At 67.2% G+C, this 115343-nt stretch carries 102 protein-coding genes (2 of these 102 cut by a window edge); 38 read left to right on the top strand and 64 right to left on the bottom strand.

Going from position 1 to position 115343, the window contains the following annotated elements:
• From IBX22_RS34340 to IBX22_RS34360, 5 genes are all read right to left on the bottom strand, one after another.
• Window positions 1-662, bottom strand: the 5' portion of a protein-coding gene (locus IBX22_RS34340) for a sigma-70 family RNA polymerase sigma factor (RefSeq protein ID WP_194819980.1). It extends 277 nt beyond the left edge of the window; 662 of the gene's 939 nt are visible here — the first part of the coding sequence; its start codon is at window positions 660-662; the stop codon falls past the left edge of the window.
• Window positions 663-673: 11 nt separating this feature from the next.
• Window positions 674-1864, bottom strand: coding sequence for an NAD(P)/FAD-dependent oxidoreductase (locus tag IBX22_RS34345; RefSeq protein ID WP_194819981.1), 1191 nt, complete (start codon window positions 1862-1864; stop codon window positions 674-676).
• A gap of 98 nt (window positions 1865-1962) precedes the next feature.
• Window positions 1963-3075: a serine hydrolase gene (locus tag IBX22_RS34350; protein ID WP_228540064.1), complete on the bottom strand. Its 1113-nt coding sequence runs from the start codon at window positions 3073-3075 to the stop codon at window positions 1963-1965.
• Window positions 3076-3172: 97 nt separating this feature from the next.
• Window positions 3173-4372 (bottom strand): lipid-transfer protein, encoded by a 1200-nt coding sequence (locus IBX22_RS34355; RefSeq protein WP_194819983.1) that lies wholly within the window; start codon window positions 4370-4372, stop codon window positions 3173-3175.
• Window positions 4365-4811 (bottom strand): Zn-ribbon domain-containing OB-fold protein, encoded by a 447-nt coding sequence (locus IBX22_RS34360; protein ID WP_375540309.1) that lies wholly within the window; start codon window positions 4809-4811, stop codon window positions 4365-4367. The genes IBX22_RS34355 and IBX22_RS34360 overlap by 8 nt, the downstream gene beginning before the upstream one ends.
• Before the next feature lie 82 nt (window positions 4812-4893).
• On the opposite strand from IBX22_RS34360, the gene IBX22_RS34365 reads away from it, so the two are divergent.
• Entirely contained in the window at window positions 4894-5625 is a 732-nt protein-coding gene (locus IBX22_RS34365) for a GTP-binding protein (protein WP_194819984.1), read from the top strand.
• Between the two features lie 17 nt (window positions 5626-5642).
• Here the strand turns inward: IBX22_RS34365 and IBX22_RS34370 are convergent, their stop codons facing one another.
• Window positions 5643-5864 carry a hypothetical protein gene (locus tag IBX22_RS34370; RefSeq protein WP_194819985.1) on the bottom strand — a complete coding sequence of 74 codons (222 nt, stop codon included), beginning with the start codon at window positions 5862-5864 and terminating at the stop codon, window positions 5643-5645.
• 214 nt (window positions 5865-6078) lie between these two features.
• Here IBX22_RS34370 and IBX22_RS34375 point away from each other — a divergent pair, with 214 nt between their 5' ends.
• Window positions 6079-7239 (top strand): hypothetical protein, encoded by a 1161-nt coding sequence (locus IBX22_RS34375; RefSeq protein ID WP_194819986.1) that lies wholly within the window; start codon window positions 6079-6081, stop codon window positions 7237-7239.
• Here IBX22_RS34375 and IBX22_RS34380 read toward each other — a convergent pair.
• The 3 genes from IBX22_RS34380 to IBX22_RS34390 all read right to left on the bottom strand — a co-directional run bounded on the left by IBX22_RS34380 (window position 7232) and on the right by IBX22_RS34390 (window position 10107).
• Window positions 7232-7552 carry a hypothetical protein gene (locus tag IBX22_RS34380; RefSeq protein ID WP_228540065.1) on the bottom strand — a complete coding sequence of 107 codons (321 nt, stop codon included), beginning with the start codon at window positions 7550-7552 and terminating at the stop codon, window positions 7232-7234. The two genes, IBX22_RS34375 and IBX22_RS34380, sit on opposite strands and share 8 nt — an antisense overlap.
• 67 nt (window positions 7553-7619) lie before the next feature.
• A complete protein-coding gene (locus tag IBX22_RS34385; protein ID WP_194819987.1) occupies window positions 7620-8837 on the bottom strand; it encodes a cytochrome P450 in 1218 nt (405 codons plus the stop codon).
• A 7-nt stretch (window positions 8838-8844) separates the two neighbouring features.
• Window positions 8845-10107, bottom strand: coding sequence for a cytochrome P450 (locus tag IBX22_RS34390; RefSeq protein WP_194819988.1), 1263 nt, complete (start codon window positions 10105-10107; stop codon window positions 8845-8847).
• A gap of 230 nt (window positions 10108-10337) precedes the next feature.
• Here IBX22_RS34390 and IBX22_RS34395 point away from each other — a divergent pair, with 230 nt between their 5' ends.
• Window positions 10338-11582 carry a KasA/KasB family beta-ketoacyl-ACP synthase gene (locus IBX22_RS34395; protein ID WP_194819989.1) on the top strand — a complete coding sequence of 415 codons (1245 nt, stop codon included), beginning with the start codon at window positions 10338-10340 and terminating at the stop codon, window positions 11580-11582.
• Window positions 11583-11588: 6 nt separating this feature from the next.
• Here IBX22_RS34395 and IBX22_RS34400 read toward each other — a convergent pair whose 3' ends face one another.
• Window positions 11589-12473 carry a class I SAM-dependent methyltransferase gene (locus IBX22_RS34400; protein WP_194819990.1) on the bottom strand — a complete coding sequence of 295 codons (885 nt, stop codon included), beginning with the start codon at window positions 12471-12473 and terminating at the stop codon, window positions 11589-11591.
• A gap of 183 nt (window positions 12474-12656) precedes the next feature.
• Here IBX22_RS34400 and IBX22_RS34405 point away from each other — a divergent pair, with 183 nt between their 5' ends.
• Window positions 12657-12893 (top strand): hypothetical protein, encoded by a 237-nt coding sequence (locus IBX22_RS34405; protein ID WP_194819991.1) that lies wholly within the window; start codon window positions 12657-12659, stop codon window positions 12891-12893.
• A 97-nt stretch (window positions 12894-12990) separates the two neighbouring features.
• Window positions 12991-13557, top strand: a complete 567-nt coding sequence (locus IBX22_RS34410; protein WP_194819992.1) for a putative immunity protein — start codon at window positions 12991-12993, stop codon at window positions 13555-13557.
• Window positions 13558-13939: 382 nt separating this feature from the next.
• Here IBX22_RS34410 and IBX22_RS34415 read toward each other — a convergent pair whose 3' ends face one another.
• The 4 genes from IBX22_RS34415 to IBX22_RS34430 are packed head-to-tail and all read right to left on the bottom strand — an operon-like array spanning window position 13940 to window position 17106.
• On the bottom strand, window positions 13940-14701 hold the full coding sequence (locus tag IBX22_RS34415; protein ID WP_194819993.1) for an ESX secretion-associated protein EspG: 762 nt from the start codon (window positions 14699-14701) through the stop codon (window positions 13940-13942).
• The gene (locus IBX22_RS34420) at window positions 14698-16023 is read right to left on the bottom strand and encodes a hypothetical protein (RefSeq protein WP_194819994.1); all 1326 of its coding nucleotides are present in this window, start codon (window positions 16021-16023) and stop codon (window positions 14698-14700) included. Before IBX22_RS34420 ends, IBX22_RS34415 begins: the two co-directional genes overlap by 4 nt.
• An 18-nt stretch (window positions 16024-16041) precedes the next feature.
• Window positions 16042-16437 (bottom strand): hypothetical protein, encoded by a 396-nt coding sequence (locus IBX22_RS34425; protein ID WP_194819995.1) that lies wholly within the window; start codon window positions 16435-16437, stop codon window positions 16042-16044.
• A gap of 36 nt (window positions 16438-16473) precedes the next feature.
• Window positions 16474-17106 carry a DUF3558 domain-containing protein gene (locus tag IBX22_RS34430; RefSeq protein ID WP_309234910.1) on the bottom strand — a complete coding sequence of 211 codons (633 nt, stop codon included), beginning with the start codon at window positions 17104-17106 and terminating at the stop codon, window positions 16474-16476.
• 17 nt (window positions 17107-17123) lie between these two features.
• Here IBX22_RS34430 and IBX22_RS34435 point away from each other — a divergent pair, with 17 nt between their 5' ends.
• The 4 genes from IBX22_RS34435 to IBX22_RS34450 all read left to right on the top strand — a co-directional run bounded on the left by IBX22_RS34435 (window position 17124) and on the right by IBX22_RS34450 (window position 22331).
• Window positions 17124-18599 (top strand): APC family permease, encoded by a 1476-nt coding sequence (locus IBX22_RS34435; protein ID WP_228540066.1) that lies wholly within the window; start codon window positions 17124-17126, stop codon window positions 18597-18599.
• 134 nt (window positions 18600-18733) lie between these two features.
• The gene (locus tag IBX22_RS34440; protein ID WP_194819997.1) at window positions 18734-20287 is read left to right on the top strand and encodes an acyl-CoA carboxylase subunit beta; all 1554 of its coding nucleotides are present in this window, start codon (window positions 18734-18736) and stop codon (window positions 20285-20287) included.
• 48 nt (window positions 20288-20335) lie between these two features.
• A complete protein-coding gene (locus IBX22_RS34445) occupies window positions 20336-21661 on the top strand; it encodes a deoxyribodipyrimidine photo-lyase (protein WP_194819998.1) in 1326 nt (441 codons plus the stop codon).
• A gap of 88 nt (window positions 21662-21749) precedes the next feature.
• Window positions 21750-22331 carry a lipocalin family protein gene (locus IBX22_RS34450; RefSeq protein ID WP_194819999.1) on the top strand — a complete coding sequence of 194 codons (582 nt, stop codon included), beginning with the start codon at window positions 21750-21752 and terminating at the stop codon, window positions 22329-22331.
• Between the two features lie 5 nt (window positions 22332-22336).
• Here the strand turns inward: IBX22_RS34450 and IBX22_RS34455 are convergent, their stop codons facing one another.
• Window positions 22337-23179, bottom strand: a complete 843-nt coding sequence (locus IBX22_RS34455; protein ID WP_194820000.1) for a MerR family transcriptional regulator — start codon at window positions 23177-23179, stop codon at window positions 22337-22339.
• A 110-nt stretch (window positions 23180-23289) separates the two neighbouring features.
• Between IBX22_RS34455 and IBX22_RS34460 the strand changes: the two genes are divergently transcribed.
• Window positions 23290-24759, top strand: a complete 1470-nt coding sequence (locus IBX22_RS34460) for an SDR family oxidoreductase (protein WP_309234911.1) — start codon at window positions 23290-23292, stop codon at window positions 24757-24759.
• 226 nt (window positions 24760-24985) lie between these two features.
• Here the strand turns inward: IBX22_RS34460 and IBX22_RS34465 are convergent, their stop codons facing one another.
• From IBX22_RS34465 to IBX22_RS34475, 3 genes are read right to left on the bottom strand one after another with little or no spacing between them, the layout of a single operon-like run.
• Complete coding sequence (locus IBX22_RS34465) at window positions 24986-26083, bottom strand: hypothetical protein (RefSeq protein WP_194820002.1); 1098 nt, start codon at window positions 26081-26083, stop codon at window positions 24986-24988.
• A 7-nt stretch (window positions 26084-26090) separates the two neighbouring features.
• Entirely contained in the window at window positions 26091-27245 is a 1155-nt protein-coding gene (locus IBX22_RS34470) for a DUF3824 domain-containing protein (RefSeq protein ID WP_194820003.1), read from the bottom strand.
• A 3-nt stretch (window positions 27246-27248) separates the two neighbouring features.
• Entirely contained in the window at window positions 27249-27566 is a 318-nt protein-coding gene (locus IBX22_RS34475) for a hypothetical protein (RefSeq protein ID WP_194820004.1), read from the bottom strand.
• A 1057-nt stretch (window positions 27567-28623) separates the two neighbouring features.
• Between IBX22_RS34475 and IBX22_RS34480 the strand changes: the two genes are divergently transcribed.
• Together IBX22_RS34480 and IBX22_RS34485 are read left to right on the top strand one after the other, a co-directional pair.
• Entirely contained in the window at window positions 28624-30114 is a 1491-nt protein-coding gene (locus IBX22_RS34480) for an HNH endonuclease signature motif containing protein (protein ID WP_194820005.1), read from the top strand.
• Between the two features lie 420 nt (window positions 30115-30534).
• On the top strand, window positions 30535-31560 hold the full coding sequence (locus IBX22_RS34485) for a methyltransferase (RefSeq protein ID WP_228540068.1): 1026 nt from the start codon (window positions 30535-30537) through the stop codon (window positions 31558-31560).
• Window positions 31561-31598: 38 nt separating this feature from the next.
• On the opposite strand, the gene IBX22_RS34490 is transcribed toward IBX22_RS34485, so the two are convergent.
• The 4 genes from IBX22_RS34490 to IBX22_RS34505 form a co-directional block, all read right to left on the bottom strand.
• Window positions 31599-31841 (bottom strand): hypothetical protein, encoded by a 243-nt coding sequence (locus IBX22_RS34490; RefSeq protein ID WP_194820007.1) that lies wholly within the window; start codon window positions 31839-31841, stop codon window positions 31599-31601.
• Window positions 31838-32344, bottom strand: a complete 507-nt coding sequence (locus IBX22_RS34495) for a GNAT family N-acetyltransferase (RefSeq protein ID WP_194820008.1) — start codon at window positions 32342-32344, stop codon at window positions 31838-31840. The genes IBX22_RS34490 and IBX22_RS34495 overlap by 4 nt, the downstream gene beginning before the upstream one ends.
• A gap of 291 nt (window positions 32345-32635) precedes the next feature.
• Window positions 32636-33286 (bottom strand): DJ-1/PfpI family protein, encoded by a 651-nt coding sequence (locus IBX22_RS34500; RefSeq protein ID WP_194820009.1) that lies wholly within the window; start codon window positions 33284-33286, stop codon window positions 32636-32638.
• 63 nt (window positions 33287-33349) lie between these two features.
• Window positions 33350-33850, bottom strand: coding sequence for a nucleoside deaminase (locus IBX22_RS34505; protein WP_309234912.1), 501 nt, complete (start codon window positions 33848-33850; stop codon window positions 33350-33352).
• A gap of 634 nt (window positions 33851-34484) precedes the next feature.
• On the opposite strand from IBX22_RS34505, the gene IBX22_RS34510 reads away from it, so the two are divergent.
• From IBX22_RS34510 to xdhC, 3 genes are read left to right on the top strand one after another with little or no spacing between them, the layout of a single operon-like run.
• Window positions 34485-35957 (top strand): xanthine dehydrogenase small subunit, encoded by a 1473-nt coding sequence (locus tag IBX22_RS34510; protein ID WP_194820010.1) that lies wholly within the window; start codon window positions 34485-34487, stop codon window positions 35955-35957.
• The gene (gene xdhB, locus IBX22_RS34515) at window positions 35954-38374 is read left to right on the top strand and encodes a xanthine dehydrogenase molybdopterin binding subunit (RefSeq protein WP_194820011.1); all 2421 of its coding nucleotides are present in this window, start codon (window positions 35954-35956) and stop codon (window positions 38372-38374) included. Before IBX22_RS34510 ends, xdhB begins: the two co-directional genes overlap by 4 nt.
• 1 nt (window position 38375) lies before the next feature.
• Window positions 38376-39185, top strand: coding sequence for a xanthine dehydrogenase accessory protein XdhC (gene xdhC / locus IBX22_RS34520; protein WP_228540069.1), 810 nt, complete (start codon window positions 38376-38378; stop codon window positions 39183-39185).
• A gap of 11 nt (window positions 39186-39196) precedes the next feature.
• Here xdhC and IBX22_RS34525 read toward each other — a convergent pair whose 3' ends face one another.
• Both IBX22_RS34525 and IBX22_RS38440 read right to left on the bottom strand, forming a co-directional pair.
• On the bottom strand, window positions 39197-39862 hold the full coding sequence (locus IBX22_RS34525; RefSeq protein ID WP_194820012.1) for a response regulator transcription factor: 666 nt from the start codon (window positions 39860-39862) through the stop codon (window positions 39197-39199).
• Entirely contained in the window at window positions 39853-41010 is a 1158-nt protein-coding gene (locus tag IBX22_RS38440) for a histidine kinase (protein WP_194820013.1), read from the bottom strand. Before IBX22_RS38440 ends, IBX22_RS34525 begins: the two co-directional genes overlap by 10 nt.
• A gap of 156 nt (window positions 41011-41166) precedes the next feature.
• Here IBX22_RS38440 and IBX22_RS34535 point away from each other — a divergent pair, with 156 nt between their 5' ends.
• Window positions 41167-42405, top strand: coding sequence for a serine hydrolase (locus IBX22_RS34535; protein ID WP_194820014.1), 1239 nt, complete (start codon window positions 41167-41169; stop codon window positions 42403-42405).
• Window positions 42406-42454: 49 nt separating this feature from the next.
• Window positions 42455-43318: a hypothetical protein gene (locus tag IBX22_RS34540; protein WP_194820015.1), complete on the top strand. Its 864-nt coding sequence runs from the start codon at window positions 42455-42457 to the stop codon at window positions 43316-43318.
• On the opposite strand, the gene IBX22_RS34545 is transcribed toward IBX22_RS34540, so the two are convergent.
• Complete coding sequence (locus tag IBX22_RS34545; RefSeq protein ID WP_375540310.1) at window positions 43278-45341, bottom strand: AMP-binding protein; 2064 nt, start codon at window positions 45339-45341, stop codon at window positions 43278-43280. The genes IBX22_RS34540 and IBX22_RS34545 overlap by 41 nt on opposite strands.
• Window positions 45342-45530: 189 nt before the next feature.
• On the opposite strand from IBX22_RS34545, the gene IBX22_RS34550 reads away from it, so the two are divergent.
• Window positions 45531-47288: an FAD-dependent oxidoreductase gene (locus IBX22_RS34550; RefSeq protein ID WP_194820016.1), complete on the top strand. Its 1758-nt coding sequence runs from the start codon at window positions 45531-45533 to the stop codon at window positions 47286-47288.
• 60 nt (window positions 47289-47348) lie between these two features.
• Here the strand turns inward: IBX22_RS34550 and IBX22_RS34555 are convergent, their stop codons facing one another.
• From IBX22_RS34555 to IBX22_RS34565, 3 genes are read right to left on the bottom strand one after another with little or no spacing between them, the layout of a single operon-like run.
• Window positions 47349-48986 carry a long-chain fatty acid--CoA ligase gene (locus tag IBX22_RS34555; protein ID WP_194820017.1) on the bottom strand — a complete coding sequence of 546 codons (1638 nt, stop codon included), beginning with the start codon at window positions 48984-48986 and terminating at the stop codon, window positions 47349-47351.
• A gap of 32 nt (window positions 48987-49018) precedes the next feature.
• On the bottom strand, window positions 49019-50524 hold the full coding sequence (locus tag IBX22_RS34560) for an aldehyde dehydrogenase family protein (protein WP_194820018.1): 1506 nt from the start codon (window positions 50522-50524) through the stop codon (window positions 49019-49021).
• Complete coding sequence (locus IBX22_RS34565) at window positions 50521-52113, bottom strand: GMC family oxidoreductase (protein WP_194820019.1); 1593 nt, start codon at window positions 52111-52113, stop codon at window positions 50521-50523. Before IBX22_RS34565 ends, IBX22_RS34560 begins: the two co-directional genes overlap by 4 nt.
• A 158-nt stretch (window positions 52114-52271) precedes the next feature.
• Between IBX22_RS34565 and IBX22_RS34570 the strand changes: the two genes are divergently transcribed.
• Window positions 52272-53315, top strand: a complete 1044-nt coding sequence (locus IBX22_RS34570) for an AraC family transcriptional regulator (protein ID WP_194820020.1) — start codon at window positions 52272-52274, stop codon at window positions 53313-53315.
• Between the two features lie 12 nt (window positions 53316-53327).
• Here the strand turns inward: IBX22_RS34570 and IBX22_RS34575 are convergent, their stop codons facing one another.
• On the bottom strand, window positions 53328-55358 hold the full coding sequence (locus tag IBX22_RS34575; RefSeq protein ID WP_194820021.1) for an alkyl/aryl-sulfatase: 2031 nt from the start codon (window positions 55356-55358) through the stop codon (window positions 53328-53330).
• Between the two features lie 192 nt (window positions 55359-55550).
• On the opposite strand from IBX22_RS34575, the gene IBX22_RS34580 reads away from it, so the two are divergent.
• The 4 genes from IBX22_RS34580 (at window position 55551) to IBX22_RS34595 (ending at window position 59863) form a co-directional block, all read left to right on the top strand.
• On the top strand, window positions 55551-56444 hold the full coding sequence (locus IBX22_RS34580; RefSeq protein ID WP_194820022.1) for a metal-dependent hydrolase: 894 nt from the start codon (window positions 55551-55553) through the stop codon (window positions 56442-56444).
• On the top strand, window positions 56444-57493 hold the full coding sequence (locus IBX22_RS34585) for a PDR/VanB family oxidoreductase (protein ID WP_194820023.1): 1050 nt from the start codon (window positions 56444-56446) through the stop codon (window positions 57491-57493). The genes IBX22_RS34580 and IBX22_RS34585 overlap by 1 nt, the downstream gene beginning before the upstream one ends.
• Window positions 57494-57563: 70 nt before the next feature.
• The gene (locus IBX22_RS34590; RefSeq protein WP_309234913.1) at window positions 57564-58997 is read left to right on the top strand and encodes an NAD(P)/FAD-dependent oxidoreductase; all 1434 of its coding nucleotides are present in this window, start codon (window positions 57564-57566) and stop codon (window positions 58995-58997) included.
• A complete protein-coding gene (locus tag IBX22_RS34595) occupies window positions 58994-59863 on the top strand; it encodes a short-chain dehydrogenase/reductase (RefSeq protein WP_194820025.1) in 870 nt (289 codons plus the stop codon). Before IBX22_RS34590 ends, IBX22_RS34595 begins: the two co-directional genes overlap by 4 nt.
• Window positions 59864-59867: 4 nt before the next feature.
• Here IBX22_RS34595 and IBX22_RS34600 read toward each other — a convergent pair whose 3' ends face one another.
• The 3 genes from IBX22_RS34600 to IBX22_RS34610 form a co-directional block, all read right to left on the bottom strand.
• A complete protein-coding gene (locus tag IBX22_RS34600; RefSeq protein ID WP_194820026.1) occupies window positions 59868-60458 on the bottom strand; it encodes a TetR/AcrR family transcriptional regulator in 591 nt (196 codons plus the stop codon).
• A gap of 137 nt (window positions 60459-60595) precedes the next feature.
• The gene (locus tag IBX22_RS34605; RefSeq protein ID WP_194820027.1) at window positions 60596-66058 is read right to left on the bottom strand and encodes a carboxyl transferase domain-containing protein; all 5463 of its coding nucleotides are present in this window, start codon (window positions 66056-66058) and stop codon (window positions 60596-60598) included.
• Window positions 66059-66127: 69 nt separating this feature from the next.
• Entirely contained in the window at window positions 66128-67255 is a 1128-nt protein-coding gene (locus IBX22_RS34610; RefSeq protein ID WP_309234914.1) for an acyl-CoA dehydrogenase family protein, read from the bottom strand.
• Window positions 67256-67414: 159 nt separating this feature from the next.
• Here IBX22_RS34610 and IBX22_RS34615 point away from each other — a divergent pair, with 159 nt between their 5' ends.
• On the top strand, window positions 67415-68560 hold the full coding sequence (locus IBX22_RS34615) for a serine hydrolase (RefSeq protein WP_194820029.1): 1146 nt from the start codon (window positions 67415-67417) through the stop codon (window positions 68558-68560).
• Window positions 68561-68564: 4 nt separating this feature from the next.
• On the opposite strand, the gene IBX22_RS34620 is transcribed toward IBX22_RS34615, so the two are convergent.
• The gene (locus IBX22_RS34620) at window positions 68565-69002 is read right to left on the bottom strand and encodes a GNAT family N-acetyltransferase (protein WP_194820030.1); all 438 of its coding nucleotides are present in this window, start codon (window positions 69000-69002) and stop codon (window positions 68565-68567) included.
• Between the two features lie 56 nt (window positions 69003-69058).
• Between IBX22_RS34620 and IBX22_RS34625 the strand changes: the two genes are divergently transcribed.
• Window positions 69059-69646 (top strand): TetR/AcrR family transcriptional regulator, encoded by a 588-nt coding sequence (locus IBX22_RS34625; protein WP_194820031.1) that lies wholly within the window; start codon window positions 69059-69061, stop codon window positions 69644-69646.
• A 118-nt stretch (window positions 69647-69764) separates the two neighbouring features.
• Here the strand turns inward: IBX22_RS34625 and IBX22_RS34630 are convergent, their stop codons facing one another.
• The gene (locus IBX22_RS34630; RefSeq protein WP_194820032.1) at window positions 69765-70109 is read right to left on the bottom strand and encodes a MerR family transcriptional regulator; all 345 of its coding nucleotides are present in this window, start codon (window positions 70107-70109) and stop codon (window positions 69765-69767) included.
• Between the two features lie 62 nt (window positions 70110-70171).
• Between IBX22_RS34630 and IBX22_RS34635 the strand changes: the two genes are divergently transcribed.
• Window positions 70172-70954: an alpha/beta fold hydrolase gene (locus tag IBX22_RS34635; protein ID WP_194820033.1), complete on the top strand. Its 783-nt coding sequence runs from the start codon at window positions 70172-70174 to the stop codon at window positions 70952-70954.
• 96 nt (window positions 70955-71050) lie between these two features.
• On the opposite strand, the gene IBX22_RS34640 is transcribed toward IBX22_RS34635, so the two are convergent.
• On the bottom strand, window positions 71051-71662 hold the full coding sequence (locus tag IBX22_RS34640) for a TetR/AcrR family transcriptional regulator (RefSeq protein WP_194820034.1): 612 nt from the start codon (window positions 71660-71662) through the stop codon (window positions 71051-71053).
• A 76-nt stretch (window positions 71663-71738) separates the two neighbouring features.
• Between IBX22_RS34640 and IBX22_RS34645 the strand changes: the two genes are divergently transcribed.
• The 3 genes from IBX22_RS34645 (at window position 71739) to IBX22_RS34655 (ending at window position 74539) form a co-directional block, all read left to right on the top strand.
• Complete coding sequence (locus IBX22_RS34645) at window positions 71739-72746, top strand: GlxA family transcriptional regulator (protein WP_194820035.1); 1008 nt, start codon at window positions 71739-71741, stop codon at window positions 72744-72746.
• Between the two features lie 92 nt (window positions 72747-72838).
• Window positions 72839-73801: an alpha/beta hydrolase gene (locus tag IBX22_RS34650; protein ID WP_194820036.1), complete on the top strand. Its 963-nt coding sequence runs from the start codon at window positions 72839-72841 to the stop codon at window positions 73799-73801.
• A gap of 27 nt (window positions 73802-73828) precedes the next feature.
• Window positions 73829-74539: an alpha/beta fold hydrolase gene (locus tag IBX22_RS34655; RefSeq protein ID WP_194820037.1), complete on the top strand. Its 711-nt coding sequence runs from the start codon at window positions 73829-73831 to the stop codon at window positions 74537-74539.
• Window positions 74540-74542: 3 nt separating this feature from the next.
• Here IBX22_RS34655 and IBX22_RS34660 read toward each other — a convergent pair whose 3' ends face one another.
• Window positions 74543-75199 (bottom strand): formylglycine-generating enzyme family protein, encoded by a 657-nt coding sequence (locus IBX22_RS34660; RefSeq protein WP_194820102.1) that lies wholly within the window; start codon window positions 75197-75199, stop codon window positions 74543-74545.
• 157 nt (window positions 75200-75356) lie between these two features.
• A complete protein-coding gene (locus IBX22_RS34665) occupies window positions 75357-76202 on the bottom strand; it encodes an MBL fold metallo-hydrolase (protein WP_194820038.1) in 846 nt (281 codons plus the stop codon).
• A gap of 127 nt (window positions 76203-76329) precedes the next feature.
• Between IBX22_RS34665 and IBX22_RS34670 the strand changes: the two genes are divergently transcribed.
• Complete coding sequence (locus tag IBX22_RS34670; RefSeq protein ID WP_194820039.1) at window positions 76330-76896, top strand: 3'-5' exonuclease; 567 nt, start codon at window positions 76330-76332, stop codon at window positions 76894-76896.
• A 143-nt stretch (window positions 76897-77039) separates the two neighbouring features.
• Here IBX22_RS34670 and IBX22_RS34675 read toward each other — a convergent pair whose 3' ends face one another.
• From IBX22_RS34675 to IBX22_RS34685, 3 genes are all read right to left on the bottom strand, one after another.
• Window positions 77040-78239 carry an MFS transporter gene (locus IBX22_RS34675; protein WP_194820040.1) on the bottom strand — a complete coding sequence of 400 codons (1200 nt, stop codon included), beginning with the start codon at window positions 78237-78239 and terminating at the stop codon, window positions 77040-77042.
• 69 nt (window positions 78240-78308) lie between these two features.
• Complete coding sequence (locus IBX22_RS34680; RefSeq protein WP_194820041.1) at window positions 78309-78902, bottom strand: TetR/AcrR family transcriptional regulator; 594 nt, start codon at window positions 78900-78902, stop codon at window positions 78309-78311.
• A gap of 31 nt (window positions 78903-78933) precedes the next feature.
• Window positions 78934-79707: a hypothetical protein gene (locus IBX22_RS34685; protein WP_194820042.1), complete on the bottom strand. Its 774-nt coding sequence runs from the start codon at window positions 79705-79707 to the stop codon at window positions 78934-78936.
• 222 nt (window positions 79708-79929) lie between these two features.
• Here IBX22_RS34685 and IBX22_RS34690 point away from each other — a divergent pair, with 222 nt between their 5' ends.
• A complete protein-coding gene (locus tag IBX22_RS34690; RefSeq protein WP_194820043.1) occupies window positions 79930-80388 on the top strand; it encodes a hypothetical protein in 459 nt (152 codons plus the stop codon).
• On the opposite strand, the gene IBX22_RS34695 is transcribed toward IBX22_RS34690, so the two are convergent.
• Window positions 80366-81037 carry an ATP-grasp domain-containing protein gene (locus IBX22_RS34695; RefSeq protein ID WP_194820044.1) on the bottom strand — a complete coding sequence of 224 codons (672 nt, stop codon included), beginning with the start codon at window positions 81035-81037 and terminating at the stop codon, window positions 80366-80368. The two genes, IBX22_RS34690 and IBX22_RS34695, sit on opposite strands and share 23 nt — an antisense overlap.
• A gap of 115 nt (window positions 81038-81152) precedes the next feature.
• The gene (locus tag IBX22_RS34700) at window positions 81153-81710 is read right to left on the bottom strand and encodes a nitroreductase family deazaflavin-dependent oxidoreductase (RefSeq protein WP_228540070.1); all 558 of its coding nucleotides are present in this window, start codon (window positions 81708-81710) and stop codon (window positions 81153-81155) included.
• A 110-nt stretch (window positions 81711-81820) separates the two neighbouring features.
• Between IBX22_RS34700 and IBX22_RS34705 the strand changes: the two genes are divergently transcribed.
• Complete coding sequence (locus tag IBX22_RS34705) at window positions 81821-82273, top strand: VOC family protein (protein ID WP_194820045.1); 453 nt, start codon at window positions 81821-81823, stop codon at window positions 82271-82273.
• 7 nt (window positions 82274-82280) lie between these two features.
• On the opposite strand, the gene IBX22_RS34710 is transcribed toward IBX22_RS34705, so the two are convergent.
• Window positions 82281-83465 carry a CdaR family transcriptional regulator gene (locus IBX22_RS34710; protein WP_194820046.1) on the bottom strand — a complete coding sequence of 395 codons (1185 nt, stop codon included), beginning with the start codon at window positions 83463-83465 and terminating at the stop codon, window positions 82281-82283.
• A gap of 106 nt (window positions 83466-83571) precedes the next feature.
• Between IBX22_RS34710 and IBX22_RS37770 the strand changes: the two genes are divergently transcribed.
• The 3 genes from IBX22_RS37770 to IBX22_RS34730 all read left to right on the top strand — a co-directional run bounded on the left by IBX22_RS37770 (window position 83572) and on the right by IBX22_RS34730 (window position 87182).
• Complete coding sequence (locus IBX22_RS37770) at window positions 83572-85713, top strand: alpha/beta fold hydrolase (RefSeq protein ID WP_309234915.1); 2142 nt, start codon at window positions 83572-83574, stop codon at window positions 85711-85713.
• A 146-nt stretch (window positions 85714-85859) separates the two neighbouring features.
• A complete protein-coding gene (locus tag IBX22_RS34725) occupies window positions 85860-86525 on the top strand; it encodes a peptidylprolyl isomerase (RefSeq protein WP_194820048.1) in 666 nt (221 codons plus the stop codon).
• Window positions 86526-86603: 78 nt separating this feature from the next.
• Window positions 86604-87182, top strand: coding sequence for a DUF4262 domain-containing protein (locus IBX22_RS34730; RefSeq protein WP_194820049.1), 579 nt, complete (start codon window positions 86604-86606; stop codon window positions 87180-87182).
• Here IBX22_RS34730 and IBX22_RS34735 read toward each other — a convergent pair.
• Complete coding sequence (locus IBX22_RS34735) at window positions 87176-87784, bottom strand: TetR/AcrR family transcriptional regulator (RefSeq protein ID WP_194820050.1); 609 nt, start codon at window positions 87782-87784, stop codon at window positions 87176-87178. The two genes, IBX22_RS34730 and IBX22_RS34735, sit on opposite strands and share 7 nt — an antisense overlap.
• Before the next feature lie 170 nt (window positions 87785-87954).
• On the opposite strand from IBX22_RS34735, the gene IBX22_RS34740 reads away from it, so the two are divergent.
• Together IBX22_RS34740 and IBX22_RS34745 are read left to right on the top strand one after the other, a co-directional pair.
• Window positions 87955-88806: an alpha/beta fold hydrolase gene (locus tag IBX22_RS34740; protein WP_194820051.1), complete on the top strand. Its 852-nt coding sequence runs from the start codon at window positions 87955-87957 to the stop codon at window positions 88804-88806.
• Window positions 88807-88839: 33 nt separating this feature from the next.
• The gene (locus tag IBX22_RS34745; RefSeq protein ID WP_194820052.1) at window positions 88840-91227 is read left to right on the top strand and encodes a glycoside hydrolase family 3 protein; all 2388 of its coding nucleotides are present in this window, start codon (window positions 88840-88842) and stop codon (window positions 91225-91227) included.
• 5 nt (window positions 91228-91232) lie between these two features.
• On the opposite strand, the gene IBX22_RS34750 is transcribed toward IBX22_RS34745, so the two are convergent.
• The 7 genes from IBX22_RS34750 to IBX22_RS34785 all read right to left on the bottom strand — a co-directional run bounded on the left by IBX22_RS34750 (window position 91233) and on the right by IBX22_RS34785 (window position 99847).
• Window positions 91233-93263, bottom strand: a complete 2031-nt coding sequence (locus IBX22_RS34750) for a M13 family metallopeptidase (RefSeq protein ID WP_194820053.1) — start codon at window positions 93261-93263, stop codon at window positions 91233-91235.
• Between the two features lie 106 nt (window positions 93264-93369).
• Complete coding sequence (locus IBX22_RS34755) at window positions 93370-93996, bottom strand: LysE family translocator (protein ID WP_309234919.1); 627 nt, start codon at window positions 93994-93996, stop codon at window positions 93370-93372.
• Between the two features lie 215 nt (window positions 93997-94211).
• Window positions 94212-94721, bottom strand: a complete 510-nt coding sequence (locus tag IBX22_RS34760) for a CinA family protein (RefSeq protein ID WP_194820054.1) — start codon at window positions 94719-94721, stop codon at window positions 94212-94214.
• A gap of 19 nt (window positions 94722-94740) precedes the next feature.
• The gene (locus IBX22_RS34765; protein ID WP_194820055.1) at window positions 94741-95067 is read right to left on the bottom strand and encodes a plasmid stabilization protein; all 327 of its coding nucleotides are present in this window, start codon (window positions 95065-95067) and stop codon (window positions 94741-94743) included.
• 54 nt (window positions 95068-95121) lie between these two features.
• Complete coding sequence (locus tag IBX22_RS37775) at window positions 95122-98943, bottom strand: thioester reductase domain-containing protein (RefSeq protein WP_228540072.1); 3822 nt, start codon at window positions 98941-98943, stop codon at window positions 95122-95124.
• 140 nt (window positions 98944-99083) lie between these two features.
• Window positions 99084-99443 carry a DUF3703 domain-containing protein gene (locus tag IBX22_RS34780; RefSeq protein WP_194820106.1) on the bottom strand — a complete coding sequence of 120 codons (360 nt, stop codon included), beginning with the start codon at window positions 99441-99443 and terminating at the stop codon, window positions 99084-99086.
• A gap of 98 nt (window positions 99444-99541) precedes the next feature.
• Entirely contained in the window at window positions 99542-99847 is a 306-nt protein-coding gene (locus IBX22_RS34785; protein WP_194820056.1) for a helix-turn-helix transcriptional regulator, read from the bottom strand.
• Window positions 99848-99883: 36 nt separating this feature from the next.
• On the opposite strand from IBX22_RS34785, the gene IBX22_RS34790 reads away from it, so the two are divergent.
• Window positions 99884-100747 carry a hypothetical protein gene (locus tag IBX22_RS34790; RefSeq protein ID WP_194820057.1) on the top strand — a complete coding sequence of 288 codons (864 nt, stop codon included), beginning with the start codon at window positions 99884-99886 and terminating at the stop codon, window positions 100745-100747.
• On the opposite strand, the gene der is transcribed toward IBX22_RS34790, so the two are convergent.
• From der to IBX22_RS34855, 13 genes are all read right to left on the bottom strand, one after another.
• A complete protein-coding gene (gene der, locus IBX22_RS34795; RefSeq protein ID WP_194820058.1) occupies window positions 100691-102109 on the bottom strand; it encodes a ribosome biogenesis GTPase Der in 1419 nt (472 codons plus the stop codon). The genes IBX22_RS34790 and der overlap by 57 nt on opposite strands.
• The gene (gene cmk / locus IBX22_RS34800) at window positions 102106-102777 is read right to left on the bottom strand and encodes a (d)CMP kinase (protein ID WP_194820107.1); all 672 of its coding nucleotides are present in this window, start codon (window positions 102775-102777) and stop codon (window positions 102106-102108) included. Before cmk ends, der begins: the two co-directional genes overlap by 4 nt.
• Window positions 102778-102842: 65 nt before the next feature.
• Complete coding sequence (locus IBX22_RS38630) at window positions 102843-104264, bottom strand: pseudouridine synthase (protein WP_228540073.1); 1422 nt, start codon at window positions 104262-104264, stop codon at window positions 102843-102845.
• 8 nt (window positions 104265-104272) lie between these two features.
• Window positions 104273-104980 carry an SMC-Scp complex subunit ScpB gene (gene scpB, locus IBX22_RS34810; protein ID WP_228540119.1) on the bottom strand — a complete coding sequence of 236 codons (708 nt, stop codon included), beginning with the start codon at window positions 104978-104980 and terminating at the stop codon, window positions 104273-104275.
• 416 nt (window positions 104981-105396) lie between these two features.
• Window positions 105397-106242, bottom strand: coding sequence for a segregation/condensation protein A (locus IBX22_RS34815; RefSeq protein ID WP_309234916.1), 846 nt, complete (start codon window positions 106240-106242; stop codon window positions 105397-105399).
• Between the two features lie 62 nt (window positions 106243-106304).
• Window positions 106305-107324 carry a ParA family protein gene (locus IBX22_RS34820; protein WP_375540311.1) on the bottom strand — a complete coding sequence of 340 codons (1020 nt, stop codon included), beginning with the start codon at window positions 107322-107324 and terminating at the stop codon, window positions 106305-106307.
• A 152-nt stretch (window positions 107325-107476) separates the two neighbouring features.
• On the bottom strand, window positions 107477-108406 hold the full coding sequence (xerD, locus tag IBX22_RS34825) for a site-specific tyrosine recombinase XerD (protein ID WP_194820059.1): 930 nt from the start codon (window positions 108404-108406) through the stop codon (window positions 107477-107479).
• 12 nt (window positions 108407-108418) lie between these two features.
• On the bottom strand, window positions 108419-109078 hold the full coding sequence (locus IBX22_RS34830) for an NUDIX domain-containing protein (protein ID WP_194820060.1): 660 nt from the start codon (window positions 109076-109078) through the stop codon (window positions 108419-108421).
• 3 nt (window positions 109079-109081) lie between these two features.
• Window positions 109082-110800, bottom strand: a complete 1719-nt coding sequence (locus IBX22_RS34835; protein WP_194820061.1) for a CTP synthase — start codon at window positions 110798-110800, stop codon at window positions 109082-109084.
• Between the two features lie 163 nt (window positions 110801-110963).
• A complete protein-coding gene (locus tag IBX22_RS34840) occupies window positions 110964-111908 on the bottom strand; it encodes a copper transporter (RefSeq protein WP_194820062.1) in 945 nt (314 codons plus the stop codon).
• A gap of 31 nt (window positions 111909-111939) precedes the next feature.
• Window positions 111940-113151 (bottom strand): putative cytokinetic ring protein SteA, encoded by a 1212-nt coding sequence (gene steA, locus IBX22_RS34845; protein WP_194820063.1) that lies wholly within the window; start codon window positions 113149-113151, stop codon window positions 111940-111942.
• Between the two features lie 68 nt (window positions 113152-113219).
• Entirely contained in the window at window positions 113220-114434 is a 1215-nt protein-coding gene (locus IBX22_RS34850) for a cytochrome P450 (RefSeq protein WP_228540074.1), read from the bottom strand.
• Window positions 114435-114451: 17 nt separating this feature from the next.
• Window positions 114452-115343, bottom strand: the 3' portion of a protein-coding gene (locus tag IBX22_RS34855; protein WP_228540075.1) for a cytochrome P450. 443 nt of this gene lie beyond the right edge of the window; 892 of the gene's 1335 nt are visible here — the last part of the coding sequence; the start codon falls outside the window, past its right edge; the stop codon is at window positions 114452-114454.

The following is a 115343-nucleotide window of genomic DNA, read 5'->3' on the forward strand; positions in this document are numbered from 1 at the left end:
GGGGTCGAGTGCACGATCAGCTTCCGCGCCAGGCCGCCGACGCCGTCGGAGGTGCCGGTCGCGTCGTCGGTCAGCAGCGCGATCAGCTGTTCGGTGCGGCCGGAGGAGGCGGCCTCGACGAAGGCTTGCACGATTCGACGGGCGGCGGCCTGGTCGATGTCCGTACTGGTGCCGGCGGCGGCGATTCGACGCCGGGCCCGGTGCAGGTGTTGCTGACTTCCGGATTCGGTGATGTCGAGGATCTCGGCGATCTCGGCGTGGCGGTAGGAGAACGCCTCGTTCAGCACGTACACGGCGCGTTCGATCGGCGAGAGGCGCTCCATCAGCATCAGCACCGCGAGGGTCACCGATTCGCGCTGCTCGACGGTGTCGGCCGGACCCAGCATCGGGTCGCTGTCGAGCAGGGGTTCGGGCATCCACGCGCCGACCGTGCGTTCGTGGCGCACCTTCGCCGAACGGAGCCGGTCGAGCGCCAGATTGGTGACGATCTTGGTCAGCCAGGCCTCGGGCACTTCCACGTACTCCCGGTCGGCGGCCTGCCATCGCAGGAACGCGTCCTGCACCGTGTCCTCGGCGTCGGCGGCCGAGCCGAGGAGACGGTAGGCGAGCGAGGCCAGCCGATTCCGGCTGGCCTCGAAACGCGTCACGGTGGCAGTGTCCATGAGGCGTGACTTTATGCGGTGACGACCTCGGGCGAATACCCGCTGGTAATGGCCAGGCGGTACTGGTGATTCGGCTTTCCGAAGGTCGGGCGGCTGATCGCCCAGCCGCTGACTGCCACGATCGCCGACTTGACTCCGGCCGCCGACCGGCCGCACAGCGCACCGGGCTTCGAGCGAGCGTCACCGTCGACCAGCTGGAAGATCGCGTCCTTGCGGCCGAGACTGATGTGGTTGCCGACATAGGACAGCCCGGCTGTCTTGATCTTGCGCCCGGTCCGGTCGCCGATGATCGCGGCCACCGCCTGCGTGCCGGTGAATCCCGCGGAAGCGCAGGACATCGGCAGCGGCCGGCCGTTGTCGCCGATGACGAAGGCGCTGTCACCGGCAACATAGACATCCGGGTGCGAGACCGACCGCATCTGACGGTCGACCCGGATCTGGCCGTTGGCTTCCACCGCGAGGCCGCTGGCGGCGGCGATCGGGTGCACGGCGAAGCCGGCGGTCCACACGGTCGCGTCGGCGGCGAACACGGTGCCGTCGGCGGCGATCGCCGCCGTTTCCTCGACGCGCTCGATACCGGTGTGCTCGTGGACGGTGATACCGAGCCGGTCGAAGGCGTTCAGCAGGTGACGGCGAGCCTTGGGGCCCAGCCAGCCGCCGAGTTCGCCTCTGGTGGCGAGGCTGACCTGAAGTCCTGGACGGGATTCGGCGATCTCGGTGGCGGCCTCGATCGCGGTCAGGTTGCCGCCGACGACCAGCACCTTCCCTTCCTCGCCCAGCTCATCCAGGCGTGCGCGCAGGCGCAGCGCCGCCGGTCGTGCGGCTACGTGGAAGGCGTGCTCGGCGACGCCCGCGACGCCGTGGTCGGCGGCGGTGCTGCCCAGCGCGTAGAGCAGGGTGTCGTAGCCGATCCGGCCAGCGCCCGCGCTGTCGGCGACTGTGACAGTCCGGTGCTCGACGTCGACGTCGGTGACCCGCGCGACCCGCAGCCGAATGTCGGTGCCCGCGAACACTTCCGCCAGCGGCCGGTGCCGGAGCTCGTGCCCGACGGCGAGTTGATGCAGGCGCAGCCGCTCGACGAAATCGGGTTCGGCGTTGACGACGGTGATCTCGAAGTCGTCGGAATGGAGTTGGCGAGCCAGGTATCCGGCGGAGAAGGCTCCGGCGTATCCGGCCCCGAGAACGACGATGCGGTGCTTCATGATGCGCTCCTGTCTGGTTCTTGTGCTCCCTGAACGAGACAGCCCCCGAGTTCCTGACAGGATCGATCAGTGACCTGCGTCACCCGCCGCCGCGAAGCTCATTCACACAATGCGTGGGTGAGGATCCCGCCGATGTCCACCGACGCGGGTTTGCCGGTGAAGGAGACGGTGACCGCGCGGCCCGCGGCGGTGGCCCCGGAGATGGCGGTGAAGCCGCGGACGCCGCCGATGTGGCCGACATATTGTGCGCCGCAAGGGAGTTGGGCGTAGCCGACGCCGAGCCCGTAGGACATGCCGTCACCGTTGCCCATATCGACCCCGTCGAGCATTTGCCGCAGCTGGGGTTGCGGGACCACCTGGCCGGACAGCAGTGCGGTGTAGAAGCGGTTCAGGTCGGCGCCGGTGCTGACCAGCGCGCCTGATGTCCAAGGAAGCGAGGGTTCCATCAGCGTGACGTCGGTGATGGTGCCGTCGACGGCGGTGTAGCCGGTGGGATGTGGGGCGCGCAGACCGGTTTCGGCGGTGGCCGGGAGGTAGGTGTCCGACAGGCCCAGTGGGGTGAGGATGCGATCGCGGAGCTCATCGGTGAAGCGGTGTCCGGTGACCGCCTCGATCAGCATGCCCGCGACGATGTAATTGGTGTTGGTGTACTGGAATCGGGCGCCTGGGGCGAATTGCGCGGGCAGCCGCAAGGCGATCTCGATCTCCTGCGCCGGAGTGTAGGTGTGGCCGTTGCGGGCCGCCGCGTGCTCGTTCAGTTCCGGGGTTTCCGCCGGCTCGGGCAGGCCGCTTCGATGGCCCAGGATTTGGCGGACGGTGATGGCGCGGCCGTCCACACCGTCGCCGGTGAGCAGGCCGGGCAGATAGGTGTCGATCGACATGTCGAGGTCGACGCGCTGTTCGGCGACCAGTTGCAGCACGATCGCGGCGGTGAAGCTCTTGGTGACGCTGCCGACCCGGACATACTGCGGACGATCGGCGGGAATCGTTGCGCCCGTAGCGATGTCGGCGCGGCCTGCGGTCGAAACGGTGGTGCCGCCGTTGTCGGTGAGCGTGGCGATTGCTCCGACGGCGCCCGCGCGGATCACCGCGTCGAGGTCGCCGCGCACCGCAGTCATGGGGGCGGCGGAGGGCTCGGCCGCGCTCGTCGCACAGGCGGACAGGAGCACCGCGGCAGTGCAGATCGGGAGGGTGAAGACTCGTAAACGCATGAGCCGACGGTAGGAATCGCAGGCCCGCGAACACATTGGACCGCAGTACTACAAGCACCCCGGACTGGAGTGCCAGGCGCGCCTGGCACTCCAGCTGTCAGCGGGTGGCGATGATCGCCGAACCGTGCCCGAAAAGCCCTTGGTTCACGGCGATTCCGGCACGCGCGTCCTCGACCTGACGGCCGTCGGCCTGCCCGCGCAACTGCCAGGTGAGCTCGCAGATCTGCGCGATCGCCTGCGCGGGGATCGCCTCGCCGAAACTGGCCAGCCCACCGCTCGGATTCACCGGGACGCGTCCACCCAATGTTGTTGCGCCACTGCGCAGTAGCGCCTCGGCGCCACCGGTTTCGCAGAGCCCGATGTCCTCGTACCAGTCCAGCTCCAGCGCCGTGGACAGGTCGTAGACTTCGGCGAAGGACAGGTCCGCGGGCCCGAGCCCGGCCTCTTCGTACGCGGCGTGCGCGATGGCCGAGCGGAACGCGCGCGGCGGCTCAGCGAAAGCCACCGCCGAGTCCGTCGCGAAATCCGGCAGATCGAGGACGGTTTTCGGGAACGTCGGGGTGACCGTCGACAGCGCCCGGATGCGGACCGGATCGGCGACACCGTGGCGGCGCGCGAACTCCATCGAGGTCAGCACCAGCGCGGCCCCGCCGTCGCTGGTGGCGCAGATGTCGAGCAGCCGCAACGGATCCGAGACGATCGCGGAGGCGGCCACCTCTTCTGCCGAAACTTCCTTGCGGTAGCGGGCATACGGGTTGTTCAGGCCGTGCTTGGCGTTCTTCACCTTGACCGCGGCGAAATCATCGAGCGTGGCGCCGTGCATCGCCATCCGGCGGCGGGCATAGAGCGCGAAATAGATGGGGTTGGTGGCGCCGAGCAGGTGGAAGCGCAACCAATCCGGATCGTCGCGCCGCTCACCGCCGACCGGCTGGAAGAAGCCCTTCGGGGCGGCGTCCGCGCCGATCACCAGCGCCACGTCGCACAATCCGGCCAGGATCTGGGCACGGGCGTTGGCGATAGCCTGCGCACCGGACGCGCAGGCGGCGTAACTGCTCGAGATCCGCGCGCCCGACCAGCCCAGCGCCTGGGCGAAGGTCGCGCCGGCGACGAAACCGGGGTATCCGTTGCGGATGGTGTCCGCGCCCGCGATGTAGCCGACGTCGCGATGGTCCACCCCGGCATCGGCCAAGGCCGCGCGGGCGGCGACCAGCCCGTATTCGACGAAGTTTCGCCCCCACTTGCCCCACTGGTGCATGCCCGCACCGAGGACGGCGATGTCGCGATTGGTGTCAGTCATTGACCGGCCTCCACATCCACACGGTGTGCTCCGCTTCCTCGTCGGCGTAGAGCGTGCCCAGGGCCAGCTCGACCGGCATGCCGACGGCCAGGTCGTCCACCGTGAATCCGGGCACGACCTGCCCGAGAATCACCATCTGCTCGACCTCGAGTTCCACTGCCGCAACGACATACGGCACGAACGGATCGGGCGAGATGTAGGGCGCGGGCGGTTTGTAGCGGGCGTCCGCGTACGACCAGATCCGGCCGCGCGTGGAAAACAGGTATTCGGCGAGCTCGGAGCCGTCCTTCGGCGCCGCGCAGTACGGGTTGCGACAGGCGAGGGTGTTCCGCGGGAAATACGGTGTGCCGCAGGTATTACAGCGACTTCCCTGAAGACGTATCGCGCCGTCTTCCGTGGTGAACCAGTCCGCCACGGCGGGGCGTTGTTCTTTCTGCACAGGGCCGACGGTATAGGAACACGTTCTACCTTGGGGGCGAAATCGGCTCCGGCGCCGCACGGGCGGCGGTACGGTGCTTGCGATGGGCACGAAAGCTGTTGAACCGCGGGCGATCCGTAACGTCGTTCTCTTCGGGGATCTCGACGGGACGACCGGCTTGGCTCAGCGGCTGGCTCGGCTGTCCGGAAACCGGCCCGCCCCGGCCGTGATCCATTGGGCGACAGATCAAGTCGAGCACACCATCCGGGTCGCCGACGTCTCGGACCACCCGCCGGAGCGGTCCATCCGGGTAGCCGATGGGGCGATCGCGGTCATCGATGCCGCCACGGGCAGCACCTCCCGGCTGGAGGCGATGTTGCGGGCCGCCGACGACTACCAGGTCGCCCGGCTGTGCCTGATCACCGGACTCGATCGGCCCGGCGCCGACTTCGACCGCTGCGTCCGCCGGATCACCGATATTCGCGGCGCGGTCCCGTTGCCGCTACAGATTCCGGTCGGCGCGGGCGTGGCGTTCGACGGTGTCATCGATCTGATTCGGATGCCCGCGTCCGCCGAAATTCCTGGGAGCAGTTGGCGAATCGCCGAGCCTTGGCATCGCGCGCTCATCGCGGCGGTGGGCGAGCAGGACACCGAGCTCACGCCCGAACGGCTGCACTACCGCATCCGCCGCCTCACCCGCCTCGGCGAGGTTGTGCCCGTCCTGTGCGGCGTATCGCCCGGCAGCGACGATCTCGCCTCGCTGCTGGACGCCGTCGTCCGATACCTGCCCTCCCCCATGGACGTCTGTCAACCCGAACACGCCCTCGACTATTGACCGCGGTGGCGTATCGGCTATTCGGCGAGCTGATCCGCCTTCGGCCGTCTCTCGACCTCGGTGGATCGTGCGGAAGCGATCGTCTGCTGTGCGCGCCGGCGAGGCTGGCATCGTTCCGAGCACGCGGTGTGGATTTCCGCGGCACGGATCGCATCGATGACGTCGAGTTCGCCCGGGTCGGAAAGGCAGTCGTAGAGGTTCTGGTAGAGCCGTAACGTAGGCGCGTACTGGAAGCTCATCGGCGTAACCCCTTCGATACTCGCAGCCTCGCGGCTTGTATCCGGAATTAGCGGGATAGTTACCGCCCGCTGTAACGCGACAGCCATGAAGGTTCTTTACCCAGATAATCAGCGTTGAACCCTCGTGATGCGGAGCTGTAGCCGAGGCGCCGAGTTGGACCGTTGAGCGGGACCGGCATCGCCGCGCGCGGTCCGGGCGAGGTAAGCCCGACGCATGAGTGAATCTATCGGCCCGCTGGTGCCCACCGACGAAGGTTTCCATCATCAGATCGTGGACACCTTCGCCACGGTGGCAAGCAGCGATCTGTCCTGGACCGAGAAGGTGTGCGCCATGGCGGCGGCTCGAGATGGCAGTCTGCAGTTGGGGTTCGGGCTCGGCAAATATGTGAACCGCAATGTCATGGATGGCTACGCGGGCATATCGCGCGGCGTCGAGCAGGTTACGGTGCGCGCCAATCGGGAGCTGCTGCCGGAGCCGGAGCGCACCGTGATCGGGCCGGTCCGCTACGAAGTGCTCGAACCGCTGAAGAAGATCCGGTTCGTGCTGGAGCCCAACGATATCCAGCCGATCGCCTTCGATTGGACCTTCACCGCGGAACTGCCCGCCCAGCTGGAGGACCGTACCCATATGCGCGCCGGCTATCGAGTCTCGGCGAATCTGGTGCGCTACCACCAGATCGGCGTCGCCTCCGGCTGGGTCGACATCGACGGCCGCCGTACCGAGATCACCCCGGAGGATTGGGTTTCCACCCGGGACCACTCCTGGGGCGTGCGCTACGACGTCGGCCGGCCCCGCCCCGACGTGCAGGCGATGGAGCTGCCGCCTGAGGTTTCCTTCCGGATGATCTGGTGTCCGGCGCTGCTCGAGCGCGCGGACGGCAGCCGCTACGGCATCCACCTGCACTATCAGATCATCGAGGCGACCGGGTTCTCGTCCAAGACCGTCATGGGCGGGCTGCAATATTCGGACGGACGAGTGCTGCGCTGGCGCGATCTGACTCCCGAGCTTCGATTCGATCCCGATAATCGGCGACTGCTGGGCGGCCGTATCCATGCCACCGACGTCGACGGCACCGCCCGCACCCTGGACATCGAGGTGGTCTCCGACACCGGATTCCACCTGGGCGCGGGTCTTTACCACGGTTACAAGGATCGCTTCCACGGCGAATGGCTCGGCCCCGGATCCCATCTCGACGGCGAGCGGATCGCCGACTGTTCCACCCCTGCCAACGCCCGCCAGTTGCACCAGATCCGCGATACCGTCGTGCGCATCACCGACCCGGTCGGCGGTGGTGTCGGCTACGGGAACTGCCAGCCGATCATCACCGGCGCCGACGCCGCGCTCGGGCTGAGCATGGACAGCAGCTTCATGTAGCGGGGCGCGACAGTGCGCGCGCCGGGCACCACTGCCGGGTTTCGACCCGCCCCTGACCGTTGCCGGTGGGGATCGCGAAACCCGCCAGCCCGAGCCAGGCTCCGTCGGTGCAGCGGGCCCAGGCGTAGAGCAGGCCCGGGACGGTCCCCGCGGCCAGGTGCAGGCCGCCTGCTTTGACGCGCAGCGACACCGCGTCGCGGCGGAAGGCTCCGGCGGCGGGAAGCGCGATCGTCAGGTCGACGAGCACCGGTTGCGGCGGATCGACCACCCGCCGCAATGGGCGGGTGAAGTCGTCACTCCAGTACTCGAACATGCGTTCGATGTTCTCATACCGTTCGGTCCGCTTGGCACCGGCAGCTCACCCTGTCCGGTGCAACCCGCTACGGGCCGACATGCACCGGGAGCTCCCGGTGCCCGTTGGAGATGAAGCCGATTACCGGCCGCAGCTCCGCCGGATCGACAGCGAAGCGGAGCGCGGGGAAGCGTTCGAACAGGGCCGGAAGGGCGATAGCGGCTTCGAGACGGGCCAGCGGGGCACCGATGCAGTGGTGAGCGCCGTGCCCGAAGGCCACGTGGTCCTTCTTGATTCGCGTGATATCGAAGGTGGATGCGGTGGGGCCGTGCAGCTCGGGGTCGCGGCCCGCGGCGGCGTAGGAGGCGAGAATGGCTTCGCCCTTGGCGATGCGGATGCCCTCGATCTCGATGTCCTCGACCGCGTAGCGCAGCGGCAGGTGAGCGACCGGCGATTCGTAGCGCAGCGTTTCCTCGATGACATCTTCCCAGGTGGCGCGGCCCTCGCGGACCGCGGCCAGCTGCTCGGGGTGGGTGAGCAGGTTGAAGATGGCCTGGTCGAGCAGGTTGACGGTGGTTTCGTGGCCGGCGTTGATGACCAGCATCAGGGTGTCGACCAGCTCCTTCTCGGTCAGCCGCTCGCCGTCCTCGGCGCGGGTGGAGATCAGCACGCTCGTGATGTCGTCGCCGGGGTTGTCGCGGCGCAGGGCGACGAGTTCGCCGATCAGGCCGAACATTTCGACGTAGTTGGCCTGTGCGGCTTCCGGGGTGATCTCGGTGTCGAAGAAGCGGGCGACGCAGGTGCGCAGTGCGGGCTCCATCTCATCGGGTACGCCCATCAGTTCGCAGATCACCTGGATCGGCACCGGGTAGGCGAAACCCTCACGCAGATCGACGCTTTCACCGTCCGGAGTCTTCGCGATCTCGTCGAGCAGCGTGGTCACCAGCTCTTCGATGCGCGGACGCAGCGCCGCGGTCCTGCGGTGCGTGAAAGCGGGCGAGACCAGCTTGCGCAGCCGCCGGTGATCGGCCCCGTAGGCGGTGAACATGTTGTCCACCGCGACCCAGGCGAAAAGCGGCCAGTCCGCGGTGATTTCGCCGTTGCTGAACGAACTCCAGTGCTGAGCCGCGTCTTTCGACACCCGCGGATCGGCCAGCAGCCGCTTGAGCAGGTCGGCATCGGTCACCGACCAGGCGGGCACACCCATCAACTCGACCAAGGCCACCGGTCCGCGCGCGCGGATGCGCTCGTTCTCGCCTTGAATGTCGATGCCGGTCAGATCCAGCGCAAGAGGTTGAAGGCTCACAGTTCTCCTACATCACATTCAATGGCGGGCTGGCCGGGAAGGCCACCGGCAGCGCCGCCAGCGCCCGATGGAAAGGCCCAGGGCGCCAAGACAGTTCATCTGCTCGAACAGCCAAACGCAACTCAGGGAGCGCATCGAGCAACTGATCGACAGCCTCCTGCGCGACCAGTGAGGCCACCGACTTGGCGGGGCAGGCGTGCGGTCCGATGCTCCACGCCAGATGCGAGCGGTTGCCGATGCGTTCGCCGCCGCTGATCGCGGGGTCGTTGTTGCACCCGGCGAAGCTGATCATGACCGGTTGATTCGCGGGCAGCCACACATCGCCGATCGGAATCGGCTGGCGCGGATAGGAGATGGCGAAGTTCGCCATCGGCGGGTCGTTGAACAGCACCTCGTCCAGAGCGTCCCGGGTGGACAGACTGCCACCGAGCACGTCGCCGGCGAACCGGTCGTCGGTGAGGATCAACCGGAGCGTGTTGATGATGAGGTTCTGCTGCGGTTCGATCCCCGCGCCGTAGATGCTGATGATGTTGTAGAGCATCTCGGTGTCGTCGAGCCCGGCGTTGTGCTGCAGCAGACGGGTCACCATGTCGTCGCCGGGTTCGCGGCGCTTCAGCGCGATCAAGTCCATCAGGGCGGCGCTGAGCATGGTCATGCCGTGGACGGCGTTGTCGTCGACCGAGTCGAACAGCATGGCCATGCCCGTGGCGACCCGCTGCCCGATATCCGCTGGGCAGCCCAGCATTTGGTTGAGTCCGGCGAAGACCAGCGGGAAGGCGTATTGGGTGACCAGGTCCGCCTCGCCGCTTTCGCAGAAGGTGTTGATCAGCGGGATGGCATCGCGTTCGACGATGGCGTGCAGACTGTGCAGGTCGACGCCCTCGATCGCGCTGACGTTGGCCTGCCGGTAGCGCAGGTGCGTGACACCGCTGTTGCGCAACACATTCGGGTACCACATCATCATCGGCTTCACCGGGCAGTCGTCGGGAATCGTGTCCTGCCAGGCCCGCGGATCGGCCGGGAAATGGTCCGGGTCGTTCAGGATCCGCACCGCCTCGTGATAGCCGATCACAAGGGTCGCCGGCACCCCTGGCGCCAGCTCCACCGGCGCCAAAGAGCCGTAGGTACGGCGCAATTCGCGGTAGCTACCGTGCGGATCGGCGGCGAACTCGTCGGAATACATCGGGAACCGCGGTCCCCGCACGGCGGTGGACGGACCGATCGCCCAAGGGGCGGCCTCCGGCGGGCTGGGTAGGCGCGAGCTGGCCAATGGGGTGACTCCTGACGCGAATGAAACACGAACTCGTGCCTGACACACTATGGCGAATCACCATGCGCTCGTCCACCAGGCGGGGCCGCTACCACCACGGCGCCGGTTCGGCCAGTCCCGAAAACCTTGGCCGAAGACTGTGAGTTGTCCGAATCTTCTACCAGCACAACGCTATTACGCTGGACAGTGGTCGTACGTCCATCCGATCCCCGACCGAGGAGTCCGGCACCGTGCCCCACCCGACGCCACCGCCTGCCCGCACTGTCGTCGTGACCGCGGTGGAGATCTCCACCTCGCTCGGCCCCGACACCGAAAGCACCTGGAATGCCCTGCTTTCCGGATCCAGCGGAATTCGGGCTTTGAACGACCCGAACCTGCTGCGCTACGAACTGCCGGTCACCATCGGCGGCAAGCTCGTCCACGATCCGACCGATGACGTGGACCGGATCAAGAAGCGCCGCATGTGTTACGTGCAGCAGATGTCCTATGCCATGGGAAAACGGCTGTGGGACAACGCGGGACGGCCCGAGGTCGACCCCGACCGGCTGGGCGTGTGCATCGGCACCGGCATCGGCGGCCCCGACGCCATCGTGGCCGCCAACGACGCCATGCGCGAGCACGGATATCGCAAGATGTCGCCGTTCGCGGTACCGATGAGCATGCCCAACGGGGTCTCGGTGGTAACCGCGCTCGAGATCGGCGCCCGGGCCTTCGCGGTCACACCGGTGTCCGCCTGTGCGTCGGGATGTGAAGCGCTGGTTCATGCCTGGCGTGCGATCACCCTGGGCGAGGCCGACATGGTGGTGGCCGGCGGCGTCGAGGGCTACATCCATCCCATGCCGCTGGCCGGATTCTCCATGGTCCGGGCGTCGAGCACGCGCACCGGCGAGCCCGAGCGCGCATCCCGGCCCTTCGAGCGGGACCGCGACGGCTTCGTCTTCGGGGAGGCCGCTGCGCTGCTGCTGCTCGAAACCGAGGAGCACGCTCGTGCCCGCGGGGCGAAACCCCTGGCGCGGCTGCTGGGCACGGGCCTCACCACCGACGGCTTCCATCTCGTCGCACCCGATCCCGAGGGCACCGGCAACGCCCGCGCCATGCGCCGCGCCATCGAAACCGCCGGTGTCACAAGGCAAGACGTCGACCACGTGAACGCGCACGCCACCGGGACGACCATCGGCGACTTGGCCGAGGCCAAAGGCATCGCCGCCGCGATCGGCACCCATCCCGCGGTGTACGCGCCGAAATCGGCCCTGGGGCATTCTGTCGGCGCGGTCGGCGCGCTGGAGGCGGTGCTGTCGGTGCTCACGCTGCGGGACCAGGTGATCCCGCCGACCCTGAACCTGGACAACCAAGATCCGGAGATCGACCTCGACATCGTGCACGACAAGCCGCGGCATACGAATATCGAGTTCGCGATGAACAATTCGTTCGGGTTCGGCGGGCACAATGCCGCGGTGCTGTTCGGCCGGTACTGACAGCCGCTAGCGGGCCTTGGTCGCGACCGCGATGATGTAGTCCGCCCAGGGGCCCCACAGGTTGACGCCGGTGCGGCTGAAGGCCAGGCGCAGTACCGGATTGACGCGCCGCATGTCCCGTTCCCGCAGGCGCACGCTCAGGTAGCGGGCCAGCGGGCGGTAGACGTGACGTCGGATGGAATAGACGTCGGCGGTGTCGAAACCAGCTTCCAGCAACGCCTTTCGGTAGCGCCGGGCATCGTAGGCGTCGCGTCCGGCCCAGGACAGCCGCGCGGTTCCCGGCAGCACCCGCGGCACGATGTCGGCGGTCACCAACCGGCCACCCGGCGCCAGCACGCGATGCGCCTCGCCGAAGAAGCGCGGGTAGGACGGGAAATGGAAGGCCGACTCGAGGGCCGTGACCTTGGTCGCCGAACCGCTGTCGATCGGCAACGCGTCGGCCGAGCCGTGGACGTACTCGATCACCTTGTCCAGACCCAGGCTGGCGGCCCGTTGGCGGGCGATATCGATCTGTTCCTCGGCTACGTTCACGCCGATGATCCGGCGCGGGCCGAATTCGCGCGCCCACAGGAAATCCTGGTCGCCGTATCCGAAGCCGACGTCGACCTGGACGTCATTCGCACCGAGCGCGGCTTCCCGTCCGACCAGCCGGGCCAGATCCGCGCTCGCCTCGTCCAAGGTGGCCGGATCATCGCGCCAGTAGCCGAGATTGATGAACAGCGACTCCTCGCCGAAGAGGTTCTGGGTCCCGACGATGTCGTAGAGCCGGCCCACCCGCTCCGGCGTCGACTTCGCCCATGGCAGCGCGGCCAGCTTGCCCCACTCCCCCGACCAGCGGCGCAGCCGGCGGCCGAATGCCTCCTCGGATAACGCTGACAAGGAGCTCACCATCGAAACCTCCTGCGCACGACCGACTCCGGCTGGAGAAGCTGCCCCCAGTCTCCGCCGTGGACGCCCGCCGGTCAACTGCTGTCCCAGACAATCGCTGCCGAGTCATGGCGCGGCCGACACTTGTATCGTCCACCCGCGCCGCGGCCGACACGGGCTTCGCCTCGGCCGGCCATGGTCACCGCCATGCGTGCGGCCGGACTGCCCGATCAACTGGTCGCGGACGCACCACTGATGCTGTTCGGCTTCCTCAAGGGGTACCTGCTCGCAGTGCTCAGCGCCGCACCCGGAAAGACCGGCGACACACCGGAGATCGATCCGACGCGCTACCCGACGATGGCCGGGCTCACTCAGCGGATGCTCGACGCTGTGCTCACCGGCATCCGGGGCCAGGCCGAGCAGGTCGGTACGGCTCGTGCCTGACTGCCTGTCCGTCGGTGAAGCTTTGAAGGTTTGTACTCCCGCATTGCATAAATCTTCGCGAAGTCTCAACCGAACCTTCAACGATAATGTTCAAGCCATGAACGCGGCTGACGAGAACCTGACGATCGAACTCAGCATGGCCGAATTGCGGGAGGTCACCCGCTATGCCGTGGCCTGCGCCGAGCCAGTTCTGGCAATTTTCGAACGGGACTGCCCCGAGGACACGCGTCCGCGGGCCGTACTCGACGAGGCGCGAAAGTTCGCCGCTGGAGGCAAGCGCACAAAGGCGCTCCGAGTGACCGCGTTCGATGCGCACCGGGCCGCGAAAGCAGCTGCGGAGACGGGACATTCAGCCGCAGCCGACGCAGCACGCGCCGCCGGCAATGCGGGAGCGGCCGCGTACCTGCACCCACTGGCGAAAGCGACCCAGGGCGGCCACATCCTCATGTCGGCTGCCCACGCCGCCCGCGCACTCGAACTCGATGCCGACAACGACCACGACATCGCCGCCGCCTACGTCGAGAAGGCAACAGGCCTGGCCACCCCCATCGTGGTCAGCGTCCTGACGCGTTACCCGAAGGCCCCTGACGGTAGCGGCCGCGTCGGAGAGCTCTGGCGGGAACTCGACGCCGCATTGCGACAGTCAGCGACCAGCGACCGATAGCCGCCCTGGTCGAGGTAGCGCGTTGCCGCCGACGCGGAACAGCCAAGTCCGCAGTCGCGGTATACGAGCACGCTTGACACGCCAGAAAATTCAAGTGCACGCTGGCAAACCAACAGCCCATGCCTGTGCGGCCCCGCCATCATCGGGACCGAACTCCACCGCCACATTCATCAATTCCTTGCAGCCCTGTGCGCCTCGGTCGCTGCCGACCAGCTAGAAGCATCCAACGGTGCCGCCGAAAATCCTTCTGCAACCCCCTCGCAGCCTCAGTCGCTGCCGGACTGGCCGAGATGCAGCCAACGGGGGCGTCCAAAATTCCCTTGCAGCCCTGGCGGCCTCGGTGGGTACCGACCGAGAAGCAACCAACGATGGCCGTGAATGTTCAGTGCTGCCAGGCGGTTTCGCGGGCGGTGGTGGATGCCTGGTCCATGAGGCGGGTGATTTCGGTGCGGAGGCGGTCGGCGGTGGCTGGGATTGCTTGGATGCGTTCGTCTTCCCGGATGAGGTAGCGGCCGTCGTCGCGGTAGTCGATCACGTAGATCTGGGTGCCGCCTTCCTCCCAGCCGTTGAGGGAGGGGCCGGTGGCCACGCGCAATTCGGCGTAGGTGCGGAAGGGGCGTTTGAGTTGGCGGACAGCCTGTTCCGAAGGGGAGAGACGGTAGGAGTTGATGCGTTTGGGGCGGTGCAGTTCGTCGCGGTGGATGTTGATGCTGGGGCCGGAACCCGGCGCCGTGTCGGGGAGGACGGTGAGCAGGCGCTGCACCACCGCTTGCGCGGGGCGCAGGTCGACGCGGATGTTGCCGCCGACACCGAAAGCCGCGCCCGGCTTCTGGGCGACGACCGCGCCGTTGCCGGATTCGATTGCGGCACAGGCGCGGACCATGCGGTCGCGGCCGTCGTGGCGGTAGCCGAACAGTTCGATCCGCACATCGGCGTGCGCCAACGCGTGCAGGGCGGTGTAGAGCGAATCGTCGTCACCCATGGTGCGCATCAGCGATTCTGCGGCCGCCTTGCGCTGGATGTCGAACTCGACCTGCGTTTCCACCTCCGCGGCGAAGGTGAGCGGGAAGGGCATGCGGTCGCGGCCGAGTGCCTCCCAGGCGACCCAGAATTCGATCGGGGTCAATTCCCAGGTTCCGGTCACGGCTCTCCACCGATCACCGGCGGGGTGGCTTTCCGGTCGGGGCCGAGGAGTTCCTCGTGCACGCCGTAGAGGTAGTCGGGCGCTTTGTGCTCGGACTCGTCGTCCTGACCGTTCTGACCGCCGCGGCCTGGCATACCCATGCCGGGCATGCCGGAGCGGGCCGCCGAATTCGCCTTGCCGGAGTTGGCTGCTGCTGCTGCCGCCGCCGGGTTGGCTCCCGTGCCGGGAACGCTGGTGCCTTTGCCGGGTGTGCCCGAAGACGGGGTGCCGGTTCCGGAACGCGGGGTGCCCGTGCCGAGTCGGCTCGGGTTGGTGCCGACGGGGTTGGTGCCGACCGGGTTCGTGCTCGCCGGGTTCGTGCTGGCGGGATTGGTACCGGCCGGGTTCGTGCTCGCCGGATTGGTACTGGCGGGGTTGGTGCTCGCCGGGTTCGTACTCGCCGGATCGGTGCTGGCGGGGTTGGTGGTCTCCGGGTTTTGGGTTCCGGGTTGGCTGGGGTTGCCGTTCCCATTTCCGTTCCCGTTGCCATTCCCGTTTCCGTCGCCGGTGTTGGGGATGTCGGTGCCCGGCTTTGCGGCGGGTGTGACCGGGGTCGGGACCTTCGGGACATTGGCGTCGGCCTGCTCCGCGACCTGCTTGTAGACGGTTCGCATCACCTCGTTGGCCAAATCCTCGGCGTTCTTTGCCCGCCCGGCATCGTTGCCGCTGATCAGGCCGGAGACTTTGCCGTCGCCCAGCAGCGTGTCGCCGACCGAGCCGACGATGCTGGCGACTGTGCCGCCCTCGTTAGCCTCGGACGGCTGCGGAACCTGAAACTTGACCTGGCTGAAACCGGTGGAGGCTTCCTGAATCTTGTTGGCGATCAGATTGGCCGCTTGCTCGACCTTGTCCACGTCGCCGAGGTAGGACTTGACGCTTGTCAAGGCGCTGGTGGCGGCCGAACCGGACCAGCCACTGTCCATTTTCAGCTTGGTGTCGTCATAGAACTTGTCGCCGTGCGTCTTGGTCGCTGTGGCGAGATCCTTCCAAGCCCCGACGCTATTCCAGATATCTTCCAAGCCAATGTTATCGATGAAATTCATGATGCGGGCATGAGGCATCCCGACGAAGACCTCCATCTTCGGCGGCACAACGGTTGGCGCGTATTCACCGTTGAATCCGTCAGCGAGAGCCTTGTTCTCAGCGTAGATGCGGTCGCGTTCGGCATTGCCGGCGGCCTGTGCGTCTTGTTCCGCCTTCACCGGCGAGATGCCGTCATTGAACAGACCGGCGACGGGGGTGGCCACAAGGGCCACGGTTTGCTTGAAAATTTCGAAAGTCATGCTCTTCCCCCCGGTGTACTACCAGTCGATCTTGTGGGTCTGCGCCTTGATCTTGGCTTGGGTCTCCGCATCTGCGGCTTCGTAGGCAGCGCCCGCCTTGACGTACATATCACGCAGGGCATCGAGAATCTTGATGTGCTCTTCAATCGAGGCCGTGTAGGAACCGCTGCCAGCGCCACCAACTGCAAGGTCATAGAACTTTTGACCTAGAGCTTTCGACGAATCAAGATTGCTGAACGAACCCACTCGGACGAGGCTGTTTGCGCTTGTGGCCAGCTCGCGCAACTGTCCCGCGTATGTCTCACACAGAGCTGCCAAATTTCGCGCGGTTTCTCCATCGATGGAAAGGTTACCGGCTTGCGCTTCTCCGGCCAGCCGTTGAAATTCCTTGACTTGCTCTGCGGGGGTTGCCATCCGCTTGCCTTCCGGTAGTTCTACGAGCCGCCGCCATCAACGCGGGAGAGAGTCCACGATCTTCTCCGCAGCCGGGACAGCCATCGCACACGGATCGGTCGCGGTCTCACTATCGATGAACTTGTCGATGTTGACAGAGATAACACCTTGACTGGTGTCGAATGCCAACTCGCACTGCTTGGACGGTTTAGCCGATCCTAGGTAGAACTGGAGCGCGTCCCTGCCCTTGACTTTGACATCTCGAAAGTCGTGGAAATAGGTGTTGCGACGAAAATCGTCCAAAGTATTGGTAGTCGACGACACCAACATGAAATGACCCGAAGGTCCGTCTGACCCCTTCGCGGTCCATCGACACAACTTCCAATCCGCCCGCTCGCGAAAAATTGGGTTGGTGTTCTTGGTGCCAGGGTCCGCACCCGTAGCCGCGATCACCGAGTCCGGAAGACTGCACGGATCCCACAGCTGATCCTTGGTCAACTTCGCACTACTAGGCGTCTGACTCGTCTCCGGTCCCCCCGAACCTCCGACGGTACTCGAGCACCCCGCAACCACAAGCACCGCGCACGCCCCCGCCACAGCCGCCATTACTCGCATGAAACCCCCGGCCCTCGATGGAATCTTCCCCGCGAGACTAGCAGGTAGCCATGGCCCTGCTTCGGGAGAGATCATCTGGGTATTGACCCCGCATGGCGGTCGTGTTGAAGCGTGCGGTGACCACCCCGCTGCTGTATTTCTTCATCCTCGGGGACATTCTGGGCGCGGGTGTGTACGTGCTGGTCGGGTCGGTTGCGGGTGAGTCGGGCGGTGCGGTCTGGCTGCCGCTGTTGATCGCGCTGGGGCTGGCCACGCTCACCGCCGGGTCGTATGCCGAGCTGGCCACCAAATATCCGCGCGCCGGCGGGTCCGCCCATTACGTCACGCAGGCGTTCGGTCCGGCGGCCGGTTCGTTCATCGGGTTCTGCATGCTCGCCGCGGGTGTCGTGTCGGTGGGCGCGCTGGCCAGGGGGTTTGCCGGGGACTATCTTCAGGCGCTGGTTTCGTTGCCGACCTTGATCGTCGTCGTGGTCTTCCTGGTGTTGCTCGCCGCGCTCAATATTCGTGGAATCAAGGAGTCGCTGGGCGCGAATGTGGCCGCCACGCTCGTCGAGCTCAGCGGTCTGCTGCTGATCATCGGCCTGGGCGCCTGGGTCATGTTGCGCGGTGACGCGAACCTGGACCGTCTCACCGAGGTGGGCACCGCGGAGCACGGCGCGGTCGGCGCGGTGCTGGCCGGCACGGTGCTGGCCTTCTACTCCTTCGTCGGGTTCGAGACCTCGGTGAATCTGGCCGAGGAGGTCAAGGATCCGCGGCGCTCGTATCCGACGGCATTGTTCGGGGCGCTGCTCACGGCCGGGGTGGTCTATGTGCTGATCGGTGTGGTCGCCAGCGCCTCCGTCCCCACTGACCAGTTGGCCGAATCCAGTGGCCCGTTGCTGGAGGTCGTGCGCGTTGCCGGTGGCATCCCCGACTGGCTGTTCAGCGTGATCGCCTTGGTCGCCGTGGCCAATGGTGCGCTGCTCACCGGGATCATGTCGTCGCGGCTGGCTTACGGGATGGCCAACGACGGACTGCTGCCCCCGGTGCTCGCGCGGATCCTGCCGAGCAGGCGCACGCCGTGGGTGGCGATTATCGCGACCTCGGCGCTATCCCTGATCTTGGCGCTGACCGGCGAAGTCGAGTCGCTGGCCGCCACTTTGGTGTTGTTGCTCTTGTTCGTCTTCACGAGCGTCAACGCGGCCGTGCTGGTGCTGCGCCGGGACGAGGGCAAGCCCGACCACTTCCGGATTCCGACCGTCATACCCTGGCTGGGCTTGGCGTCGTGCCTGTTCCTGTTCACCCGGATCGAAGGCGAGGTCTGGGTGCGCGGACTCATCCTGGTCGCGTTGGGCGCAGTGCTCGCGGTGGTGAACGCGGTCCGATCGAAACGATCCGAAACGGGTAAACCGAACCAACAGAGGAGGATTCCCATGGCAGACCCTGAAGAGACCAACGAAGAAGAAGCCAAAGAACCCAGGGGTGGCCGGCCAGGCCCCAGCGATCAGGGTGGCGAGGGCGGCATGGCCACGCGTGAGGTCGCCCCGGAACTCGCCGAAACCGAAGGCGCGCAAGAACCGCCCGACTGAGTGCGGAAGATGCCCTACGAACCGGGCCGCGGGATTGTGATCTGTCCCGCATCTGGGTCCTGATTACCCGTTGTTCGCCCGCACCCCTTAACGTCGCCAAGGCACGACTGTTGGCAGGGAAGGTGGCGGCGAAAGTGGTTGGGACCCAGGCGAAGCTGGACGAGCTGGAGAAGATCCTGGCGATCGCCGCGGAACCGGCAGGTGAGGCCGGTATCGCCAAGCGGGCGAAGAAGGGCATTCCGAGTGTTCGCGAGCGGGTGCACATGCTGCTCGATCGCGGGACGTTCATCGAAACCGGCGCGTTCGCGCGGCAGCCGGGGCAATCGGATGCGCTCTACGGTGACGGGCTGGTCACCGGGCGCGGGTCGATCGGTGGTCGTCCGGTGGTGGTGATCGCCCACGATCAGACCGTGTACGGCGGGTCGGTCGGCATCACCTCCGCGCGCAAGTTCATGCGGGCGTTGCAGCTCGCGTTCGACAACGCGTGCCCGGTGGTGACGATCAACGACTCCGGGGGTGCGCGGATCCAGGACGCGGTCGGCTCGATCGCGTCGTTCGGCGATATTTCCCGGGTGCTGGAGAAGCTGTCCGGGTATGTGCCGCAGGTGTCGATCATTCTCGGAAAGTGCGCGGCGGGTTCGGTGTACGGGCCGATCAACACCGACGTGCTCATCGGCACTCCGGATTCCTACATGTTCGTCACCGGGCCGGAGGTGATCAAAGCCGTCAACGGTGAGGACATCAGCGCCGAGGCGCTCGGTGGCGCCGAGGTGCAGGCCAAGCGCGGCACCCTGCATCACGTGGCCGAGTCCGAGCAGGCTGCCTACGACTGGGCGCGGCAGTATCTGAGCTACATGCCGACGAGTTGTCTCGAGCAGCCGCCGGTCGTCAATCCCGGCCTGGAGCCGGAGATCACGGCTTATGACCGCGAGCTCGAGAAGATCATCCCGGATTCCGATCGCACCGGGTACGACATGCACGAGATCCTGCTGCGGATCTTCGACGACGGTGAATTCCACGAGGTCCGTGCGGCTTTCGCGCCGAACCTGATCACCGGGTTCGCCCGGGTCGACGGCTGTCCGGTCGGGGTGATCGCCAATCAGCCGCTGGTGCTGGGTGGTTCGATCGATGCCGCCTGCTCGGACAAGTCGACCTACTTCATCCGGTTGTGCGACGCGTTCAATATTCCGCTGGTGTTCGTGGTCGACACCCCGGGCGTGCTGCCGGGTCTGGAGCAGGAAGCCAACGGTGTGATCATCCGCGGCGGCCGGGTGCCGCGCGCGATCATCGAGGCGACGGTGCCGATCATCAATCTCGTGGTGCGCAAGTCCTACGGTGGCGCCTACGGCATGATGGCGGCCCGGCAGGTCGGCGCCGATATCAGTTTCGCGTGGCCGACGGCCCGGATCGCGGTGATCGGCGCCGAGAGTGCGGTCGATCTGATCGGTAAGCGGCAACTGGCGGCGGTGCCGGAGGAGCAGCGGGCGGCGGCGCGCGAGTTCATGGTCAATCACTACAACGAGACGATCGCCACTCCGTGGATCGCGGCCGAGCGCGGGTACATCGACGCGGTCATCGAACCGGCGTCCACCCGGCTGGAGATCCGGCATGCGCTGCGGCTGTTGCGCGACAAGCAGCCGACCAAGCCGGAGTTCAATCCGCGCAAGCATTCGGTGTATCCGATGTAGACATGGTGGTGCATCGTTTATGCATCAATGCGCGAGTAGGCTGGAGGCATGACGGTCTCTATCGCGCTGTTCACCCGTGACTTGCGCCTGCGGGACAATCCCGTGCTCACCTCCGCCGCCCGCGAGGCGACGGAGGTGGTGCCGCTGTTCGTCCTCGACGAGGACATCGTGCGCCGGACCCGGCACGCGCCGAACCGGCTGCGGTTCCTGCTGGCGGCGCTGACCGAGCTCGACACCGAACTACGGGCCCGGGGCGGGCGGCTTGTGCTGCGGCGCGGGCGGACGGTCGACGTGGTCGAGCAGGTGGCGACCGAAGTCGGCGCGACCGCCGTGCACATCGCCGAGGATGTCAGCCGGTACAGCCAGAGCCGGGAAAACGCGCTGTGGGAACGGCTTTCGCAGGGCGGGTTCAAGGTGCGGACGCATGCGGCGTCGATCACCGCCGTCGATCCGGCCGACGTGAAGCCCGATACCGGCCGCGGGCACTACGCGGTGTTCACGCCGTACTTTCGGAAGTGGCTCGAGACGCCCATGCGGCGGCCGCTGCCGGCGCCCGACCGGCTCGTCGTGCCGGCGATCGCGAGCGATCCGATTCCCGACCCCGGGGACCTCTGCGAAGCGCCCGGGTCGCCCGGTCTACAGGTCGGCGGCGAGATCACCGGCCGGAAACTGCTGGCGCACTGGCTTTCCGGGCCGGTGCTCTACTACGCCGAGCGAAAGGATTCGCTGGCGATCACCGGCACCTCGGGACTGTCCCCCTACCTGCATTTCGGCTGCCTGTCAGCGGCCGAAGTGGTGTATCGCACCGATGCCGCGACCAGCGGCGGGCATGCCTTCGTCCGGCAGGTGGCCTGGCGGGACTTCCATCATCAGGTGCTGGGCGACCGGCCCGAGGTCGCGACGCACGATTACCGCTCCGAGAACAGGTCGTGGGTGCATGAGCCGGATGGTCTGGCGGCCTGGCAGGCGGGCCGCACCGGATATCCGGTGGTCGACGCGGCGATGCGACAACTGACCGAGGAAGGCTGGATGCCCGGCCGTGCACGCATGATCGCGGCCAGCTTCCTGAGCAAGACGCTGAAGGTGGATTGGCGGCTGGGCGCGGAGCACTTCGAACGCTGGCTGGTCGACGCCGATATCGCGAACAATCGCTTGAACTGGCAGTGGGTTGCCGGGACCGGCACCGATACTCGATCGAGCCGGGTATTGAATCCGCTGCGTCAGGCCGACCGGTATGACCCCGACGGGGTCTACGCGCGGCGCTGGCTGCCCGAACTCGCACACCTGCACGGTGGCGAGGTGCACCGCCCGTGGCGCGCCGACGTGCCGGGCTCGGTGTATCCCGCGCCGATCGTCGAATTCCGCGGCATGTAGCTCTGCATCAATTTTGCATCGTTTGTTCGGTACGGCGGCGGGTATGTCCTCCGTCGATCAGCTCACTGAATCTCAGTTGGAGGAACGAATGAACAGCAATCGCATTCAGCGGACGGCGGCCGTTCTGGCCGGAATGGCGATCGCGGTGGCGGCGGCCCCCGCGTTCGCCGCGGCGGAGCCGGTGACGCCGGTGCCGCGGTTGGACGTCGAGCGCTACCTGGGTACATGGCAGCAACTCGCCGCGATTCCACAGCCGTTCAATCTCGTCTGCGCGCGCGACACCCGCGCGAACTACAGCCTGAACGCCGGCGGTGACATCGCCGTCCGGAACTCGTGCACGACCTGGGTGGGTGGCGGGAACGAGATCGCCGGGGTGGCGAAGGTGACCGACCCGCAAACTCAGGCCCAGCTGGCGGTCAGTTTTCGCGGCGAGGCCAATCCGCGCACCAATTACGTTGTGACAGCGATTGATCCGGACTATTCCTGGGCGCTGGTGGTCAATCCGGAACGCACCGCCGGGTTCGTGCTGTCGCGCGCGGCTGCCCCGAGTACCGAGCAGTGGACCGAGATCCGGACCGCCATCGCGGCCGCGGGCGTGGACTCCTGCCTGTTCCTCACCTCGCCCACCACCGGTGGCGCCGAGGAGATCGTGCCCCTGTGCACCCGCTGACCGGCTCAGCCGAGCTGTTCGACAGCGGCACTGAGGCTGTCGATCCGGGTGACCTCACCCGGCAGGATCAGGGTGTCCCAGCCGGGGCCGCCGACATAGACCGTCGCGCCCGCGTCCGAGCACACCCGCAGGGCCGAGGTGAGCGCCGTGGCTTCCTGTTGCGACCACAGCAGGACCGTGGCCGGGGACGGAAGGCGGGCCAGGGTGTCGCGCAAAGCGGCGGTCGGCACGTCCGGGCCGAGCATGTGCGCGCCGACGCCGCGTTCGGCCAGCGCGGCGCGCAGGACTTCCACTGGCAGCGAATGTGTTTCGCCGCTGGTACAGGCGAGTACCAGGGGTCTGGGTGGGGTACCGGGCGGCGGCGCGGCGCGATGCAGGGTGGCGATGATGCACCACGACAGCAGGTGCTCCACATCGACGCAGCCTTCGCCGCCGAGCTGCCGGTCCACGATGTCGGCGAACGCGGGTCGGCACAGTCGATCCCAGGTATCGACCACACCGTAGTCGCGCAGATGTGCCTCCAGCAGCGCGCAGACCGACCAGCTCTCCAGGGCGAACGCCGCGGTCAGCAGCGCGGCCTTGTCGCCCAGCGGCAGCGCCGGACCGCGAGCGGTAGCCGCGGCGCCCGCGGCGGTCGCGCCGGCCTTGATCAGATCCACCATCCGGGTCAGCACGGCGATATCGGCCTCGGTGTAGAGGCGGTGCCGGCCGGGTCGCTCCTGCGGCGGGCCGATCCGGTAGCGCTGATTCCAGCTGCGCAGCGTGGCGGTCGGAATCCCGAGCCGTTCGGCCACCACGCGCACCGAGTAACCGGCGTGCTCGGAAGTGGGTTTCGGACCGTCTGGCATGTCCTGATTGTGCCTGCCGTAGGGCAACGGTCGCGCGCCTGGCTAAGGTCGAGTGGCGTGCTGCTCGACCAAGTCGACGGCAATCTGCCCGTCGGCACCGAACGGGAGAGGTGATCCGCGTGCGCTGTGTCGTGTTCGGGGCGACCGGATATATCGGCGGCCGTCTGGTTCCGGAATTGCTGAGCGCGGGGCATTCCGTGCGAGTTCTGGCTCGGGATCCGCGCAAGCTGCGGGAAGTCCCGTGGCGAGATCAGGTCGAGGTGGTGCGTGGTGATGTCACCAGCGAGGAGGACGTGCGGGCCGCCCTCGACGGTCAGGAAGTCCTGTACTACCTGGTGCATTCGCTGACCCGGGCCGATTTCGACAGTGTCGATCGGGAGGCGGCGCGGATCGTCGCCGCCGAAGCCGATCGGGCGGGGCTGTCCCGGCTGGTGTATCTGGGTGGGATCACGCCGGACGGTCAAGCGCTGTCGCGCCACCTCGCCTCCCGGGCCGAGGTCGGCGAGATCCTGCTCGGGGCGCGCACGCCCGCCGCGGTGTTGCGGGCGGCGGTGATCATCGGATCCGGATCGGCCAGTTTCGAGATGCTGCGCTATCTCACCGAGCGGCTGCCGGTCATGGTGACGCCGCGCTGGGTGCGCAACCGTATCCAGCCGATCGCGGTGCGGGACGTGCTGTACTACCTGGTTCGAGCGGCGGAACTGCCGCGCGACGTCGACGACGCCTTCGATATCGGCGGGCCCGATGTGCTGACCTACCTGCGCATGATGCGCGACTACGCGTCCGTCGCGGCACTACCGCAACGGGTGATCGTGCCTGTTCCGGTGCTGACCCCGTGGCTGTCGGCGCAGTGGGTGAACCTGGTGACGCCGGTGCCCCGGTCTATCGCCGTGCCGCTCATGGAATCGCTGGTCAACGACGTCGTCTGCGCGGACCATCGTATCGCCGAGCATATTCCGGACCCGCCTGACGGACTAACACCCTACCGCCGGGCAGTCGCGTTGGCGCTCAACAAGATTCGCGATCTGGATATCCCCACCCGATGGTCGGACGCCAATCTCGCGGGCGCACCATCGGATCCGCTGCCCACCGATCCGGACTGGTCCGGTGGCACGCTGTACTCCGATGTGCGCGAAGGCGAAACCAGCGCGGATCCGGCCACACTGTGGGCGGTGCTGGAGGCCATCGGCGGTGAAAACGGCTGGTACTCCTTCCCGTTGGCGTGGTCGCTACGCGGCTGGATCGACCGGCTGGCGGGCGGAGCCGGGCTGCGGCGCGGCCGGCGTGATCCGCATCGCCTGCGGGAAGGCGAGGCGCTCGACTGGTGGCGAGTGGAACATCTCGACCGCCCCAACCTGCTGCGGCTACGTGCCGAAATGAAAGTGCCTGGCCGAGCCTGGCTGGAGCTCTCCGTCGCCACCGGACCGGACGGGCGCACCCGGTATCACCAACGCGCGCTGTTCGAACCGCACGGACTCGCAGGGCATCTGTATTGGAAAGCGATTTCGCCGTTCCACGCCGTGATCTTCGGCGGCATGGTCCGGAATATCACCGGCGCTGCCGAGCGGGCAGTCAGTTAGGGCTGGACTTTCCGGAAAGCCATTCGCCGTTTCACACTGTGATCGTCGGCGGCACGGTCCCGAATATCACCGGCACTGCCGAGCGGGCGGTCAGTTACGGGCTCTATTTCGCGGTGAAGCGGTGATCAGGGTGCGGTCGCCGACGCGGGCGGTGAGTTACGGCTCTACATCGCGGCGGTGGCGGCGATCCAAGTGCATTCGCCGACGCGGGCAGTGAGTTACGGCTCTACTTCGCCGCGATGGCGGTGATCAGGGTGCGGTCGCCGACGCGGGCGGTGGTGATGGTCTGGGCGTATTTCTGCGGTTCCCGGTCGCCGGGCCATTTTTCGTGCAGCTCGACGTTCCAGACGTGGCCGTCCTTGTCGGCCTGGGTCAGGTACACGCAGTACTGGGTGCCGTTGGGTTGCTTGTCGATTCCCTTTTGGATCGTTTCGGCGGGCGGCAGTTTGGCTTCGGCGGTGGTGTAGGCGCGGGCTTTGGCGGCGCTGCGGTCGACGTAGTACGCCCATTCGAAGCCGAAGATCGCGTCGACCGGGGTTGCGGTGGAGCCGGGTTCGGCGCCGACTGCGGCGCCGGGGGTGCGGGTTTTGGTGCAGCCGGTGGTGGCGTGGCCCCAGGGTGAGGATGGAACGGAGGATGCCGCCGGTTGCGTCGCAGTCGAGCTGGGGCCGGTCGCGGTGGGCGGTTGCTCGGTGCGGGTGTTGGCCATGATGACCAGCACCACGACGCCGATCACCACCACCCACACCAGAATTCCGATCAGCACGCTGACGGCTTTCGAGGCTCCGCTGCGCGCGGACCATGCGCTGCGGTTGCGGTCGGCTGTCGCGCGGAGGATGCCGCGGCCGCCGGAGCGGTCTCGGAATGCGGCGCGGGCGGCGGTGCCGTTGTCGGCGTAGTCGATGGTGTCGTCGTAGTTGTCGGGGAGGTCCCAGTCGGGGGCTTCGCCGTCGAAATCGTCGTCGGGCAGGTCGGGATCGGCTTCGGCGGCTTCGGATTCCGGGGCCTTAAGGGCGGGATCGCTCATCCAGTCCTCCCATTCACCGGCCCAGCTGGCGGCGCCGTCTTCGGGCGGCAGGGGCGGCGGTGGGGTGGAGTGGTTCCATTGTTCGGCGAATTTGGCCGCGTCGAAGGGTTCCTCGTATTCGCGTTCCTGGCGACGCCGCCGTTTCGCGGCGCGCTTCAAAGTTCCGGAGCCAGGACGTTTCAGGCCCGGGAACGCGGGCAGGCCAGGCAGGACGAACGGGTTGTCCGACGCCGGTGGCGTGATCGCGGGTGGGGGTTGGCGGCGGTTCTTCCGGCGCCGGGAGGTTGGTCGGGCCATCCTCACCTCACGACGGTTGCGGTGTGACGCCGAGTTGGCCGGTGCGCGGCCTCGGGTGCTCCTGGTCCTGGCCTTGCGCGTTCGGCTTCGCGATGGGTGGCACCACGACCCCCGGACCCGGGTTGGTGTTCGGCGCTGGATTCGACGGAGCCGGTGTGTTGGGTTGATCCGGGGTGGTGGGCGTGACCGGAGCCTGCGTGGTGGGCTTCGGCTGGGTCGAAGGCGTTGTGTCGCTGGGTTTCTGGGAGCCGTTGGTGTTGGCCGCGAACGGGCCCTGGCCGCCGTTGACGCCCGGGTTGTTGCTGGACGGCGAGTTCGAAGTGGATGGGTTGGTGTTGTTCGTGGTGTTGGTGTCGGGACTGATCGCCTGCTGCGCGGTGGTGGCGGCCTGATCGATCACCTTCTCCCCCAGCCCCGCGGCCTTGTCGATGGCCTCGGTGCCCAGAGACACCAGCGCGTCGATGATCTCGGTGCCCAGGGTGACGCCGGCGCTGATCACCTCTTTGCCCAGCGTGACCCCGGCGCTGATCAGCGCCTTCTGCAGCGCGGTATGCGCGTCGGAGACGTCGTCGTCGTTCTCGCCGTCGTCGAAGTCGTCGCCGCCGATCCCGCTCTGCGACAGGTACTTCTGCAGCGTCGAGCTGTCCGCGGTGCTGTCGTTGGTCAGGGCGTTGGCCTGGCGCTGCAGGGTGGACATCTCGTCGCGGGCGGTGTCGACGACGGCGATACCGTCGGCGATATAGTCGCGGGCCAGCCTGATAATTTTGTCGACGTCGGCCTGCGACTGCGCGGATTTGGCCATCGGGTTGGCCTTGTCCCGGAACGCGGCGATCAGTGCGTCCAGTTTGCCGGCCGCCGTCGCGCGGGTGTTGTAGGCCTTGGTGAGCAACGTGCGGAGCTGGGTGGTGCTGGCGCCGAGGGTGGAGACCTGCGAGCCGGTCTTCTTCACCGTGGGCAGCACCACTTCGGCGCTGTCGGTTGACTCCAGCTGGTAAATGCCGGTGCGGACCGGAGATTCGGTGGACTCGGCCGCCGAGGCTGCGGCGACCAGGGCGGCGGTGGTTTCCGCGCTCGGCTCGGTACCCTCACCGACGGCGTCGCGCAGCTGTAGCAGCGGGGCGATCAAAGCCTGCACGGTGGCGTGGTCGTTGGTTTTGGCCATCGCTCAGCTCTCCTGGTCGGTGAGCCGGGCCATCGCCGCGGCCGTGGCGTCGTCGATGCCTTGCACGCGGTCGGCGAAGGCGCTGATGATGGTGGCGTGCGCGTCGATCAGCGCGGCGGCCGTGCGGACGGTGTCGGCGTGCGATTGCGCCGCACCCGTCCAGGCCTTCGCGAAATCAGCGCCGAGCAGGCCGAGGCCGGACAGATCCGCGCCGGCGGCGGTGTCGGTGTGGCTCGCAGTGGTGCCCAGCAGGCCCGAAACCTCAGCGGCCGCAGCGGCATAGGTGGCGACGGCCTCGGGGTCGACATTCAGCTCAGACATGAACCCCCCTTGAAAGCATGATCAATCAACAGGTCGTGAATTACCACCTTACTGCTCCCTTCGCCGGGCGGGAATCTCTGGAACTACCTGGCGAGTGAGATCCGGTGAGGCTCAGAATATCCTGCGACGCCGACAACCGAGCGGCGACTGCATCATGTTCTGGTTATTCGGGTTTCCCAGGCTGGCTGCCGCAGCGCATGGGCCGCCACGCGGACGAGGGGCTCGTTCATTGCGCCCTCGCGTTCGGGTCTCGACGCCGCCCTCTGATCCCCGGCTGACCAGCGCTCCACCCAAGACTTCACTGTCGAATCTTCTTCGGATCTCGAAACGCGCCCACAGTGGGGCACCTGCGACGACATCGAGCGTTCGAGCGGATTTTGCGGCAGGGAAGCCCGGTCGGGGCGCCCAACGTAACCAGCATCTTTGGGGTGGCGGTGCAGGAGGCACCGGAGGTCCGGTCCTCAAACGTCTACCGGGCAGCGACGGTTGGGCAACCGTCAGGTGGGCGCTCCAGCACGCCCCTGCGAGGTGGTGACTGTTCGGTGCCCGGCAGAGGGCTGGTTTCGGTGCGTCCGCGGGGTCGGCGGTTGGGGATCGAAAACCTTCCCGGACAGAGTGGTCTAACAGGGGCGCTGGTGACCGTTCGGTACCCGGCAGAGCGCTGGTTGCGGTGCGTCCGCAGGGTGGCGGCGGTCGAGGGATCGAACAACCCTCCCGGACAGGGTCGTCCAGGAGTGGTGCTGTGGTCCAGAGATCTAGCCCAATCATGCGGGGCGCGTTGACAGCCCTACCGGACTTACCACTCACCTTTAGTGCCGACGCTCGATTCGGTCCTCGGTCACCCGGCTGTGGTCCGGTCCAGAACATTCCAAAAAGACAGAAAAGAGAATCGGTGCGGATGAACAGCTTCAGAGGCACTGTGGAGACAAACCGAAACAGTCGCATCACGTAACACATTGTGCAGCAGTGACTTTCGATCGCGTGTCCAGTGTGAAGAGATCGAATTCAGACCCGATTATCGATAGCTATCGGCTTTGAACGGCGATAGAATTCACACATGCGTTCGACCAGCCCAGTGGTACCAGTACAGCGGGTCACCGACCCGCTACTGACCGCCGCCACCAACCTCGGCGACACCACGGTGACGCTGCTCTCGGATGAGGCTGTGCTCGAAGCGATACGCGAGCTCGAACGCGCCCGGCGGGTGCTGGATTCCTTCGCCCACAAACTGATCGTGCGCGCCACCGAAGGCGGACTCCCCGCCCGCACCGGTGCTGGCACCACGAAAAAACTGCTGATCCAAACCCTGCGGATCTCCCATGCCGACGCCGCCGCCCGCATCGCGGCCGCTGCGGCTTTGGGTGTGTGGCATGACATCCCGGGCGAGGATGTCGAGCCCCGCCACCCCGCGACCGCAGCCGCCCAAGCCGAAGGCGAGATCTCCACCGATCATGCACGTGAGATCGCGAAAGTGTTGAAGCGTGTCCCCGGCTCGATCACGAACACCGATTTCGAAGCCGCCGAACACATCCTGGCCACCGCCGCCCGCGCTGTCACGCCCGAAGACGTCACCAACATCGGCCGCGACATCCTGGCCCGCCTCGACCCTGACGGCAGCCTCACCGACGACACCGACCGCCAACGTCAACGCAGCCTGCGCATCGGTAAGCAACGCGCTGACGGGATGTCACCGATCAGCGGCGACATCACCCCCACCCTGCGCGCCCTGCTCGACCCTGTCCTCGCGAAACTGGGCCGCCCGGGCATGAACAATCCCGACGACCCCGACAGCCCTTCCGGCAATATCGAACACATCGACCGGGAAGTGTTAGACGCGGCCGCCAAACGTGACACTCGCAGCGCCGCGCAACGCACCCACGACGCGTTGGTCGCGCTGTTGTCGCCGGGCACCGACCCTGCCAACCTGGGAACCCATCGCGGACTGCCTGTCTCGACGATCCTGTCGATCAGCATCGAGGACATCGAAAATGCTGCCGGGGTCGCCACTACCGCTACCGGGGGCACGGTCCCGATCGGGGAGGCGTTGAGGCTGGCCGAACGGGCTCTGCCGTGGCTGATGGTTTTCGACCATGCCGGTGTGCCACTGCATTTGGGGCGTACCAAACGCCTCGCCTCGGCTGGTCAACGCCTTGCGTTGATCGCTGCCCTGCGGGGCTGCACCCGCCCCGGCTGCGACGCACCGGCAAGTCTTTGCGCGGTCCATCACGTCACCGACTGGAACAAAGACGGCAACACTGACATCGACAATGAAACCTTGGCCTGCGACCGCTGCCACGCCTTGGTCCATGACGGACCCGGCGGCTGGAAAACCGTTGTCCTCAGCAATGATTCGGATTATCCGGGTCGGACCGGGTGGATCGCACCATCCCACATCGACCCCACCCAAACACCACAGGTCAACCACCGCCACCATGCCAGCGAACTCCTCGCCGAAACCCTCGCGCGCATCCACGACCACCGCGAACGAGACCGTGAGCAACGCCGACGCTGGCTCGATGATCTAGCGCCAGACACACCTGCTGCCTGAACCCGTGGTGCCGCCGCCGTCGGGCACCACGGGAAACTTGCGCGCATCCACGACCACCGGGACCAAAGCCGTGAACAACGCCGGCGCTGGCTCCACGACCTAGGGCCAGACAAACCTGCCGCCTGGCCGCGGAACCGTCCCGTCCGTGCGGTGGATTCCCGCGCATCGATAGCAAGTCCACCAGCCGAATGATTTGGCGCCCCAACAGCATCCATCAGGTGGGGACCGTTGTATCCGAGTGGCATTCGTGGATCGCGGTCGAAAATGAGTGGATCGCTCCACCCACGTCCCAGACAGAACCGCCTACCCCTTCGGCGACCTGCTCGTCCCACTCGGAGAGCGCATGGGCGCTTCCTCTTGCGGGGCGGAATTCCGCACTCGGACAACCGTAGTGGCCGGGGCATGCCACCCTCGATCCTCATGAACGAGGACTATGTCGCTGACATCCGGAAGCTTGCCGGATTGGCCACGCCTATGGCTTTGCGGGTGGCGGTGACCCTCGGGCTGCCGGATCGGTTGCGTGGAGATGGTGTCGCCGTCGAGCGCGTCGCGACTGAGCTCGAGGTGTCAGTCGTGGGGCTCGAATTGCTTGTGGGCCATCTTGAAACACTCGGCATCGTGCGGTGTGTACCGGCCGGGTATGTGACCACCGGCCTCGGTGCGGCGCTGTGTAGTGACGCGGGCAACGGTCTGACCAACTTTCTGCATCTGGACATGGCCGGTGGTCGTGCCGAGTTGGCGTTCACTGAGCTCCTGCACAGCGTCACCACCGGTGCGGCGGGTTACGGGCGGCGCTATGGGCTGGATTTCTGGGCCGACCTCGCCCAGAACCCCGAGCTGCGTGCGTCTTTCGACCAGCAGATGACGGATCGATTCCGCGAGCAGGTCCCCCGGATCGTCGCGGGCTACGACTGGGGCCGCTTTCCCAGCATCGTCGACGTTGGCGGCGGTCACGGCACTCTGCTCGCCGCGGTCCTCGACCACTATCCCGGGATCTGTGGCCACCTGATTGATCTCGAAGCGACTGCGACCGAGGCCCGCCGCGTCTTCACCGAACGTCAGATCACAGACCGAGTCCACGTGACCGCCCAGAGTTTCTTCGACCCTCTCCCCCGAGGCGCACAAGCCTATTTGCTCTGCGACATCCTGCATGACTGGGACGACGAGCACGCGCACCGAATTCTCGCCCGCTGCGTCGAGGCCGCCGACCCCACCAGCCGCGTCCTCGTCATCGAACCCGTCGGCGGCCGCCATGCCAATACCGAATTCGATCTGGCCATGCTCGTCATCTTCGGCGGCCGTGAACGCCGAATCGACGAATTCCGCACTCTCGCTGCGCCGCACGGCTTAGTACTCGACACCGTGACCGACCTGACCGATCAACGCTGCCTGCTGGAATTCCGCCTCCGCGCCCTGCAACCTGGTGACGAGGTCACCCTGGAGTAGACACGCGGGCAGGAGCTGCGGCAGCAGGCGGTCGCGATTCACAATGTCCACTCATCACTGAAATCCGCGTGATCAGCCCACGTGTGCGCCAAGAACCTCAGCATCGAGTCGCCGAGCAAACCCCCGTGCCGCTGGGCAAACACCAGAATGTGCCGTTTGCCGACGATCTCGCGTAACTCCCGTGCCCGCTTGATCTCGCTCGCAATGCGCAGTGCGGCGAGTTCGTCCTCCGAGATCCGCTCCCGAATGAAGGCCTCGATTTCGAGATGCTGTGCTCTCACGAATCATTGGACGCAACCGCGGTCGACACGGTTCCATCGGTGCGAACCGCGTGTCCTTCAGGTTTCCAGAGGTAGCGAATATCCGGTTCCCGCTCCGCATTTCGCATGCCATCTGTCCGCTCCACCTCGACGAACCCATGCCGGACATAGAACCGCCGCGCCGCACCATTCACCTGAAATGTCCACAGCTCCAACCTCTCCGGCCGCCGCTGCTTGGCCAACTCCATGAAATGGTCGCCGAGTCCGCGCCCACGCCAGTCCGGCGCCAGATAGAGCTGCTCCAGCTCCACGTCCGCCAGGACCAGCATGCCGCGTACCACGCCGTCGGCAACCGCCACCCACGTCTCACGCTGCGGCACAACGACACTGGCGAACCATCGCCGAACGTCGTCGTCATCGTGGGCACGCCGCACCGTAGGCAACGCTGCGTCGAAGGACCGCAGCCATACCTCGGCTACCGCGGCAGCGTCCGAATCCTCCGCACGCCGCAAGAAAAGATCCACGGCCCCAACCTAAGTCACCGGCTCCGTACTCGAAACGATGTGCCCGCCGCAGCGGCTCGTACGCGAGCTCTGCCTTTCGATACCCGAAACGACGGCCCCGCAGCAGCTCATAAGCGAACTATGCCTTTTCGATACCCGAAACGATGTGCCCGCCGCAGCAAGTCATAAGCGAACTCCGCCTTTTCGATACTGCTCCGCCCGATGATCGAGCCGCATGACCGATGCTCACTGATGCGCAGCTGAACCGCAAGCAAGCCGGACCAGCAGCCGTTGCTGAGATCTAGGCGACCATCACTTGCGGGGATCTACCGAACCGAGTTCCCAGGTCTTGCCCGCCGGCCAGTCGGTGCCTGCCGGTGGCTCGGGGTCGTATTGGATGCCGCGGCGGACCCATTGGGCGCGTTCGTCACCGGCCAGCCGTTGCAGCAGGTGCAGGGCCATGTCGGTGCCGGCGGAAACGCCCGCGGAGGTGATGATGTCGCCTGCGTCGACGTAGCGAGCGTCGGGGCGCACTTCGATGGTGGGGTCGAGGTCGGCGAGGACGTCGAGGGACAGCCAGTGGGTGGTGGCCGGGCGGTCGGTGAGTAGGCCGGCGGCGGCCAGGACCAAAGCGCCGGTGCAGACGCTGGTGATCAAGGGAATTCGCGGGCGCTGGTCACGGAGCCAGGTCAGCATGGGCTCGTCGTGGATCAGGGGGCGCGTGCCCATTCCGCCGGGGAAAACTAACACGTCCAGGTCGGGCACGGTAGCGAAGGAATGGTCCGGGATGACCCGTAATCCCTTGGCGCACTGCACTTCTACGCCGTCGCGAGAAAATGTGAGCGCTTCCCAGCCGTCCTCCGGCGCTGTTCGCGTCCAGAAGGCGAGTACCTCCCAGGGCCCGGCGAAGTCGAGTTCCTCGACGCCGGGGAACAGCAGGATGCCGATCTTGCGTGTGGCCACATCCCGATCCTGCCACCGGAACGGTCGGCGACTCGCGAACCCGCGAGTCGCCGACGCGTTGGATCAGTAGTCGATGCGGTCGGTCTTGGCCAGCCACGCATCGAAGGGGGCGTTGCGGTTCGGCAGGTCCAGCTGCTCGACGCGGGTCGGCCAGTTCGACTTCGGCTTCAACTCGAACAGGTCGTAGAACTTGAGGTCGTCGAAGCCGGCGACGGCGGCGTCGTGCCGGTCGGCGGAGTAGACGATGCGGTCGACGCGCGCCCACAGGGCGGAGGACAGGCACATCGGGCACGGCTCGCACGAGGTGACCAGCACACAGCCCTCGAGGGAGAAGGTGTTCAGTTCCTTGCAGGCGGCGCGCATGGCGCTGACCTCGCCGTGCGCGGTCGGGTCCAGGGTCGAGGTGACCTGGTTGTGGCCGATCGCGACAATCTCGGTGCCCTTGGCGACCAATGCACCGAACGGACCGCCGCCGTTCGCCACGCTGGTGGTGGCCAACCTGATCGCCTCATCCATCCAGGCGCGTTCGAGCTCCTGAATGTTCACTTCTTGCGTCGCGGTCACGGTCACTCCATTCGGATCGGTGGGGCCGTCGCATCTTTGCGATTGGGCCCACATCCCTTGCTTGTGCAACTGGTGTGAAGGAGTACACAGCCAAGCAAGTGAAGTCAGCTAGGGGTGGAAGACATGAAGACCTCCACAGGCTGACACCGCCTTTTCGTAGTCTTTGACAAGAGCCTATCCGCGTATCCTCCGAGAAACGTTCCTGTCATATCCATTCGTAGGAAAAGCCTAGCCATTCGGAGACCAATGATCTCCCGGTCGGAGCTTCCTACAAACCTTCCGGGCCGACGCATGTCAGCTTGACCTATGGCCTACGTCACCCGTACTTTCGAGCTGACCGACTCGTGAGCTACCGAAGGGAGGCAAGTCGGATGTCCACTATCTCTGACCTGCGTCGCCTCGCTCACCGGACCGTTTGGGTCCCGGGTCGCGTAGCGCACGGCTGCTGAGCAGTCCCCCGCTGTCCGGCGGGCCCGTTCGCGCCCCCGGCACATTTCGATCTCTGTCACCGCCCCGCGGCACATCTTCGTGCCGATTCGCGCTCCGGATTCTCGGGTTGCGCCATCGAAACAGAAAGCTCTGAAATGGCGACTAGGATTATCGTATCGACCGCGTACCGAAATGAGGTTGTGCCATGGTAGCGGCGCGAATCACGGTCAATGGGAAGGCCGAGCCGATTTCTCCGGCGGCCCCCCACACAACGGTCTTGGATTTCCTGCGGGACCGCGGCTTCACCGGGAGCAAGGAAGGCTGCGCCGAGGGTGAATGCGGCGCCTGTTCGATCATGGTGGCCCGCCCGGGCGTCGACCAGCCCACCGACTGGGTAGCGGTCAACGCCTGCCTGGTCCCGGTCGCCGCCCTCGACGGCCAGGAGATCGTCACCGCCGAAGGTCTCGGCACCATGGACGCCAGCGGCACGCCCACCGAACTGCATCCGGTGCAGCAGGAGATGGCCGTGCGTGGCGGTTCCCAATGTGGTTACTGCACACCGGGATTCGTTTGCAGTATGGCTTCCGAGTACTACCGTCCCGGCCGCTGCCCGTCCAAGCAGGAACCCGCCGAGGCCGAAGCGCACGACCACGAGCACGGCCCCAACGGCTTCGATCTGCACTCGCTGAGCGGAAACCTTTGCCGCTGCACGGGTTACCGCCCGATTCGCGACGCCGCTTACGCCCTCGGTCAGCCGAGCACCGACGACCCGCTCGCCCAGCGCCGGGAGCAGCCCGCCCCCGCGCCGGTCGCCACCGAGTACACCCAGGACGACCGCACGTTCCGCCGCCCGGACACCCTGGCCGAAGCGGTGCAGCTGTTGCGTGAGCGCCCGGACGCGGTGCTCGTCGCCGGTTCGACCGACTGGGGTGTGGAAGTCAATATCCGCGCCCGGCGCGCGGATTACGTGATCGGCATCGACCGGCTCCCCGAATTGCGGGAGCTGAAAGTGGCATCCGATCACATCGAGATCGGCGCCGCGGTGCCGCTCACCGAGATCGAACGCCGTCTCGACGGCAGCGTGCCGCTGCTCGCGCAGCTGTTCCCGCAGTTCGCTTCCCGGCTGATCCGCAACAACGCCACCTTCGGCGGCAACCTGGGTACCGGTTCGCCGATCGGTGACAGCCCGCCGGCGCTGCTCGCGCTCGGTGCGTCGGTGGTGCTCTCCTCCGCCGACGGCGATCGGGAGATCGAACTGGCCGACTACTTCACCGGCTACCGGCAGAGCGTGCGCCGCCCGGACGAACTGATCCGCTCGGTGCGCATCCCGCTGCCGCTGGCGCCGGTGACGGCGTTCCACAAGATCGCCAAGCGCCGCTTCGACGACATCTCCAGCGTGGCAGTCGCTTTCGCGCTGGACATCGAGGACGGCATCGTGCGCTCGGCGCGCATCGGCCTGGGTGGCGTCGCCGCCACCCCGATCCGCGCCCGCGACACCGAGGCAGCCCTCGTCGGCAAGCCCTGGTCGGCGGAGATCGTCGAAGCCGCTGCCCTGGTGCTGAGCTCGGAGGGCACGCCGATGAGCGATCACCGCGCGAGTTCCGAATACCGCTCCGCGATGCTGGGCCGGAGTCTCGAGAAGCTGTACGCAGAAACCACCGAGGCGGTGCTGTCATGAGTCAACTGTCCGAGCGGCCGGAGCGCCCTGTAGTCGGCGTTCCGATGCCGCATGAGAGTGCGTCGCTGCACGTCACGGGTACCGCCCTCTACACCGACGACCTGGTGTACCGCACCAAGGACGTCCTGCACGCCTTCCCGGTTCAGGTCATGAAGGCCCACGGCCGGATCACCGCCCTGCGCACCGAGGCCGCGCTCGCCGTGCCCGGTGTGGTGCGTGTACTCACCATCGCCGACGTGCCCGGCGTCAACGACGCGGGCATGAAGCACGACGAGCCGCTGTTCCCGGAAGAGGTCATGTTCCATGGCCACGCGGTGGCCTGGGTGCTGGGCGAGACCTTGGAAGCGGCCCGCGAAGGCGCGGCGGCCGTCGAGGTGGACCTCGAAGAGCTGCCCTCCATCGTCTCGGTGCGGGAAGCGATCGAGAAGGAAAGCTTCCACGGCGCCCGGCCCACCATGATTCGCGGCGACGTCAACGAAGGCTTCGCCAACTCGGCGCACGTCTTCAGCGGCGAGTTCGAGTTCAAGGGCCAGGAGCACTTCTACCTGGAGACGCACTGCGCCCTGGCGCTGGTGGACGAGTCCGGGCAGCTGTTCATCCAGAGCAGCACCCAGCATCCGTCCGAGACCCAGGAAATCGTCGCGCACGTGCTCGGTCTGCACAGCCACGAGGTGACCGTGCAGTGCCTGCGCATGGGCGGCGGTTTCGGCGGCAAGGAAATGCAGCCGCACGGGTTCGCGGCCATCGCCGCGCTCGGCGCCAAGCTGACCGGTCGCCCGGTCCGGTTGCGGCTCAACCGGACTCAGGATCTGACCATGTCCGGCAAGCGGCACGGCTTCCACGCCGAGTGGAAGATCGGCTTCGACGCCGAGGGCCGCATCCAGGCTCTCGACGCCACGCTGACCGCCGATGGCGGCTGGAGCCTGGACCTTTCGGAGCCGGTGCTGGCCCGCGCGCTGTGCCACATCGACAACACGTACTGGATTCCCAACGCGCACGTCGCCGGTCGCATCGCACAGTCGAACACGGTCTCCAACACCGCGTTCCGTGGTTTCGGCGGCCCGCAGGGCATGCTCGTCATCGAGGACATCCTGGGCCGCTGCGCGCCGCTGCTGAACCTGGATCCGGCGGAGTTGCGTGAGCGCAACTTCTACAGCCCGGGCCAGACCACGCCGTACGGGCAGCCCGTCGGCCAGACCGACCGCATCGGCCGGATCTGGCACGAGGTGCAGAACGGCGCCGACTGGGCGGAGCGGCAGCGCGAGATCGCGGCCTTCAACGCCGCGCACCCGAACACCAAGCGCGCCTTGGCGATCACCGGCATCAAGTTCGGTATCTCGTTCAACCTCACCGCCTTCAACCAGGGCGGCTCGCTGGTGCTGATCTACAAGGACGGCTCGGTCCTGATCAACCACGGCGGCACCGAGATGGGCCAGGGCCTGCACACCAAGATGATGCAGGTCGCCGCGACCACGCTCGGTATCCCGCTGCACAAGGTGCGCCTGGCGCCGACGCGAACCGACAAGGTGCCCAACACCTCCGCCACCGCGGCCAGTGCCGGCGCGGACCTCAACGGCGGCGCGATCAAGAACGCCTGTGAGCAGTTGCGCTCGCGGCTGCTCGAGGTCGCCGGGTCGCAGCTGGGCGTGAACGCCTCGGATGTCCGCATCGTCGAGGGTGTGGCCCGGGCGCTGGGCAGCGACAAGGAGCTGGACTGGGACACCCTGGTGCGCACCGCTTACATGCAGCGGGTTCAGCTTTCGGCCTCCGGTTTCTACCGGACCGAGGGCCTGCACTGGGACGCGAAGATCTTCAAGGGCTCGCCGTTCAAGTACTTCGCCTACGGCGCCGCGGCGACCGAGGTCGAGGTCGACGGCTTCACCGGCGCGTACCGGATCCGGCGCGTGGACATCGTGCACGATGTCGGCGACAGCCTCTCGCCGCTGATCGACATCGGTCAGGTCGAGGGCGGATTCGTGCAGGGCGCGGGCTGGCTGACGCTGGAAGACCTGCGCTGGGACACCAGCGACGGACCCAACCGTGGCCGGTTCCTCACCCAGGCCGCCAGCACCTACAAGCTGCCGAGCTTCTCGGAAATGCCCGAGGAATTCAATGTCACGCTGCTGCAGGACGCCACCGAAGAGGGCGCGGTGTACGGGTCCAAGGCGGTCGGCGAACCGCCGCTGATGCTGGCGTTCTCGGTGCGCGAGGCGTTGCGGCAGGCCGCCGCGGCCTTCGGTCCCGTGGGCACCAGCGTGGATCTCGGCTCCCCCGCGACCCCGGAAGCGGTGTACTGGGCGGTCGAAGCGGCTCGCCGCAGCGATGCGCACAGCCTCGCGGCGACCAACGGTCACGCCGCGGGCAATGGTCATCGCAAGAGCGCCGCCATCCCGGCCGACGCATTGAGCAGTGCCTGACATGATGAGCTGGGTCGCCGCGGTCGCGCGGTTACGAGCTCGCCGGGAACCCGGCGTACTGGTGACCGTCGCGACCGTGCGCGGCCACGCACCCCGCAAGCCCGGAGCGAAACTCGTTGTGGGACAAACAGAAGCGTGGGGTTCGGTCGGCGGCGGCAACATCGAGGCCGTCGCGATCGACCGGGCCCGCGAGCTGATCAGCACCCCCGGTGCGGAGCCGGAACTGATGGAGTTCGCGCTCAACGACAAGGTCACCAACCGGCACGGCGTGCAGTGCTGCGGCGGCGTGGTCACCGTGCTGCTGGAACCGCTGCCGGTGTTTCCGGCGGTAGCGCTCTTCGGCGTCGGCCACGTCGGCCTGGAGCTGGCCCGAATCCTGGCCCGCCACAACCTCGATCTACATCTGATCGACACCCGTCCCGAGCAACTCACCGACGAACGCCTCGCCGTCCTCGCCGACGCGGAAGCGCAGATCACCGTGCACCGCACCCTGCTGCTCCCGGAAGAGGTACTCGCGGAACTACCGCCCGGCACCCACGTCCTGATCATGACCCACGACCACGCCGAGGACGCCGCCCTGTGCGATACCGCCTTGCGCACAGCGGATCTCGGCTCGATCGGCCTGATCGGCTCCTCCGCCAAGTGGGCGCGGTTCAAACAGCGCCTGGCGACCGAGGGCGGCCACGACGAAGCGGCCATCAACCGGATCAAAACCCCGATCGGCCTGCCCGACATCACCGGCAAGGAGCCCGCCACGATCGCGGTGAGCGTCGCCGCCGACCTACTGCTGGCCTTCCAGAAAGACCTCTGAGAACCGGTACATCACGCGCCAGGGCCTGGGTCCCCGCCGTGGCGGCGGAGGTAAGCCAAGACGGCGCGGACCCGGCGGTGGCCGCTGTCGCCGACCGACAGGCCAAATTTGAGGAAGACGTTGCCGATGTGTTTGTGGACAGCGTTTTCGGTGATGAAAAGCCGCTGAGCGATAGCGGCGTTGTCGTGCCCTTCGGCCATCAAAGCCAGCACCTCGCGTTCGCGGGGAGTGAGGCCGTCGACTGGATCGTTGCGAACGGCGAGCAGCTGTGCGATGACCTCGGGGTCCATGGCGGTGCCGCCTGCAGCCACGCGGCGCAATGCGTCGGTGAACTCCGCGATACGGCTGACCCGGTCCTTGAGTAGATATCCGATGCCGCCGCGAGTATCAGCGAGAAGACGGCCCGCGTATTCCGGCTCGACGTACTGGGACAGCACCAGGACGGGTAGTCCGGGATGGTCCCGGCGGGCCTGGATGGCAGCGCGAATGCCCTCGTCGCGAAAGTCCGGAGGCAGCCGCACGTCGACGATGGTGACATCCGGGCGGTGCGTCTCGACGGCGGCGAGGAAGCCGGGGGCGTCCGCCGCGATCGCGGCAACCTCGAAACCCTGGGAGTTCAGCAGAAGTTCGAGTCCGGCGGACAACAGCACGTTGTCCTCGGCGATGACTACACGCACGGCAGCTCCACGGTGATGGTGGTGGGCCCGCCCGGCGGGCTGCTGATCTGCATGGTGCCGTCCAAGGCGGCAGCGCGGCGGCGAATTCCGTCCAGGCCGCTGCCTCGAGACGCGTCCGCCCCACCGGACCCGTCGTCGGTGATCTGCGCGGACAGCAGCGCACCGTCGCGGGTCACGCGGACGGCGGCCGTGGTGGCTCGGCTGTGCCGGGCGATGTTCGCCAGCGCCTCGGTCACGGCGAAGTAGGCGATCACTTCGACCGCGGCCGGGACCTCACCGAGCTCGCCGATGTCGATGCGGGTCGGCACGCCGGCCCTGGTAGCCAGGGCGCCGAGCGCACCGGCGAGACCCTGGTCGGCCAGCACCGGCGGGTAGATGGTGCGGATAACGGAGCGCAGCTCGGTCATGGCTTCCTCGGTCTCGGCCTGGGCTTGCCGGACGAGCACGGCGGCCGCGTCGGGATCCTTGGAAAAGGTCTCCCCGGCCACGGCAAGCCGCATGGCGATGGCCACCAGCCGGGCCTGGGTACCGTCGTGCAGGTCGCGTTCGATCCGGCGGAGTTCCGCGCCGTGCGCCTGTAGGACGCCCGTGCGGGTCTGGGTGAGTTCGGTGACGCGCGCGGCCAATTGGTCCGCGGGCGACAATGCCAGAACTGCCTGGCAACAACGCGCGTGCAATCGGGCGAGCGGCGGCAGGGCCATGACCACTAGCGCCGCAAGGAGCAAGAACTGCACCAGACCGATCGTCAACGCGGCCGCCCAGTCGTCGATATGAACACCGAGCAGCGGCAACCGTGGCGGCTCCGACGCGGGAAAAGCCCACCACCCCACCGTGATCGCAAAGGTGTGGAGCACGTCGGCCAACAGCACCAAGGCGAGTAGGCCCGCGGGCAGGCCGGTGGCCACCTGAGTTGCCAGCCACGCGAGGTCGCGGCGTAGGGCACGCGGACGCGGCTGCACCGGCCGGCCCAGCAAGACCCCGGCCCGACGGCGATGACTATCCGCCCAGGCAGCCGCCAGCGACGGCACGCACAGCAGCGGGGCCGCCACAAGCGTCACCACCGCTGTCACCAGGGTGCCGAGCAGATAGCGTGCACTGCGCCCGGCCCGGATCAACCGGACGCGAGCCGCGCCGATCACACTGTGCACACTGGTCGCCTCCGTCTGCCGTCCGGGCTCGTCAGCGGCCCTCAGACGCCCTACGGTACGTGCCGGAAAACCTTGCGGCGCTACAGCCAGCTGTAGGTTTCGACCGGCAGCCCGCGGTAGCGACTTGCCACCAAACGCTTACCTAGCTTGAGATCCATGAGATCCACAACCCCGGCCGCCGCGCCGCAGCACCGGCCGTCCCCGCAGCGTCGCCGCCGGATCGGCCGAGGATGGCTGACTGTCGCGGCGGCCGCACTCGCCGCCGCGGGTGTTGCCGCAGCGGTCCAAACCCCGGACGACGAGGCCGCGCCGCCAGCGCCCGGCTACCAGGAGGTCGACCTGCTCCAGGACACCGATGCCCTTGCGGCGCTGGGCATCACCGGTGTCCAAGCGCGGGTGACCACCGCCTCCGGCCACGATCTGGTCGCCACCTCCGGCGTCGCGATAGCGGGCACGAACCACCCGGTGCCCCGCGACGGCTACTTCCGGATAGCCAGCACCGGCAAGGCGCTCATGGCCACGGCGATCCTGCAATTGGCCGACCAGAACAAGCTGTCCCTCGACGACTCGGTGGACCGCTGGCTGCCCGGAGTCATCGACGGCAACGGCAACGACGGACGTAAGATCACCGTGCGCCAACTCCTGCAGAACACCAGCGGCCTGCACGACGACCTCCCCGGCTTCGACACCCCGCAGGAGTATTACCAGCACCGCTACAACACCTACACCCCCGAACAGATCGTCGCCCGATCGATGAAGCACCACCCGGACTTCCAGCCCAGCACCGGCTGGAGCTACTCCAACACCGGCTACGTCGTCGCGGGCATGATCGTCGAAAAGGCCGCCGGCCGTCCGTGGCAGGAGCAGATCGAAAGCCGAATCCTGCAGCCGCTCGGCATGAACCACACCTACCTTTCGGGCACCACGTCCACTCTTCGGCACCCGCACGCGAACGGCGACCAGGTCTTCGCCTCTGGCGAACGGATCGACGTCACCGAACAGATCGTCCCCGACCTCGGCGGCTATATCTCCACCACAGCGGACGTCAACCGCTTCTTTCAGGGACTGCTGCGCGGCGAGCTGCTGTCCGAAGCGCACATGACCGAGATGCGCGACACCATCCCGGTCGACAAACAACTCGAGGCGATCTGGCCCGGTGGACGCTACGGCCTCGGCCTGGTCAACCGCCCGCTGACCTGCGGCGGCAGCTACTGGAGCCACCAGGGAGGCGAAGCCGGCTACATCACGCTGAACGGCGCCACCGGCGACGGCAGCCGCACCGTCACCGTCTCGATGACCACCAGCTTCAACGACCCAGAGAAAACGCTCAGCCAACAGCAGGCCGCCAGCGACCTCGTCGACCGCGCGCTGTGCGATACCTCCAGCAACAGATAGGGAAGGGACGCTGCCAGCGGAGTCGGCACCTCGCTTACAGTGGGCGGCGATGCACCAGGACCATGCCGCCGCGCAGGCGGCAGCTCAGATCGCCGCTGTACAGGATGAGCCGCACCGCAGGCTGGCAGTGGCCGCGGATTTCTATCCGGCCCATGTGCGGGACTACCAGCGGGCCGAACTGTATTTCCTGCGTTGGGAATTGGCGCGCGGGGTCCTGCATCCGAAGACGGGCAGCGGGTGGTGGCGCGCGATCAACGACCGGCTGCTGCACGACAAGCTGGCCGCGCGCCTGCTGTGGGATGCCGGGGCCAGGAGCGCGGTGCCGACTGGTGTGCGGCACTGGCTCGAATTTCTCGACCGGCCCTCCCCCGCCGCCTGGTATCGGGCACACAATCGGAGCGTCGTCACCGGCTATCTGGACAGCGCGCCGCTGGCCGAATCCGAACTGCTGCCAGAGCGATTCATGATGAACGTGACTTTGTCGCGAGCGCTGTTCACCCAGGCGCTCATCGAACAGCCCGCGCTGGCGCTGGGCCGGTTCGGACGGCTCGGTCGCCGCATCGGAGATCCGCGCGGCCATGCCGTGCGGGTCTTCTTGGACATGCGCAACGTCTTTCCGGAGCTCTATCCGATGCACGGCCTGACCATTGCGCAGATCCTCGCCGAGGAGGGCCGCGCCGCCCGGGTCATCGACTACGGCCTGATCCTGCCCAGGCTTTCGGAGCTCTACGCCTTCGCAGCCACGAGTCTCGGCGAGCCGCGGCTGACCACCCTGATCGACAACGGCATGTTCAGCTACGGCGACCACAGCGTCGGCCGCGCCGAGTTGCGGCCGGACGCGCTGAGCCGAATCATGACCGCTGCCACCGGATTCAGCCGTGGGCGCCGTCGAAACCCACCAGGAATCGTTTGAGCACCTTCCCGGTTTCGCCGCGCGGCAGCTGACTGAGGAACGCCACGTCGCGCGGCACCGAAACGCGCCCGAGCCGGTTGCGGATGTAGTTGCGGACCATCTCCGGATCCAGGCCCACCCCTTCGCGTTTCACCACGAACGCGGCGAGCCGCTGCCCGAAGTCGCGGTCCGGAACACCCACCACCGCGACCTCGCTGACCTGCGGTAGCAGCGCGAGCGCTTCCTCCACCGGGCGCGGGAAGACGTTCTCGCCGCCGGAGATGATCATTTCGTCGTCCCGGCCCGCGATGTAGAGCCGCCCGGCAGCGTCCAGATATCCGACGTCGCCGGTATCGAGCAAGCCCTCGACCTCCTCCGGCGGCGCGGCGCTGACGTAGCCGTCGAACAGCATGTGGTTGCCCACGAAGATGCGGCCCACCACACCGATCGGAACCGGTCGCCGATCCTCGCCCAGCACAGCCACTTTCGTGCCCAGCGGCGGGCGGCCCGCCGTCATCGGCGACAGGCGCAGGTCCTCCGGGGTGGCGATGGTCGCCCAGGACACCTCGGTGGAGCCGTACACGTTGTAGAGCAGGTCGCCGAAGCTGTCGAAGAACCGCAGCACCGTCGCGGCCGCCAGCGGCGCACCACAACTCGCCACCACGCGCAGGCTGGACACGTCGTAGCGGGCGCGCACCGCGAACGGCAGGTCGAGGATGCGTTCCACCATGGTCGGCACCACCAGCAGGCTGGTGACCTGATGCTCGGCGATCAGGCGCAGCGTGTCCTCGGCATCGAACTGTTCCGGCAGCACCGTGGTCGCCCGCAACGCCGTGCTGATCTGCAGCCCGGCCAGGCCCCAGGTATGGAACAGCGGCGCCGGGATCAGCATGGTTTCGTGCATGCGCAACGGGATTCGCGACAGCAGCGCGGCGATGGTGCCGAATCCGCGCGGGTGCGGCCGGCGCGCACCCTTCGGGGTGCCGGAGGTTCCGGAGGTCAGCACGACCAGCCGGCCCGGCTGGGACGGCATCCGAAACTTGCGCGCCCCCTCGGCGATCAGGTCGTCCACCGTGGTGCGGTCGGCTCCCAGCGGAGACTCGTCGGTATTGATCCGGGGAATCTCCACGCGCAGATATTTGACGAGGTCCTCGAGCTCGCTGTCGACGAACAGCGCCATCAACCGGTCGCGCTGCACGATCTCCTCGAGCGTCCGACCGGACAGTCCCGCGTTCATCAGCACCACATCGACGCCGAGTTTGCCTGCGGCGACCATGGTTTCGACCATCCCGCGATGATTGCGCGCCAGCAGGCCGATCGCGTCACCGGTACCGAGCCCGAGCGCGGCCATGGCGCCCGCCAGTGCGGTGGTGCGCTCGTCGATCTCGGCGAAGGTCCGGCTCCCCTGCTCATCGATGACAGCGAGGCGTTCGGGTGAATGCGCCGCTCCGGCCGCGTAACCGCCCGCGAGGTTGAATCCCCAGCGCGCCAACCCCCGCATCTGTTTGATGCCCAGATCGGGTCGGCTGGTCACGACGCCGCTGGTCACCATCTGCCGCGCCACGCCCGCCCGCCGCCGCACCGGGGAGTCCTCCCCGTTGACCACAACCGAGGTCGGCTTACCCCGCACGATGTCCACAGCCCGGCGGAGCCCGTCCTGAACCCACTGTGCCAGTACCGCTTTCGTGACCTCGGCGAGGGCCGGATGCACGCGGCCCACGGCGAAGAAGGTGATGATCACCCGGGTCTGTTCGCCCTCGCCGCGCAGTCGTATCGAGGCAAAGCTCCCCTCGGCCGCACAGTGCAGCTCCAGCCGCTCGTACCAGCGCACCACGCTCGGCCGCACATCGATGGTCCGGATCCCGGCCTGGATCGACCCGATCCGGAACCGCACCATCGGCTTACCGTCTACCGGCTCCAGCGGTTCACAGGCACCTACCCCCAACAGCATCCGCGGGTAGTTCTGCGGATCTACCAACAACTCATAGAGCGCGCGGCGGGAGATCGGGACCTCCGCGACCACTTCGACAACATCGGTAATCAAGCTTCGTTCATCTTCTCTGACGACCGGCGCCCACAGCGGACCCGACTGTCAGGATAACCCTCAGCAAACCTGGGACCGGGCGCATTTCACCGACTACAGGACAGTTCACAATGGCCTCGAAGGCAGCATGTGAGGAGACGCAAAATCCGCTGGGCGGCCCCGGCCCGCTGTTAGCGTCTGGAGGTGGCCATGTCCGAGGAGTTCGATTTCGATGTCATCGTCGTGGGGTCCGGGTTCGGGGGTAGCGTAACGGCCCTGCGGCTCACCGAAAAGGGGTATCGGGTCGGCGTTTTCGAGGCCGGCCGGCATTTCGCCGACGCCGATTTCGCGAAGACCAACTGGGATCTGCGCCGCTACCTGTGGGCGCCGCGGCTGGGCTGCTATGGGATACAACGGATTCACCGGCTGCGCGACTGTTTCATCCTGGCGGGCGCCGGCGTCGGCGGCGGTTCACTGAATTACGCGAACACGCTGTACAAGCCGGGCCCCGCGTTCTTCGGCGACCCCCAGTGGGCGGATATCGCCGACTGGGATGCCGAGCTCAGCCCGTTTTACGAACAGGCGCGAAAGATGCTGGGCGTGGTCCAGAATCCGCACCTGACCCCCGCCGACGCGGTCATCGCCTCGGTCGCCGAGGACATGGGCGTCGGCGACACCTTCGTGCGAACCCCGGTCGGGGTGTATTTCGGTGAACCCGGAAAGACCGTGGCAGACCCGTATTTCGGTGGCGCCGGACCGGCTCGGACCGGCTGTATCGAGTGCGGCGAGTGCATGACCGGCTGCCGCCACGGCGCCAAGAACACCCTGGTGAAGAACTACCTCGGGCTGGCGCAGGCCGGTGGCGCGCAGGTGCGGGCGATGACCACGGTGACCGCGATCCGGCCACACTCCGATGGCAGCTGGGAGGTCGAGACCCGGCGCACCGACGGCCGAATCCGGCGTCGCCGCACCACCTTCCGAGCCAGCCAGGTGGTGCTGGCGGCTGGCGCCTGGGGCACCCAGCACCTGCTGTTCGACATGCGCGACCGGGGCATCCTGCCCGCCCTCTCCCCCCGGCTCGGCGTCCTGACCCGCACCAACTCCGAAGCCATCCTCGGCGTCGGCCGCACCACCATCGATCCAGCACTGGACATCACCAAGGGCGTCGCCATCACCTCGTCGTTCCATCCCGCGCCGGACACCCACGTCGAGCCGGTCCGCTACGGCAAAGGCTCCAACGCCATGGGCCTGCTGCAGACCTACCTGATCGACGGCGGCCATCGAATCCCGCAGTGGCTCCGCGTCTTTCCGCTGGCGCTGGCGCATCCGATCCGCACCGTCCGGTTGCTGCGCACCAAACAGTGGAGTGAACGCACGCTGATCCTGCTGGTCATGCAGAGCCTGGACAACTCGATCACCACCTACACCCGGCGCGGACTGTTCGGGCGGCGCTTCACCAGCAAACAGGGCTACGGCCAACCGAATCCGACCTGGATCCCCACCGGCCACGAGGCCACCCGCCGGGTCGCCGACAAGATCGGCGCGACCCCGGGCAGTACCTGGCCCGACTTGTTCAATGTCCCAATGACCGCGCATTTCATCGGCGGATGTGTTATCGCCGAGGATCCGGCGCAGGGCGTCATCGATCCGTACCACCGGGTGCACGGCTATCCGTCGTTGAGTGTCGTTGACGGCTCGGCGATTTCGGCCAACCTCGGGGTGAACCCGTCGTTGACCATCACCGCGCAAGCCGAACGGGCGGCGGCGCTGTGGCCGAACAAGGGCAGCGCTGATTTACGGCCGGAGATGGGCAGCGCTTATCAACCGGTTGTGCCGAGCCCAGCGGAGAATCCAGTGGTCCCGGCACATGCCCCGGTCGTGCTCGGACTGCCAGTCGTCGTGGGCGACAAAGCCACAGCCGTCTTGGGCGACAATGGCAAACCCACCGCAGGTGTGCAGGCTGTGTAGCCGCGGCCAAATCCAGTGGGTGCGCGGTTGATTCAGTGGTCGCACACCCACCGCGCAGGGTCAAGACAGCGTTGTGACAGCCAGCTCACCGTCGGCGTGCTGCGCGCGCAGCCGCTTCTTGTCGTACTTGCCGACACTGGTCTTGGGCACCTCGGTGACGAAGCTCCAATATTCCGGCAGCTGCCATTTCGCGAACTTGTCCGCCAGGAAGTCACGCAGTTCCTCCGGCTCGGCCTTCTGGCCCTCGGCGAGCACGACAGCCACCAGGGGCCGCTCGGCCCACTTCGGGTCGGGGATGCCGATGACGGCGGCTTCGGCGACCGCCGGGTGGCCGATCACCGCGTTCTCCAGGTCGACCGAGGAGATCCATTCGCCACCGGACTTGATGACGTCCTTGGAGCGGTCGACCAGGGTCAGGAAGCCGTTGGGGCTGATCTTGCCGACGTCGCCGGTGCGCAGCCAGCCGTCGTCGAACTTGTCCGGCTCGATCTCGGCGCCGTCCGGCGAGTAGTAGGCCCCGGTGATCCAGGCACCGCGAACCTGCAACTCACCCAGCGACTTTCCGTCGTTCGCGACGACATTGCCCGCGTCGTCGACCAGCCGCGCCCGCACCCCGGCCGGGAAACGACCCTGGGTGTAGCGGTACGCCCACTGCTCGTCGCCCTCGACTCCGATCGGCGCGTGCGCCACCGAGCCGAGCGGGGAGGTTTCGGTCATACCCCAGGCATGGAGCAGCTTGACGCCGAACTTCTCCTCGAACGTGTGCATCATCGCGGGCGGCAGCGCGGAGCCGCCCACCAAACAGGTGCGCAGGTGCGAGATGTCCTGCGGCGCGGCCTGCAGTCCGGCCAGCACCCCGCCCCAGATGGTCGGGACCGCGGCGGCGAAGGTGGGCTTGACCACGGCCATCATCTCCAGCAGCGGCTGCGGCTGCAGGAAACGGTCCGGCATCAGGATATTCGCGCCCGACATCAGTGCCGCGTACGGCAGGCCCCACGCGTTGGCGTGGAACAGCGGCACGATGGCGAGCACGGTGTCCGCGGCGGAGAAGCCCATACCGTTGGGCGCGCACACTTGGCTGGCGTGCAGCCAGTTGGATCGGTGCGAGTACACGACACCTTTAGGATCACCGGTGGTACCGGAGGTGTAGCACATACCGGCCGCCGAGCGTTCGTCGATGACCGGGAACTCGAAGCTATCAGGCTGCGCGCCAAGCAGTTCGGTGTAGGAATGCACCTGCACACCGTCGGGGGCCTGCAACGCAGCAGCATCGCCGTTGGCGACGATGACATGTCGCACGGTCCGCAGGCTCGGCAGATACTGCGCGAACATCGGCAGCAGCGTGCCGTCGACGATCACCACCTGATCCTCGGCGTGGTTCGCCACGTAGACCAGCTGCTCCGGGAACAGCCGGATGTTGAGCGCATGCAGCACCGCGCCCATCGCCGGCACCGCGACGTAAGCCACCATGTGCTCGTTGTTGTTCCACATGAAGGTGCCGACCCGGTCGCCGACACCGATCCCGAGCTCACGCAGAGCGTTCGCCAATCGCGCTGCCTCCGCGCCCAATTCGCGGTAGGTCATGGTGCGCAGACCATCACCGGTCCAGGTGGATACCGTGCTGTCGCCCTGGAAGGTGGACGCGTAGTTCAACAGTGTCGCCAGCGACAGCTGCTCGTCCTGCATGGTGCTCAACATCGGGAATGTTTCCTCTCAGAACTTGCGATACATCAGCCGTGCCGGAGCACGGTCAGGGTGGCGAGCAGCTTGTCGACCTTGGCGGTACGAGCGAAGGTGGTCAAAGCCATCAGCGCCGGAAGCCGGCGGCGGGCAACGGATTTCGCGTAGGTGAATTCCTTGAGGCCGTCCGGGCCGTGGATCCGGCCGAAACCGGAATCGCCGACGCCGCCGAACGGCAGCTCCGGCAGGGCCGCGAACAGATAGACCAGATTGACGCCGGTCATGCCGGAGCGGATCCGGCGCGCCAGCTCCTCCCCGCGCTGCTTGGAGAACACCGCAGAGCCGAGGCCGTAGCGCGAGTTGTTGGCCCGCTCGATCGCCTCGTCCATGTCGCGAACCTTGTTGACCGCCAAGGTCGGTCCGAAGGTCTCCTCGGTCATGGCGAGCGAGTCCTCCGGCACGTCGACGAGCACCGTCGGCTGCACCAGCCGCTCGCCCACCGCGTCGGGTCCGCCGACCACGGCGCGCGCACCCCGGTCCAGCGCGTCCTTGATGTGGCTCGCCACCACGCCCGGCTGTGACGGCATGGTCATCGGCCCGATCTGCGCGTCCGGATCATCGCCCGCCCGAAGAGTTTTCGTCAGCGCGGTGAGCTTGGCGAGGAACGGCTCGTACACCCGCTCGTGCACATAGACGCGCTCGGTGCCGATGCAGGCCTGCCCCGCGTTGGACAGGCCACCCCACACCGCGGCCTCGGCGGCCGCGTCCAGGTCGGCGTCCGCGTCCACCAGCAGCACGTCCTTGCCGCCCGCCTCGATCAGCACCGGGGTCAGGGTGTCGGCACAGGCGCGCATGACTTTCTTTCCGGTCTCCGTCGAACCGGTGAAGGCGACCTTGTCCACGCCCGAACGGCACAGTGCCGCACCGGTTTCACCGCGACCGGTCACCAGTTGCAGAACCGGATGCTCGGGCACCACCTGAGCGAACGCATCCACCAGCCACTTGCCGACGCCAGGGGTGTATTCGCTCGGCTTGAACACCACCGCGTTACCGGCGGCGAGGGCGTAGGCGATCGAACCCATCGGGGTGAACACCGGGAAGTTCCACGGCCCGATCACGCCGATCACGCCCAGCGGCAGGTACTCCACCGAGGCGCCGAGGTCCGCCGCCATCAGGCTCGGCGAGATGCTCTTGCGGCCCAGCACCTTTCGCGCGTTGCCCGCGGCCCAGGAGAGGTGGTCGAGCATCATGATGATCTCGAGCTGGGCGTCGCCGGTCGGCTTGCCGGTTTCCGCGTGCGACAACTCCGCCAGCTGCGCCATCCGGCGGGCGATGACGCCGCGCCACTTCTTCAGCCGCTCCGCCCGCTCGTCGAAACTCAGGCCCGCCCACCACTGCGCGGCTTCCCTTGCGCGAGCGACAGTTTCGTCCACCTGACCGGCGTCGAGAATGGGATGCGTGCCGACCACATCGCCCGTCGCGGGGTCGAGCGAATCGAATGTCGCCACAGCTGTCGCAGTCACGGTCACTTCCTGAATGTCGTCGGTCCGCGTCATGCCTGCACTCCGCGAATCAGATCGGATGCCTTCTCGCCCACCATGATCGCGGGGGCGTTGGTGTTGCCACGGGGCACCATCGGCATCACCGAGGCGTCGGCGACACGCAAGCCCTCGATGCCGCGCACCCGCAGCTGCGGATCGACCACAGCGTCTTCGCCGGTGCCCATCGAGCACGTGCCCACCGGGTGGTAGAGCGTCTGAGTCCAGGCCCGGATGTGGTCGCCCAGCTCGTCGTCGGTCAGCCCGGAGACCTGACTCGGCAGGTACGGCCGAGAAAGGAAGCGCGCGAACGGCTTTTCCCGCACGATCTCGAACAGGCGGCGCGCACCGGCGACGGACGCGGCCAGATCGACGGGATCGCTGAAGTAGGCGGGGTCCATTTCCGGCTTCCACGCCGGATCCGCCGACCGCAGCCGCAGCCGACCGCGGCTGGCCACGTTCACCAATGTCGCGCCCGCGGTGAGCATCTGGGCGGTCGGCTCCTGGAATCCGTTGTCGTAGAACCCCGTCGGCGCGGTGATGATCTGGATATCGGGCCCAGCCAGGCCGTCCCGGGAGGCGAAGAACGCGCCACCCTCGCCCACATTCGACGACAGCGGGCCGCGCCCGGACAGCTTCCACTGCATGAGCCGGGCCGGGTTCGAGAAGTCGGTGAGGTCGGAGGTGTCCTTGCTGTACCAGATGAACGGCGTGACCGGATGGTCGTGCAGGTTCTCCCCTACCCCCGGCAGATCTACCACCGGCTCGATACCGTGCTCACGCAGATGCGTGGCGGGTCCGATACCCGAAAGCATCAGCAGCTGCGGGGAATTGATGGAGCCGCCGGACAGCACCACCTCGCCGTCCGCGTAGGCGATGTGCTCGACGCCGCGCTGCCGGTAGGCGACGCCCACGGCCCGGGTGCCCTCCAGCACCACGCGGGTGGCGAACGCGCTGGTCCGGATGGTCAAGTTGGGCCGCCGCAAGGCCGGACGCAGATAGCCGTCCGCCGTCGACCAGCGCCTGCCGTCCTTGCAGGTCACCTGGTAGCGGCCGGCGCCCTCCTGTTCAGCGCCATTGAAGTCGTCGTTGCGCTCGAGCCCGTGCGCGACCGCCGCCTCGATCCAGGCATCGGTCGTCTCATGGTTGAAGCGACGGTCCTCCACGTGCTGCGGGCCCGCACTGCCGTGGAAGGAATCACTGAGCCGCGTATTGCCCTCGGCCCGAACGAAATACGGCAGCACATCGGCGTAACCCCAGCCTTCGGCGCCGAAATCGTCGCGCCAGCTGTCGTAGTCGGCGCGATTGCCGCGGATGTAGATCATGGCGTTCATCGACGAACACCCGCCGAGGCCCTTCATCCGCGGCCAGAAGGCGCGGCGACCCGCCATGTGCTTCTGCTCGGTGGTCTCGTAATTCCAGTCCCACTTGGTCTTGAACAGGTTCGGGAACGCGGCCGGAATATGGATCTCGTCGGCATCGTCTTCGCCGCCGGCCTCCAGCAGCAGCACCGACACCGCGGGATTCTCCGACAGCCGGGCCGCCACCACGGCCCCCGCGCTTCCGGCCCCGACGATCACGTAGTCGAAGCGGTTCTTCTCGCTCAAAGCTCTCCTTGTATCGAGCCGTCGCGCCTGCATGCTGGTCGCTAGACGGGTCCGCGCGCTTACGTGACCGGGATCACGAAGTCGTCACCTGAAGGCTATGGCGGGTCAACTGGGGATTCCTATGTCCGCCTGGGCCGCATTTTTGATATTTTTGGCCAGTGGATACCGCAGGTGCGAAGCAGCGCACAAACGTGCTGATCGGCATGCGCGCGCCGACGAGCGCCCTATTGGTCACGCGACTGGCCGCCGAGCAAGGCTTGGCCGAATCGGACTGTTTGCGTGGCACCGGCCTCGTCGGCACGGATCTGCGCAAGCCGGGCGCGCTGGTGACCGGCGCGCAGGAGATCGCGATCATCACGAATGTGCTGCGCGCCCTGCCCGACAGTCCCGGCCTCGGCTTGGCCGCCGGTCTGCGCTACCACGCCACCGTGCACGGCATGTGGGGTTACGCGCTCATCGCCAGCCAGTCCATTCGCGATGCGATCGATATCGGCCTGCGGTTTCTGGAACTGTCGTATTCCTTCTGCGATATCACCGCAGAGGAGACCGGCGACGAGATCGCGCTGGTGATCCAGCCCGCGGTGACCGATCCGGTAGTGGCCCGATTCGTCGCCGAACGCGATATCAACGTCATCGCGACCCTGCTCCGCGATATCGCCGGACCGGCCCACCGGTTGAGCGCGGTGCGGCTGCCCTACCCCGAGCCCGCGCCCGACGCCGTCCAGCGCATCAACGAAGCCCTCTCCTTCGCACCGCAGTACGACTGCGACCACTACGCGACCGTTTTCGACAAGAGCATCGTCGACGACCCGCTGCCCCAAGCCGACCCGTACACCGCCGAACTCGCCACCCAGCAGTGCCGCGAACTCGCCGCCCAGCGCCGCGCCCTCACCGGCACCGCGGGACGAGTCCGCGACCTGCTCTTCAGGCAGACGCGCGGCCCGCTGACCGAATCGGAAGTCGCAGCCGCGCTGCATCTTTCGGGCCGCACCCTGCGCCGCCAGCTGGCCGCCGAAGGCCACTCCTACCGCTCGCTCCTCGACGAGGTACGCCACACCCTGGCCTGCGAGTTGCTCACTGGCACCGACCTGCCGACGGCGGCCATCGCCGACCGCCTCGGCTACACCGAGGCCGCCAGCTTCACCCGCGCCTTCCAACGCTGGTCCGGCACCACACCCTTGCGCTGGCGCAAAGCCCAATAGCGCGTCGCCCCGCTACGGCGTGACGATGGCGAAGTTGGGGTCGGGTTTGTCGACGACGCCCTTGATCTGGGCCAGCACCGACGGGTTGCCGCCGACTTTCAGCGCGCCGGATTGCACTGCCGCGGCCGGGTCCTGGCCGCCCATGAGCATTCCGATGAGCTCCGGCCGGGTCAGGGTGAAGGTGGCGTCCGGGGCGGGTGCGCCGTCGTCGGGGGTGCGGTCCCAGTGCACGAGTACGCCGTTGCGGAGTTCGGCTCGGTGCGTGCGGTTCTCGTCGGTGAAGGTCCAGTCGGTGGTGAGGTGCAGGTCCCAGGCTTTGGGCCCGTTGATCTGCAAGGCCAGCGCGTCGAAGACCTGCTCGACGGTCAACCCGTCGAGCATGCTGGGTGACGGCGGGCTGGTCGGGGTGCCGAACGACCCGTTGCGCAATTCGTAGGCGCCGCTGAGGTAGAAGTTGCGCCAGGTGCCGGCCTCGGCGCCGTAGCCGAGCTGCTCGAAGGTGCTGGCCTGCAACATCTTCGCGCGATCATTGCCGGGGTCGGCGAAGATCAGATAGTTCAGGATCTGGGTGGCCCAGCGGTAGTCACCGTCGTCGTAGGCGCGTTGCGCCTTGCTCAGCGCCTCACGCGCCCCGCCCATGGCGGCCACGTGCCGCTTGGCGGACTCGACCGGCGGGTGTTCCCACAGATGCGCCGGGTTACCGTCGAACCAGCCCATATAGCGCTGATAGACAGCCTTCACGTTGTGGCTGACGGTCCCGTAGTAGCCGTGGGTATTCCATTGCTTCACCAACGCCGGTGGCATCTGCATCATTTCGGCGATCTCGCTGCCGACGTAACCCTGATTGAGCATGCGGAGGGTCTGATCGTTGAGGTAGCCGAACATATCCCGTTGCGAGGACAGGAAATTCACGATGTTGTCGGTGCCCCACGTCGGCCAGTGGTGCGAGGCGAACGCGACATCGGATTTCCCGGCGAACATGTTGATCGCTTCGGTGAGATATTTCGCCCACTCGTGCGGATCCCGTACCAGCGCGCCGCGCAGGGTAAGCACGTTGTGCATGGTGTGGGTGGCGTTCTCGGCGATGCACATCGCGCGGTGCTCGGGGAAATAGAAGTTCATTTCGGCGGGCGCTTCGGTGCCGGGTGTCATCTGGAAGACGATCCGCACTCCGTCGAGTACTTCTTCCTGGCCGGTGGTGGCGATATCGCGGGTCGGCGGAATCAGGGTGGTGACCCCGGTGGAGGTCGTCTGACCGAGACCTGCGCCGACCTGCCCCTTCTCGCCGCGCGGCAGGGCGGCGCCGTACATATATGCCGAACGCCGCGCCATCGCCGTACCGGCGTAGATGTTCTCCGACACCGCATGGTCCATGAATCCGGTCGGCGCCAGCACCGGAACACGGCCCGCCGCAACCTCTTCCGGCGTCGTCACGCCGTAGCCGCCGCCGAAGTGATCGACGTGGGAGTGGGTGTAGATCATGCCGGTCACCGGCCGATTGCCACGGTTGTCCCGGTACAGCTTCAGCGCCGCCGCCGCAGTCTCCTGAGAAATCAGCGGATCGATCACGATGATGCCGGTCGCGCCCTCGATGATCGTCATATTCGACAGATCCAGGCCACGCACTTGATAAATCCCGGGAACCACCTCGTACAGCCCCTGTTTGACCACCAATTGGGACTGCCGCCATAGGCTCGGATGCACCGAATTCGGGCAGGTGCCGCGAATGAACGAGTAGGAATCGTTGTCCCACACCACTTTACCGTTGGCGTCTTTGACGACATCGGGTTCCAGCGCAGCCACGAAACCCCGGTCGGTGTCGGCGAAATCCCGGGTGTCGTCGAAAGGCAACGTCTTGGCGAGCTGCTGTTGCTGGTCGACGATGTGATCGCTGGGCTCGACCTGATCCTTCGTCGATTCCTGGGTCGCCGGAGTCGATTCGCAGCCGGTCACCGTCGATGCCACGCCGGTCGCCAGCAGGGCGGCCGCCCCGGCCCCGATTACCCCGCGCCGGGAAAAATTCCCGCCATTGTTGCCGTCCATCGCCCGCACTCCCTGCCTCGAACCGGTTGAAGCCCTGACAAAGCCGCACTAACTGGAATTGGAATTCGCGCTGGTCATCCTATGGGCGCGAGGCGTCCGCCGCGGGGAGGCCGCTCCGCAACAAGATCGATTACCGAGAGCAGATCGCTCTGCAACATTGCCATACTGTTTGTTGCTCTGTACATTCGCTCTATGGCTGCGACTGCCGGCGCGACGAGGCGCCCCTACCGCGAGGAAGCGCACGCGATCCATGCTCGCGACGTCCACTTCGACTTCGAATCCGTTCCGATGCACTACATCCCAGGCGAGGTGCTCGCGACGCACATCGTCAACGTGATGCACCTGGTCTTGCCGGAAGGCGAGCGCGCGATGGCCCAGTGCCTCGCCGAGGCGTTGCCCCTGATCGACGACGAGCGACTACGGGAAGAGGTCCAGGGCTTCATCGGCCAGGAATCCATGCACGCCACCAGCCACGAGGGCGCGCGCGAGCATCTGGCGTCGATCGGGCTGGACGTGGATTCCTACGTGTCGACGATCGCCTGGCTGGTCGACCGCATCCTCGGCGACCACGGCCTCACGGGCCGGGCCCGCCAGGAATGGCTCAAGGAACGGCTCGGATTGTTCGCCGGGATGGAGCATTTCACCGCGGTGATCGGCGAATGGCTGCTCAACGCCGACATTCTCGAAGAACGCGGCATGCATCCGGCGATGCTGGATCTGGTGCGCTGGCACGGCGCGGAGGAGGTCGAGCACCGCAGCGTGGTGTTCGACGCGTTCATGCACGTGGACGGCAGTTACGCGCGCCGGGCGCGCACCGCCGTGCTGGCCACCGCGACGCTGCTGCCGCTGTTCATCGTCTCGACGGCGCACCTGTACCGCCGCGACCCCTCGCCGGACAAGGGTCGCTACTGGGCCATGCAGTTCCTCAGCGCCACCCGGCGCGGCGTAATCCCCAGTTGGACCACCTTCTTCACCGAGATGCCCCGCTATCTGCGGCGCGGCTTCCACCCGTCACAGCTCGGGCCGATGGACAAGGCGCTGCGCTATCTCGCGCACTCCCCCGCCGCGCGGGCGGCCGGGCACTGATGGAAACCGCAACGGCAGCACAGCCATTCGTTCCCTCCCGCGGCCTGCGGATGCTGGGGACGGTGATGGACGCGTACAAACAGATCTTCGTCGCAGGTTCCGCCGCGCCGCTGCTGTCACCACCGGATCCGCTGCGCCGCAACGGCTTCGACCTGACCCTTGTGGTCGACCGGATCGTCGCCGAAGCCGTCGATGTCCTGTCCTTCACACTGCGCGCCGCCGACGGGACAGCGCTGCCCGCGTGGCGACCAGGCGCGCACCTGGATGTCTTCCTGCCCTCGGGAATGCAGCGCCAATACTCGCTCTGTGGCGACCCTGGCGAGCTGACCAGTTATCGGATTGCGGTGCGGCGCATCGCAAACGGTGGGGACGGGTCGATCGAGATGCATCGCCTGCGCGCGGGTGACCCGCTGCGGGTGCGTGGTCCACGCAATGCTTTCACCTTCGTCGAGGCGCCGTCGTATCTGTTCATCGCGGGCGGTATCGGCATCACCCCGATCCTGCCGATGGTCCGGGCGGCCGGGTCTCGCGGCCGCCTGATCTACTTCGGCAGGTCGCGAGCGACGATGCCGTTCCTGAACGAACTGCCCCGGGCGGAGATTCGGGCCGACGACGAAGTCGGGGTCCCGGATGTGGCCGAGTTGATCGCACGCGCCGAACCCGGTGCGGCCGTGTACGTCTGCGGTCCCCCGCCCGTTCTGGCCGCCGCGGAGCAGACCATGTTCGCGATCAATCCGACAGGTTCACTGCATACCGAACGGTTCTCCGAACCACCCGTGACCGACGGCCGCGAGTTCGAGGTCCGGCTGGCCCGCACCGGCCGAACGCTGCGGGTCGGCGCCGGGGAAACCGCGCTCACCGCCATCCAGCGCGCGATCCCGGATGTCGTGTACTCCTGCCGCCAGGGTTTCTGCGGCACCTGCAAAACCCGCGTTCTCGCCGGAACCGTCGACCACCGCGACCGGACCTTGCTCCAGGCCGACCGCGGCGACCACATGCTCACCTGTGTCTCCCGCGCGGCGGACGACGCACTGGTCCTGGACCTGTAGCCCATCGAAAGGGACGAAAACGTCCATGGCACAAAGCTCTAAGCACGCATCCACGCGCTCGCCTCGCATCGTGATCGTCGGCGCCGGCTTCGGCGGTATCGGCCTGGCAATCAAGCTGCGGCAGGCCGGATTCGACGATCTCGTCATCTTGGAGCGGGCCGGCGACCTCGGCGGCACCTGGCAGGCCAACACCTATCCGGGCTGCGCCTGCGATGTGCCGTCCCAGCTCTACAGCTACTCCTTCGCGCCGAACCCGAACTGGTCACGCAAGTACGGCAGGCAGTCCGAGATCCTCGAGTACATCCGCGCGGTGGCGACGAAACACGATGTGCTGCAACATATCCAGTTCAACACCGAGCTGCTGGAGGCACGGTGGGACGACGCGGCGGCGCAGTGGCGGATCATCACCTCCCAGGGCGACGTCACCGCCGATTTCCTGATCTCGGCGACCGGTTTGTTCGCGGAGGCCAAATACCCGTCCGTGCCCGGCCTGGACACCTTCGAGGGCAAGACCTTCCACTCCCTGCACTGGGATCACGACTACGACCTCACCGGCAAGCGCGTCGCGGTTATCGGCACCGGAGCGTCAGCGGTGCAGTTCGTGCCCGAAATCCAGCCCGAGGTAGCCGAACTCGTGCTGTTCCAGCGGTCCGCACCCTGGATCGTGCCCCGCATGGATCGGCGCACTCTCGGCCTGGAACGCCTGCTGCTGCGTCAGCTGCCGTTGGTGGGCAAGGCGATTCGAGGCGGCTGGTTCACCGCGATCGAGGGCTTCGGCCTGGTCGGGTTCGTGGACAAACGCTTCCGGCACCCCTATGAGCTGCTCGGGCGGCTGCAATTGTTGCGCCAGGTCCGAGATCCGGAGCTGCGGCGGACCCTGACCCCCGATTACATGATCGGCTGCAAGCGCGCCATCTTCTCCGACTCTTATCTGCCCGCCCTCGACCAGCCCAATGTCGAGGTGGTGACCGACGGCATCGCCGAAGTGCGGCCGCACTCGATCGTCCTGCGTGACGGCAGCGAACGGCCCATCGACGCCATCATCTTCGGCACCGGATTCACCGCCACCCCCAGCGCTTTCGAACGATTCATCAGCCGGGACGGTCTGTCGATGGCCGAGCTCTACCGCAAACAGCCGCAGAGCTACCTCGGCGCCACCCTCGCCGGATTCCCCAACTTCTTCTGCACGCTCGGGCCGTTCGGCGCCGCGGGCAACCAGTCCGCCATCTTCATGATCGAATCGCAGATCGCCTACATCGTGGACGCCCTGACCACCGTGCGGACCCGGGGCGTCCGCCGTGTCGAAGTGAAACCGCAAGTCCAGCAAGCTTTTCTGGACGAAATGGACCAGCGCAGCGCGGCCACGGTCTGGGTCACCGGCGGCTGCACCGGCTACTACCAAACCCCCGACGGCCGCAATGCCGGGCTCTATCCCAACTGGAGCTTCCAATATCGGCAGCGCACCAGCCGATTCGATATCGACTCCTACGAGGTGAACGCATGATCGACATCGGGCCACTACGCCGAATCACCGGTGCGCGCTACGACATCCGCGGCAAGACGGTGCTGATCACCGGAGCGGGCCAGGGCATCGGCAGCGCCCTCGCCGGCGTCCTGCATCAGCGCGGCGCTGCGCTCGCCCTGGTCGATATCGACGAAACCCGCGCTCGCACAGTCGCTTCCGAGCTCGGTGACCGCACCTTGCCGATCGGCGCCGACGTCACCGACCGGGACGCCATGACCGCGGCGATCGCCCGCACGGCCGAGCACTTCGGCCGCCTCGACGTCGTGGTCGCCAACGCCGGGGTCGTGCCGAAACCGGCCACCCTGCGCACCATGGACGCCCGCAGCTTCGATCACGTCCTCGGCGTCAACCTCACCGGCGTCTTCAATACCGTCCACCCGGCGCTGGACCACATCGTCAGCGCGCGTGGACATGTCGTCGTCGTTTCATCGTGCGCCGCCTTCGCGCCGGGCATGGGCGGCTCCCCCTACATGATCAGCAAGGCCGGGGTCGAACAACTCGGCCGGGCCCTGCGCGTGGAACTCGCCCCGCACCGGGCGACCGCGGGCATCTCCTATTTCGGCATCGTCGACACGGAAATGACCCACGCCACCCTCGATCGCGACGACCTCGGCCGCGCCATCGACAACCTGCTGCCCTGGCCGCTGAACGTCCGCATCACCGCGGCCGAGGCCGCCCGCGTCATCGCCGACGGCATCGGCCGCCGCGCCGCCCGCACCATCGCCCCCGCCGGGTGGGAACCCTACGCGCTACTGCGCGGCATCATCAATATCGCGCTGGATCATCAGCTGACCCGCGACCCGCGCGTAGCCCGGCTGATCCGTGTTTTGGAGAACGCGGCCTGACGTTTCAGCCGGCGACGATCGGCAGCAGGTAGGTCCGAGCGAAATCGGCCATCTCCGAATCGGATTCGAAGCGCACCGTGATGTCCGGCAGCAGGATGAAGGAGTGCACCACCCGGCAGGCGACCTCCATACGCGTCATGACATCCGGGATCTCGGGCAGTAACCCGAGTTCGGTGGCCTGCTGCGCCGCCGCCGCGGCGGCCGCGACCGACAGGGTGAACGCGGTCGAGCCCTCGGTGGTGAGGCTCGCGATCACCCGCTCCGGTTCCAGGGTCATCATGCGCTGCGCCAGTGCGTGCTGACGCCAGCGCGACAGCACGGTGACGAACATGTCGGCCACCAGGTCGGCGGCGTTGTCGTGCCGACCGGGGAGTTTCGCCAGTTCCGCGAGCACCGCGCCGACCTCGCGACTCACTACGGCCTGCACCAGGTCGTCGCGCGACCCGACCCGGCGATAGATCGTCACCCGATCTACCCCGGCCCGGCGCGCGACATCCTCGATGGTCGTCTTCTTGAACCCCACCAGCTCGAACTGCACGAGCGCCGCGTCCAGGATCCGCGATTCGATGCTGTCTTCGGCATCCTTCGGGGTCACAGGGGGTTTCGACGCAGCGGGCACCTGGCCGACACTAGCAAACCAGCCAGCTTCTGCAACACTCACCACCCATTTGTTGCTTATACGCCGATCCGCACCCACGAATGGGCGCGGATCGGCAGACAGGGCGTGAGTTTCTAGCTCGGCAGACCCGCTTCGATGGCCTCGATGATGCGCGGGCGGAGCTCGTCGGCGCGGATGACCGCGTCGACCGAACCGACCTCGACGGCACGGCGAATGTCGTGCACCTTGTCGAATTCCGCCGCCACATTGGCGATCTTCTCCGCACGGACCGAGGACCGGAGCTCACCGAGCTCGGCCGTCAGCGCCGCCCGGTCGGTGCCCGACGCGCTCGAGGCGCGGGTCTCCAGCTCCCGCACGCGCGCGTCGGCCGCGGTCCGCGTGTTGACCTCACCGGCGAACACCACCGCGGCGGCCGGAGCGCCACCGAGCACCGAAGCGAACGAGCCGTCCACCGCGAGCACCGTCATGTTCGGGTTCAGCTTGTTCGAGAACACCACGAACGCGCCGCCGTGATACCGCGAGATCACGCAGAACACGATGGGGCCCTGGAAGTTCACGACCGCGCGGCCGATCTCGGCGCCGTACTCCAGCTGCAGCTTCCGCAGCGACTCCGGCGAACCGTCGAAGCCCGACAGGTTCGCCAGCACGACGAGCGGACGATTTCCGCTGGCCGCGTTGATGGCTCGCGCCGTCTTCTTCGACGACCGCGGGAACAGGGTGCCCGCGGTGTAGGTGTCCGGGCCGTCGGTGGACGGGAAGCCCCGGCGCGGGATCCCGCGGGACTCGATGCCCAACAGGCAGACCGGGATGCCGCCGAGATGCGCGTCCAGCACCACGGACGTCTCGGCGTCGGCCATGCCCGCCCAGCGTTCCAGGACCGGGTGGTCCTGGTCGGCCACCGCGCGCATCACGGTGCGAATATCGAAGGCCTTCTTGCGATCCGGATTGGCGGTGGCGGAGAAGATCTCGCCGACGGTGCTGAAGTCGCTGCCCGCGAGCTCGTGCGGGAAGCTCGAGACATCGCGATCGACCGGGTCGCTGGTCTCGGACCGGCGCGGACCGGCCTCGCCAGGTGCGACGTAGGTGTGGTCGTAGTGCGCCATCAGCACGTCGCGCGCGGCGGGCAGGCTCGGCGCCCAGTACTGCGCCTCACCGTTCGGGCCCATCACGCGGTCGTAGCCGCCGATACCGAAGTTGTCCTCCGCCGAGACGCCGCCGGAGAAGTCCAGCGCCTGCTTGCCGGTGAGCACCATCGCGGAATCCGGGGTCATCACCAGGATGCCCTTGGTGTGCATGAGCATCGTGGCCTCGGCGTTCCAGTACGGCTGCGCGCCGACGTTGATGCCGGCGACCACGATGTTGATCTCACCGCCGTCCTGGGTGAACTCGACGATTCGCTTCAGCGCGGCCGCCACCCAGTCCATATTCTCGGTGCCGGACTCCATGGAGATCCGGGCGCCGGAGGACAGCGCGTACCACTCCACCGGCACCTGCATCCGCTCGGCCAGGTCCAGCGCGGCGATCACGCGGCGGCACTCCGGTTCCGACAGCGCGCCGAGCGATTTCGTCGGGTCGCCGAGCAGCGCCACCCGGGTGACACCCTCGGGATACCGCTCGGTCTTCGTCGAGACCACACCCGTGACGATCGCCGCGGTGTTGCGTCCCCGGGGCCGGTCGACCGGCACCAGCGTATGGCTGGCATCGAGGTCGTACTCGGCGAATTCGCCCAGCAGGCCGGTCAATTCGTACGGGTACACGGTGTTGCGGCTGCTGGCCCGCAGCACCTTCTGCCGGTATTCGTCGATCGGCTCGACCACGTCGTCGGTCGGCTCGCCGACGGTCACCTCGGTACCGCCGTGCGAGTCGAAGGAGATGCGCAGCGCGACCTTGGTCAGCTCGCCCGTCTCCTGATCGCGCTCGCGTGCGATGAGCAGGATCTCCTCCAGCCCGGCGCCCGCGGTCGTCGGCAGCACGTGCCCGCCGATGATCGACTGCAGCTCCGCGCGGGTGACATCGACCGGCGGCCAGATGTACATCACGATCCGGTTGGTGTTGAACCGCTTGGCCGAGGGCCGCCGCGACTGCGCCCGGCGGATGGAATCCAGGCAGGTGGCGATGGTGATCTCGGCGGTCGGCAACGCACGCAGGTTGCCGTCCTGGTCGCGCAGCGTGGCCAGGTCACGGACCTGGGCGAAGGCGATCAGGCGGTCGTCGCCCGGGTTGTCCTTCGCGACGCAGCGGTACAGGTACACCTCTTCGTCGTCGGAGGACGGCAGGCGGGTGAGGTCGAACTTGCGCAACCGCTCCATCTGCATCCGCTGCGCGATGTAGGGATGCAAGCCGCGGATCAGCCGCTCCTCGGCCATGCCGGTGGCGGACGGACGGAAGGTGACATGGTGGTGCATGACCGCACCGCCGCTGCCCGCGACCGTGGCGGTGATCCGGTGCACCTGATTCGGCAGCGGATGCGCGCCGATGGCCTCCTGCAAGGCAGCCGCCATCGCGTCGAAATCGTCGGGCTGGTCCTCCCAGCTCAGGTAGATGTCGACGTCCACTGACGCTGCGCTGCTGGCCAATTCGCTGAGTCCGCGCAGGGTGGCGCCCAAGGCGTCGTAGCGCACCGCGGCCGACACCAGGCTCAGGCCCTCGCGTTCGGCGATCACGAAGGTGCAGCCGTCGGCCTGCTGGGTGCGCAGGCCGGTGAGGCCCTTGTTGCCGTAGTACCGGCGGGTCAGCACCTCCAGCATGACCGTGTTGTCCTGGCTGCCGCGCTCGAGGCGCTGGCCGAGCAGCCGCACCAGCGGCTCGGTGCTGCGGACCATGTCGGCGACCCGGTCGGCGCGATCGGCCGAGTCCGGATGCGCGTCCAGGTAGGTCAGGTGCTTACGGACGTTGGTATAGACCCGGGCCCGGTTGCGCCGCAACAGCGGACGGCCGTACCAGGCGTAGACCACGCCGCGCGCAAGATCGGCGATCACCGGGAAGCGCACCTGCGTCGCGGCCATCAAGCGCTCCAGCGCCAGACCGACCGGGTCACGCAGCACACCGTCCGGGACCGGCTCCTGCAGCCATTCGCGCAACAGCGTCGTGATGACGGGAACCGTCTCCGCAAGACGTTGCTGGGCCAGGAAGACCCGGAACACCGCGGCTTCCAGCTCAGGAGAACGATCCAGCTCGGCGATGCCGTAGTGGCCCAGCGCCTTGGCGAGCTTGTCCTGGAACGACTCCGGCAGTCCGGCCCGCTCCACGTCCAGGCTCTGCAGGTAGGTGTGGAAGAACTCGCGGGCGCTGTGCACGTGCCCCTGGCTGTCCTCGCCGAACACCCGGCTGTGGCTCAGGTCGGCGAGATCGGCGAACACGTCGACGAGTTCGAGTTCCTCGGCCAGCGGGCGGCGGCCCTCCTGGATCGCCGTGCGGCGGGCGACGAGGTAATCGTCGAGCACCCGGCGTTCGTCGTGCGGGTCGACGTCGAAGCCCAGCAGCAGGCTGCGCAGGTTCTCCTGGCCGCGGGTGGTGCGCTCCTGCTCGATCTGCGCGGGCCCGTCGGGCAGGTCCAATTCGACGGTGCCGACGGCGGTTTCGTCCTCGGCCTCGTCGTCATCGGCAATCGGCTCCAGCCGCAGCAGCGGGGCACCGGTCTCGACCTGGGTGCCGACGGAGACGGTGCATTCCTTGAGCCGCGCCTTGAACGGCGCGCGCAGCACCGTTTCCATCTTCATGCTCTCCAGCACCAGAACCGGTGCGCCCGCCTCGACCTCGTCGCCGACCGCCAGCGGGGTGGCGACGACCAGCGCGGGAGCGGGCGAGCGAACGACACCGCCCTCGTCGCGGCTGACCCGATGCGTCACGCCGTTGACATCGACCAGGTGGATGGTGCCGTGCGTGCCGGTGACCAGGCGGTACCGGATGCCGTTGACCACGATCTGGCCGGTGAACTTGTCGACCCGCTCCAGATCGACGTCGGCCGTGCGCATTTCGGCGCCCGCCTCGATGCCGATGCGGAACCGGTGCGCGCCGATGCGGGCGACGCGCACCCGATAGGTGACGCCGCGCAGCTTCAGGTCGAGCGGCCGGCCGCTGTCGTGCTGCACCTGGGGGCGACCGCCGGAGGCGGTGGACAGCAGGCGCTGCTGCTCGAGCCGTTCGTCTTCCTCGTAGGCCTCGATGGCGGCAGCGGCTAGCGCGACGGCCGAATGCCGATGCGAGACCAGCCGGCCCTCGCCACGGACCCGATCGATCCAGCCGGTGTCGGCGCTGCCGTCGATCACCTCGGGCTGGTTCAGCAGGTCGAGCACGAAACTCTTGTTGGTGGCGCCGCCCTCGATGATCACGCGGGTCTGCGCCATCGCCCGGCGCAGCCGGCCCAGGGCCTGCTCCCGGTTCTGGCCGTAGGCAATGATCTTGGCGATCATCGAATCGAAATCGGCGGGGATGGTGTCGCCCTCGCTGACGCCGGTGTCGACGCGGATGCCGGGTCCGGCAGGCAGATCCAGTCGCTGGATGCGGCCCGGCGCGGGCGCGAAGTCCCGATCGGGGTCTTCAGCGTTCAGGCGCGCCTCGATGGCGTGCCCACGTTCGGCGGGCGGCTCACCCTCCAAGCGGCCACCGGAGGCCACGTGCAGCTGCGCGCGCACGAGGTCGAAATCGGTGGTGACCTCGGTGATCGGATGTTCGACCTGCAAACGGGTGTTGACCTCGAGGAAGGCGAACAGCTTGTCCCCGGGGTGGTAGAGGAATTCGACGGTCGCCGCGCCGCGGTAACCGACCGCGATCGCGAGCCGCTCGGCCGAAGTCTTGAGCTCGGCGACCTGCTCTGGGCCCAGCACCGGCGAGGAGGACTCCTCGATGACCTTCTGGTTGCGCCGCTGCACCGAGCAGTCGCGGACGCCGAGCGCCCACGCGGTGCCCTGACCGTCGGCGATCACCTGCACCTCGACGTGCCGCGCGCCGGTGACCAGGCGTTCCAGGAACACCACGCCACTGCCGAACGCACGCACCGCCTCCTGGCGGGTGCGCTCGTAGGCATCGACGAGGTCGCCTTCGTTCGTGACGACCCGGATGCCGCGGCCACCGCCACCGGCGGTCGCCTTCAGCATCAGCGGGTAACCGATCTCGGTGGCGGCGGCGAGCGCGGCCTCCACGGTCTCGACCGCGCCGCGGCTCCACGGCGCGACGGGCACGCCGACCTCCTCGGCGATCAGCTTCGCGCCGATCTTGTCGCCGAGTTTGCGCATCGCCTCCGGGCTGGGGCCGATGAAGGTGACGCCGATCTGGTCGCACAGTTCCGCGAACGCGGGATCCTCCGCGACGAAACCCCAACCGACCCACGCGGCTTCGGCGCCGGTCGCGACCAGCGCTTTCTCCAGCGCTTTGAGGTCCAGATACGGGCGCGCCGAGGCTGGGCCGAGGTCGTAGGCGTGATCGGCCTCGCGCACGAATGTCGCGGTCCGATCGACATCGGTGTAGAGGGCGATGGTTTCGATCGACCGCCCAGTCTCCGCGGCGAGATCCCGCACGGCATGGATGAGCCGCATAGCGGCTTCACCCCTGTTGACGATGGCGATGCGGTTGAACACTCGCCGGCTCCTTCCGTCCATTGGCTTAGATTGCCCCTAGGTAAGCACGTTCACTGCATGATCTGCGAGTTACTCGTCGGTCACCTGCAGCACTTCACGGCCGATTTCGCCGGCCATCACCTCGGTCGAGTAGGCCATCAGCTGGCCGGCTTCGGCATCGCGCAGGTGGCGTTGGATCGGAGATTGTTTCAGGTAGCCCGAGGCTCCGCCCACTCGGACGCCCAATTGCGCGACCTCGACGGCGACCTTGTTGGCCAGATACTTCGCGCGCATCAAGGTCGGAAAGAAGCTGGGAATTCCGTTATCCGCCTCGACGAGTCCGCGGTCGTAGAGCGCATGTGCCGCGGCCAAACGAGATTCGACGTCGGCCACTTCGAATTGCACCCACTGCTGATGGGAGAGCGGCTTGCCCAGGATCACCCGCGAACGCGCGTGCTCTGCCAGTGCGCTCAATGCCGCGTCGGCGATGCCGAGCGAGATGGCGGGCAGACCGGCCGGAATCGTCTGGAAGTCGGTGTAACCCGGTGCGCGGCCTCGGTACTCGGCGCGCAACACGGTGTTGTCGAAAGCCAGGAGCTGGCTACGGGTGGCGCGCAGGCCCAGGGTGTCCCAGATCGGGATGACCGATACCGACGGGTCGGGCAGCGGGACGCCGAAGAAGGTCGGCACGTCGTCCACCCGGGCGTTGACGATCAGGTAGTCGGCGATCTCGGCGCCGGAGACGAATCGCTTCGCACCCGTGAGGGACCAGCCGCCTTCGGCTGGAAGTGCGTCCTGCTGCGGGTTGAGGAAGCGGTTGCCGCTGGCCGGTTCGGACAGCGCGTTGGCGAACCGCTTTCCGGCCAGGAATTCCTGGGCAAAGAACGGCCCCAGAGTCTCGGCGGTGAATTCGGCGAGGCCGACGCCCGCTCCCGCGTGCATCAACCAGATCGTCGCGGTGGAGGGGTCGGCCTTGGCGAGAATGCGTAGTAGCTGTCCGAATGCCAGATAGCTCAGGCCGGTCCCGCCGACCGACTTCGGCAGTACCGCCGCGTCCGCCCCGGCCTTATGTAGCGCCTCCAGATGCCCGACCGCGATCTCGGCTCGGTCGTCGTACTCCGCCGCTTCGGCGGCGAATCCGACGGCAAGCTCGGAGACCCGCTCGAGCAGGTGCTTTTCGGCTGCGGGTAACGACATGGGGTGCTCGTTAATGGTCACGAATTGCATTCTGGCCTAAGGGAATCGACCGTCGGCCCGTTCGGCGTTAATCCTCCCGGCTCGCCGACTCCGACACCGCGGTCGGTAGTGCCAGCACTACCCGAGATTCGGGCGGTAGCAGGCTGATCGCTGGGCGTCGTTTTCCGTAGCTTTGATGCCGTGAAGGTGAAACTTGCGGTGCTGGTGGCGGCGGTTCTGACGGCGATGTCGTGCGGAGTGGACGATTCGATCGAGGTGCGAGATACCGGGCGGGAGCAGGTGACCACAGCGCTGAATGATGCGGTGCGGTTGGGGCATCCGGGTGCGCAGGCGGTGATCAGCGAGAAGGGCCAGAGCTGGTCGGCCACCGCCGGAGTCGGCGACCTGGCCACCGGCGCGCCGTTCCCCGACGATGCCAGGGTCCGAATCGGCAGCGTCACAAAGACATTCGTGGCCACGGTGATGCTGCAACTGGTAGCCGAAGGCAAGGTCGAACTGGATGCTCCGGTAGAGCGATACCTGCCCGGCGTGGTGCACGGGCCCGGCATCGACGGCCACCGAATCACCATCCGAAATCTGTTGCAGCACACCAGCGGACTCCCCGAGTACGCTGCCGAATTCGGTGCGACACCCGAGCCCTGGCAGATCGACTTCCTCTCCGAACAGGTGCGCTGGCAGACCGCGGACCTGCCCGCGATCCTGCGCACGGCCCTGACCGCGCCCGCCGAGTTCGAACCCGGCACGAAATGGCAGTACCGCAACACCAACTACGCCTTCGCCGGAATGGTGATCGAAAAGATCACCGGAGCTCCGGTCGGCACCGAGATCACCCGCCGCATCATCGAGCCGCTCGGACTGCACGACACCTACTACCCGGCACCGGACGAAACCGGCATGCGTGGCCCGCATCCGCACGGCTACAGCGAAGTCCGGGGCCAGCGCATCGATTACACCGATCAGAACGTATCGGCCGCCGGAGCGGCGGGCGCGATGATCGCCAGCGGCGCCGACCTCAACCGCTTCTTCGCCGCGCTCCTGACCGGCAAGCTCATCCCGCCCGCCCAACTCGCGGAAATGCAGAACGTCCGCGCCATCGGCGAAAGCACCACCATGGCTTACGGTCTCGGCCTGATGCGCCTGACAATGCCGTGCGGACAAGACTTCTGGGGCCACAACGGCGGCATCCCCGGCTCGGTGACCTACGCCGGCCAAACCGCGGCCACCGGCCGCGCCGTAACCGTCAACGTAAACCAAGATTTTACCGACAAGGAGCGAGCCCCCGCCGCCAGCCGCGCACTCACCGCGGCGGTCTGCCCGGCATCCTGAATGCTCAGATCGGCATCGTGTACTTGATGAAACCCCGATTCTCGGCGACCTTGTCATAGAGCAGGCGGGCGGCGTGATTGTCTTCCTTTGTGTGCCAATAGACCTGGTCGCAACCCTGATCGACGGCCCAGGACCGGACTGCGGAGATCAGTTGGCGGGCAATGCCTTTGCCGCGGGCATTCGGGGTGGTGAACAGATCCTGGAGATAGCAGAGATCCGAGGACGTGGTGCTCGGGTGGGCGAAGAAGTGCACGATGCCGACGAGTTCGCCGTCGAGTTTCGCGCCCAGCGCGTGCATTCGAGCGCCCGACCGGAACTCGGCCCAGACTCGATCGTAGAAGCCGTCCGGCATGGTCGCGCGACCGTAGAAGGCGTTGTACCCCTGGAACAGTCGCTCCCATGCCGCACGGTCGGCAAGCTCCAGCGGTCCGATGGCGATCATCCGGCCACGATACGGTTACCGGCAACAACGAGGCCAGCCCCGGAGAGGAGCTACTTTTGGGCGTCGCGCGCACTCCACGCCAGGCATGGATCGAACAGGGTCTGCAAACGCTGTCCACCAACGGTGTGGACGCGGTCCGCGTCGAGGTGCTGGCCAAGGCACTCGGCGTGACCAAGGGCGGCTTCTACGGCTACTTCGCCGACCGCAATGCCCTGCTGGAAGCGATGCTCGACCAGTGGGAACGCGAATGCACCGACGATGTCCTCGAACGCGTCGCGAATATCGAAGACCCCCGCGCCAAGGTCGTCCTCGCCGGTCGCCTCACCCTCTCCGGCGACCGCCTGCTGGGCATCGACCTGGCGATTCGCGACTGGGCCCGGCGCGACCCCGCGGTCACCGAGCGTTTGCGCCGAGTCGACGACGTACGCATGGGGCTGCTGCGCGACATGATCGGCACCTTCTGCTCCGACCCCGACGAAATCGAGGCCCGCAGCCTGCTCGCCTTCTGCCTGGCCATCGGCAACCAGTTCCTCGCCGCCGACCACCAGGGCCGCACGCGCGAGGAGGTACGGGCCCGAGCTTCGGCCATCGTCCTCAACCGGGCTGCGGGACAGAATCTTTCGGGTGGCGGCACGCCGGAGTAGGACGGCTACCGCGGCGGGTGTGGGCCGCGGATGCGGTGCGGCTTCGGCCGCGATGCTGTGCCGCGTGGACCGCGGATCCGGTGCCGCGTGGATGCTGTGCGGCGTGGGGCCCGCGGGTCTAATGCAGGCTTCCGCTGACGTCCAATAGCGCCGAACGCCTGCGCTGGAGTTCGTTCAGTTGTTCGTCGACACGGGAGAGCTGCTTGTCTAGCACTTCGACCGAGTGCGGGCAGGCCAGGAGGCCGGGGCCTGGCTCGGTGCACGGGAGCAGGGAGCGGATGGCCTCGGTGGGGAGTCCGGTTTCGAGCAGTTCGCGGATGCGGGCGACGCGGGTGACGGCGTCCGGTTGGTACCAGCGGTAGCTGTTCGAATCGCGTTCGGAGGTCAGCAGGCCCTGCTGCTCGTAGTAGCGCAGCAGCCGGGGGTTGACTCCGGTGCGGTGCGACAGCTCTCCGATGCGCATGTGCGGGGATTCCCTCCGACGGCTTGACCTTGACACTGATGTCATACGGCAACCTCGCGGCCATGACACGAATTCCCGCACTCGCCACCACCACCCACGGCACCGGCCCCGGCATCCTGCTCGCGCACGGCGCGGGCGGAAGCATTGCAGGCAATTACGCACCGATCATCCCGGCATTGGCCGTCGGCCACACCGTGGTCGCTCCCGATTACCCAGGCTCGGGCGAAACCCCTCGCTCGGAAGGCGAACTCACCGCCGACCACCTTGCCGAGGGGATCATCGAAGCCGCCGACCGGGCAGGCCTGGAAACCTTTACGCTGCTCGGCTATTCGCTGGGCAGCTTGGTGTCGCTGCGGGTCGCGTCGCGCTGGCCGGAGCGGGTGCGCGGACTGGTGCTGACCGCCGGCCTGGCTCGGGCCGACAACCGGACAGTGGCCTCGATGGACCTCTGGCAGCGCCTCCTGGCGGCAGGCGACCTGCAAGGTTTCGCCAGATTCGTCGCCCTGACAGGCTTCGGCGAGGACTTCTACAACTCGATACCGCGCGACCAAGTCACCGGCCTTCTCGACACCATCGCGGCGGGCATACCCGCTGGCACCTTCGAGCAGGCGGGCGCTGTCCGCGGCGGCGACACCACCGCTGATCTGGCCGGCATCTCGGTACCCACGCTGGTCATCGCCACCACCCGCGACACGCTCATCTCCCCCACCAATTCCCGATATCTGGCGGCGCACATCGCCGGGTCGGAGTACGCCGAGATCGATTCGGGTCACGTCCCGATGGCCGAGCGGCCGCAGGAGTGGCAGAAGCTGATCACCGACTTCCTGAATCGCCACGGCCTATAGAGGTGGAGCGCTAGACGCCGTTCTCCAGCACCAGGTGCGCGCCTCATGGCACGCCGGCGACCACGTCCTCGGCGCGACCTCTATAGGCAGCGCGCGCTAGACGCCGTTCTCGGCCCAGGTCTCGGGCAGCGCCAGCGCGGACACGTCCGCGATCTCCAGCAGCCGATCGCGGGCAATTCCCAAGCGGCTCAGTTGAATCAGGCCCTGCGCCACCACCACGACGGCGGCGCTGTGGGCAGCCACGGTTTCCTCCTCGACCGGGGTGCCCGCCGCGCGCGCCGCTGGGCGCAAACGTTCGGCGACGCCGTCCTCCATGGCCTCGGTCGTCCGGGCGCCGATGGTGAGCACCTCGGGAATCCGGCTGCCGAGCTGGGCGATGCTGTTGATCATGAGGCAGCCGCGGCGGTCCGGATGCGAGGTGCAGTCGTCGACGACCGCCTCGAACAGCGTCCGTACCGCGGCGCGCGCCGAACCAGGCGCTGCGACGACAGTGTCGCGGACGAATCGCCCGCGCCCCTCGCAGTAGCGCCCGAAGGCGGCGAGGAACAAGCCCCGCTTGTTGCCGTAGGCGCCGTAGATACTCCCGTTGCCGACGCCGGTCGCGCGCGAAACGTCCTCCACCGACGTGTCGTCGAATCCTTGCGACCAGAACAACTCAGTGGCGGCGTCCAGCAGGCTCGATTCATCGAACTGTCGTGGCCGTCCCATTCGGTCACCGTACCAATACACGTGGGTTGGCCCACATCGCTTGTTCTGGAGGCACGCCTCCAGAATACTGGTCGGCATGGCCACCACTTGCTCCGAGCAACCCCGCCGACGCGTCGGCGTCCTGGTCTTCGATGGCGTGAAAATGCTCGACTTCGCCGGTCCGGCGGAGGTCTTCGTAGAGGCCAATCAGGCCACGGCCGGTTACGACGTGGTGCTGATCTCCGCCGACGGGAACAGTGTGCAGACCTCCATCGGCGCGAAGATCGAGGTGAGCGTCGCGGCCGCCGACGCGGGCCGATTCGATACGGTCATCGTCCCCGGCAGCGAATTACCGGCATCGCAGTTCGTGACGCCCGAGGTGCTGGCCGCGGCCCGGCAGCTGGCGGCGCGGACACGGCGGCTGGCGTCGATCTGCAGTGGCGCGGCCGTGCTGGCCGAGCTGGGCCTGTTCGACGGCCGGCGGGTGACCACCCACTGGAAATTCGCGGCGGATCTGGCCCGGCGCTATCCCGCCGCCGTGGTGGAACCGGACCGGATCTTCGTGCGGGACGGCAACCTGTACAGCTCGGCGGGAGTCGCGGCGGGAGTCGATCTCGCGTTGGCACTCGTCGAGGAGGACTTCGGGGCCGACGTCGCACGCCGGGTCGCGCAGCTGCTGGTGGTGTACATGCAGCGCTCGGGCGGGCAATCGCAGTTCTCGGCGTCGCTGACCGGGCCGGTGCCGCGCAGTCCGCTGGTACGCAAGGTCGTCGACCTGATCTGCGCGGATCCCGCGTTCCCGCATACGGTTCAGACGCTGGCCGTCCATGCCCGCGTGAGCGTCCGGCACCTGACGCGGCTGTTCCGCGCGGAGCTGGAACGCTCGCCCGCCGAGTATGTGGCATTCATCCGATTCGGCGTCGCGCGCGACCTGCTGCACGCCGGGCACAGCGTCACCGACGCCGCCATGTCGGCCGGATACGGCAGCAGCGAGGCGCTGCGCCGGGCGTTCGTGGCGCGGCTGGGCATTCCGCCGCTGAAGTACCAGCAGCGATTCCGGTCCACCGGGCCGGTCGAGCTGCGAGAGCCCGCGCTGGTGTCCTGATCGGTGGTATTCACGGCCCGTGCAGGGGGGCGCGGAGCGGGTTGCCCGAGGGAAACTGTAGATGGCCCAATCCCGTTCAGGAAGGAACTTTCATGTCTGGAAATCCGCTCGGAATCGCCCTCGAACCGGCCGCACAGGAGTTCGTCGACGCGACCTCCCAGCCGCCGTTCCTCTACCAGCTGCCCCCGGCGGAGGGACGCAAAGCCGTTGACTCGGTGCAGGATTCGCCGATCGACAAGCCGGATATCGACGAGGAGTGGGTCACCGTCGAGGGTGGGCCGACCGGGTCGGTGCGGGCGCGGATCGTGAAGCCGCAGGGTGTCACCGAGGCGCTGCCGGTCATCATCTACACCCACGGCGCCGGTTGGGTTTTCGGCGATGCGCACACCCATGACCGGCTGGTGCGCGACCTCGCCGTCGGCGTCCGCGCAGCGGTGGTCTTTCCCGAATACGACCGCTCGCCCGAGGTCCGGTACCCGGTCGCCAACGAGCAGTCCTACCGTGTGGCGCAATGGGTTTCGACGCACGGCGCGCAGCACGGCCTGGATGCCGCGCGTATCGCCGTCGCGGGCGATTCGGTCGGCGGCAACATGGCCATCGCGCTGACCCTCATGGCCAAGGAACGCGGCGACGTGTCCTTCGCGCAGCAGGTGCTGTTCTACCCCGTCACCGACGCCAACTTCGACACCGGCTCCTACCAGCAGTTCGCGACGGGCTACTTCCTGACTCGGGAAGGCATGCAGTGGTTCTGGGATCAGTACACCACCAGCGCGGCGGACCGCGCCCAGATCACGGCGTCCCCGCTGCGGGCGAGCACTGAGCAGCTGACAGGCCTGCCGCCCGCGCTCGTCATCACGGCCGAGGCCGATGTGCTGCGGGACGAGGGCGAGGCGTTCGCCGGGAAGTTGCGTGCGGCCGGTGTGCCCGTCGTCCAGGCGCGCTACGGCGGGATCATCCACGACTTCGTCATGGTCAATTCGATGCATGACACCCACGCGGCGAAAGCGGCCGTCGCCCAGGCTGTCTCGACGCTTCGTGCCGCCCTTTACGCCTGACATCCAGCCCCGGAAGGACCTTCACACATGAGCACCGAACCCACCGTCGTCCTGGTGCACGGCGCCTTCGCCGACTCCTCCAGCTGGAACGGCGTCGTCGAAAACCTGCGGGCGCAAGGCTATTCCGTCCTCGCCGCCGCCAACCCGCTGCGGGGACTGGCCTCCGATGCCGCCTACATCGCCTCGGTCCTCGACACCATCGAGGGCCCGGTCGTGCTGGCCGGCCACTCCTACGGCGGCAGCGTCATCACCGTCGCCGCGGCGGGCAAGGCGAACGTGACAGCTCTGGTCTACATCGCCGCCTTCATCCCCGCCGTAGGCGAAAGCGCTCTCGAACTGACCGGCAAGTTCCCGGGATCCACCCTCGGCCCCACCACCAGCCCTGCGGAATATCCACTGCCCGACGGCAACTCGGCAACCGAGCTCTACATCCGGCAGGACGAGTTCCCCGCGCAATTCGCCGCGGACGTGCCCGCCGCCGTCGCCGCGACCATGGCCGCCACCCAGCGCCCCGTGGCCCTGGACGCCCTGGAGCAGCCGGCCACCGCGGCGGCCTGGCAGTCCATCCCGTCCTACGCCCTGCTCACCACCGAGGACAAGAACATCCCGATCCAGGCCCAGCGATTCATGGCCGAACGCGCGGGATCGCAGGTCGTGGAGATCGCGGCCTCGCACGCGGTCAGCGTCGCCGATCCCGCCGCCGTCAGCGACCTGATCGCGCTCGCGGCGAAGAAGTAGCGGTTACCCAGGGGGTCGCGCGGCAGCCGACCGCGCGACCCGGAATCCGGTGTCGTCGATGCGAAGGCTCGGGTGGCTGCGGCGGCGCACCGACGCGCGGCAGCTCCAGTGTTCGTCGAACCAGCCGCCGCCGCGCAGCACCCGGTACGAGCCGTAGACCTCGCTGTCGTAGAGGTCCCAGCACCATTCCCAGACGTTGCCGAGCATGTCGTGCAGGCCCCAGGAGTTCGGGAGTTTGCCGCCGACGTCGTGCGGACGTTCGCCGGAATTAGCTCGATACCAAGCAATTTCGCCGAGCTCGCCATACCTGGGGCCGGTACTGCCGGCGCGGCACGCGTACTCCCACTCGGCCTCGGTCGGCAACCGGAAACCATCGGCGGTGGTGTCCCACTCGACCTCGTCATCGAGGAGCCGGTATGCGGGCCGTAGACCCGAGCTGTGCGACAGAGCGTTGCAGAAGCGCACCGCATCGGTCCAGGACACACTGTCGACCGGCAACTGCATTCCCTGCGCGGCGCTCGGCCGCTCGCCGGTGACCTCCGCGTATCGGCACTGGGTGATCGGAAACACAGACAGCGCGAAGGACGCCACCTCGACCGCCCAGCTGCGCTGGGTCCGCCGATCGGTCAGCGTCACATCGCCCCCGGACAGGGCAACCATCTCGATACCTGCGTTCATCGGTGGCCATCGTAGGCGTCTTCGCAAACCCTCGAGTTTGCCCGGGCCCGGTCGTTCGACAGCGCCACCGCCTCGCCGGGGTACATCGACGAGCGCACCCCTGAACTACGACATCCTGCGCAAACAGTTCATCGCCGGCTCACCCGACGGGGTACAGGATGAAGCGGGGGTAGGCGCGGCGGCTGGGTTCGTCGCCGATTTCGGTTAGCGCCGTGCGGATTTCGCGCAGGTCGTCGGTGGTCATCTCGAGCGGGAGTTCGTCGGGCTGGTACGCGGTGCGGACCGGGTAGTCGATGCCTGGTTCGGTGGTCATTTCGATATGGCAGCCGAGGATGTGGGTGATCGGGTGGTGGTCGCAGAAGTCGATCAGGCGGTCGATGCTTCGGGTGAAGGCGGGCCAGTCCTGGATGTAGAGGCGGCCGGGATAGACCGTGTCGCCGGTGAGCAGGAATCCGGTCCACGGGTCGTAGAAGGTGACGGCGGCCTCGTGGTGGCCAGGTGTGAGCAGGCATTCGAGGACTCGGCCGCCCAGGTCGACCTGTGCCACCGCGTCCGGATTTTCGTTGAAGCCGAAGTACTTCGAAGCGGTGGCCAGGTCGGCGCCGACCAGCGTGGTGGCGGGGCGGTCGGCGAACTGGCTGTCGCCCGCGATGTGGTCGGTGTGTGCGTGGGTGTGCAGCACCAGCAGCCGATATCCGGTGCGGGGGTGACGCTCGAGCCAGTCCGCGATGAGCTCGTCGACGACGCGGCGCAGCGGGAAGAACTCGGCGGAGGCGGTGGCGCCGGTGTCGATCAGCACCACTTCGGTCTCGCCGAAGAGCAGGAACAGAAAGGGTGCCTCGTAATTGACCGCCATGTTCTGGCGGAGGATGACCGTGTGCTCATCGTAGGTGTGCACCTGGATGTCGGGATCGGTGTTGTGCTTGGCCGACGGTGAGCCATGGATCCAGCGGACATCCAGCGCGCGAGGCTGCGGGGTATTCAATGATGCCCTCCCTTTCGAAGTCCTCCGGTGACCGTACCGGGTGCCCGTGACAGCCCGAATCCGCGAATTCCTGGTGCACACCGAAATTCGATTGAGCCGCGCAACACGCGCGCCCTACGCTCGGCCGATGACTACCGGACTGCTCAACGTCGTCGACGTGGAGGCCACCTGCTGGGAAGGCGAAACCCCGCCCGGCGCGGTGAGCGAGATCATCGAAATCGGCCTGACCGTCGTCGATCTCGATGCCCGCACCCGAATCGCCAAGCACCGCATCCTCGTTCGCCCCGAACGCGCCACCGTCAGCGAATTCTGCACCGAACTGACCGGCCTCACCCAAGCCGAGGTCGACACCGGCATCCCCTTCGCCGACGCCTGCCGCCTCCTCGCCACCGAACACCAAGCCGCCCTCCGCCCGTGGGCCAGCTGGGGCGACTACGACCGCAAACAATTCATCACCCAATGCGAGTCCACCAACACCCCCTACCCCTTCAACTCCCACCACACCAACGCCAAAATGCTTTTCTCCGAGGCCTACAACCTCCGCCGCCGCCAAGGCATGTCCGGTGCGCTCGGCATAGCCGGCCTCCCCCTGGAGGGCCGCCACCACAGCGGCGCCGACGATGCCTGGAACATCGGTGCCTTGGTCCTGGAGATCGTCAACCGGAATGTCTGGCGCCCGACCACAACAGACTGACCCGCCCACAGGCTGCCGCACCGCTGCTCGTCTGCCGAATCGCGTGCGCTGCCCCACTCGCTTTGCAACCGACGCGCTATGCAACGGCCACGCGAATGGGCCCGCCGAATGGCACGTGGTTGCGGCGAACACCGAGTGGGCTCTCAATGGGGTGCCACTCGGTCGGCTTTCGGGCTACCTGGCTGTGTCTTCGCGGCGTTGATGGCGAGAGCCAGGAGAGCCAGGGCGGTTAGGCCGAGGATAGCGGCGACGGCCGGAAGGAGTTGGGGGGCAAGGGTTGTCAGAGTCAAGCCGCCGAGCGCTCCGCCCAGGGCTACGCCGAGGTAGGTGCCTGAGGTGTTGAGGGCGAGGGCTTGGGGGGCTACGGGGCCGGCGAGGGTGTAGAGGCGGGCTTGGATGGCTGGGGCGTTCCAGAAGGCGACGCCGCCCTGGATTGTTCCGACCAAGATGATGATGGGCAGTGGGATGGGGCGGGCGAGGCCGAGGGCCCACAGGGTCACCATCGTGGCGATGAAGAGGGTGATTCCGATGCGCAACGTGCGGTCCGCGCCCCAGCGGTCGGTGGCGGCGCCGCCGAGCCAGATGCACACGATGCCGGCGAAACCGGAGAGGCTGAAGGCGAGAGCGCGCTGGTCTACGGTGGCGTGGCTGACAGCGGCGAGGTAGGGGGCCTGATAGGTCAGCATCATCATCGATCCGGTCATGAGGGCGCAGTTGGCCAGGAGGCCGAGGGAGACCGGCGGGCTGGCGAGGGCGCGGAGCTGGTCGATGATCGCGGGTACATCGGTGGGCTGGTCGCGGTGGCGCGGCAGGGCGGTGAGCAGGAACGTCAGTGCGGCGGCACCGGCCACGGCCATCGCGAGAAACGTTGCCTGCCAGCCGAAGTGGCCGCCGATCCAGGTGCCGATCGGAACTCCGGCGGCGATCGAGCCGGTGACCCCGAGTGCGACGACGGCGACGTATCTGCCGGTGCGGCCTTCGGGGGCACGTTCGGCGGCGAAGGCGAAGAGTGCGGGGGTCGAGGCCGCGGCGGCGAGGGCCGCCAGTACCCGCAGCACCATCAGGAGGCCGAAGGTGTTCGTCATCGACGCCATCAGGTTCGCGGCGACGAAAACCACGAACGAGGCAGTGAAGAGCCGCCGCCGCGACACCCGCGCCAACGCGACCCCGGCGACCGGCGCGGCGAGTGCGACAGTCAGGGAGAAGACGGTCACCAGCTGACCGGCCTGCGCTTCGCTGACACCGAGATCCCGGGCGATCTCCGGCAGCACACCGGCGATCACATAGTCGTCGGTATAGAACACGAATGCGGCAGCGAGCAATGCGAACAGCCACGCGGGCACAGCGGATCTCCTTCACGCAGGACGAAATCCCCGATGCGTCGACGACGAATCGGGCAGGTATCTGGGTTTTCAGGCTGACAGCACCGAATTCAGGTGTGCCCGAAGGGTTTTGCGCAGACGATCGACGCCGAGGGAGCCGTGTGGCGTCACCGCGTCGATCGCCAGGCCGCCGATCAGCGCAGCTACCTGTTCGGCGTGCTCGGCCGGGCCGGGCACCGCGAGAACACGCAGCGCCTCGGTGAGCACGGACCGCATGTCGGCGGCCATCTGTTCGGTCACCGGACGGAAGATCGGATTCACGCGTGCCGCGAGAATGAATTCCAGCAGTACGATCGATTCGATCCGGCGTTCCTCGTCCACCGGCAGCAACTCCTCGACCAGCGCCTGCAGCGCGTCGACGGCCTGCTTGCCGGTGAGTCCGCGCAACGCTTCAGTGGGGTGACGGATGAGCCGCTGCCCCATGCGGTCGCCGACCTCGGTGGCCGCCGCGACCAGGAGGTCGCGGTGATCGTCGAAGTAGTGGCGCACCGACCCGATGTTCAATCCGGATTCAACGGCGACCTTGCGCAAGGACAAACCGCTGAATCCCTCGGCGACCAGCAGCCGGAAAGCAGCTTCGACGACATCTCTGCGTCGTTGTTCCGCGTCGATCCGAGCTGGCATGAACCCAATGTATCACAGCTGTGATAAATAGCTAGCGCAGACCGGGAACACTGGTCGCCAGCATCGCTTCCCACTCCCGCACACCCTCGGTCAGACGCCGGGCGACAAGTTCCCTGAGCACGTCCGGCACAGCGCTGAGGACATCGGTGGTCTGGTCGGCCCCGGAGCCGTAAGTGTGTGCGGCGACAGTGAATCCGATGCCGTAGGACGCGGAGGCGACCTCTTCGGGTTCGAAGTCCGACCAACCCCACTTGGTGCCCAATGCGCCCGGGAGCCAGGTGGTCCCCCAGTCCTGGACGGTGCCGTCGGCGGCGACCGCACCCGGCGAGGACATCCAGTCGAAGATCGGGGAATCCGGGTCCTGATGCCGCTTCTTGTTCAGGAAATCGGCGACATCGGCGGTGCTGGTCGTGCTGGTCTGCCAATCGTTGCCGGAATGTGTTGAACTCAAGTGGTATTCGGCCGCGATCAGTTCAATTGCCTTGGGGTACTTCGCCTCCATCGCACTTGCCGCGCTGTCGTCGGAGTAACGGATCATGCGTTCGGCGAGGGCCCGATCCTCGGCCGAGTTGTCACCGTGGCGCAACGCGTAATCGACGATATACAGCTTCGACAGGGACAGCGCCCCGCGCTCCTGATGCTGGTTGGTGGTGCCCCATTGCATGTTCGGCACGTTGGTTCGCACCGATATCGAGGAACGCGGCGGCACCGCGTTCGGATCCAGCGGATCCGCCCAGGCGGCGGGCGCACCCATCAGACACGCGAGGGCCGCGGTTACCACGGCTAGTCGCACCGGACTGCTCATTCGGTCACCTCCGGATCCGCTGGTCATCCGTACCGGACCAGCTTGCCCACCGGCGCCGCGCGGCAAGCCCCGACACGCGGTAGCGAAATGACACCGTTCCGCATCACGTCGAGCCCGCTCGACCAGCAATATCTAACGCCGCCGCCGGCAACGCGATGGACTGGACAGAGCACATTCGAAACCACCGCGTCTTCCGGCGCGCACAGGCAGCAGGGAAAAATCATGTCCAGCACAAGAATCCGCGCCATCGCCACCGCGATGACGGTCACTCCGATACTCGTTCTCTCCGGCGTCGGCGTCGCACACGCCTACCACGACCCCTATCCCGGCGACTCCAAAGCGACCTGCCAGTCCGTCGGCGGCCGGGAACGCATCAAGGTGACCGTCAACGGGAGACCTGGCGGCTACTACATCATGGGAACGAACCCCGCCGGCGCCCACTTCCACCTGGGCAACATCACCGTGGGAGCGTCCGGCTCGGGCTCCGCGGTCTTCACCGGCCACAGCGCCGGCAGCTACGGCGTCGAAGCCTTCGAGAACGCCCTCGGCAGCGGCGGCCGCGCCCCCGGCTGCATCGGCTCGGTCACGGTGTCGGCGGCAAACCCGCTCCTGGACGCCGTCGACTCCGCCCTGGCCGGAGCCGGCAGCAGCGCGCTGGTCACCGACCCGACCCGGCGCTGACCCCCGCCGTCCCGAGCAACTCGACCCACCGCCGCAACACCAACTCGGTGTACTGCTCGGCGGCGATGTCATACGCCCCGAGCGCATACCCATCATTGACTTCGACCAGAGCCGTCGCACCGCTGGCCAGGACCCCGAAGTCGATGCCGTATGCGCTCGGTGCGGTCCCGGAGTGGTCGTACGCCGCGACCGCGGACCGCACCACGTCCATGTCCAACAACGCCGATCCGGCATAGCGGTCCACGGCGACGACTCCGCCGCCGATCACGTAGACGCGGTATTCCGCGACCCACTCGACCACCTCCGAGCACCACACCCGCTGCCGCCGGCCGACTCTTCCCAACGCGGCGAAGTCGCGTTCGGAGTAACACACGGCTCCGGTGAAGCCTTTGCGCCGCTCCGCCGGTTTGACGAAAACCGGTGGAGCCGAACCGGTCTCCATCACCCGCTCGATCTCGCCCAACGTCGAGGTCCACACCCGCCGCCGGAGAAACTCGCGCAGGCTCTCCGGATAATCATCGGGTTCCGGCACGGGAATTCCGAGTTGCCGCATGGCCCCATGCATCGCATCCATGTCACCGGCGATGAACGTGTCCGGCCCCAGCGGCAACTGCCTGCGATGGATTCGCTTGATGCTGTAGTACCGCACCGGCGCAATCCTTCGTCGAGCAGTTTCTCCTCGTGCCGCATCGGGCCCGATCCGGCGTATTGGAGGAACGCGGTGGTGATCATCCCCGCAATTTTGCACCACCGGATTCCGTTGCTCACCGGCCGATTTCGTCCGCGTCGCGCGGCTCGAGGATCACGATCGGTATCTTGCGGCTGCCCGCGTTGCGCTGGAAGAATTCATAACCCGGATAGAAGGCAAGACATTTCAGCCACAAGCTGTGTCGCTCCGCATCCGTCGCGACTCGCGCCCGTACCCGGCGCACCTCCGAGCCGATCTGAATTGTGGTGTCCGGGTGTGCCTTCAGGTTGTGAAACCAGGCCGGATGAGTCGGCTGCCCGCCCTTCGAGGCCACCACGGCAACGAATTCACCCTCGTCGTGGTACATCAGCGGAGAGGTCCGCTGGATTCCGCTCTTGGCGCCGATGTGATCGAGGAGCAGGATGCGAGCCGGTGGCCACCCCGGGAGGTGGCCACCGATTCTCCCGTTTGATCGCCGATAGCCGGCCACATGCCACTTCGTCGAACGTCGCCCCAGGTAGACCCCGTGTTTGTTGGCAAATTGCGAACTCGACATCGCCAGCCTCGCCAATAACGACGGGCGTGACCGCTGCCCTGCCTCAATCTCGCCGTCACCGTCTGCACTGGGCATCATGAACACCTCCGTTATCGAACTACTACAGTCGATAGTAGTGCGAATCTTACGAATCACCGCGAGCGCGAAGCTACTTCGGTTGTCGGACCTATTGACTACCGTCTACGACCATGGCATTAGGTTGGAAGCTCATCATCGATAGCGGGAACGCACCCGTCCTCGCCGACTTCTGGGCCGCCGCGCTCGAATACGAGGTCGAAGACCCGAGCGCCCTGATCGAGCAGCTACTCGCGGCCGGTCAGCTGCCCGAGGCGGCCGTCATCGAGCACAACGGCCGCAAGAATTTCCGGGGGCTCGCCGCGGTCCGCCACCCCGAGGACCCATTCGACGAGACCAGCGGCGTGGGTCACGGCAGGCGGCTGCTGTTCCAGGACGTGCCCGAACGCAAGACCGTCAAGAATCGCCTGCACATCGACATCCACAGCGGCCCGGGCGGACGCGACGAGCTCGTGGCCAAGCTGGAAGGCCTGGGCGCGACCCGTGTCGAGGAGGTCGACCAGGGTCCCGCCGGGCACTGGTGGGTCATGCGGGATCCGGAAGGCAACGAATTCTGCGTCGCGTAAATCCTGGCTAGGCACTGACCGGCGCAAGCAGCGGCAACGCTTCGAGTGCCGCACCGAGGTCGCGCACTGCCGCGGGATCGGTCAGCGACAAGCCGGTCAGTTCCTCGATGCGCCGCAGCCGGTAACGGACGGAGTTCGCGTGCAGGTACAGGCGTGCGCCGGTCGCGGCGGCGGAACCGCCTGCACTGAACCAGGTTTCGAGCGTTTCCAGAAGTCTGGTTCGCTCCTCGTAGGGCAGCGCGAGTACCGGGCCGAGCCGGACGCGAACCATGCGTTCGGCTTCAGCGGGTGCCGCCGCGACGAGCATCGCGAGCGGGTTGTCGTCGAAACGGGCGACGCCGGTCGGTCGGGTGCCGAGCCCGCGCAGCGCGAGGCGGGCGAAATGCAGGGCTTGCGGCGTCTCGGTAAGCGCGTCGTAGTGCGGGCTCACCCCGACTCGGGTTCGATGTTTGCGAAGTGCGCCGAGCGCCAAGGCATCTCGCGCCTCCGGTAGCGACAGCACGCCGATCTGCTGGTCCGGCAGTAGTCGCCAGGCGGAGGTGATCTGCGCGCTGCGCAGCGCCGACTCGATGCCGGGTAGTGCCTCGCGACCCGCGGCGGGAACGTCGGCGGCCACCACCACATAGCGGCCATTAGGTGGCAGGCCGAGAATCCGGGTGGCCTCCCCGAGCGTGGCGGGGTCGGCGATGACGCCGGTGAACAACGCTTCCACCAGCACCGAGCGTTCGTGCTCGCGCTGCAGCATCAGTTCCGAGCTCATCTCCCGATAGGCCGCCGCGACGGCGACGGCGTACTCCCCCGACAGCGCCCACACCTCCGCGGCCAGGTCGACCAGCATCGCGTCGGTGACCGCCGGATGGCGGCGGGCTTCGGTGACCAGTTCCGACCACAGGTATTCGAACCCGATCTGGAAGGCGTGCAAGGTTTCCGCCAGCGGCACGCCCTGTTGCGCGCGCAGTCGCCCGGTTTCCCGGGCCGATTCGGGATCCGACGGCACCGCCGAAGTGAACTGCCGCACCATCAGGGTGAGGTTGCGGGCGCAGGAGACGCGGATCGACTCGAACGGCACCTGGGTCTCGTTGCGGTAGGTGTCGAGTTCGACGAGGAACCGCCGGGCCAAGTGCAAAGCCAGGCTGTCGATGCGCTCCAGCAGCACCGTACTGATCACCGCCGGCAGCGTTGTTTTCGACATCTCCGCAGCTTACAGCCGGTGCAATTGTCCGCGGGGACAACGGGTTAGCGGTGATGCTGTGCGCGCGGCCATGGGATCGGCGTCACAGCGGTGTGACGATTCTGCCGTGCCTTCCCTGACCGTGAACCTGCTCCAATCCGCGCTGCACTATCCCGACCGCCCGGTCCTGCGCTTCGGCACGACGGTGCTGACCTACGCCGAACTCGAGGAGCGCACTGCCCGGGTGGCGGCGCTGCTGCGCTCGCGCGGCATCGAGGTCGGGGCGCGGGTGGCGGTGATGCTGCCGAACGTGCCGGAGTTCGTGGTCCTGTACTACGGGATCCTGCGCGCCGGAGCCGTGGTGGTGCCGATGAATCCGTTGTTGAAAACCCGGGAAGTCGCCTACTACCTGCGAGATTCGGGTGCGGCCTTGCTGTTCGACTGGCCCGATGGTCCCGGCGAGGGAGCACAGGGCGCCGCCGCGACCGAGACTCCCGTGCTCGACGCCCGCGCATTGGAGCAACTGCTGACCCAGCTGCCGCCCTACCGGCAGGGCACCGCCGTCGACGCCGGCGAATTGGCGGTGATCCTCTACACCTCCGGTACGACCGGAACACCCAAGGGCGCCGCGCTGACCCATAGCGGGCTGGCGCACAACGCCGCGGTCTATTCCTCGACCGTGCAGGACATTCGCGCCGACGATGTCATCCTCGGCTGTCTCCCGCTGTTCCACACTTTCGGGCAGACCTGCGCCATGAACGCCGCGATCTGCTGCGGTGCCGCACTGACGCTGCTGCCTCGCTTCGACCCCGCGGCCGTCTTCGAGACGATCGCCCGCGACGAAGTGACGATGCTCGCCGGGGTGCCCACCATGTATTCCGCGCTGCTGCACCACCCCGGGGCCGACGCCGCGGAGGTGTCCTCGCTGCGCCGATGCGTCTCGGGCGGCGCCTCGCTGCCGGTGGAACTGCTGCGCGCCTTCGAAAAGACCTTCGGCTGCGCCATTTTCGAGGGGTACGGGTTGTCGGAGACCAGTCCCGTCGTCACGTTCAACCACACCGGGCGCGAACGCAAACCCGGCTCGATCGGAACGCCGATCCGCGGTGTCGATGTGCGGCTGGTCGACCTGGTCGACGGGGTCGGGGAGATCGCGGTGCGCGGGCCCAACGTGATGCACGGCTACTGGCGCCGGCCCGAGGACACTCGCGCGGCGATACCCGACGGCTGGTTCCGCACCGGCGACCTCGCCCGCCGGGATGCGGACGGCTACTTCTTCATCGTCGACCGCAAGAAGGACATGATCATCCGCGGCGGATACAACGTCTATCCACGCGAGTATGGCTCCTGGACGCCCTGCCGACCGGGCCCACCGGAAAAATCCTCAAACGCGCCATCACCCGACCCACAGGAGCTCCTGATGTCCACCTTCACCAGTAGTGACGGCACCGCCATTCACGTCCTGGAATGGCTGCCAACCGCGAGCGCTCGCGGCGTCGTCCAAATCGCGCACGGCATGGGCGAATACGCCGGGCGCTACACCCATCTCGCCGAACGCCTCGCCGCCCTCGGTTACGCCGTCTACGCCAACGACCATCGCGGGCACGGCCACAGCATCACCGGCACTCCCGGTGACCTCGGCGACAACGGCTGGAACCTGCTGGTCGAAGACATGGTGACGCTGACGACCCGCCTGCGCGCCCAGCACCCCGGCGTCCCGGTGATCCTGTTCGGCCACAGCCTCGGCTCGTTCGCCGTCCAGCAGTACCTGCTCGACCACTCGGACCTCGTCGACGACGTAGTCCTGTGCGGCACAACAGCTGTCGACGAACTCTTCGCCAACATCGTCGCTGCCGGCGGGGACCGGCTCGCCCTCTTCAACCGCGAGTTCGAACCGACCCGCACCACCGCCGACTGGTTGAGCCGCGATGAATCCCAGGTCGACGCTTACGAAGCCCACCCGTGGTGCGGCTTCGCCCTCGACCCCGCCAACATGGCGCTACTCGCCGCCACCGCCACTGAACGCCTAGCGAAACCCGAAGGCATCCGCACCGACCTTCCCGTCTACGTCATGGTCGGCAGCGCCGATCCCCTCAACGACGGTCTGCGCCTGAGCGACTTACAAGTCCAGCGCTACCGCGACGCGGGTCTGACCGATATCACCTACCGCGCCTACCCGGACGCCCGCCACGAAATCCTCAACGAAATCAATCGCGAGGAAGTCGAGAACGACCTCATCATGTGGATCACCCGCCGCACCGGCCAAAGGTAAAGCGCCGGAGTGGCACCGGGTCGCGGCGCACGAGTAGTACCGCCACCCGGCTCCCAATTCCGGTGTCCCCACGCGTGGTTCAAGTTCATCACATGAATTGTGGCGTTGCCGACCGTGTCCCGATGAATTCAGCTAGCTTGCTTGCTATGGGATCACGTTTGGGTTTCGCACTGGCAGTTTCTGTTGCGTCGCTGGGCGGCCTGGTCGCCGGGTCGACTCCGGCGGCGGCTTCGGTGTCGCCGCCGGTGGTGATGTGCGAATTCACGCCGACCCCAGACAATCCCGCGGCGCGGCCGGTGTCGCCACCGCTGCCGGTCGCACCGACGCTCGGCACCATGGATGTCACCTTCCACTTCAACTATGGGCCGGTGACCATCCGGCTGAACCGCGCCGGAGCCGCACCCTGCGCCGTGCAGAACATGGCAAGTCTTGTGCTGCAACGCTTTTACGACAACAGCGAATGCTGGCGGCTCACCGACAGCGCGCGACTCGGAGTCCTGCAATGCGGTGACATCTACGAGGTCGAGAAGGGCGGACCGGGCTACAAATTCCCGGACGAGGTCAACGGCACCGAAACCTACGGGCGCGGCACCGTGGCGATGGGCAACCAGGGCCCGGGCACGAATGGCAGCGAATTCTTCATCGTCCACTCCTTCGCCAACATTCCGGCGAACTATTCCGTCCTCGGTCAGGTGGTGCGCGGCATGGACGCGCTGGACCGCATGGTCGCCGCCGGGATCACGCCGAGCGAACGCGGCCCGCGCGACGGATTGCCCGCCCAACCTGTGACGATCACCGGCGCCACCTTCTGACAGCTACTACCCAGGTACCGGTGGCCGATGCTCGGGTGAGTCGTTAAGCTCTAGCCCCGGCCGACCGAGGATCAGAGCATGCACGACAGCGACCTGCACGAGAATGACCTGCACGACCCCGCGCACACCTGTGCGCTGTGCGACGCGACCCGCGCGCAGGACCCCGGCACGAGTGCCAATGTGCGCGAGGTCATTCTGCGCAACGTCCGCCGCTGGGGTGTCCATTTGCAGGGCGTGTTCGACCCAGAAGGCACGAAGGTCGACTTCGTCTACACCGTCGGACTGTGGCATGCCCACCGGCATCCGGAGCTCATCGTCTTCGGCATGCGCCACGAATCCGCCTACGGGATCCTCAATTATGTGCACGGCCTCATCGACGCCGGGCAAACCTTCGAGGACGGGCTGCGCAGCCCGGACGTGCTCGACGGGTTCGACGCGGAGTTCCGCGCCGTGGATCCGGGCTGGTTTACCGAGTACGTAGGCCAGGCCCGAGACTTCTACGGCGACTGGGACTTTCCGCTGGTGCAGCTCATCTGGCCGGACGGTCGAGGACAGTTCCCGTGGGACCCGGAGGCACCCGACTGGTTGACCGAAAAGCAACCGGCGTTGTGGACACCGCCGACCCTGGATGGCGGTCCGCAAAGCGCTCGTCACTGACCGCGGGCGGCGATCGAGCTGATCAAACTGTCGATATAGGACCTGAACAGCCCTGACATATCGACGGATTCGGGGTCCAGGAGCCATTGCAGCTGGAGGCCGTCCATCATGGCGACGACCTGGCGGGCGATGGCGTGGGTATCTACCCCGGAGCGGATGGTGCCGTCGGCGATTCCGGCCGAAAGAGCCTGGGAGAGATCGGCTTCCAGGGTGCGGTAGCGGGCGGTGGCCCAGGGGTGGGCGGGGTGGTCGTCGGTGACGGATTCGCCGGTGACAACGGTGAAGAGTTGGACCAGGCCCGGGACGTGGGTGTTGTGGTCGACGAGGCGCGCCAGCCGGTGCAGGGCGTCGAGGCCGCGCGGGGGGTCGCTCCATTCGAGGCGTTGGGCGTCGATGCGGTCGCGGTAATCCAGGACGGCGGCGAGTAACGCGGCCTTGGTCGGGAAGTGGTGCAAGAGGCCGGGTTGGGAGAGCCCGCAGAGGGCGGCGATGTCGGCGATGGAGGAGCCGTGGAAACCGTTCTCGGCGAAGGATTTCAGCGCGACATCGAGGATCAGTTCGCGGCGGGCCGCGCCGCGGGGACTGCGTTGACGTTCCGCCATGAGGCTCCTTTCCGATCGTCCACGGCCGAGAGTAGTAGCCAGGAGTACCACTAGCGGCCGCGCCACACCCAATATCTCGAATCTATAACATTCCCGAGTGATCACTCGGTTTGCAGTGAATGCGCTGGCAGACTCGGGATCAGTACGCCGCGGTACCCGGAAGGATCTTCATGAGCCAGCACAGCACCGACATCGCTCCGATCACTCTCGACGGTGGTTACGGAGCCCTGGCCGCCTGGGAGGTCGTACCGCCGCCGGGTGTGCGACTGCGCGGGACCGCGGTGCTGGTGCCCGGGTTCACCGGATCCAAGGAAGATTTCGAAGCTCTGCTCCCCTTGCTGGCGGAATCTGGCTACCGGGCTGTCGCCTACGACCAGCGCGGTCAGTGGCAGTCGGACGGCCCCGATCAGGTCGAGGGCTACAGCATGGACGACTTCTCCGGCGACCTGCTGAAGGTCATCGGGCAGGTGGCAGGCGACGAGCCGGTACACCTGGTGGGCCACTCCTTCGGCGGCTATGTCGGCCGGGTCGCGGTGGTCGCGCGACCGGAGAAGTTCCGCAGTTTCACGCTGCTGGCCTCGGGCCCCTCCTCGGTGGAGGACATCAACTTTCCGCCGCCGAGCCTGGTCGCGCAGGCGGTCGAGGCGGGCGGTCAGGAGTTCATCTGGCAGCAGATGAGCACCGCCATGTTCGCGGCCGGACACACCCCGGCGCCCGAGCGGCTCGACTTCCTGCACAACCGGATCCTGGCCACCAAGAAGGCCAACATTCTCGGGATTCTCCAGGTGATGGAGGTGCCCCCATTGGCCGATCCGGCGCAGCTGCGCGCCGCCGGGGTGCCGCTGCTCGTGGCCTACGGCGACACCAACGATCTGTGGGCCCCCGAAGTGCACGAGCGGTTCGCCGAACAGCTGGGCGCGCGCCGGGTGCGCTACCCCGGTGTCGGCCACCTGCCGAACGAGGACGTGCCCCAGCAGGTGTGCGCGGATCTCGTGGAGTTCTGGACCGCATCAGTAGCCTGATATTTGCCATTCATCTCGAGACGGGACATCAGCATGGACGACCGCATCGAAGAACTACTCGCGAAGCTCGATCTGCCCGGCAAGCTGCGGCTGATCTCCGGAGCCGGGATGTTCCGGCTCGCGGGCGATCCAGCGATCGGGCTGGCCGAGATGCCGGTGTCGGACGGTCCGTCCGGGGTGCGCGGCGAGCACTGGGACGAACGGGACCCCTCGGTGAGCCTCCCGTCCGGGACCGCGGTGGCGGCGAGCTGGAATCCGGAACTGCTCGGCGAGATCGGCGCGCTCATCGCGCACGAGGCGCGGCGCAAAGGCGTGTACGCCGTGCTCGGGCCGACCATCAACCTGCACCGATCTCCGCTCGGCGGAAGGCATTTCGAATGCTTCTCCGAAGATCCGGTGCTGACGGCGGAGATGTCGGCCGCGTATGTCGAAGCGGTGCAGGCACATGGGGTGAGCGCGTGCCCGAAACATTACGTGGCCAACGACTCCGAGACCGACCGCTTCACCGTCGACGTGCAGGCCGGCGATCGCACCCTGCGTGAGCTGTACCTGTATCCGTTCGAGCGGAGTGTGCAGGCCGGTGCGTGGATGGTCATGGACGCCTACAACTCGGTCAACGGGATCACCATGACCGAGAACCAGCTGCTCGACGAACCACTCAAGGGCAGTTGGGGTTTCGACGGTGTGGTGGTGTCGGACTGGACCGCGGTGCGGTCGACCTCCGGCGCGGCACAGGGCACCGATCTCGCGATGCCGGGGCCGCCGATGCTGTGGGGCGCGCCGCTGGAAGAAGCCGTGCGCAGGGGCGAGGTGCCCGAATCGGCGATCGACGAGAAGGTCCGCCGCATCCTGCGTTTCGCGATGCGGGTCGGCGCGCTCGACGGAGAACCCACGCCCGCACCGGAATTCAGCGAGCAGGACGCGCGGGAACTCGTGCGCCGGGCCGCGGCCGAGGGAATGGTGCTGGTACACAACGACGGTGTGCTGCCGTTGCGGCCGGACACGAAGGTCGCCTTGCTCGGGCCGAATGCCGCGCTGCCGCGGTTCATGGGTGGCGGCAGCGCCACCGTCATCCCTACCCACACCTCCACTCCCCTGGAAGGTCTGGAAGCTGTTCTGCCCGTGACGCATACACCGGGCGTGCGCCTGGAAGAGAAGCTCATCCCGGTGCCGATGGAACTGGTGACCGACCCGGAAACCGGGACCCCGGGCCTGTCCCTGCGCTATCTGAACGACGGCACGGTGATCGACACCCAGCACCGGACCGCGGGCAATCTCATGTTGTTCGGCGACAAGAAGGCCGCCGAGGCGAGCACCATCGAAATCCGCGCCCGGCTGCGCGCGGATGTCGCGGGGGACTGGCAGATCGGCGTCGGCACCCTCGGCCAGGCCAGTCTCGAGCTCGACGGCGAACAGGTGCTGGCGGAGACGATCACCTTCGAGGGCACCGACCCGGTCGGCGCGATCCTGTACCCGCCGCAGCGCTCGGTCACCCGCACGCTTGCCGAAGGGCAAGAGGTCGACGTCCGCATCACGGTCACCACCCCGCCGGCGATTCCGGGTCTCGGGGTCATCCTCGGGCTCACCTTCGGCGTCACCCGCCCGCAGCGTTCCGCGGACGAAGAGTTCGCCGCCGCAGTCGAATTGGCGCGCAACTCCGATGTCGCGGTGATCGTGGTCGGCACCACCGAGCAGATCGAATCCGAAGGGTTCGACCGTACGGATCTGCGGCTGCCCGGCCGCCAAGACGAGTTGGTCGCGGCCGTCGCCGCCGTGAATCCGCGCACGATCGTAGTGGTGAATTCCGGTGCGCCGGTGGAGTTGCCATGGCGTGACGAGGTGGCCGCAGTGCTGCTGTCCTGGTTTCCCGGACAGGAGTTCGGTGCGGCGCTGGCCGAGGTACTCACCGGCGCGACCGAACCCGGCGGCCGCCTGCCCACCACCTGGCCGAAGACCATCGACGACGTGCCGGTCCTGAACACCACACCCGATGCCGCGGGCGCGCTCCCCTACTCCGAAGGCATTCACATCGGATACCGCGCATGGCTGAAAAACGATGTGGTACCGGCCTATCCGTTCGGGCACGGTCTCGGCTACACCAGCTGGACACTGAGCGATCTCACCGTCTCCGGCCGCACCGCCACCGTCACCGTCACCAACACCGGTGACCGCGCGGGCAAACAGGTCGTACAGGCCTACCTGTCCCGCGAGCAGAGCGCCGTCGACCGCCCGGTGCGCTGGCTCGCCGGATTCGCCGGCGCCACAGTCGAACCCGGCGAATCCCGCACGGTCACCATCGAATTACCGCAGCGCGCCTTCGAACACTGGACCGGCGCGGGCTGGGTCACCGAGCCCGGCTCGTTCACCCTGCACGTCGGCACCTCGGTGGCCGCGCTCCCGCTGACCGCCGAAATCGCCTGAGCCCGCTACAAGGTGACTCGCTGGTCCGGCGGCAGCCACATCTTGTCACCTTCCACGACCCCGAAGGTCTCGTAGAAGTCGGCAAGATTGCGCACCGTCTGGTTGCACCGGAACTCGGCGGGTGAATGCGGATCGCTGGCCAGCTGCGCTTCCAGGGCCTGGGTCGTGGTCTTGGTTCGCCAAGTGCGGCCCCAGGATTCGAAGACCGAGCGCAAGGCCGGATCGGAGCCATCCCGCCCCGCGGCCAAACGGACAGCGGCCAAGGCGATCTGCAAGCCGTGCAGGTCGGCGAGGTTCTCGCCCACGGTGAGCGCGCCGTTCACGTGCTGGCTCGGGGACAGGCCGGTCGGCACGAGCGCGTCGTACTGTTCGATGAGCTGCTTGGTTTTCGCGTCGAAGGCGGCGCGATCCTCCGGCGTCCACCAATCGTGCAGGTTCCCGTCGCCGTCGTAGCGAAAGCCCTGATCGTCGAACCCGTGTCCGATCTCGTGGCCGATCACCGCGCCGCCGGCGCCGTAGTTCACCGCCGGTGCGGCGTCCTTGTCGAAGAACGGCGGCTGCAGAATCGCTGCGGGGAACACGATTTCGTTGGCGTTCGGATTGTAGTAGGCGTTCACCGTCTGCGGCGGCATCTCCCACTCGGCTTTGTCGACCGGCCTGCCGAGCCGGTCGAACATTCGCCTCTCACGGAAAGTGGTTGCGGCGCGCAGGGATTCGATCAGCTTGCCGCGAGTGATCGTCAAAGCCGAATAGTCCGGCCACTTGTCGGGGTACCCGAGTTTGGTGGTGATCTTGTTCAGCTTCACCACGGCGGCGGCCCGGGTGGCCGGCGACATCCACGTCGAGTTCTCGAAATCGGCGCGGTAGGCCGCCAGCAGATCGCTCACCATGTCCTGCACCCGCTGCTTGGCCTCGGCCGGGAAATAGCTGGCCACGTACACTTTTCCGAGCTGGTCACCGAGGTACTCGTTGACCGCTCCGAGCGCGGTCTTCCACCGTTCCGGCTGCTGCTGCAGACCCTCCATCACCGTGCCCCAGAAGTCGAAGCGGGCATCGGCGATCTCGGCCGGCAGGTACTGCGCGAAGGTGCGCACCAGTCCGAGCTTCAAATAGTCACGCCACGAGGCGATGTCGACGTCCTGCCAGAGTTGCGCGGCGCCGGTCGCGAACGACGGTTCGCGCACGACCACCTGTGCGAACAGGTCCTTGGGCCGGTCGGTACGACCTGACAGCCACCGGTCCCATTCGAAACCCGGTGCGGTCCGGGTGAATTCGGTCCAGCTGCTCGGGTTGTAGGTGGCGTTCGGGTCGCGCTCGCGCACGTCGTCCCAGAACAGCGCGGCGATACGGGTTTCCAGATCCAGCACGCGGTGCGCCAACGGGATCGGGTCGGTGAAACCGGCTCCGGTGGAGATGCGTTCGAGGAACGTGCGATAGGCGGCGAGCTTTTCGGCGGCCTCGGGTTCGCGGTAGTACTCCTCGTCGAGTCCGATCCCGGACTGCGCGATCGTAGGCACGTAGGCGGCGGAGTTCTTCGGGTCGGGAGCGACTTCCAGCCCGATCAGCCCGTCCATCGGCAGCGCGCCCATCACCTCGGCCAGATCGGCTTTCGACCCGGCGGCGTCGATGCGAGCGAACAAGTCCGTCAGCGGCGTCAGGCCCTGCTCATCGATGGCGCGGGTGTCCATGACGGCGTCGTAGAGGTCGCGCACCTGCTGACCCTCGGTGCCCGCCTTCGGGTTTCGAATATCGTCGATCAGGTCGCGCAGCTGATTCTCGGTGCGGTCCGACACCTCGGCGAAGGTGCCGAAGGAGACCTTGTCCGGTGGCAGTTGATAGTCGTCGAGCCATCGCCCGTTGACGTACCGGTACAGGTCGTCCTGCGGTTCGACGCGGGGATCCGAGCCCGCCATGTCGGGGGCGGCGAGGCGTTTCGGTGCCTGGGTCCGCTCGCAGGCGGCCAGCGCGGGCAACAAACCGAGCCCGATCAGGAAGCTGCGACGGTCGAGATCGGACAAACGCCCGGACGTGTTCACGGAACTCCTTCGGCAGACGATGTGCACTGCGGGAACTGCCTCGAACGGGCGCCGACGTTACCGGCCCGGGCAGCCCCGCGACCGAACCGGGTCCGCGGCGCGACCGTCAGGATGCCTGGGCGGCCACCCGAATGCCGAACGCGACAAGCATGGCTCCCATGGCGGTGTCGATCGCCCGCCGCACCGCCGGCCGCGCCAGAACCCCGCGCACCGCATTCACGACATTCGCCAGCACTGTGAACCAAACCAGGCCCACCACAGCCGAAATCACCCCGAGCGTCAGGGTGTCCAACGCCGAGGGCGCCTCCGGCACGAACTGCGGAAGCAGCGCCAGAAAGAACACCGCCACCTTGGGATTGAGCAAATTCGTCAGCAGCCCCTGCCGGAACGCCGCCCACGCACTCGGCCCCGACGCCCCTGCCTCCGCCTCCACCTCGTACTCCCCCCGCCGAGCCGCCAACAGCGCCCGCACCCCCAGCAGCATCAAATACCCCGCCCCCACCAACTTCACGACGGTGAACGCCACCGCCGAAGCGGCAAGCAGCCCCGCAACCCCCACCGCACTAACCACCGACCAGACGAACACCCCAGCGGCAATCCCCGCCGCACAAGCCATCCCGGCCCGCCGCCCCGACAACGCCGCACTCCGCGTCACGATCACAAAATCCGGCCCCGGCGACATAGCCGCCACCAGAGTCACGCCACCCAACGCCACCATCTGAGCTGTAGACATCACCGGCCCAGCGTACGAGGAACAGCCACTCTGATCACCCCGAAATATTCCACCCACACAGCTCTACCGAGTCCCAGGGTGGTCCGTCTGAATTCGTGGGCAATGCAAGGGTTCTCAACCGAGATGCGCTGGCCCCGTTGACAAACCTACCGGACTGCCCAATCCCCTCCGGCGCTCATGCTTGGATCCACGGGAGTCAAATCGGGGCTATCTGATCATGAAAGGCCCCGATATGACTCCCGTGGAATCGGCGAGGTGGTGGCCCAGTTGCGGGCTTTTGCAGCAGCCAGGAGGAGGTCCAGGGCGTGGGTGATGGTTTGGTTGAGGACTTCCTCGGGTTTGCCGTCGAACTGGTGGTGGGTGGCGGTGGTTTCGGCTGGGGTGGAGACTGCGAACCAGACCGAGCCCGGGGGCTCGCCGTCTTGGGGGTCGGGGCCGCCGGCGCCGGTGACGGCTACCGCGAGGGTGGCGTCGAGCAGGGTGCGGGCGCCGTCGGCCATGGCCTTGGCGGCGGGCTCGGAGACTACTGGGCCCAGAGGGACTTTCAGTAGGTCGTGTTTGACGGTGCGGGAGTAGGCGACGATGCCGCCGCGGAACCAGTCACCGGAGTCGGGGGCCGCGCCGAGGGCTGCGGCCAAGTTGCCCGCGGTCAGGGATTCCGCGACGGCGACGGTCAGGTCGCTGTCGGCGGCGAGGGCGGCGAGTTGCTCGGTCACTGCGTTCAACGAACCTCCCCTGGTCTGCCTACTTGCCGAGGGCGTCGGCGAGTTGTCCCTTGCTCATCGTGGAGCGGCCCTTGATGTTGCGCTTCTTGGCTTCGTTGTAGAGCTGGTCGCGGGTCGGGCCCTTGGGCCGGTTGGTGCCGGACCGCTGGCCGCCGCGCTGCTGGGGCGATTTGTCGCGAATCGAGGTTCGGCTCGCGGTCTTGGATTCACCGGATTGGGCGCGGTTCTTGTTCACCGTACGGGCGGCGATCTCCTTGGCGCGTTTGGTGCTGGCGCCGCGGTCCTCCTGCGAATCCTTGATGTGCTCGTACTGCCGTTCGCGCTTGTTACTCCATACCTTCGGCATGGTCACACCTCCTTTACGGCAGGCGAGTACCCCGGCATCGGCCGAGCTAACGTCCTAGAGCAATCCCCACAGGTGTAAATCGGACACATATTTGCCGATCAGCGCCGGTTCCAGGTGCGGGATATCAGTGCCGGCGGCCTGCACCGCGGCGTGGAAGCGTTTGGTCGGCAGTGCGGCGCCCGCGAGCGGTCTACCTGGACGTTTGAAGGCGTGCAGGAGCGGAAGCAGGGACTGCTGGCGCTGTTTCTCGGGCAGGGCGCGCAGAGCGTTCTCGAAGCGGGCGAACCAGTCCTGGTAGTCATCGATGCGCTGGATTTCGTTGCCCGCGGCAATCAGCCAGTCGACGAAGGTGTCCAGGGAGATGTTGTCGTCATGCGGGTTGAGGACGTCGTAGGTGTGGAAGCCGGTGGGACGTCCGCCGAGGGTGGCGATCGTGGCGGCTGTGAAGTCGGCGGGCAGGCCGTCGTAGTGGGCGCGGCGGCGGGTTCCGTCAGCGGCGGTCACATAGAAGGAATGCGGAGCCAGGCCGGTGGCGAGCACGCTGAACAGGAGGCGAGTGAACATGTCGGGCAGGTTGAGCTGCCCGGCATAGTGGCTGTGGGCCAGGATCATGTCAGAGCGGAACACCGAGACGGGGAGTCCGAACCGGTCGTGTGCCTCCCGCAGGAGGACCTCGCTCGCCCACTTACTGGTGCCGTAACCGCCCGCGTACGCACTGTCGAGGCGGCGGACCGAACTGATCAGACGGATGTCGGCGTCTTCGTCGAAGTCAGCCGGATCGATCTGCGCTGCCACAGCCACAGTGGACAGGAAATCGACAGGTTTGATGCGAGCGGTGAGGGCCAAGCGGATGACCTCGGCGGTGCCGACGACATTGGGACCGAACAGTTGCCGATACGGGAGCACGTGGTTGACCAGCGCGGCCGAATGCACGATGCGGTCGACGGAGTCGGCCAAGCGGAACCAAGTCGCCTCGTCCACACCGAGATTCGGTTCGCCGACATCACCCGGAACGACCTCCAGGTGCACGGCAGCGAGTTCCTCGAATTCGCTGAGCAATTCGGGATCACCGGAGTCGAATGCTGCCCTCAGGCGTTGCCGTGCAGCCGCGGCGTCAGACCCGCGCACCAGGCAGATCAGGGTTCCCCCAGTCGCTTTCAGCCGCCGCAACCATTCCAGGCACAGGAAGCGACCGAGGTAGCCGTTGGCGCCGGTGAGCAAGACGGTGCGAATTCCATTGACGTGCGAGTGGGCCGCGGCACCGACATCAGCGTCCGCGTCGGTGTCGGTGCTCGCGTCGGCGTCGGTGCTCGCGTCCGCCTTGGTGTCGGCGTCGGCGTCGGCGTCCGCGTGGGTGTCGGCGTCCGCGTGGGTGTCGGTGTCGGTGTCGGTGTCGGTGTCGGTGGCGTCGGTGTCGGCAACGGCGGTCTCGGTGTCGGCAACGGCGGTCTCGGTGTCGGCAACGGCGGTCTCGGTGTCGGCGCGGGTGTCGGTGTCGGCGCAGGTGTCGATGTCGGCGTCGGCCTCGGCGCGGGCGCGGGTGCGGGTGTCGGCTCGGGTGTCGGCGTCGGCGTGCAACAGTGTCGCGGCGGCGGCCAGTGTGTCAGCGTCGACGAACCGTTCGAGGGTGAGGTCGACGGCACGGACCTCCTGTTCGTCGCCGTGGACAGCGCTGAACGTCGGACGCTTCGCGCCGGAATGTCGTTCAGCCGCAATGTAGTCGGCGATCTGGCGCAGGTCGGTGGCCGGGCTGGTGAGCACACCCACCGGCACCTCGACGTCGAATATCTCGTGCAGCAGGTTCGAGAGCGACAGCGCCGACAGCGAATCGCCGCCGAGGTCGGTGAAGTGGGCGTCAGGGTGCAGATCTGTGTCGGCACAGCCGAGCAGCGCTCGCACGGCGCGACCGAGCGTCTGCAGCACCGGCTGGTCGGCGGCCGAGTGGCGCAGGGCGATCAACTCGTTGGTTTGCGCGGCTGCGAGATCGGCGTAGAGCTGCTCCAGACGCGCACCGTAGCGCTCTTTCAGCTTGGGCCGCAGCAGTTTTCCGATGCCGGACAGCAGCCCGTTGCCGGTGCTGAACGGCTCGGTTTCGATCAGGAAGTCCCGCGGAATCTCGTAGGAGTTCAGTTCGGCGTCGCGGGCCAGCTCCTGAAGTGATTCCGCGAGTGCGGCTTTCGGATCCGTGGCGCGCAAGACGTCCGCGGTGGGGACGATGACTGCCAGCAGGTAGGCGCGTTCGCTGCTGCCGTAGACGAAGATCTGCCGGACCAGCGGGCTCGTCGAGAACACCGCCTCCAGCTTCGCGACTGTCACGAATTCGCCCTGTGACAGCTTCAAGACGTTGTTGCGCCGGTCCACGCACACCAGTTCGTCAGGGCCGAGTTCGGCCACGATATCGCCGGTCCGATAGAACCCCTCCGCGTCGAAGACCTCGGCGGTGATGTCGGGGCGTTTGAAGTATCCGGGAATCATCGCGGTCGTCTTCAGCAGCAGCTCACCGCGCGGATGCGGGCGATCGGTGCGGAAATATCCGAGCTCGGGCACGTCGACGAGCTTGTAGTCGAGGACCGGTGGGCGGCGCACCCGGTTGTCGATCACCAGCCCGCCACCCGCCTCGGTGGACCCATATCCGTCGTGCAACTCCAGATCGATCACGGACTCGATGAACATCTTCATCTCCGCCGCCAGCGGCGCGCTACCGCAGATCGCGGTCATCACGCGCCCACCCAGGAACTGTTCGCGCAGTTCGGTTTTCACCTGTTCTTCGATGTCGGCGCGGTCGGCACCCGGGGTCCAGCGCCGATCGACCTCACCCAGGAAACGCTGAAACACCATGTCGCACACGCGCGGAACGAAGAACAGCTCGGTCGGCCGCACCAGCGCGATGTCCTCGAACAGGGTCGACATATCGCTGTGCGCCGCGAAATACGCGGTGCCGCCGCGCGCGAGCAGTCCGTGCAACGTCATACGACCGGCTACGTGACTCATCGGCATGAAGTTGAGATTGATCGCCGCCACCGGCGGTTGCGCCAACCAGATCTTGCGCACCAACGGCTCGGTGTACATGGCGCCCTTGGGTGTTCCGGTGCTGCCGGAGGTGTAAATCAGCAAGGTCAAGGTGTCGTCGTCGGCGGCGCTGAGCGGTGCGGCCGGCAGCCTTCGGCCGTGGTCGATCAGGGCGTCGAGGGTGTGCACCGCAGGGGCGTCGAGAGTGTGCGTCGCGGAGGCGTCGAGGGCGTTCGTCGCGCGGGCGTCCACAAGTCGGCGGCGCGCGGTGTCAATGGCGGCGCGTTGGTTTTCGTCGTCCGGGTGATGGTCGAAGACGAGCAGCTGCGGCGTCACAGCCGCGGCGAGCACGCAGTCCACGGCGTGCTCGAGCAGCTCAGCGCTCGCGGCGACCACGCGTGGACTGGTTTCGGTGAGGATCGAAGATAGTTGCAAGACCGGCGCATTCGCTTGCATCGGCACCGCGACCACACCGAGTTGCACGCACGCCAGGTCCAGGATCGTGTAGTCGATGCTGGTGAAACCGATGATCGCCACGAAATCGCCGGCGCGAATACCGGATTCCTGCCATGCCGCGGTGACCGCGGCGACCCGCTGCCCCATTTCGCCGTAGGTGATGGTGTCGAATTGGGGCAGCAGCCGCCGCGAACGCCGACCGGCCGCGTCGACTTCCCAGGCGAATGCCCGCTGCCCCAGCGCCGGCCGCTCCGCATAAGCTCCGACGACCGTCGAGATGATCTCCGGCAGCCGCATCTCCCGCAACGCCGCACCGACCGCCTTGTCCGGCCGCGCCGCCCGGATCTCCGGGTACTCGGCATACAGCTCCGCGACCCGGCGTGCCCGCCGCTCCTGCGCCGTCTCGACCATTACTCACCCTCCTCAGGTGACACCGTCGTCACCCGCCCCCCATTCTGAGGGCAACCGCCGCCAGATGGCCACCCACCCATCTGAGCCACCCCCGACCTGTGCCATTACCCGCTCAGGGCTGCTCCTGCCGGTATGACGGGTCAGCGGCTGGTGGTGGTCTCGGCGCGGCCCGCGGCGAGGATCCGTTCGAGATCGTCCGGGATCGGCATCGGAGTCATGATGCCGACAGTGGCGCGGCCGGTGTTGCCGACCGGGACGCGACCGAGTGACGAGGCGAGGCCTGCGCCGGTCAGGCGAACGACCTGGCCCAGGGCTTCCCGGCGATCCCGGCAGCGCAGGGCCAGGCGCAGCATGTGCCAGTGCGAGCGGGTGTGCGGCCACGGCCAGCCCTGCGAAAGGATGTGCGCGCGTTCGAGGGCATGCCACATGGTGTCGAGATCGTTTGCGATGGTGGCCGATCGCAGTTCGGCTTCGAAGGCGGCACGGACGGTGGGCGGCATAGGAGCCACGATTCCTCCAAGAACTCGATGGTTTACTCACCCAGCATCGAGCACCGCCGCATCGGCCTACTTGAACAAACCTGCTGCGATCGTCCCGGCTATTGGATGGTCAGCGGTAGCTCGTCAACCCAGTGGATTGCGGCAAAATCCGAGGGCCGGGCTCCGAACATGCGGCGGCACACGCGATTCAGATGGGCGCTGTCAGAGAATCCGGCGCCGTGGGCCACGGCGGTCAGAGACTGACCAGTGGCAGACAGTTCCACAGCCCGCTGCAAGCGCAGCCACCGGATATAGGGGCGCACCGGAAGTCCGAGCTCAGCCGAAAACACGTGGGCCAAGCGGCTTTCCGACAGATGCACTGCGCGCGCCAGATCGCGGAAGCGTATCGGGCCCGCGTCCAGCATGCCTGGAAGCATGGTAAGTAGTCGCGTCACAGCCGGATGTCGTTGCACGACAGCTCCGTTCGCCACTTCTGCTCCGCTCGGCAGCGCCGCACCGTCGAGCACCACAGCTCCATCCGGCACGGCAACCGCATCCGGAACAGCGGTCGCATCCCGCACGACCACGCCGCCTGGCCCCGCAGCACGATCAAGAACCGCCTCACCATCCAGCGGAGCAGCTCCACCTGTAACCACAGCTCCACCGGGTTCGACCGCACCGTCTGGCACGACAACACCGCCGAGCACGGCAACGTCACCCAGCACGACGACTCCCACCGGCGCTACATCTCCGTGTGGCAGCCAGCCGGTTCCATGCCCGTGCCGAACAGCGGCGCGCACCCAGCAGCGCACTATCTCACGCGTTCTATCCGACGCAGCGTCGAGCGGATCTCGTTCCGCCGCAATCAGATCCGCATCGCGGCCGTACAACCAGCCGCTCGCTGGGCCTACACCGAGCTTCCGCGCGGCGTCCACCCAATCCGCGACCGTGTCGCCGAGCAGCGGTATCGCCGCCAGGGCGGCACCGGCGGTCGACTCGGGATCGAAGTGCATCAGCAGTCCGTCGGCTGTGCCACGCAGGATTGTGTGCGGCACATCTACCGGGATAATCGCTGCGCGGCAAGACAATTGGTTGCCGGAGCGGTCGCCGAGCACGATATCGGCATCGCGGCTGAGCAGGACCTGCACGGTGTGGTGGGCGTGCAGGTCCGCTCGGCCGATCGCGCCGGATATCAGAAGCAGGCCGGGCCGCATTATTGCGGTGGCGCGCCACTGGTGCGGGGGTCCGGCGGGGTCTGGCACCGTCGGTTATTTCTTGTTGCGGTCCCGCTTTTCGCGGATACGCACCGAGATGCGCACCGGTGAACCGTCGAATCCGAATTCCTCACGCAGGCGGCGTTCCAGGAAGCGGCGGTAGCCGGCCTCGAGGAATCCGGTGGTGAAGAGGACGAAGGTCGGCGGGCGCGTGGATGCCTGGGTGGCGAACATGACGCGGGGCAGGCGGCCGCCGCGCATCGGCGGCGGGGTGGCCGCGATGACTTCCTTGAGCCAGTTGTTCAACCGGCCTGTCGGAATGCGCTTGTCCCAGGATTCCAACGCGGTTTCCATGGCGGGAACCAGCTTCTGGACGGCGCGGCCGGTCTGCGCGGAGATGTTGACCCGCCCGGCCCACGGCACGCGGACCAGGTCGCGGTCGATTTCCTTCTCCAGCTGGAGCCGCCGGTCCTCGTCGACCAGATCCCACTTGTTGAACGCCAGCACGAGCGCGCGACCGGAGTCGGCGACCATGCTGATGACGCGCAGATCCTGTTCGGTCATCGGCTGCGAGGCGTCGATCAGCATGATCGCGACCTCGGAAGCCTCCAGCGCCGACTTGGTGCGCAGCGAAGCGTAGAACTCCATGCCGCTGGCATGGGAGACCTTGCGGCGCAGGCCGGCGGTGTCGACGAACTTCCAGATCTTGCCGCCCAAATCGACGAGCGAGTCGACCGGATCGACGGTGGTGCCCGCGACATCGTGGACCACCGACCGCTCGTCACCGGCCAGCTTGTTCAGCAAACTGGACTTGCCGACGTTCGGCTTCCCGACGAGCGCGACGCGCCGCGGGCCTTGGCCACCGGTGCCTTCGCGCGGGGTTTCCGGCAGCACGGCCAGCACATCGTCGAGCAGGTCACCGGTACCACGGCCGTGCGCGGCCGAAACCATGCGCGGCTCACCGAGCCCCAGCGACCACAGCGTCGCGGCCTCGGCCTCGACACGCTGATCGTCGACCTTGTTCGCGACCAGGATCACCGGAATCTTGGAGCGCCGCAGCTTCTTCACCGCCGCCTCGTCGGTGGCCGTGGCCCCGACGGTGGCGTCGACGACGAGCAGAATCGCGTCGGCGGTGTCCATCGCCACCCCGGCCTGCCGGGCCACCGACTGCTGCAACCCCTTGGCGTCGGGTTCCCAGCCGCCGGTGTCCTGCACGAAGAAGCGGCGGCCGGACCAGGTCGCCTCATAGGAGATGCGGTCGCGGGTGACGCCGGGGATGTCCTCGACGACCGCTTCGCGACGGCCGAGGATGCGGTTCACCAGCGTGGATTTACCGACATTCGGGCGTCCGACGACGGCGACGGTCGGCATGGCGACATATTCTTCGCCGTCCTCCTCACCGTCGAGACCGATGGCCTCCCAATCGGTTTCGTCGCTCCAAACACCGTCACCGGCAATAATGTCTTCCGTCACCGGGACTCTCCTGTCGTCGAAAGCTGCTGCGCGACAACTTGATACAACTCGTCGATGACCTGGTCCTTGGTCAGCTCGCTGGTATCGACCAGCACCGCGTCCTCGGCCGGGCGCAACGGGGAGATCTTGCGCGTGGAATCCAGGTTGTCGCGGCGCTGCACATCGGCCAGTACAGCCTCGTAGTCGTCGCCGCGGCCCTCGGAAATGTTCTGCTGGTTGCGTCGCTGCGCCCGCGCCTCGGCGGACGCGGTCAGATAGATCTTGGCGTCGGCGCCGGGCAGCACGACGGTGCCGATATCCCTGCCCTCCACCACAATTCGGCCGGAAGTGGCCGTGATGTCACGTTGCAGCGCGACGAGGAGCTCGCGCACCTCGGGCACCGCGGAGACGGCCGAGACGGCCTTGGTCACCGCGTCACCGCGGATCTCCGAGGACACGTCCGCACCGTCGAGCTCGATCACCTCACGGCTCGGATCGGTACCGATGTGCAGCGGCAGCTCTTTCACCGCCACGGCGATGGCGGCCGCGTCCTCCAGGTCGATGCCCGCGCGCAGCACGCGCAAGGTCGCGACCCGGTACATGGCGCCGGTATCGAGATAGCTCGCACCCAGCCGGGTGGCCAGCAGTCGCGACACACTGGACTTGCCGGTACCCGAGGGACCGTCCATCGCGACGACGAGCGGACCGCTGCCGATCAACTTCTCCGTAATCTCCACGGAAGTCTCCACACCGTTCACAACGACACCGCCTCATACAATTTGCCGACTTCGTTGCGGCCGAGCACCTTCAGGGTGCCGGGCCGCTGATCACCGAGGGCGACCGGTCCGATATTGGTGCGCACCAGGCGAATCACCGGGTGCCCGACCGCCGCGAGCAGGCGGCGCACGATGTGCTTGCGCCCCTCGTGCAGCTCCAGCTTCACCAGCGAACGACCCTCGCCCAGCTCCAGCACCTGGAACTTGTCCACCTTGGCCGGGCCGTCCTCGAGTTCGACGCCGTTCTTCAGAGTCTTGGCGATGCCCTTGTGCACCTCGCCGTTGACCGTGGCCAGGTAGGTCTTGGAGACCTCGAAGGAAGGGTGCATGAGCCGGTGCGCGAGATCGCCGTCGTTGGTGAGCAGCAGCAGGCCCTCGGTGTCCGCGTCCAGCCGGCCGACGTGGAACAGCCGCTGACCGGCCGCGATCCGCTCGGCGACGATATCGCCGACACACGGACGGCCCAGATCGTCGGACATCGTCGACTGCCAGCCCTTGGGCTTGTTCAGCGCGATGTGCACGAGCTCCTCGCGCACCATGACGCGGGTGCCGTCGACGCGGATGACCGCTTTCTGCGGGTCGATCCGCAGACCCTGCTCGCGCACGATCATGCCGTCGACCTCGATGCGGCCCTGCTCGATCATCTCCTCGGCGGCGCGGCGCGAAGCCACACCCGCCTTGGCGAGCACCTTCTGCAACCGTTCGCCTTCACCGGCGGCCAGTTTGGTGTGCGGCTCGTAGACCTCGGTCGGTTCCACGTACTGATGCTTGGCCGGTTTCGCGTTGCTCAGCAACGGTGCGGACGGCGTCGGACGCTTCGGCTTCGCGGTCTTCTTCGCAGCGGCGGGCGCGGCCTTACGCGGCCCACCCGGTCCGCCGGCGCCACGAGCAGGGGCACCACCACGCGCTGCTGGAGCCGCACCCCGAGCGGGGGCACCACCACGCGCTGCCGGCGCCGCGCCCCGAGCGGGAGCGCCACCACGCGCTGCCGGATCAGCGCCCCGACCGGGTGCGCCACCACGCGTTGCGGGAGCACCACGCTCACCCGTGCCCCACGAAGCTCCACGTTGCGACGAGCCGCCACGCGACGGAGTTCCGCTGGGGGTGGTGTACTCGCCCCGCGAGGAGGCACGCGATCCGGTGCCCCGCTGTGGGGCACCACCCTGGGAGCTACCGCGACGAGCGCCGCGCTCCTCGCTCCAGCTACTCCGCTCGGCGGGGGCTCCGCGACGGGCGCCACCGCGCTCTTCGCTCCAGCCACCGCGCTCCGGTGCGGCGCCACGCTGGGCTGCGCGGGCTCCGCGCGAACCTGTGCTGCGGGCCGAGCTGCCACGAGCGGGCGGCTGGTCACTTCTTTTTCTACGATCCGGTGTGCCATCTCGGCGAGCGGGCGTATTCAATGTTTTTCCTAGTCCTCGGTGCCGAGATCCAAATCGGCCTCGGCGGTTTTTTTCAGCCTGGTGTACCGGGGATCGGTATCCAGACTGTCGTTGATCTCGTCGATCAGGTCGACGCCCGGAAGCAAGGGCGCCAGGGGCGGCAGGTCCGACAATGACGCGAGCCCGATCCGCTCCAGGAACAACTCGGTCGTGCAGTACTGCGTGCCGTTCGTTTCCGAATCGACGCCGGCCTCGGCGATCAAGCCGCGAGCCAGCAGCGTGCGCATCACTCCGTCGACGTTCACGCCGCGGACCGCGCTCACCCTGGTCCGGGTCACCGGCTGGCGGTAGGCGACCACCGCCAATGTTTCCAACGCCGCACGGGTCAATTTAGTTCGCGCGCCGTCGAGCAGCACCTGTTCGACATAGGGTGCGTACTCGCTGCGAGTATAGAAGCGCCAGCCATCCCCGACGAAACGCAGGTCGATGCCGCTGCGACGCGCGCTGAGCTCGGCCGACATCGCACGCAGCGCGTCCTCGGCGCGTTCGGTGTCGTCATTCAGGGCCGCGGCCAGCTGTTCTGCCGGTGCCGGGGCGTCGACGACGAGCAGCATCGCCTCGAGCGCGGAGCGGAATTCGTCGTCGTCGAGGGTGCGGGGGGTGTCGAGCGTCTCTTCCGGCGGTTGCTGCGCGAGCGACTCGGTGTCGAGCGTTTCGTCCGTCGGCTGATGCCCCAGGGACGCATCCGCGGGTACCGGCTCGGCTTCGAGTCCGATGAGGGTCACCCCGTCGTCGGCCAGCAACTCGGCGTCACGCCGGATCAGCTCGGCGGTCGTGGGTACCGCGGGCTCGGTCGCGCGGGCGTTCCGGGCTGCGAGACGGGCGACCTCGGCCAAACGCGCCGCCTCCATCATCCGAGCGGCCGCGGTCTCGCCGGTCGCCGAACTCGTCGGCTCGCTCTCCCCAGGCTGCGAAATTTCGAGGTCGCTCTCGCCGGTCGACGAACGGTCGCCACCATTCCCGCCGATCGGCGAACGCTCGGCGTCGTCCCCGTCAGTCAGCGAACGCTCGCCATCATCCCCGTCGGTCAGCGAAAGCTCGGCGTCATCCCCGCCTGCCGAAATCTCAGCGTCGTTCTCGCCGGTGGGCTCGCTCACCCGTAGTCCTCCTCGATCGTCAATGTCTGCGGCGGTTCACCGTCGGGGCCCAGTTCTCCGAGCCAGCTGACCATCAGCGGGCCGAGCGGTTCTGGCTGCTCGAACTCGATCGTCTTTCCTCGATACAGCTCCAGCAGTGCCAGGAAGCGCCCCACGATCTCGATCGGAGTCGTGCAGTCCTCGACTAGTTCCGCGAAAGTCATCCAGACGCCCGCGCCGCGCGCTTGCAGCCACCCCAAAATCAGCGCCGCCTGTTCCGGGATGGATACCGCGTGCGCGTGCAAATGGTCGAGGCCGACCGTGGGCACCGGGCGAGGCCGGAAGGCGACGGCGGCGATCTCGGCGAACCCGGCCGCGTCTACTCCCAGCGTAACCTCGGGCAGCAGGCCGGCGAACCGCTCCTCCAGGCTCACCGAGCGCGGGTAGCGCCGCAGCGCAATCGCTTCCAGTTCGCCGAACAGCTCGGCCACCTGCTTGAACGCGCGGTACTGCAGCAAGCGCGCGAACAGCAGGTCGCGCGCTTCGAGGAGTTCGAGGTCTTCGGCGTCGGTCATCTCCCCCGAGGGCAGCAACCGCGCTGCCTTCAGGTCCAGCAGGGTGGCGGCGACGACCAGGAATTCGGTGGTCTGATCCAGGATCTTGTCCGCGCGCAGGCCGGTTTCGGAGGCCATCCCGGCGGTCAAAGCTTTGGTGTAGGCGATGAATTCGTCGGTGACCTTGTGCAGCGCGACTTCGGTGACGTCGAGTTTGCGCGAGCTGATCAGCGTCAGCAGCAGATCGAAGGGGCCCTCGAAATTGCTGAGCGTCAGGTGAAATCCGGACTTCTCCGGCGTTTCGGGCACGGCAGCGGCACCCGCGCCGCCGGTGGAGCTCTCTAGGGCTGGCGCGGGGTCGAGCGTCCCGTTCACCGGCCGGACCGGTGGATGACTTCCCTCGCCATCGCCCGATACGCCTCCGCGCCACCGGATTTCGGCGCCCAGGTGGTGATGGGTTCGCCGGCCACGCTGGCGTCCGGGAACCGGACGGTGCGTGAGATCGCCGTGTCGTACACCAGATCGCCGAACACCTCGACGACGCGAGACATGACCTGCCGCGAATGCAGTAGTCGCGAATCGAACATGGTGACCACGATGCCGTACAGGCTCAACCTCGGGTTCAGGCGATCGCGCACCTTCTCCACGGTGTCGTTGAGCAGGGCGAGTCCTCTCAGCGAGAAGTACTCGCACTCCATCGGAATGATCACGCCGTCGGAGCAGGCCAGCGCGTTCACGGTGAGCAGGCCCAGCGAGGGCTGACAGTCGATGAGGATGTAGTCGTAGCGGTCGCGGATGGGTTCCAGTGCGCGGCCCAGGGTTTGCTCCCGGCCGACCTCGTTGACCAGCTGGATCTCCGCCGCGGACAGGTCGATATTGCTGGGCAGCAGATCCAGATTCTCAATCCGGGTCTCCATCAGCACGTCGTCGATGGTGGCGCGGGTCCCGATCAGCAGGTTGTGCACCGTCTGGTCGAGATCGTGATGGGCGACACCGAGACCCGCGGACAGCGCGCCCTGCGGATCCAGGTCGACCAGCAGCACACGGCGGCCGTATTCGGCCAGCGCCGCACCGAGATTGATGGTCGACGTGGTTTTCCCGACGCCGCCCTTCTGGTTGCACATGGCGACGATCAGCGCGTTACCGTGTTCGGCGAGGGGTCGCGGCTCCGGCACGAAACGCAACGGCCTGCCCGTTGGTCCGAGCTCCGCACTCTCCTGGACGGGCGCTGCCCCGTTGCCCCACAGCGTTTCCGCCGCAGCGTCCGAAGTCGGTCCCGCCGCTCCTGCTGTAGTCACGTCCCGCTGCTCCTTACGCGTTTGCCCGTTGCCGTAGCGACTGCTCGCAGGTCGCTCGACATGGTCGGCCTCGCCGAGCGTAGCGAGACCCATCCGGCCCGACCTCGCTTTCGTACGGTCCAGCTCTGTTTAGACGCTACCGCTTGACAGCGCGAGACTTGCGCTCGGACACGCGAGCTGACGTACGTACTCGCACAGACGATACCCGGTGATCGTTACCTGGAAGCCCGCGTGCGCGAAGGCAATCAACGGGCACGGGGGTGGGCGGTGGCCCAGACCTCGCGCAATGTGCTGACCGTCACGAGGGTGTAGATCTGGGTGGTGGTCACCGAGGCGTGTCCCAGAAGTTCCTGGACGACACGCACATCCGCGCCGCCGTCGAGCAGATGGGTTGCGAAGGAATGGCGCAGGGTATGGGGTGAAACCGTCGCGCTGATGCCTGCGCGTTCGGCCGCGGTTTGCAGCACCTGCCAGGCGCTTTGCCGGGAGAGCCGACCGCCGCGCGCATTCAGGAACAGCGCGCCCGCGTTAGCTTTTCCGGCTGCGGCGAGCATCGGGCGTCCGCGCACGAGATAGGCGTCGACCGCCGCGAGCGCGGGCCGCCCGATCGGCACCATGCGCTGTTTACCGCCCTTGCCATGCAAGACAACCGAGCGTTCGCCGGTGTCGAGATCGTCGACATCGAGTCCGACGACCTCGGAAATCCGTGCGCCCGTGGAATACAGCAACTCGAGCAGCGCCCGATCCCGTAGGCCGCGCGGGCCGCCGTCGTTCCCGGCGTCCCCGCCCGCAGCCTCCAGCAGGCGCAGAACCTTGTCGTAGGGCAACGCTTTCGGCAGCCGCCGCCCCGGAGCCGGTGGTTTCACCGCATGCGCCACATCGGTGGTGGTCAAACCTTCGGCGGCGGCGAATCGATGCAATCCGCGCACCGCGATCAGCGCGCGGGCCACCGAACTGGCGGCCAGCGGCGGATGATTCTCCGCTCCGGCCCGCAAGGCCATGGTGAATTCGGCGACATCGGCTTCGGCGACCCGGTCCAGTCCGTCGATCCCACGCTCGGCGAGGTAGTCGCGATAGCGGCCCAGATCACGGCGATAGGCGCCCAGGGTGTTGCGGGCCGCGCCGCGTTCGACAGCGAGATGGTCGAGATAGGCGTCGATCTCGCGTACGAGCACGCAGCGATCCTGTCAGTCTTCGGACCGCTGTGCTGCTTTACGGCGCAGGAATTCGGTGGGTTGTCCTGGCCACGGTGCGTCGGCCGGACGCAGCGGCAGGTTTCCGGCGCGCGAGGCCGCCAACGCGAGCACCCCGGCAACCGCCGACGCGTTGACGATCTCGCCCGCGAGCGCGGCCTGCACCGCCTGATCCACCTTCATCACGGTGACGCCGATGTCGGCCTCTTCGAATTCCGGTTCGGGACGCTCGGTTTCGTAGAGTCCGCGCGCCAGATAGACCCGCAGCGCCTCGTCGGTGAATCCCGGCGAGAGCGCCACGTCGACCAGCACCGACCATTCCCGCGCGGCCAACCCGGTCTCCTCGGCCAGCTCACGCTTGGCCGCTTCGAGGGGATCTTCACCGGGCACGTCGAGCAGACCGGCCGGCAGTTCCAGCAACCGCCGGCCGATCGGATGCCGGTACTGGTTGATCAGCACCACGTTGTCGTCGTCATCGAGGGCGGCGACGGCGACCGCGGCGTGATGCTCGATCACTTCGCGTTCGGCGACGCGGCCGCCGGGCATGGCCACCTGGTCCAACCGCAGAGCGAGGATGGCCCCGCTGTACACGGTCTTACTGGACACCGTCTCGAAATCGTGGCTGCCCGGCACCGCTCCCCCTCTGTCTGTCATGAATTACTTGTCCGCACCCGCGAGTTCGTCGGCACCGGTCAGGTCCACCGGAAGCCGTTCGGCCGCCTTGTAGTTCAGTGCCGCCTCGACCAGCGCCGCGAACAGCGGATGCGGACGGGTGGGACGGCTCTTGAGCTCCGGGTGCGCCTGGGTGGCGACGAAGAACGGGTGTACATCCGCAGGGTATTCCACGAACTCCACCAGATGCCCGTCGGGCGAGGTGCCGCTGAATTCCAAGCCGCTCTTGGCGATCCGGTCGCGGTAGGCGTTGTTCACCTCGAAGCGATGCCGGTGCCGTTCGGAGACCTGCTCGGCGCCGTAGGCCTGGGCCACCACCGAACCCGGGGTGAGGGTCGCCGGGTAGGCGCCCAGGCGCATGGTGCCGCCGAGATCGGCGGCGCCGGCCACGGCGTCCTTCTGGTCGGCCATCGTGGAGATGACGGGATGCTTTGTGTCGGGCTCGAACTCGGCCGAGTTGGCGTCGTCCAGGCCGACCGAGCGGGCCGCCTCGATGACCACGCACTGCAGACCCAGGCACAGGCCCAGCAGCGGGATGCCGCGGGTGCGGGCGTAGCGGATCGCGCCGACCTTGCCCTCGATGCCGCGGATACCGAACCCGCCGGGGATCAGCACCGCGTCCACATCACGCAGCGCGGCGATCGCACCGGCTTCGGTCTCGCATTCGTCGGAGGGGACCCAGCGGATCTGCACCTTGGCCCGGTGCGCGAAACCACCCGCGCGCAGCGCCTCGGTCACCGACAGGTACGCGTCCGGCAGGTCGACATACTTGCCGACCAGCGCGACCTCGACCGTCTCACGCGAGTTGTGCACCCGCTCCAGCAGATCGCCCCACACCGTCCAGTCCACGTCGCGGAACGGCAGACCCAGGCGGCGCACCACGTAGGCGTCCAAGCCTTCGCGGTGCAGCACCTTCGGAATGTCGTAGATCGACGGCGCGTCCGGGGTGGAGATGCAGGCGTCGACATCGACGTCACACATCAGCGCGATCTTGGATTTGAGCGCCTGCGGCACGTCCCGGTCACACCGCAGGATCAGCGCGTCGGGCTGGATGCCGATGCTGCGCAGCATCGCCACCGAGTGCTGGGTCGGCTTGGTCTTGAGCTCGCCGGAGGGGGCGAGGTAGGGCACCAGCGAGACGTGCAGGAAGAAGACGTTGTCGCGGCCCACGTCGTGGCGGATCTGGCGCGCCGCCTCGATGAACGGCTGGGACTCGATATCGCCGACGGTGCCGCCGATTTCGGTGATCACCACGTCCGGGGAGTGGCCCTGCAGATCGGGGCCCTGCATCGCCAGGATGCGGGCCTTGATGGCGTCGGTGATGTGCGGGATGACCTGCACCGTGTCACCGAGGTACTCGCCGCGGCGTTCCTTGGCGATGACCGACGAATAGATTTGCCCCGTGGTGACATTGGCGTCCCGGGACAGGTCGCGGTCCAGGAACCGCTCGTAGTGGCCGACGTCGAGATCGGTCTCGGCGCCGTCCTCGGTCACGAACACCTCTCCGTGCTGGAACGGATTCATGGTGCCGGGATCGACGTTCAGGTAAGGGTCGAGTTTCTGCATCGTGACGCGCAAACCGCGCGCCGTCAGCAGCTGACCGAGGCTGGAAGCGGTAAGGCCTTTGCCCAATGAGGAGGCGACACCACCGCTGACGAAGATATGTTTCGTGGCAGTTCGCGCCTGAATCCGTGTTTGACCCACGGGTCTTCACGGTAACACTGTTTGCCCCCGGCGTTCCAACGCCACGCGCGTTTGCCCATAAGTCGCCGAAGCTTCATTCCGCAGCTGACCTTTGGATGCCCCGGTACCTTCCCACGCCTGATGAGCCGAACGTCACGTTCGGCTCGGTGCGATCCGTCGCTCGCTACTGGGGCAGGGCGGCGAAGGTGAGGGAAGTGGCTTTGGTGCCGGTGCCGTAGCGGCCCGCGCCGCCGTTGAGCTGCTCGGACAAGCCGAGGACGGTGGTGACGCGGCCGATCTCGCGGTCCAGATGGTCGACGGTGGTGACGGTGGTGGCCAGGACCGAGTCGGAGCGCACTTCGGCGATGGGGCCAGGGCCTTCGGCGGCGCCCGCGCGGCCCGCGAGGACGGTGCCGGCGCCGCGGGCACGCAGCGCGCCGGCGAACCTGGCGATGTTGGCGCCCTGGTTGTTCTCGGCGGATCGCGCGCCGTTGCCGGTGATGACGAGGGCGAGCTGGGCCGCGCGGTTCGGGGTGTCGCCGTAGGCGAGGAAGCCGCCGCCGCGCAAGGTTTCCAGCACCAGGGCCAGTTCTTCGGGGGTGCTGCGGGGTTGCGTGTTGGCCGGGTCGAGCAGCAAAACCAGGCCGAGCAGGTCACCGGCCAGGCTGGCCTGGTCGACAGCGCCGGTGCGCAGCTGGGCGCCTGCCGGGATGACGTTGGTGAGCGAGGTGCGCATGCGGTCGCCTTCGCCGGCGTCGAGGAAGGCGTCGGTGAGGGCGATGCGGCCGGTGATGGCGGCGCCCGCGGTTTCCAGGCCGCGCGAGACCGCTTCCACGTCGGCGGGGTCGGCGTCGGGGGTGGTGAACACCGCGACGGTGCGGTCGGCCAGCGCGCCCGCGAGGATGCGGCCGGAGGATCCGGCGATGAACCGGTCGGCGGCCTCGAGTTCGTCGGTCTGGCGGCGGTTCTGTTCGCCGAGACTGTCGACCTGCTGACGCAGTTCGGTCTTGTCCGAGCGCAGTCCGGTGAGCATGTCCGCCGCCAAGGTCTGCGAACCCAGCACCACGCCGATGGCGAGGGCCAGGAAGATGCCGACGATCGAGATCAGGTGCTGGCGAGCCGAAATCATGATCCTCCGTTGCGGGTCGGGAGCTTGGCGATCAGAGCAGGCCGTGAACGGTGTCCCGAGCCCGCAGCAGCGCGCGGTCCCAGGTGAGGCTCACCCAGTCCAGGACCTCGCCGGCCGAATTCGAGGCCAGCAGCACCACGATGATCGCGATCAGCGCGGCCAGCACCACCATCGAGATGGCGACCCCGGACATCCGGCTGCGATACAGCGTGGCCACGGCTTTGGCGTCCATCAGCTTGGTGCCGAGCTTGAGCCGGGTCAGGAAGGTGGCGGGGCAGCTGTCCCGGCGGCCGGCGTCGAAGAAGTCGTCCAGGGACGCGGGGGCGCCGGCGGTGACGATCAGCGCGGCGTCGTGATGTCCGGCCAGCAGCAGCGCCAGGTCGGCGGGTGCGCCCGAGGACGGGAAGGTGGTGGCGCCGATGCCCAGGTCCTGGATCCGTTCCAGGCCTTTGGCGTGGCCGTCGGTGTCGGCGGGCAGGATCACCTCGGCGCCGGATTTCAAAGTGGCGGTAGTGATTTCCTCCGGATCGCCGACGATCAGATCCGGGTGATAACCCTGCTTGACCAGGGTGTCGGCCCCCGCGCCGACGCCGACCATGACCGGCGCGTACTCCTTGATGAACGGCTTGAGCGCCTTGAGATCGGCCGCGTGCTCGGGCCCGTCGGCGACCACCACCACGTGGCGATCCTTCATCGACAGCTGCAACTGCGGAATGCCCACCCCATCGATGAGCAGCGGGCTTTCGGTGCGAATGAACTCGATGGCGTTGCCCGCGAACGCTTCCAGATGATCGGCGAGCCCGGTGCGGGCCTCCACCATCCGCTCGACGATGACGGCGTCGGTGAGCTCGACCCCCTCGAGCAGCACCTCCGGCTCCTTCTTGGTCAGCTTGTCCGCGTAGACGACACCCGCGTCGATGCGCAACTTGCTGCCGTCCTTGACTCTGCTGAAGGCGTCCGGGCAGGCAGTGTCCAGCAGCAGAACCCCGTTGGCCACCAAGGTTTCCGGGCCGAGATTGGGGTAGCGCCCGGAGATCGACGGCGCGGTGTTGATGACCGCGACGACTCCGGCCGCGACGAGCCGATCGGCTGTGAGCCGGTCCAGATCGAGTTCGTCGAGCACGACGACATCGCCTGGACCGACCCGCCGCAGCAGACGCCGGGTGTTGCGATCCACCCGGGCTACACCGGTCAGACCGGGTAGCGTTTCGGTGTTCCTCGACAACAGAGCCAACATCTTCATGGGCCGATGATGGTCACAAAACCTCAACCTTTAGTGGAGGCGCGCCGACCATACTCCCAGGTCGCGCCTTAATTACCGAGGTGGATCGGGAACGCCGCGAGGTCGTTCTGGGTCATAACCGGCAGGTTTACCAGCTCGCTGTCGGGCACTGCGGGTCGCAGTTCCGGGAAGCGGGCGAACAAGGCGGGCAAGGCGATTCCGGCCTCCATCCGGGCCAGTGCGGCGCCCGGGCAGATGTGCGGGCCGTACCCGAAGGACATGTTGCGGCCCGCGGTCGGGCGGGTGAGATCGAACGCGTCGGCGTCGGCGCCGTGCAGGTCGGTATCGCGGCCGATGGCGCGGTAGGACATGACCACACCGTCACCCTTCTCGATCACCACATCGCCGACGGTGATGTCCTCGGTGGCGAACCGCATCAGCAGATGGTTCACCGGGCCGTCGTAGCGCAGCGTCTCCTCCACCGCCTCGGTCCACTCCCGCTCGCCGGTCCGCAGCGCGGACAGCTGCTCGGGGTGGGCGGCCAGCGCGCGCACCGCGTTCACGATCAGGCTGACGGTGGTTTCGTGGCCTGCGGCGACCAGCGCCTTCAGGTTGCCGATCACCTCTTCCTCGGTGAGCGGTTCGCCGCCGTCGGTGGCCTGAATGAGCGCGGAGGTGAGATCGTCGGTCGGGGTGGCCGTCTTCTCCTTCACCATGTTCGTGAAGTAGACGTCCATGTCGGCGATCACCCGCAGCCGCTCGTCCTGCGGGGTCATCACCGAGAAGAACTTCTTGTACCAGCCCAGCAGCATCGCCTCGTCGGCCGGATTCACGCCCATGAGCTTGCCGATGACCCGCATCGGCAGCGGATAGGCGAACACCGTCTTCAAATCGACGACAGCGCCGTCCTCGCCGGCCTTCTCCAGGTCGTCGAGCAGCTCGGCGGTGATGGCCTCGATGGTCGGCCGCAGATCCTCGAGGCGCTTGCGGCTCAGCGCCTGGGTGGTCTTCAGGCGTAGTCGCCGGTGCTCCTGGCCGTCCACGCTGAACATCGAGCGGTCCACCAGGATCATGCCGATCAGCGGCCACTGATCGGTGACCGCGCCGGTGCTCCACAGCGACCAGGCGTTGATGTCCTTGACCAGGCGGGTGTCGGTGAGCAGCTGGCGAGCCAGCGCGTGCTCGGTCACGGTCCAGGCCGGAACCCCGAGCAGATCGATCTTGGCCAGGCGTCCGGCCGCGCGCAGGCGCGCGGTCTCCCCCACGAGATCACCGACCATCGGATCGATGGTGATGGTCTCCATATGTGGACATTCCTGCATTACAGCGTCCCTCCGACTGCACGAACTGGGGTGAAAAGAACTGGTAGCGAGGTCATTCCGCGCAGGAACGCGGAGGGACGGCGCACCAGGGTCTGTGCGGGGACGGCGAGATCGATATCGGGCAGCCGGTCCAGCAGCACTTCGATTCCGGTCCGGGCGATGATCTCGGCGATCTGCTGCGCCGGGAACGGGCAGCGGTATTCGCCGTAGCTGAAGGAGAAGTGCGCGCTGTTGCCGGAGTGCGCCGGTTCGGCGCCCACCGAGACATGCTGGCGCACATGCGGATCGGCATTGGCCGCGCCCAGGCCGAGCAGCAGCAGGTCACCGGCGCGGATGATCTTGTCGGCGAGCCGGGTGTCGCGCGCGGCCCAGCGTCCGGCCAGGATCTGGGTCGGGGTGTCTTCCCAGAGCACCTCGTTCATGGCCTGCCCGACACTGCGCCGGCCCCCGCCGAGCGCCGCGGCGAACCGGTCGTCGGTGAGCATGAGCCGCACCGAGTTTCCGATCCAGTCCGCGGTCGGCAGGTACCCGGCGGCGGTGACCGCCATGACGTCCATGACGTACTCCTGATCGGAGAACGGCTCCGGATGCGCCAGCATCCGCGACGTCAGATCGTTGTCCGGCGCGGCCTTCTTGGTGGCCATCAGCTTCCCGCACAGCTCGGCGAAACGCAGGTGCGCCTGCTGGGCGTCGGCGCCGCCGTCGGTGAAGGTCTTCATGACCCAGGCCAGCTCGGGGCCTTCCTCGTCCGGGAAGCCCATGATCCGGGCGAGCACCAGCACCGGCAGCGGCTCGGCGTAGTCGGTGACGATCTCGGCCGAACCACGACCGCAGAACCCGTCGATCAGGTGATCGGCGATTTCCTCACAGGTACGGCGCAATTCGAACGGG

Origin of the sequence: Nocardia sp. XZ_19_385 (genome assembly GCF_015355755.1) — a bacterium.
GTDB lineage: Bacteria > Actinomycetota > Actinomycetes > Mycobacteriales > Mycobacteriaceae > Nocardia.

What these genes read in the sequence shown, in the direction of transcription:
- IBX22_RS34345 (WP_194819981.1), bottom strand. Translation starts at nt 1,864, where the DNA reads ATGAAGCACCGCATCGTCGTTCTCGGGGCCGGATACGCCGGAGCCTTC.
- IBX22_RS34350 (WP_228540064.1), bottom strand. Translation starts at nt 3,075, where the DNA reads ATGCGTTTACGAGTCTTCACCCTCCCGATCTGCACTGCCGCGGTGCTC.
- IBX22_RS34355 (WP_194819983.1), bottom strand. Translation starts at nt 4,372, where the DNA reads ATGACTGACACCAATCGCGACATCGCCGTCCTCGGTGCGGGCATGCAC.
- IBX22_RS34365 (WP_194819984.1), top strand. Translation starts at nt 4,894, where the DNA reads ATGGGCACGAAAGCTGTTGAACCGCGGGCGATCCGTAACGTCGTTCTC.
- IBX22_RS34370 (WP_194819985.1), bottom strand. Translation starts at nt 5,864, where the DNA reads ATGAGCTTCCAGTACGCGCCTACGTTACGGCTCTACCAGAACCTCTAC.
- IBX22_RS34375 (WP_194819986.1), top strand. Translation starts at nt 6,079, where the DNA reads ATGAGTGAATCTATCGGCCCGCTGGTGCCCACCGACGAAGGTTTCCAT.
- IBX22_RS34380 (WP_228540065.1), bottom strand. Translation starts at nt 7,552, where the DNA reads ATGTTCGAGTACTGGAGTGACGACTTCACCCGCCCATTGCGGCGGGTG.
- IBX22_RS34400 (WP_194819990.1), bottom strand. Translation starts at nt 12,473, where the DNA reads ATGGTGAGCTCCTTGTCAGCGTTATCCGAGGAGGCATTCGGCCGCCGG.
- IBX22_RS34405 (WP_194819991.1), top strand. Translation starts at nt 12,657, where the DNA reads ATGCGTGCGGCCGGACTGCCCGATCAACTGGTCGCGGACGCACCACTG.
- IBX22_RS34410 (WP_194819992.1), top strand. Translation starts at nt 12,991, where the DNA reads ATGAACGCGGCTGACGAGAACCTGACGATCGAACTCAGCATGGCCGAA.
- IBX22_RS34420 (WP_194819994.1), bottom strand. Translation starts at nt 16,023, where the DNA reads ATGACTTTCGAAATTTTCAAGCAAACCGTGGCCCTTGTGGCCACCCCC.
- IBX22_RS34425 (WP_194819995.1), bottom strand. Translation starts at nt 16,437, where the DNA reads ATGGCAACCCCCGCAGAGCAAGTCAAGGAATTTCAACGGCTGGCCGGA.
- IBX22_RS34430 (WP_309234910.1), bottom strand. Translation starts at nt 17,106, where the DNA reads ATGATCTCTCCCGAAGCAGGGCCATGGCTACCTGCTAGTCTCGCGGGG.
- IBX22_RS34435 (WP_228540066.1), top strand. Translation starts at nt 17,124, where the DNA reads ATGGCGGTCGTGTTGAAGCGTGCGGTGACCACCCCGCTGCTGTATTTC.
- IBX22_RS34445 (WP_194819998.1), top strand. Translation starts at nt 20,336, where the DNA reads ATGACGGTCTCTATCGCGCTGTTCACCCGTGACTTGCGCCTGCGGGAC.
- IBX22_RS34450 (WP_194819999.1), top strand. Translation starts at nt 21,750, where the DNA reads ATGAACAGCAATCGCATTCAGCGGACGGCGGCCGTTCTGGCCGGAATG.
- IBX22_RS34455 (WP_194820000.1), bottom strand. Translation starts at nt 23,179, where the DNA reads ATGCCAGACGGTCCGAAACCCACTTCCGAGCACGCCGGTTACTCGGTG.
- IBX22_RS34465 (WP_194820002.1), bottom strand. Translation starts at nt 26,083, where the DNA reads ATGGCCCGACCAACCTCCCGGCGCCGGAAGAACCGCCGCCAACCCCCA.
- IBX22_RS34470 (WP_194820003.1), bottom strand. Translation starts at nt 27,245, where the DNA reads ATGGCCAAAACCAACGACCACGCCACCGTGCAGGCTTTGATCGCCCCG.
- IBX22_RS34475 (WP_194820004.1), bottom strand. Translation starts at nt 27,566, where the DNA reads ATGTCTGAGCTGAATGTCGACCCCGAGGCCGTCGCCACCTATGCCGCT.
- IBX22_RS34480 (WP_194820005.1), top strand. Translation starts at nt 28,624, where the DNA reads ATGCGTTCGACCAGCCCAGTGGTACCAGTACAGCGGGTCACCGACCCG.
- IBX22_RS34485 (WP_228540068.1), top strand. Translation starts at nt 30,535, where the DNA reads ATGAACGAGGACTATGTCGCTGACATCCGGAAGCTTGCCGGATTGGCC.
- IBX22_RS34510 (WP_194820010.1), top strand. Translation starts at nt 34,485, where the DNA reads ATGGTAGCGGCGCGAATCACGGTCAATGGGAAGGCCGAGCCGATTTCT.
- xdhB (WP_194820011.1), top strand. Translation starts at nt 35,954, where the DNA reads ATGAGTCAACTGTCCGAGCGGCCGGAGCGCCCTGTAGTCGGCGTTCCG.
- xdhC (WP_228540069.1), top strand. Translation starts at nt 38,376, where the DNA reads ATGATGAGCTGGGTCGCCGCGGTCGCGCGGTTACGAGCTCGCCGGGAA.
- IBX22_RS34535 (WP_194820014.1), top strand. Translation starts at nt 41,167, where the DNA reads ATGAGATCCACAACCCCGGCCGCCGCGCCGCAGCACCGGCCGTCCCCG.
- IBX22_RS34540 (WP_194820015.1), top strand. Translation starts at nt 42,455, where the DNA reads ATGCACCAGGACCATGCCGCCGCGCAGGCGGCAGCTCAGATCGCCGCT.
- IBX22_RS34550 (WP_194820016.1), top strand. Translation starts at nt 45,531, where the DNA reads ATGTCCGAGGAGTTCGATTTCGATGTCATCGTCGTGGGGTCCGGGTTC.
- IBX22_RS34555 (WP_194820017.1), bottom strand. Translation starts at nt 48,986, where the DNA reads ATGTTGAGCACCATGCAGGACGAGCAGCTGTCGCTGGCGACACTGTTG.
- IBX22_RS34560 (WP_194820018.1), bottom strand. Translation starts at nt 50,524, where the DNA reads ATGACGCGGACCGACGACATTCAGGAAGTGACCGTGACTGCGACAGCT.
- IBX22_RS34575 (WP_194820021.1), bottom strand. Translation starts at nt 55,358, where the DNA reads ATGGACGGCAACAATGGCGGGAATTTTTCCCGGCGCGGGGTAATCGGG.
- IBX22_RS34580 (WP_194820022.1), top strand. Translation starts at nt 55,551, where the DNA reads ATGGCTGCGACTGCCGGCGCGACGAGGCGCCCCTACCGCGAGGAAGCG.
- IBX22_RS34585 (WP_194820023.1), top strand. Translation starts at nt 56,444, where the DNA reads ATGGAAACCGCAACGGCAGCACAGCCATTCGTTCCCTCCCGCGGCCTG.
- IBX22_RS34595 (WP_194820025.1), top strand. Translation starts at nt 58,994, where the DNA reads ATGATCGACATCGGGCCACTACGCCGAATCACCGGTGCGCGCTACGAC.
- IBX22_RS34620 (WP_194820030.1), bottom strand. Translation starts at nt 69,002, where the DNA reads ATGATCGCCATCGGACCGCTGGAGCTTGCCGACCGTGCGGCATGGGAG.
- IBX22_RS34630 (WP_194820032.1), bottom strand. Translation starts at nt 70,109, where the DNA reads ATGCGCATCGGAGAGCTGTCGCACCGCACCGGAGTCAACCCCCGGCTG.
- IBX22_RS34635 (WP_194820033.1), top strand. Translation starts at nt 70,172, where the DNA reads ATGACACGAATTCCCGCACTCGCCACCACCACCCACGGCACCGGCCCC.
- IBX22_RS34640 (WP_194820034.1), bottom strand. Translation starts at nt 71,662, where the DNA reads ATGGGACGGCCACGACAGTTCGATGAATCGAGCCTGCTGGACGCCGCC.
- IBX22_RS34645 (WP_194820035.1), top strand. Translation starts at nt 71,739, where the DNA reads ATGGCCACCACTTGCTCCGAGCAACCCCGCCGACGCGTCGGCGTCCTG.
- IBX22_RS34650 (WP_194820036.1), top strand. Translation starts at nt 72,839, where the DNA reads ATGTCTGGAAATCCGCTCGGAATCGCCCTCGAACCGGCCGCACAGGAG.
- IBX22_RS34655 (WP_194820037.1), top strand. Translation starts at nt 73,829, where the DNA reads ATGAGCACCGAACCCACCGTCGTCCTGGTGCACGGCGCCTTCGCCGAC.
- IBX22_RS34660 (WP_194820102.1), bottom strand. Translation starts at nt 75,199, where the DNA reads ATGGTTGCCCTGTCCGGGGGCGATGTGACGCTGACCGATCGGCGGACC.
- IBX22_RS34670 (WP_194820039.1), top strand. Translation starts at nt 76,330, where the DNA reads ATGACTACCGGACTGCTCAACGTCGTCGACGTGGAGGCCACCTGCTGG.
- IBX22_RS34680 (WP_194820041.1), bottom strand. Translation starts at nt 78,902, where the DNA reads ATGCCAGCTCGGATCGACGCGGAACAACGACGCAGAGATGTCGTCGAA.
- IBX22_RS34685 (WP_194820042.1), bottom strand. Translation starts at nt 79,707, where the DNA reads ATGAGCAGTCCGGTGCGACTAGCCGTGGTAACCGCGGCCCTCGCGTGT.
- IBX22_RS34690 (WP_194820043.1), top strand. Translation starts at nt 79,930, where the DNA reads ATGTCCAGCACAAGAATCCGCGCCATCGCCACCGCGATGACGGTCACT.
- IBX22_RS34700 (WP_228540070.1), bottom strand. Translation starts at nt 81,710, where the DNA reads ATGATGCCCAGTGCAGACGGTGACGGCGAGATTGAGGCAGGGCAGCGG.
- IBX22_RS34705 (WP_194820045.1), top strand. Translation starts at nt 81,821, where the DNA reads ATGGCATTAGGTTGGAAGCTCATCATCGATAGCGGGAACGCACCCGTC.
- IBX22_RS34710 (WP_194820046.1), bottom strand. Translation starts at nt 83,465, where the DNA reads ATGTCGAAAACAACGCTGCCGGCGGTGATCAGTACGGTGCTGCTGGAG.
- IBX22_RS34725 (WP_194820048.1), top strand. Translation starts at nt 85,860, where the DNA reads ATGGGATCACGTTTGGGTTTCGCACTGGCAGTTTCTGTTGCGTCGCTG.
- IBX22_RS34730 (WP_194820049.1), top strand. Translation starts at nt 86,604, where the DNA reads ATGCACGACAGCGACCTGCACGAGAATGACCTGCACGACCCCGCGCAC.
- IBX22_RS34735 (WP_194820050.1), bottom strand. Translation starts at nt 87,784, where the DNA reads ATGGCGGAACGTCAACGCAGTCCCCGCGGCGCGGCCCGCCGCGAACTG.
- IBX22_RS34740 (WP_194820051.1), top strand. Translation starts at nt 87,955, where the DNA reads ATGAGCCAGCACAGCACCGACATCGCTCCGATCACTCTCGACGGTGGT.
- IBX22_RS34745 (WP_194820052.1), top strand. Translation starts at nt 88,840, where the DNA reads ATGGACGACCGCATCGAAGAACTACTCGCGAAGCTCGATCTGCCCGGC.
- IBX22_RS34755 (WP_309234919.1), bottom strand. Translation starts at nt 93,996, where the DNA reads ATGTCTACAGCTCAGATGGTGGCGTTGGGTGGCGTGACTCTGGTGGCG.
- IBX22_RS34765 (WP_194820055.1), bottom strand. Translation starts at nt 95,067, where the DNA reads ATGCCGAAGGTATGGAGTAACAAGCGCGAACGGCAGTACGAGCACATC.
- IBX22_RS37775 (WP_228540072.1), bottom strand. Translation starts at nt 98,943, where the DNA reads ATGGTCGAGACGGCGCAGGAGCGGCGGGCACGCCGGGTCGCGGAGCTG.
- IBX22_RS34780 (WP_194820106.1), bottom strand. Translation starts at nt 99,443, where the DNA reads ATGCCGCCCACCGTCCGTGCCGCCTTCGAAGCCGAACTGCGATCGGCC.
- IBX22_RS34785 (WP_194820056.1), bottom strand. Translation starts at nt 99,847, where the DNA reads ATGCTGGACGCGGGCCCGATACGCTTCCGCGATCTGGCGCGCGCAGTG.
- IBX22_RS34790 (WP_194820057.1), top strand. Translation starts at nt 99,884, where the DNA reads ATGTCGTTGCACGACAGCTCCGTTCGCCACTTCTGCTCCGCTCGGCAG.
- cmk (WP_194820107.1), bottom strand. Translation starts at nt 102,777, where the DNA reads ATGGACGGTCCCTCGGGTACCGGCAAGTCCAGTGTGTCGCGACTGCTG.
- IBX22_RS34820 (WP_375540311.1), bottom strand. Translation starts at nt 107,324, where the DNA reads ATGGGTCTCGCTACGCTCGGCGAGGCCGACCATGTCGAGCGACCTGCG.
- IBX22_RS34830 (WP_194820060.1), bottom strand. Translation starts at nt 109,078, where the DNA reads ATGACAGACAGAGGGGGAGCGGTGCCGGGCAGCCACGATTTCGAGACG.
- IBX22_RS34840 (WP_194820062.1), bottom strand. Translation starts at nt 111,908, where the DNA reads ATGATTTCGGCTCGCCAGCACCTGATCTCGATCGTCGGCATCTTCCTG.
- steA (WP_194820063.1), bottom strand. Translation starts at nt 113,151, where the DNA reads ATGAAGATGTTGGCTCTGTTGTCGAGGAACACCGAAACGCTACCCGGT.
- IBX22_RS34850 (WP_228540074.1), bottom strand. Translation starts at nt 114,434, where the DNA reads ATGGAGACCATCACCATCGATCCGATGGTCGGTGATCTCGTGGGGGAG.